This is a genomic window from Frateuria sp. (genome assembly GCF_035943815.1).
Classification (GTDB): Bacteria; Pseudomonadota; Gammaproteobacteria; order Xanthomonadales; family Rhodanobacteraceae; genus Frateuria_A.
Genome location: NZ_DASZBU010000015.1, coordinates 339,024 through 450,162 on the forward strand (window position 1 = coordinate 339,024; position 111,139 = coordinate 450,162).

At 66.6% G+C, this 111,139-nt stretch carries 108 protein-coding genes (2 of these 108 only partly in view); 49 read left to right on the top strand and 59 right to left on the bottom strand.

Annotation, left to right across the window (positions count from 1 at the left end; genetic code table 11):
- From VGU65_RS12100 to VGU65_RS12120, 5 genes are all read left to right on the top strand, one after another.
- Nucleotides 1–480, top strand: the 3' portion of a protein-coding gene (locus tag VGU65_RS12100; RefSeq protein ID WP_327476041.1) for a TetR/AcrR family transcriptional regulator. Its footprint begins 99 nt before the window's first position; 480 of the gene's 579 nt are visible here — the last part of the coding sequence; its start codon lies off the left edge, out of view; the stop codon is at nt 478–480.
- 128 nt (nt 481–608) lie between these two features.
- Nucleotides 609–2,384, top strand: a complete 1,776-nt coding sequence (locus tag VGU65_RS12105) for a phosphoenolpyruvate carboxykinase (GTP) (RefSeq protein WP_327476042.1) — start codon at nt 609–611, stop codon at nt 2,382–2,384.
- A gap of 263 nt (nt 2,385–2,647) precedes the next feature.
- Nucleotides 2,648–3,202 (top strand): RNA polymerase sigma factor, encoded by a 555-nt coding sequence (locus VGU65_RS12110; RefSeq protein ID WP_327476043.1) that lies wholly within the window; start codon nt 2,648–2,650, stop codon nt 3,200–3,202.
- A complete protein-coding gene (locus VGU65_RS12115) occupies nt 3,199–3,621 on the top strand; it encodes a hypothetical protein (RefSeq protein WP_327476045.1) in 423 nt (140 codons plus the stop codon). Before VGU65_RS12110 ends, VGU65_RS12115 begins: the two co-directional genes overlap by 4 nt.
- A 19-nt stretch (nt 3,622–3,640) precedes the next feature.
- On the top strand, nt 3,641–4,549 hold the full coding sequence (locus VGU65_RS12120; RefSeq protein ID WP_327476047.1) for a DUF4097 family beta strand repeat-containing protein: 909 nt from the start codon (nt 3,641–3,643) through the stop codon (nt 4,547–4,549).
- A gap of 71 nt (nt 4,550–4,620) precedes the next feature.
- On the opposite strand, the gene VGU65_RS12125 is transcribed toward VGU65_RS12120, so the two are convergent.
- A complete protein-coding gene (locus VGU65_RS12125) occupies nt 4,621–5,520 on the bottom strand; it encodes a hypothetical protein (RefSeq protein WP_327476049.1) in 900 nt (299 codons plus the stop codon).
- A 255-nt stretch (nt 5,521–5,775) separates the two neighbouring features.
- Here VGU65_RS12125 and VGU65_RS12130 point away from each other — a divergent pair, with 255 nt between their 5' ends.
- Nucleotides 5,776–8,667 carry a bifunctional diguanylate cyclase/phosphodiesterase gene (locus VGU65_RS12130; protein ID WP_327476051.1) on the top strand — a complete coding sequence of 964 codons (2,892 nt, stop codon included), beginning with the start codon at nt 5,776–5,778 and terminating at the stop codon, nt 8,665–8,667.
- Between the two features lie 28 nt (nt 8,668–8,695).
- Here VGU65_RS12130 and hslO read toward each other — a convergent pair whose 3' ends face one another.
- On the bottom strand, nt 8,696–9,595 hold the full coding sequence (hslO, locus tag VGU65_RS12135) for an Hsp33 family molecular chaperone HslO (RefSeq protein ID WP_327476052.1): 900 nt from the start codon (nt 9,593–9,595) through the stop codon (nt 8,696–8,698).
- 119 nt (nt 9,596–9,714) lie between these two features.
- Between hslO and mtgA the strand changes: the two genes are divergently transcribed.
- The 3 genes from mtgA (at nt 9,715) to VGU65_RS12150 (ending at nt 11,909) form a co-directional block, all read left to right on the top strand.
- Entirely contained in the window at nt 9,715–10,455 is a 741-nt protein-coding gene (gene mtgA / locus VGU65_RS12140; RefSeq protein WP_327476054.1) for a monofunctional biosynthetic peptidoglycan transglycosylase, read from the top strand.
- Nucleotides 10,456–10,457: 2 nt separating this feature from the next.
- A complete protein-coding gene (locus VGU65_RS12145) occupies nt 10,458–11,411 on the top strand; it encodes a glycosyltransferase family 2 protein (protein WP_327476056.1) in 954 nt (317 codons plus the stop codon).
- Between the two features lie 69 nt (nt 11,412–11,480).
- Nucleotides 11,481–11,909, top strand: a complete 429-nt coding sequence (locus VGU65_RS12150) for a CBS domain-containing protein (RefSeq protein ID WP_327476058.1) — start codon at nt 11,481–11,483, stop codon at nt 11,907–11,909.
- A 58-nt stretch (nt 11,910–11,967) separates the two neighbouring features.
- On the opposite strand, the gene VGU65_RS12155 is transcribed toward VGU65_RS12150, so the two are convergent.
- A complete protein-coding gene (locus tag VGU65_RS12155) occupies nt 11,968–13,236 on the bottom strand; it encodes an NTP/NDP exchange transporter (RefSeq protein ID WP_327476060.1) in 1,269 nt (422 codons plus the stop codon).
- Between the two features lie 202 nt (nt 13,237–13,438).
- On the opposite strand from VGU65_RS12155, the gene VGU65_RS12160 reads away from it, so the two are divergent.
- Complete coding sequence (locus VGU65_RS12160; protein WP_327476062.1) at nt 13,439–14,725, top strand: serine hydrolase domain-containing protein; 1,287 nt, start codon at nt 13,439–13,441, stop codon at nt 14,723–14,725.
- 68 nt (nt 14,726–14,793) lie between these two features.
- On the opposite strand, the gene VGU65_RS12165 is transcribed toward VGU65_RS12160, so the two are convergent.
- From VGU65_RS12165 to VGU65_RS12190, 6 genes are all read right to left on the bottom strand, one after another.
- Nucleotides 14,794–15,801, bottom strand: a complete 1,008-nt coding sequence (locus VGU65_RS12165; protein WP_327476064.1) for an energy transducer TonB — start codon at nt 15,799–15,801, stop codon at nt 14,794–14,796.
- Nucleotides 15,802–16,069: 268 nt separating this feature from the next.
- On the bottom strand, nt 16,070–16,606 hold the full coding sequence (gene metJ / locus VGU65_RS15600; protein ID WP_327478162.1) for a met regulon transcriptional regulator MetJ: 537 nt from the start codon (nt 16,604–16,606) through the stop codon (nt 16,070–16,072).
- Between the two features lie 489 nt (nt 16,607–17,095).
- Nucleotides 17,096–17,491 (bottom strand): glycine cleavage system protein GcvH, encoded by a 396-nt coding sequence (gcvH, locus tag VGU65_RS12175; RefSeq protein ID WP_327476066.1) that lies wholly within the window; start codon nt 17,489–17,491, stop codon nt 17,096–17,098.
- Nucleotides 17,492–17,576: 85 nt separating this feature from the next.
- The gene (gene gcvT, locus VGU65_RS12180; protein WP_327476068.1) at nt 17,577–18,677 is read right to left on the bottom strand and encodes a glycine cleavage system aminomethyltransferase GcvT; all 1,101 of its coding nucleotides are present in this window, start codon (nt 18,675–18,677) and stop codon (nt 17,577–17,579) included.
- Nucleotides 18,678–18,779: 102 nt separating this feature from the next.
- The gene (locus VGU65_RS12185; RefSeq protein WP_327476070.1) at nt 18,780–19,409 is read right to left on the bottom strand and encodes an alpha-ketoglutarate-dependent dioxygenase AlkB family protein; all 630 of its coding nucleotides are present in this window, start codon (nt 19,407–19,409) and stop codon (nt 18,780–18,782) included.
- A 20-nt stretch (nt 19,410–19,429) separates the two neighbouring features.
- Nucleotides 19,430–20,824 carry an amidase gene (locus tag VGU65_RS12190; protein ID WP_327476072.1) on the bottom strand — a complete coding sequence of 465 codons (1,395 nt, stop codon included), beginning with the start codon at nt 20,822–20,824 and terminating at the stop codon, nt 19,430–19,432.
- 149 nt (nt 20,825–20,973) lie between these two features.
- On the opposite strand from VGU65_RS12190, the gene VGU65_RS12195 reads away from it, so the two are divergent.
- The 5 genes from VGU65_RS12195 (at nt 20,974) to VGU65_RS12215 (ending at nt 27,472) form a co-directional block, all read left to right on the top strand.
- Nucleotides 20,974–22,575 carry an electron transfer flavoprotein-ubiquinone oxidoreductase gene (locus tag VGU65_RS12195; RefSeq protein ID WP_327476073.1) on the top strand — a complete coding sequence of 534 codons (1,602 nt, stop codon included), beginning with the start codon at nt 20,974–20,976 and terminating at the stop codon, nt 22,573–22,575.
- 72 nt (nt 22,576–22,647) lie between these two features.
- Nucleotides 22,648–24,678 (top strand): glycosyltransferase, encoded by a 2,031-nt coding sequence (locus tag VGU65_RS12200; protein ID WP_327476074.1) that lies wholly within the window; start codon nt 22,648–22,650, stop codon nt 24,676–24,678.
- A 209-nt stretch (nt 24,679–24,887) separates the two neighbouring features.
- Nucleotides 24,888–25,634: an electron transfer flavoprotein subunit beta/FixA family protein gene (locus VGU65_RS12205; RefSeq protein ID WP_327476076.1), complete on the top strand. Its 747-nt coding sequence runs from the start codon at nt 24,888–24,890 to the stop codon at nt 25,632–25,634.
- Between the two features lie 27 nt (nt 25,635–25,661).
- Nucleotides 25,662–26,603: an electron transfer flavoprotein subunit alpha/FixB family protein gene (locus tag VGU65_RS12210; protein WP_327476078.1), complete on the top strand. Its 942-nt coding sequence runs from the start codon at nt 25,662–25,664 to the stop codon at nt 26,601–26,603.
- Between the two features lie 113 nt (nt 26,604–26,716).
- Nucleotides 26,717–27,472 (top strand): sulfotransferase family protein, encoded by a 756-nt coding sequence (locus VGU65_RS12215; RefSeq protein ID WP_327476080.1) that lies wholly within the window; start codon nt 26,717–26,719, stop codon nt 27,470–27,472.
- Here the strand turns inward: VGU65_RS12215 and VGU65_RS12220 are convergent.
- A complete protein-coding gene (locus VGU65_RS12220; RefSeq protein WP_327476082.1) occupies nt 27,408–28,793 on the bottom strand; it encodes a sulfotransferase family protein in 1,386 nt (461 codons plus the stop codon). The two genes, VGU65_RS12215 and VGU65_RS12220, sit on opposite strands and share 65 nt — an antisense overlap.
- A gap of 319 nt (nt 28,794–29,112) precedes the next feature.
- Here VGU65_RS12220 and VGU65_RS12225 point away from each other — a divergent pair, with 319 nt between their 5' ends.
- The 5 genes from VGU65_RS12225 to VGU65_RS12245 all read left to right on the top strand — a co-directional run bounded on the left by VGU65_RS12225 (nt 29,113) and on the right by VGU65_RS12245 (nt 32,801).
- Nucleotides 29,113–29,526 carry a hypothetical protein gene (locus tag VGU65_RS12225; RefSeq protein WP_327476084.1) on the top strand — a complete coding sequence of 138 codons (414 nt, stop codon included), beginning with the start codon at nt 29,113–29,115 and terminating at the stop codon, nt 29,524–29,526.
- A 333-nt stretch (nt 29,527–29,859) separates the two neighbouring features.
- Nucleotides 29,860–30,612, top strand: coding sequence for an NAD-dependent epimerase/dehydratase family protein (locus VGU65_RS12230; protein WP_327476086.1), 753 nt, complete (start codon nt 29,860–29,862; stop codon nt 30,610–30,612).
- Complete coding sequence (locus VGU65_RS12235) at nt 30,609–31,625, top strand: glycosyltransferase family 2 protein (protein ID WP_327476088.1); 1,017 nt, start codon at nt 30,609–30,611, stop codon at nt 31,623–31,625. Before VGU65_RS12230 ends, VGU65_RS12235 begins: the two co-directional genes overlap by 4 nt.
- 16 nt (nt 31,626–31,641) lie before the next feature.
- Nucleotides 31,642–32,052 (top strand): GtrA family protein, encoded by a 411-nt coding sequence (locus VGU65_RS12240; RefSeq protein ID WP_327476090.1) that lies wholly within the window; start codon nt 31,642–31,644, stop codon nt 32,050–32,052.
- Between the two features lie 29 nt (nt 32,053–32,081).
- Nucleotides 32,082–32,801, top strand: coding sequence for a class I SAM-dependent methyltransferase (locus VGU65_RS12245; RefSeq protein WP_327476091.1), 720 nt, complete (start codon nt 32,082–32,084; stop codon nt 32,799–32,801).
- Between the two features lie 325 nt (nt 32,802–33,126).
- Here the strand turns inward: VGU65_RS12245 and VGU65_RS12250 are convergent, their stop codons facing one another.
- The 10 genes from VGU65_RS12250 to VGU65_RS12295 form a co-directional block, all read right to left on the bottom strand.
- Nucleotides 33,127–34,623 carry a hypothetical protein gene (locus VGU65_RS12250; protein WP_327476093.1) on the bottom strand — a complete coding sequence of 499 codons (1,497 nt, stop codon included), beginning with the start codon at nt 34,621–34,623 and terminating at the stop codon, nt 33,127–33,129.
- Nucleotides 34,624–34,731: 108 nt separating this feature from the next.
- Nucleotides 34,732–35,685: a methyltransferase domain-containing protein gene (locus VGU65_RS12255; RefSeq protein ID WP_327476095.1), complete on the bottom strand. Its 954-nt coding sequence runs from the start codon at nt 35,683–35,685 to the stop codon at nt 34,732–34,734.
- 77 nt (nt 35,686–35,762) lie between these two features.
- Complete coding sequence (locus VGU65_RS12260; protein WP_327476096.1) at nt 35,763–36,356, bottom strand: D-glycero-alpha-D-manno-heptose-1,7-bisphosphate 7-phosphatase; 594 nt, start codon at nt 36,354–36,356, stop codon at nt 35,763–35,765.
- Nucleotides 36,356–37,054, bottom strand: a complete 699-nt coding sequence (locus VGU65_RS12265) for a nucleotidyltransferase family protein (RefSeq protein WP_327476097.1) — start codon at nt 37,052–37,054, stop codon at nt 36,356–36,358. Before VGU65_RS12265 ends, VGU65_RS12260 begins: the two co-directional genes overlap by 1 nt.
- Nucleotides 37,044–37,640, bottom strand: coding sequence for a D-sedoheptulose-7-phosphate isomerase (locus tag VGU65_RS12270; RefSeq protein WP_327476099.1), 597 nt, complete (start codon nt 37,638–37,640; stop codon nt 37,044–37,046). The genes VGU65_RS12265 and VGU65_RS12270 overlap by 11 nt, the downstream gene beginning before the upstream one ends.
- On the bottom strand, nt 37,625–38,560 hold the full coding sequence (locus VGU65_RS12275) for a GHMP family kinase ATP-binding protein (protein ID WP_327476101.1): 936 nt from the start codon (nt 38,558–38,560) through the stop codon (nt 37,625–37,627). The genes VGU65_RS12270 and VGU65_RS12275 overlap by 16 nt, the downstream gene beginning before the upstream one ends.
- 89 nt (nt 38,561–38,649) lie before the next feature.
- Nucleotides 38,650–42,018 carry a methyltransferase domain-containing protein gene (locus VGU65_RS12280; protein WP_327476103.1) on the bottom strand — a complete coding sequence of 1,123 codons (3,369 nt, stop codon included), beginning with the start codon at nt 42,016–42,018 and terminating at the stop codon, nt 38,650–38,652.
- A gap of 3 nt (nt 42,019–42,021) precedes the next feature.
- Nucleotides 42,022–43,425 carry an ABC transporter ATP-binding protein gene (locus VGU65_RS12285; RefSeq protein WP_327476105.1) on the bottom strand — a complete coding sequence of 468 codons (1,404 nt, stop codon included), beginning with the start codon at nt 43,423–43,425 and terminating at the stop codon, nt 42,022–42,024.
- A complete protein-coding gene (locus VGU65_RS12290; RefSeq protein ID WP_327476107.1) occupies nt 43,415–44,239 on the bottom strand; it encodes an ABC transporter permease in 825 nt (274 codons plus the stop codon). The genes VGU65_RS12285 and VGU65_RS12290 overlap by 11 nt, the downstream gene beginning before the upstream one ends.
- A 94-nt stretch (nt 44,240–44,333) precedes the next feature.
- A complete protein-coding gene (locus VGU65_RS12295; RefSeq protein WP_327476109.1) occupies nt 44,334–45,497 on the bottom strand; it encodes a trans-sulfuration enzyme family protein in 1,164 nt (387 codons plus the stop codon).
- A gap of 170 nt (nt 45,498–45,667) precedes the next feature.
- On the opposite strand from VGU65_RS12295, the gene rfbB reads away from it, so the two are divergent.
- The 4 genes from rfbB to rfbD are packed head-to-tail and all read left to right on the top strand — an operon-like array spanning nt 45,668 to nt 49,083.
- Complete coding sequence (rfbB, locus tag VGU65_RS12300; RefSeq protein ID WP_327476111.1) at nt 45,668–46,717, top strand: dTDP-glucose 4,6-dehydratase; 1,050 nt, start codon at nt 45,668–45,670, stop codon at nt 46,715–46,717.
- A 10-nt stretch (nt 46,718–46,727) separates the two neighbouring features.
- A complete protein-coding gene (gene rfbA, locus VGU65_RS12305; RefSeq protein WP_327476113.1) occupies nt 46,728–47,615 on the top strand; it encodes a glucose-1-phosphate thymidylyltransferase RfbA in 888 nt (295 codons plus the stop codon).
- The gene (rfbC, locus tag VGU65_RS12310) at nt 47,612–48,169 is read left to right on the top strand and encodes a dTDP-4-dehydrorhamnose 3,5-epimerase (RefSeq protein ID WP_327476115.1); all 558 of its coding nucleotides are present in this window, start codon (nt 47,612–47,614) and stop codon (nt 48,167–48,169) included. Before rfbA ends, rfbC begins: the two co-directional genes overlap by 4 nt.
- Nucleotides 48,166–49,083, top strand: a complete 918-nt coding sequence (gene rfbD, locus VGU65_RS12315) for a dTDP-4-dehydrorhamnose reductase (RefSeq protein WP_327476117.1) — start codon at nt 48,166–48,168, stop codon at nt 49,081–49,083. The genes rfbC and rfbD overlap by 4 nt, the downstream gene beginning before the upstream one ends.
- A 258-nt stretch (nt 49,084–49,341) precedes the next feature.
- Here the strand turns inward: rfbD and VGU65_RS12320 are convergent, their stop codons facing one another.
- From VGU65_RS12320 to VGU65_RS12350, 7 genes are all read right to left on the bottom strand, one after another.
- Nucleotides 49,342–49,743 carry a type II toxin-antitoxin system MqsA family antitoxin gene (locus VGU65_RS12320; protein WP_327476119.1) on the bottom strand — a complete coding sequence of 134 codons (402 nt, stop codon included), beginning with the start codon at nt 49,741–49,743 and terminating at the stop codon, nt 49,342–49,344.
- A 2-nt stretch (nt 49,744–49,745) separates the two neighbouring features.
- The gene (locus VGU65_RS12325; protein WP_327476121.1) at nt 49,746–50,042 is read right to left on the bottom strand and encodes a type II toxin-antitoxin system MqsR family toxin; all 297 of its coding nucleotides are present in this window, start codon (nt 50,040–50,042) and stop codon (nt 49,746–49,748) included.
- Nucleotides 50,043–50,362: 320 nt separating this feature from the next.
- Nucleotides 50,363–52,192, bottom strand: coding sequence for a glutamine--fructose-6-phosphate transaminase (isomerizing) (gene glmS / locus VGU65_RS12330; RefSeq protein ID WP_327476123.1), 1,830 nt, complete (start codon nt 52,190–52,192; stop codon nt 50,363–50,365).
- Nucleotides 52,193–52,272: 80 nt separating this feature from the next.
- Complete coding sequence (locus VGU65_RS12335; protein WP_327476125.1) at nt 52,273–53,643, bottom strand: pyridoxal-phosphate dependent enzyme; 1,371 nt, start codon at nt 53,641–53,643, stop codon at nt 52,273–52,275.
- A gap of 141 nt (nt 53,644–53,784) precedes the next feature.
- A complete protein-coding gene (locus VGU65_RS12340) occupies nt 53,785–54,012 on the bottom strand; it encodes an HP1242/YdcH family protein (RefSeq protein ID WP_327476127.1) in 228 nt (75 codons plus the stop codon).
- 301 nt (nt 54,013–54,313) lie between these two features.
- Nucleotides 54,314–54,970, bottom strand: coding sequence for a hypothetical protein (locus VGU65_RS12345; protein WP_327476129.1), 657 nt, complete (start codon nt 54,968–54,970; stop codon nt 54,314–54,316).
- Nucleotides 54,967–55,542, bottom strand: coding sequence for a DUF4398 domain-containing protein (locus tag VGU65_RS12350; protein WP_327476131.1), 576 nt, complete (start codon nt 55,540–55,542; stop codon nt 54,967–54,969). The genes VGU65_RS12345 and VGU65_RS12350 overlap by 4 nt, the downstream gene beginning before the upstream one ends.
- A gap of 96 nt (nt 55,543–55,638) precedes the next feature.
- On the opposite strand from VGU65_RS12350, the gene VGU65_RS12355 reads away from it, so the two are divergent.
- Entirely contained in the window at nt 55,639–56,754 is a 1,116-nt protein-coding gene (locus tag VGU65_RS12355) for a PilT/PilU family type 4a pilus ATPase (RefSeq protein ID WP_327476133.1), read from the top strand.
- A 196-nt stretch (nt 56,755–56,950) separates the two neighbouring features.
- Here VGU65_RS12355 and maiA read toward each other — a convergent pair whose 3' ends face one another.
- The gene (maiA, locus tag VGU65_RS12360; protein WP_327476135.1) at nt 56,951–57,610 is read right to left on the bottom strand and encodes a maleylacetoacetate isomerase; all 660 of its coding nucleotides are present in this window, start codon (nt 57,608–57,610) and stop codon (nt 56,951–56,953) included.
- Between the two features lie 227 nt (nt 57,611–57,837).
- Here maiA and VGU65_RS12365 point away from each other — a divergent pair, with 227 nt between their 5' ends.
- Nucleotides 57,838–59,016, top strand: coding sequence for a phosphoglycerate kinase (locus VGU65_RS12365; protein WP_327476136.1), 1,179 nt, complete (start codon nt 57,838–57,840; stop codon nt 59,014–59,016).
- Entirely contained in the window at nt 59,016–59,654 is a 639-nt protein-coding gene (locus VGU65_RS12370) for an HAD hydrolase-like protein (protein WP_327476137.1), read from the top strand. Before VGU65_RS12365 ends, VGU65_RS12370 begins: the two co-directional genes overlap by 1 nt.
- Nucleotides 59,655–59,818: 164 nt before the next feature.
- Here VGU65_RS12370 and tkt read toward each other — a convergent pair whose 3' ends face one another.
- Nucleotides 59,819–61,828, bottom strand: coding sequence for a transketolase (gene tkt, locus VGU65_RS12375; RefSeq protein WP_327476138.1), 2,010 nt, complete (start codon nt 61,826–61,828; stop codon nt 59,819–59,821).
- Between the two features lie 241 nt (nt 61,829–62,069).
- On the opposite strand from tkt, the gene VGU65_RS12380 reads away from it, so the two are divergent.
- The gene (locus tag VGU65_RS12380; RefSeq protein WP_327476139.1) at nt 62,070–62,870 is read left to right on the top strand and encodes an outer membrane protein; all 801 of its coding nucleotides are present in this window, start codon (nt 62,070–62,072) and stop codon (nt 62,868–62,870) included.
- A 198-nt stretch (nt 62,871–63,068) separates the two neighbouring features.
- On the top strand, nt 63,069–63,662 hold the full coding sequence (locus VGU65_RS12385) for a porin family protein (protein WP_327476140.1): 594 nt from the start codon (nt 63,069–63,071) through the stop codon (nt 63,660–63,662).
- Between the two features lie 489 nt (nt 63,663–64,151).
- Here the strand turns inward: VGU65_RS12385 and VGU65_RS12390 are convergent, their stop codons facing one another.
- From VGU65_RS12390 to VGU65_RS12410, 5 genes are all read right to left on the bottom strand, one after another.
- Nucleotides 64,152–65,156, bottom strand: coding sequence for a class I fructose-bisphosphate aldolase (locus VGU65_RS12390; RefSeq protein ID WP_327476142.1), 1,005 nt, complete (start codon nt 65,154–65,156; stop codon nt 64,152–64,154).
- Between the two features lie 126 nt (nt 65,157–65,282).
- Nucleotides 65,283–65,714: an energy transducer TonB gene (locus VGU65_RS12395; RefSeq protein WP_327476144.1), complete on the bottom strand. Its 432-nt coding sequence runs from the start codon at nt 65,712–65,714 to the stop codon at nt 65,283–65,285.
- 119 nt (nt 65,715–65,833) lie between these two features.
- Nucleotides 65,834–67,306, bottom strand: a complete 1,473-nt coding sequence (gene pyk, locus VGU65_RS12400; protein ID WP_327476145.1) for a pyruvate kinase — start codon at nt 67,304–67,306, stop codon at nt 65,834–65,836.
- An 85-nt stretch (nt 67,307–67,391) separates the two neighbouring features.
- Nucleotides 67,392–68,189 carry a S1/P1 nuclease gene (locus VGU65_RS12405; RefSeq protein ID WP_414655822.1) on the bottom strand — a complete coding sequence of 266 codons (798 nt, stop codon included), beginning with the start codon at nt 68,187–68,189 and terminating at the stop codon, nt 67,392–67,394.
- 49 nt (nt 68,190–68,238) lie between these two features.
- Entirely contained in the window at nt 68,239–69,099 is an 861-nt protein-coding gene (locus tag VGU65_RS12410; RefSeq protein ID WP_327476148.1) for an MBL fold metallo-hydrolase, read from the bottom strand.
- A gap of 186 nt (nt 69,100–69,285) precedes the next feature.
- On the opposite strand from VGU65_RS12410, the gene gap reads away from it, so the two are divergent.
- The 3 genes from gap (at nt 69,286) to VGU65_RS12425 (ending at nt 73,272) form a co-directional block, all read left to right on the top strand.
- On the top strand, nt 69,286–70,287 hold the full coding sequence (gene gap, locus VGU65_RS12415; RefSeq protein ID WP_327476150.1) for a type I glyceraldehyde-3-phosphate dehydrogenase: 1,002 nt from the start codon (nt 69,286–69,288) through the stop codon (nt 70,285–70,287).
- Nucleotides 70,288–70,578: 291 nt separating this feature from the next.
- Nucleotides 70,579–72,438: an FTR1 family protein gene (locus VGU65_RS12420; protein ID WP_327476152.1), complete on the top strand. Its 1,860-nt coding sequence runs from the start codon at nt 70,579–70,581 to the stop codon at nt 72,436–72,438.
- A gap of 429 nt (nt 72,439–72,867) precedes the next feature.
- On the top strand, nt 72,868–73,272 hold the full coding sequence (locus tag VGU65_RS12425) for a group III truncated hemoglobin (protein ID WP_327476154.1): 405 nt from the start codon (nt 72,868–72,870) through the stop codon (nt 73,270–73,272).
- 67 nt (nt 73,273–73,339) lie between these two features.
- On the opposite strand, the gene tpx is transcribed toward VGU65_RS12425, so the two are convergent.
- Together tpx and VGU65_RS12435 are read right to left on the bottom strand one after the other, a co-directional pair.
- Nucleotides 73,340–73,840 carry a thiol peroxidase gene (gene tpx / locus VGU65_RS12430; protein WP_327476156.1) on the bottom strand — a complete coding sequence of 167 codons (501 nt, stop codon included), beginning with the start codon at nt 73,838–73,840 and terminating at the stop codon, nt 73,340–73,342.
- Between the two features lie 25 nt (nt 73,841–73,865).
- Nucleotides 73,866–74,144, bottom strand: a complete 279-nt coding sequence (locus VGU65_RS12435) for a hypothetical protein (RefSeq protein ID WP_327476158.1) — start codon at nt 74,142–74,144, stop codon at nt 73,866–73,868.
- A 454-nt stretch (nt 74,145–74,598) separates the two neighbouring features.
- On the opposite strand from VGU65_RS12435, the gene VGU65_RS12440 reads away from it, so the two are divergent.
- Nucleotides 74,599–75,609 carry an NHL repeat-containing protein gene (locus VGU65_RS12440; protein ID WP_327476160.1) on the top strand — a complete coding sequence of 337 codons (1,011 nt, stop codon included), beginning with the start codon at nt 74,599–74,601 and terminating at the stop codon, nt 75,607–75,609.
- Between the two features lie 314 nt (nt 75,610–75,923).
- On the opposite strand, the gene VGU65_RS12445 is transcribed toward VGU65_RS12440, so the two are convergent.
- From VGU65_RS12445 to hppD, 6 genes are all read right to left on the bottom strand, one after another.
- Nucleotides 75,924–76,241, bottom strand: a complete 318-nt coding sequence (locus VGU65_RS12445) for a hypothetical protein (protein WP_327476162.1) — start codon at nt 76,239–76,241, stop codon at nt 75,924–75,926.
- Nucleotides 76,238–77,224 carry a fumarylacetoacetate hydrolase family protein gene (locus VGU65_RS12450; protein WP_327476164.1) on the bottom strand — a complete coding sequence of 329 codons (987 nt, stop codon included), beginning with the start codon at nt 77,222–77,224 and terminating at the stop codon, nt 76,238–76,240. Before VGU65_RS12450 ends, VGU65_RS12445 begins: the two co-directional genes overlap by 4 nt.
- A 23-nt stretch (nt 77,225–77,247) precedes the next feature.
- Nucleotides 77,248–78,552: a homogentisate 1,2-dioxygenase gene (hmgA, locus tag VGU65_RS12455; RefSeq protein ID WP_327476166.1), complete on the bottom strand. Its 1,305-nt coding sequence runs from the start codon at nt 78,550–78,552 to the stop codon at nt 77,248–77,250.
- Nucleotides 78,549–78,758, bottom strand: coding sequence for a hypothetical protein (locus VGU65_RS12460; protein WP_327476167.1), 210 nt, complete (start codon nt 78,756–78,758; stop codon nt 78,549–78,551). Before VGU65_RS12460 ends, hmgA begins: the two co-directional genes overlap by 4 nt.
- A 47-nt stretch (nt 78,759–78,805) precedes the next feature.
- Nucleotides 78,806–78,937, bottom strand: a complete 132-nt coding sequence (locus VGU65_RS12465) for a GIY-YIG nuclease family protein (protein WP_327476169.1) — start codon at nt 78,935–78,937, stop codon at nt 78,806–78,808.
- 108 nt (nt 78,938–79,045) lie between these two features.
- Nucleotides 79,046–80,116 carry a 4-hydroxyphenylpyruvate dioxygenase gene (hppD, locus tag VGU65_RS12470; RefSeq protein WP_414655823.1) on the bottom strand — a complete coding sequence of 357 codons (1,071 nt, stop codon included), beginning with the start codon at nt 80,114–80,116 and terminating at the stop codon, nt 79,046–79,048.
- 207 nt (nt 80,117–80,323) lie between these two features.
- Here hppD and VGU65_RS12475 point away from each other — a divergent pair, with 207 nt between their 5' ends.
- On the top strand, nt 80,324–80,794 hold the full coding sequence (locus VGU65_RS12475; RefSeq protein WP_327476173.1) for a MarR family winged helix-turn-helix transcriptional regulator: 471 nt from the start codon (nt 80,324–80,326) through the stop codon (nt 80,792–80,794).
- Between the two features lie 39 nt (nt 80,795–80,833).
- On the opposite strand, the gene VGU65_RS12480 is transcribed toward VGU65_RS12475, so the two are convergent.
- Both VGU65_RS12480 and VGU65_RS12485 read right to left on the bottom strand, forming a co-directional pair.
- Complete coding sequence (locus VGU65_RS12480) at nt 80,834–82,339, bottom strand: peptide MFS transporter (protein WP_327476175.1); 1,506 nt, start codon at nt 82,337–82,339, stop codon at nt 80,834–80,836.
- Between the two features lie 99 nt (nt 82,340–82,438).
- Entirely contained in the window at nt 82,439–83,281 is an 843-nt protein-coding gene (locus tag VGU65_RS12485; protein ID WP_327476177.1) for a tryptophan 2,3-dioxygenase, read from the bottom strand.
- 280 nt (nt 83,282–83,561) lie between these two features.
- On the opposite strand from VGU65_RS12485, the gene pdhA reads away from it, so the two are divergent.
- From pdhA to VGU65_RS12505, 4 genes are all read left to right on the top strand, one after another.
- On the top strand, nt 83,562–84,662 hold the full coding sequence (pdhA, locus tag VGU65_RS12490) for a pyruvate dehydrogenase (acetyl-transferring) E1 component subunit alpha (RefSeq protein ID WP_327476178.1): 1,101 nt from the start codon (nt 83,562–83,564) through the stop codon (nt 84,660–84,662).
- A gap of 3 nt (nt 84,663–84,665) precedes the next feature.
- Complete coding sequence (locus tag VGU65_RS12495) at nt 84,666–85,646, top strand: alpha-ketoacid dehydrogenase subunit beta (protein ID WP_327476180.1); 981 nt, start codon at nt 84,666–84,668, stop codon at nt 85,644–85,646.
- Between the two features lie 69 nt (nt 85,647–85,715).
- On the top strand, nt 85,716–87,104 hold the full coding sequence (locus VGU65_RS12500) for a dihydrolipoamide acetyltransferase family protein (RefSeq protein ID WP_327476182.1): 1,389 nt from the start codon (nt 85,716–85,718) through the stop codon (nt 87,102–87,104).
- Between the two features lie 189 nt (nt 87,105–87,293).
- Nucleotides 87,294–87,677, top strand: coding sequence for a VOC family protein (locus VGU65_RS12505; RefSeq protein WP_327476184.1), 384 nt, complete (start codon nt 87,294–87,296; stop codon nt 87,675–87,677).
- Nucleotides 87,678–87,755: 78 nt separating this feature from the next.
- Here the strand turns inward: VGU65_RS12505 and VGU65_RS12510 are convergent, their stop codons facing one another.
- From VGU65_RS12510 to asnB, 10 genes are all read right to left on the bottom strand, one after another.
- Complete coding sequence (locus tag VGU65_RS12510) at nt 87,756–88,397, bottom strand: DUF6348 family protein (protein WP_327476186.1); 642 nt, start codon at nt 88,395–88,397, stop codon at nt 87,756–87,758.
- Nucleotides 88,398–88,405: 8 nt separating this feature from the next.
- Nucleotides 88,406–88,729: a hypothetical protein gene (locus VGU65_RS12515; protein WP_327476188.1), complete on the bottom strand. Its 324-nt coding sequence runs from the start codon at nt 88,727–88,729 to the stop codon at nt 88,406–88,408.
- Between the two features lie 12 nt (nt 88,730–88,741).
- Complete coding sequence (locus tag VGU65_RS12520; RefSeq protein WP_327476190.1) at nt 88,742–90,100, bottom strand: tryptophan--tRNA ligase; 1,359 nt, start codon at nt 90,098–90,100, stop codon at nt 88,742–88,744.
- A 106-nt stretch (nt 90,101–90,206) separates the two neighbouring features.
- Entirely contained in the window at nt 90,207–91,124 is a 918-nt protein-coding gene (gene rocF, locus VGU65_RS12525; RefSeq protein ID WP_327476192.1) for an arginase, read from the bottom strand.
- Between the two features lie 240 nt (nt 91,125–91,364).
- A complete protein-coding gene (locus VGU65_RS12530; protein WP_327476194.1) occupies nt 91,365–92,408 on the bottom strand; it encodes a GNAT family N-acetyltransferase in 1,044 nt (347 codons plus the stop codon).
- Nucleotides 92,405–93,391: an NAD(+) synthase gene (gene nadE / locus VGU65_RS12535; protein ID WP_327476196.1), complete on the bottom strand. Its 987-nt coding sequence runs from the start codon at nt 93,389–93,391 to the stop codon at nt 92,405–92,407. The genes VGU65_RS12530 and nadE overlap by 4 nt, the downstream gene beginning before the upstream one ends.
- Nucleotides 93,392–93,405: 14 nt before the next feature.
- Nucleotides 93,406–94,293: a N5-glutamine methyltransferase family protein gene (locus tag VGU65_RS12540; protein ID WP_327476197.1), complete on the bottom strand. Its 888-nt coding sequence runs from the start codon at nt 94,291–94,293 to the stop codon at nt 93,406–93,408.
- Between the two features lie 9 nt (nt 94,294–94,302).
- Complete coding sequence (locus VGU65_RS12545) at nt 94,303–95,868, bottom strand: class I adenylate-forming enzyme family protein (RefSeq protein ID WP_327476199.1); 1,566 nt, start codon at nt 95,866–95,868, stop codon at nt 94,303–94,305.
- Nucleotides 95,865–96,134 carry an acyl carrier protein gene (locus VGU65_RS12550; protein WP_327476201.1) on the bottom strand — a complete coding sequence of 90 codons (270 nt, stop codon included), beginning with the start codon at nt 96,132–96,134 and terminating at the stop codon, nt 95,865–95,867. The genes VGU65_RS12545 and VGU65_RS12550 overlap by 4 nt, the downstream gene beginning before the upstream one ends.
- A 20-nt stretch (nt 96,135–96,154) precedes the next feature.
- Nucleotides 96,155–98,092 carry an asparagine synthase (glutamine-hydrolyzing) gene (gene asnB, locus VGU65_RS12555; RefSeq protein ID WP_327476203.1) on the bottom strand — a complete coding sequence of 646 codons (1,938 nt, stop codon included), beginning with the start codon at nt 98,090–98,092 and terminating at the stop codon, nt 96,155–96,157.
- Between the two features lie 430 nt (nt 98,093–98,522).
- On the opposite strand from asnB, the gene VGU65_RS12560 reads away from it, so the two are divergent.
- The 5 genes from VGU65_RS12560 to VGU65_RS12575 all read left to right on the top strand — a co-directional run bounded on the left by VGU65_RS12560 (nt 98,523) and on the right by VGU65_RS12575 (nt 104,046).
- Nucleotides 98,523–99,635, top strand: coding sequence for a polysaccharide deacetylase family protein (locus tag VGU65_RS12560; protein WP_327476205.1), 1,113 nt, complete (start codon nt 98,523–98,525; stop codon nt 99,633–99,635).
- A gap of 222 nt (nt 99,636–99,857) precedes the next feature.
- Nucleotides 99,858–101,297 (top strand): site-specific integrase, encoded by a 1,440-nt coding sequence (locus VGU65_RS12565; RefSeq protein WP_327476207.1) that lies wholly within the window; start codon nt 99,858–99,860, stop codon nt 101,295–101,297.
- Between the two features lie 369 nt (nt 101,298–101,666).
- Nucleotides 101,667–101,909 carry a helix-turn-helix transcriptional regulator gene (locus VGU65_RS15670; RefSeq protein ID WP_414655818.1) on the top strand — a complete coding sequence of 81 codons (243 nt, stop codon included), beginning with the start codon at nt 101,667–101,669 and terminating at the stop codon, nt 101,907–101,909.
- Entirely contained in the window at nt 101,909–102,472 is a 564-nt protein-coding gene (locus tag VGU65_RS12570) for a hypothetical protein (RefSeq protein WP_327476209.1), read from the top strand. The genes VGU65_RS15670 and VGU65_RS12570 overlap by 1 nt, the downstream gene beginning before the upstream one ends.
- Complete coding sequence (locus VGU65_RS12575) at nt 102,469–104,046, top strand: AAA family ATPase (RefSeq protein ID WP_327476211.1); 1,578 nt, start codon at nt 102,469–102,471, stop codon at nt 104,044–104,046. The genes VGU65_RS12570 and VGU65_RS12575 overlap by 4 nt, the downstream gene beginning before the upstream one ends.
- A gap of 244 nt (nt 104,047–104,290) precedes the next feature.
- Here VGU65_RS12575 and VGU65_RS12580 read toward each other — a convergent pair whose 3' ends face one another.
- Together VGU65_RS12580 and VGU65_RS12585 are read right to left on the bottom strand one after the other, a co-directional pair.
- Entirely contained in the window at nt 104,291–104,479 is a 189-nt protein-coding gene (locus tag VGU65_RS12580) for a helix-turn-helix domain-containing protein (protein WP_327476213.1), read from the bottom strand.
- Between the two features lies 1 nt (nt 104,480).
- Nucleotides 104,481–104,666 carry a hypothetical protein gene (locus VGU65_RS12585; RefSeq protein WP_327476215.1) on the bottom strand — a complete coding sequence of 62 codons (186 nt, stop codon included), beginning with the start codon at nt 104,664–104,666 and terminating at the stop codon, nt 104,481–104,483.
- A gap of 360 nt (nt 104,667–105,026) precedes the next feature.
- Between VGU65_RS12585 and VGU65_RS12590 the strand changes: the two genes are divergently transcribed.
- The 5 genes from VGU65_RS12590 to VGU65_RS12610 all read left to right on the top strand — a co-directional run bounded on the left by VGU65_RS12590 (nt 105,027) and on the right by VGU65_RS12610 (nt 109,926).
- On the top strand, nt 105,027–105,641 hold the full coding sequence (locus tag VGU65_RS12590; RefSeq protein ID WP_327476217.1) for a hypothetical protein: 615 nt from the start codon (nt 105,027–105,029) through the stop codon (nt 105,639–105,641).
- On the top strand, nt 105,638–106,243 hold the full coding sequence (locus VGU65_RS12595) for a hypothetical protein (protein ID WP_327476218.1): 606 nt from the start codon (nt 105,638–105,640) through the stop codon (nt 106,241–106,243). Before VGU65_RS12590 ends, VGU65_RS12595 begins: the two co-directional genes overlap by 4 nt.
- Nucleotides 106,240–106,767 carry a terminase small subunit gene (locus tag VGU65_RS12600; RefSeq protein WP_327476220.1) on the top strand — a complete coding sequence of 176 codons (528 nt, stop codon included), beginning with the start codon at nt 106,240–106,242 and terminating at the stop codon, nt 106,765–106,767. Before VGU65_RS12595 ends, VGU65_RS12600 begins: the two co-directional genes overlap by 4 nt.
- A gap of 274 nt (nt 106,768–107,041) precedes the next feature.
- Nucleotides 107,042–109,690, top strand: a complete 2,649-nt coding sequence (locus tag VGU65_RS12605; RefSeq protein ID WP_327476222.1) for a hypothetical protein — start codon at nt 107,042–107,044, stop codon at nt 109,688–109,690.
- Nucleotides 109,687–109,926 carry a hypothetical protein gene (locus VGU65_RS12610; protein ID WP_327476224.1) on the top strand — a complete coding sequence of 80 codons (240 nt, stop codon included), beginning with the start codon at nt 109,687–109,689 and terminating at the stop codon, nt 109,924–109,926. Before VGU65_RS12605 ends, VGU65_RS12610 begins: the two co-directional genes overlap by 4 nt.
- Before the next feature lie 6 nt (nt 109,927–109,932).
- Here VGU65_RS12610 and VGU65_RS12615 read toward each other — a convergent pair whose 3' ends face one another.
- A complete protein-coding gene (locus VGU65_RS12615) occupies nt 109,933–110,205 on the bottom strand; it encodes a hypothetical protein (protein WP_327476226.1) in 273 nt (90 codons plus the stop codon).
- A gap of 152 nt (nt 110,206–110,357) precedes the next feature.
- Between VGU65_RS12615 and VGU65_RS12620 the strand changes: the two genes are divergently transcribed.
- A complete protein-coding gene (locus VGU65_RS12620) occupies nt 110,358–110,687 on the top strand; it encodes a hypothetical protein (protein WP_327476228.1) in 330 nt (109 codons plus the stop codon).
- A gap of 13 nt (nt 110,688–110,700) precedes the next feature.
- On the opposite strand, the gene VGU65_RS12625 is transcribed toward VGU65_RS12620, so the two are convergent.
- Both VGU65_RS12625 and VGU65_RS12630 read right to left on the bottom strand, forming a co-directional pair.
- The gene (locus VGU65_RS12625) at nt 110,701–110,943 is read right to left on the bottom strand and encodes a hypothetical protein (RefSeq protein WP_327476229.1); all 243 of its coding nucleotides are present in this window, start codon (nt 110,941–110,943) and stop codon (nt 110,701–110,703) included.
- 191 nt (nt 110,944–111,134) lie between these two features.
- Nucleotides 111,135–111,139, bottom strand: the final stretch of a protein-coding gene (locus tag VGU65_RS12630; protein WP_327476231.1) for a Rap1a family protein. 439 nt of this gene lie beyond the right edge of the window; 5 of the gene's 444 nt are visible here — the last part of the coding sequence; its start codon lies off the right edge, out of view; it ends in the stop codon at nt 111,135–111,137.

A 111,139-nucleotide genomic window follows, 5' to 3' on the forward strand; every position in this document is an offset into this window, starting at 1 on the left:
GCGGTAGAGGCGCTGGCTCGCCGGCTCGGCGTGACCAAGGGCAGCTTCTACTGGCATTTCCGCACCCGCGAGGCGCTATTGCAGGCGGCGCTGGAACGCTGGGAGCACTACGGCGAGCGCGAAGTGATCGCGCAGATCGAGGCCATCGCCGACCCGCGCGAGCGCCTGCCGGAACTGTTCCGCCGCGTCGCGCACGAGCTGCAGCCGCACCGCGTCTACGCCGCCCTGCTCAAGGCACTGGACCACCCGCTGGTGGTGCCGGTGATGGCGCGCGTATCGCAGCGGCGCACCGAGTTTCTCGCCACCGCCTTCCGCGAGGCAGGCCTGCCGCCCGCGCAGGCGCTCAACCGCGCCCGGCTCACCTACGCCGCCTACGTCGGCTTCCTGCAGCTCAACTTCACGCTGGGCCTGCCACGCATCAGCCACGAGGACTTCGACGCCTACGTGGAACACATGATCGCGACATTGATTCCTGCCTGATAACCCTTTCGGAGAGGGCGGGTTGCGCACGCCTGCGCGCGTCTTTTGCTGCACCGAACCTTGCAATACCAGTGCACGCAAACTAGCGTTCCGGAACCCTTTTTTCCTAAGACCTTGAAGAGGACATCATGGCCAGCAAGCTGGAAGCGCTCGAGCGCTGGGTGAACGAGGTGGCGGCGCGCACGCGACCGGCGAGGATCCACTGGTGCGACGGCTCGCAGACCGAATACCAGCAACTGGTCCAGGAGATGCTGGCCGACGGCACCCTGATCGAGCTCAACCAGCAGACCCACCCGGGCTGCTACCTGCACCGCTCCAACCCGTCCGACGTGGCGCGCGTGGAGCACCTGACCTTCGTCTGCCACAGGAACCGGGACGACGCCGGCCCGAACAACCACTGGATGGATCCGGCCGAGGCGCACGCCAAAATCGACGCGCTGTTCGACGGCTGCATGGAAGGCCGCACCATGTACGTCATCCCGTACTGCATGGGCCCGATCGACTCGCCGCTTTCGCGCTGCGGGGTGGAGGTCACCGACAGCCCCTATGTGGTCGCCAACATGCGCATCATGACGCGCATGGGAAAGGCGGCGCAGGAGCGCATCGAGCGGGAAGGGGCGTTCGTGAAGGGCTTGCATTCGACCGGCGAGCTCGACCCCGAACGCCGCTTCATCATGCACTTCCCGGAGGAGCGCACGATCAAGTCCTACGGCTCCGGCTACGGCGGCAACGCGCTGCTCGGCAAGAAGTGCCATGCCCTGCGCATCGCCTCCAACCAAGCCCGGGACGAAGGCTGGCTGGCCGAGCACATGCTGATCGTCGGCCTGGAGAACCCCAATGGCGAAACGCACTACATCGCCGCCGCCTTCCCCTCGGCCTGCGGCAAGACCAACCTGGCGATGCTGATTCCGCCGGAGGGCTATCGCAAGGACGGCTGGAAGGTCTGGACCGTTGGCGACGACATCTGCTGGATGCGCCCGGGCGCGGACGGCCGCCTGTATGCGATCAATCCGGAGGCAGGCTTCTTCGGCGTCGCGCCGGGGACCAGCACCGCGACCAACTCCAATGCGCTGAAGTCGATATCGCGCGACACCATCTTCACCAACGTCGCAGTCACCGCCGACAACCAGCCCTGGTGGGAAGGCCTGCCCGGCACGCCTGTCACCGACTGGCAGGGTCGTCCGTACGACCCGGCCAACGGCCCGGCGGCGCACCCGAACTCGCGCTTCACCGTGAGCGCCAGGCAGTGCCCGACCTGGTCGGAAAAGGCCGAGGACGCACAGGGCGTACCGATCAGCGCGATCGTCTTCGGCGGCCGCCGTCCCTCGCTGCTGCCGCTGGTGATGGAAGCGCGCGACTGGGCGCACGGCGTGCTGATGGGCGCTGCAATGGGTTCGGAAACCACCGCCGCCGCCACCGGCGCGGTCGGCGTGCTGCGCCGCGACTCGATGGCGATGAAGCCGTTCTGCGGCTATCACTACGGCGACTACTTCGCGCACTGGCTGTCGTTCGACCAGCCGGGCATGAAGTTGCCGAAGATCTTCCACGTCAACTGGTTCCGCAAGGGCAAGGACGGCAAGTTCCTGTGGCCCGGCTTCGGCGAGAACCTGCGCGTGCTGGAGTGGATGATCGACCGCGTCCAGGAAAAGGCGCGCGGCGTCGAAACGCCGATCGGCATCGTGCCGGCCGAGGGCGAGCTCAAGCTCGAGGGCGTGAACCTGTCGCGGGAGGCCGCCGCCGAGTTGCTGGACATCGACACGGCCGGCTGGCAGGCCGAGCTCGGCGCCATCGGCGAATACCTGGACAGCTTCGGTCCTCGCCTGCCGGTGCGTCTGCGCCAGGAGCAGCAGCGCGTGGCCAGCGGCCTGTCTGCCGATACCGCGCCCCGCGCCGCCACCGCCTGAGTCGGAGCGCTCAAGCCCCTCTCTCCCGAGAGAGGGGCCGGGTATCGCCGCTGCGCCCCGCCGCCGGCGGGCAAGCCAACACCAACCTCACTTTTCCCCCTCGAGGGGAGGAAGGGGACTTCGCGTAGGGATGGGCAAGGCCCCTGGCGACCGTCGATCGTCCCTTCTCCGGGCGAGAGGCGGGGCCGCGGTTAAACGCTGGGCCAACTTCACGCATCCAAGCTGGCAAGATGGACACCGCCTGCCTCGCCACCGGAAGCCCGATGCCGCCACCGCCCGTAGCGTGGTCCGCCGACGCCGATGATGCGCGCGCTGCGGCCCAGGGTGACCGTCAGGCATTCCAGCGGCTCTACCGACAGCATGTCGACCGCATCTACGGCGCGGTGTACCGGCTGGCCGGATACGACCACGCGCGTGCCGAGGACCTTACCCAGGACGCCTTCGTGCGCGCCTGGCAGAAGCTCGCCGAGTTTCGCCACGAGAGCGCCTTCGGCACCTGGCTGTATCGGCTGGCGGTGAACGTGGCGCTGATGGACATCCGCTCGCGCAGTGCCCAGCCGGTCGGCTTCGTCGGCGAGGACGATCTGCCCGATCCCGGCGAGGTGCCCTTCTGCGCCGCCGAACGCGAGGAGCTCGAGCGCGCCATCGCCAAGTTGCCGCCCCGCGCGCGGGCGGTGCTCGTGCTGCACGACGTGGAAGGCTGGCGCCACGAGGAAATCGCCAGCGAACTGGACATGGCCGTCGGTACCTCGAAGGCACAGCTGCATCGCGCACGCGCGCTGCTGCGCCGGATGCTCGGACCCGGAGAACGCTCATGAACGAATTCGAATGGCGTCGCCAGTTGCGCGAACTGCGTGCGCCCGTCACGCCTTCGGCGGATCTGTGGACGCGTATCGACGCCGCGCTGGAGCCGGCCCAGCCCGCGGCCCGATCCAGCGCGCGCCCGGGCTGGCTGCTTGCCGCCAGTTTCGCCGGCCTGAGTCTGCTCGCAGTAGGACTCTCCCTGCGCCAGGACAGGTTGCCCGCTCCTTCGCAAAACTCCATTGCGGCCACGCAGGCGCCATGGAAACCGGGCGATCCGCGCCTCGCCGGTGCGGCCGTCGTGCTCGATGCGGCCAATCTGGAACTGAAGCAGGCGATCGAGCAGGCCCCCCATTCACCGGCGCTGCAGCGGCTCTTGTCGCGCACCCGGCAACAGCAATCGCGGCTGCGCCAGCTCGACCAGCAGGCAGGCTGAGACACATCCAGGAGTCATCATGAAAACCGCGCGCTATCTTCCCCTGCTGCTCGCCCTTTGCATCGGCCAGGCGCTTGCCGACACGCCCATCAACCTGCGCCACGCCGCCTCGCCGGATGCGCGCGTCAGCGTAAGCAACGTCAAGGGCCAGGTCACCATCGTCGCCTGGGATCGCAATGAAGTCCAAGTCGGCGGCACGCTCGGCAATGGCGCGGCGCCGCTGGTCATCGAGGGCGACAACGGCGACCTGGAAATCAAGGTCAAGCCGCAGGGCGGTTCGCACGGTTGGTTCAACTGGAACGGCGACAACGCGATGGGCCCAACCAGCCTCGAGCTCCACGTACCCAAAGGCGCCAGGCTGGACGTCAACGTGGTCAGCGCGCCCCTGGGCATCGACGGCATGGATGGCGGCGAGATCTCGGTCAACTCGGTCAGCGGCCGGGTGCGTGTCGATGCCCGCACGCCGATGCTCACCGTCGACACCGTGAGCGGCACGGTGCAGCAGTCCGGCCACGCCGAACGCGCTCACCTGCAGACGGTCAGCGGCGACATCCTCGCGCCTGCGCTGGGCGGCAACGCCGACCTGCAAACCGTTTCGGGAAGGATCCAGGCTTCCGGCGGGCCCTGGCAGAAGTTCAACCTGAGCACCGTGTCCGGCGACGTGCAGGTCAGTGGCGCCGTTGCCGACCGCGGCAGCCTCGACATCGACAGCATGAGCGGCGACGTGCAGATCCAGGTGCCTTCGAACCTGTCGGCAGCGATCCAGGCCAGCAGCTTCAGCGGAGACTTGCGAAGTGATTTCGGCAAGGTCAGCAAGCACGAACATGGCCCCGGCAGCGAACTCAACGCAGAGATCGCCGGCGCCCGCGGCCGAATCCACGTGGAGACCTTCAGCGGGGACCTGCGCATCCGCCGAAAGGCCGATTGACCGCACCGAATCGGCATCAACAAAAAAAGGCCGTCGCTTGCGACGGCCTTTTTCTTGGAACGAGCAGAGTCCTACAGATCCTGGTGGTACTGCACGTACGGCGTGCGCGACTGGTCGGGCTCCGGACCCGACGGTGTCGGCACCGAGGAGCCGGATGACCAAAGGTTCTGCGCGCCGATGCTCAACTCGCCCTGCCAGGGCAGGCGCAGGGTGACGCCCAGATCGATGCTGCTCCAGCGCTTGTCGCCATAGAAGCCACCGGGCAAGGCCGGTTGCATGGTGCGGCCGATCAGGGTGCCGCTCAGCGGGCCATGGTCGACGCCGAAGCTCAGCGCCTTCTGGTCGAGGGTGTTGATGCCCAGCACGTTGCCGGGCAGCAGGCGGATGCGGCCCACGCTGGCGCCCAGGTCGATGCCGCTCTGTCCGCCCACGGCCACGCGCCCGCGAGCGTTGAGCTGGGCGCTGCTGTCGAAATCCGGCAAGCCGTTGACGCCAGGCGTGGCGCCCGGCAATACGCGCGGCAGGCGCTGGTCGGGCGTCGAGTCCGCGCCCACGCTCAGGCCCACGCTATAGCGGCCGAGGTTGTAGGTGGCGCCGATCTCGCTGCCGATCACCCGCGGGCCGCGCGAGACCCAGTTGTGCTCGCTCACGCCGGCGTGGATCTGCAGGTTCGGATCCAGGCCGTACTGCAAGGTGCTGGACATCACGCTGCCAGCGTCAACCGCCTGGAAGGCAAGCGGCGCATCGCCCTGCTGACCCGGCACGGACGGCTGTGCGTCGGCCTTCAACATCAGCATGCGACCGTCATGGCCGCGCCACAGCGGCACCACCACGCCCTGGCCGAAGTCGGCCATCTGGTCAGGCGTCTGGCGCAGCAGCTGCTGTGCCAGCGCGTGCGTGTCGCCGTCCAGCGACTGCCCTGCCGCGGCGAGCGGCACGAGCAAGGTCAGCAGTGGCAGCAGGCGGCGCATGATCGTGAGTCTGGTCTTTCGGTGACTGGGGGAATTCGATGGAGGAGAGTATAGCCCGCTTTACGTTTACCTAACACCCCACGGCCCCCTGGCGGTCGCCGAAATGGTGAACCCAGCCACATATCCCCGGGTATGGACCGTGGCGTGAAACTGGGGTTCCGTCCAAATGAAAATCAAGGCAAACCCGGCTCCGCCAGGACCGCGTCGCAGGATATAGTCGCGCTACGGCCCGCCACGGAAACCGAGAACCGCAAAATGAGCCCGGTGCCACCCTCCCGCGAGCCCCTGCCGTTCCCGGCCGACCGGGAAGCGCTGCACCGGGCCGTGGAACGGCTGTTCGGCGCACCGGACGCTGCCGGCGTGGCCGCCGTGTGCGAAACCCTGCTCTCGGACTGGCATGTCCGTGCCCGCCTGGGCTGGCGACTGCTGGGCGGGGACGAAGCGCCGACGTCCAGCGGACGGATAGAGCTGGCCGAGGATCCGCAAGGCCTGCGCGTGCTGGTGTTGGAGCCGGAAGTGCCGCTGGCGCAGCCGCTGCGAGAGCGGCTGTCCTGGTTCGGCCGCCTGGCCACCACCCGGCTGCGGCAGCAGGCCGAGACGGCCCGCCTGTACGAGGCGATCTCCCGCCTGGCGCTTGCCGAGCGCCTGCAGCGCGCGCTGTTCGCGATCGCCGAGCAGGCGGGCACCGAGCGCAACATGACCCATATGATGCGTTCGCTGCACGCCATCGTCGGCAGCCTGATGTACGCCGAAAACTTCTACGTCGTGCTGTACGACGAAGCCACCGACAGCGTGCGCTTCCCCTACTACGCCGACGCCGCCGACCGCGATCCGCCCTCGCCCGAGCGCAGCGCTCCGCTGGCCGAGCTGGAACACAGCCTGACCTGGAACCTGCTCAAGGGCGGCCGCGCCATGATGGGCTCGATCGAGGAGCTCAACCGCACCGTCGGCAACCGGCTCGTGCGGATCGGCCCGGATTGCGAGCACTGGCTCGGCGTGCCATTGCTGCGCGAAGGCAAGGTGGTCGGCGGCATCGTGATCCAGAGCTACCGCGCCGACACCCAGTACACGCCGCAGGACCGCGAACTGCTCAGCTACGTCGCCCAGCACGTGCAGACCGCGCTGGAAAAGCGCCAGGCCCAGGCCGAGCTCGAACGCCGTGTCGCCGACCGCACCGCCGCCCTGCGCGAGGCCAACCGCGTGTTGCGCCAGCAGGTGCTGCAACGCCAGCGTGGCGAGCGGCTGCAGGCGGCGCTGTTCCGCATCGCCGAACTGGCCAGCACCTCGGAAGGACTGGACACCTTCTATGCAGCGGTGCACCGGGTCATCGGCGGCCTGATCTACGCGCGCAACTTCTACATCGCATTGCTGGACGAAGAGAGCGGCCAGCTGACCTTCCCCTACTCGATCGACGAGGTCGACAACGTGCCAGCCCCGCGCCTGCATGGCCGCGGCGCGACCGAGTACGTGCTGCGCCACGGCAAGCCGCTGCTGGCCGATTCGGGCGAGCTGGAGCGGCTGACCGCGCTGGGGGAGATCGAGCGCCAGGGCGCCCATTCGCTGTGCTGGCTGGGCGTGCCGCTGGTCTGGGGCGAGAAGGTGATGGGCGCGCTGGCGGTCCAGAGCTACACCCCCGAGCACACCTACAACGAACGCGACCAGGAGCTGCTCACCTTCGTCAGCTACCACATCGCCAACGCGCTGCAACGCAAGCACACCACCGAATCGCTCAAGCAGGCCTACGCCGGCCTGGAGCGGCGCGTCACCGAGCGCACCCGCGCGCTGGCGTTGGCCAACCGCGACCTGCGCGAGCAGATCGCCGAGCGTGAGCGCGTGGAGCGCCGCCTCAAATACGAAACCCTGCACGATTCGCTGACCGGCCTGCCCAACCGCACCCTGCTGCTGCAGCGCATGGAGCAGGCGCTGGAACGCTATCGATCCGAGCCCGAGGCCGGGTTTGCGGTGCTTTTCATCGATTTGGATCGCTTCAAGGTCATCAACGACTCCGTCGGCCATCTGGTCGGCGACGATCTGCTGTTCCAGGTAGGCGGACGCATCCGCGCCTGCCTGAAGACCCGTGATGTGGTTGCCCGGCTGGGTGGCGACGAATTCGCCGTGTTGCTCGAGGGCATCAGCGACCCGGCCACTGCGGTGGTCGTCGCCGAGCGCGTCATCAGCGAGCTGCAGACCCCTTTCCGGCTCGGCGCCAAGGAGATCTTCACCTCGGCCTCCATCGGCGTGGCCCTGCCCGGCCCGCATTACCAGAAGCCGGAAGAACTGCTGCGCGATGCCGACGCCGCGATGTACCGCGCCAAGGACGAAGGCCGCCATCGCGCCGCGGTGTTCGACGACCGCCTGCGCCGCGAGGCGCTGTCCCTGCTGGAGCTCGAAAGCGACCTGCGCCGTGGCCTGGCGCGCAACGAGTTCGTGCCTTTCTACCAGCCCATCGTCGCGCTGGAGGATGGCCGCGTGGTCGGCTACGAGGCGTTGCTGCGCTGGCACCATCCCGACCGTGGCTTGCTCGCCCCGGGCGAGTTCCTGGTGATCGCCGAGGAGGCCGGCTGCGCCGAAAGCATCGACTGGCAGATCTTCGAGCAGGTCTGCGTGCAGGCGCCCCGCCTGCTGGGCAAGGATGGCTTCGTCAGCATCAACGTCTCCGGCCGCCACTTCCGGGTGCCTGACCTGGACGCCCGCCTGCTCGCCCTGCTGGCCGAGCACGGCCTGCCGCCGCGGCAAGTGCGCATCGAGGTGACCGAGCGCGCGCTGCTGGACAACCCCGCGCAGGTCAAGCGCATCCTGGAAAACATGCGCAGCCGCGGCGTACGGGTCGCGCTGGACGACTTCGGCACCGGCTACTCCTCGCTGAGCTACCTGCACCAGTATCCGTTCGAGACGCTCAAGATCGACCGCTCGTTCATCACCGAGTTGCCGCGCGAGGGCGAAAGCCAGGGCCTGGCCGTGGTGCGGGCGATCCAGGTGCTGGCCGATTCGCTGAACATGCTGGTGATCGCCGAAGGCATCGAGGACGAGTACCAGCGCCAGGCCCTGATGCGCGTCGGCTGCCGCTTTGGCCAGGGCTTCCTGTTCGCCCGCCCGCAGCCGATCGGCATATGGCTCCCGGCCGATCCGACGCCGGCCGTGGCCTAGTCGCCGGCTCGTTCGCCGGCGATGCGCGCTACTGCGCCGTGGTCGAGGTATCGGCGCTGATCCCGCCGCTCAACAGGTGTTCGGCATCGATGCGGTCGAAGGTGTAGCGCTGCGCGCAGAACTCGCAGATCACCTCTATCTCGCCATCACGGGCCGCCAGGGCGGCTTCCACTTCCTCGCGACCGATCGAGCGCAGCATGGACTCGACGCGCTCGCGTGAGCAGCTGCAGCCGAACACGAGTGGACGCGGCTCGAACAACCGCACGGTTTCCTCGTGGTAGAGCCGGTACAGCAGTTGCTCGGGCGCGGTGCCGAGCATCTCTTCGCGACCGAGCGTGCCGGTCAGGTGCAGCACGCGGCCCCAGGCGTCCTCGTCCTCCACCACGCCGTGGCCGCCTTCGCCGGGCAGCTTCTGCAGCATCAGGCCGACCGCGTGTTCGCCGTCGGTGGCCAGCAGCAGCCGTGCCGGCAACTGCTCGGAGAGGCGGAAGTAGTTTTCAAGCGCACCGGCAAGTTCCGGCTGGCTCAGTTCCACCAGCCCCTGGTAGCGCTGGCCGCGTTCGGCGTGGCCGATGGTGATCGCCATCACCGCGCCGGGCAGCGCCGAGAGATCCAGTGGCTCCGGCAGCGGGTCGCTCCAGCGCGCCAGGCCGCGCAGGCGGCCCTGGTCGCTGCATTCGGTGAACAGCAGGCGCAGTGCGCCGCTGCTCTTGAGTTCGATCGACAGCGCACCCTCCAACTTGATGTTGCCGGTGAGCAGCGCGCTGGCCGCCAGGCTCTGGCCGAGCAGGTCGCGCAACGGCGGCGGATAGTCGGCACGGGCAGCCACCTCGCGCCAGGCAGCGCCCAGCCGCACCAGCACGCCGCGCACACCGGCGCGTTCCAGCACGAAGCGATGCAGCACGTCCTCGACAAGCACGGTTTCCACGAAGCCCTTACCTCTGCGCAGGGAAACCACCCAGATGGGGGCGCGGCGGCCAGGGACAATGGCCGCAGGCGCCCCGCTTATACTCACGAAGCCACCGCCACCCGAGGCCGCTCCCGACGATGCCCGCACCGCGCACCGCCCTCCGCCGCCTGCTGCGCATCGCCGCGATCGTACTGGTCTCCTGGTTGGCCCTGTCATGGCTGATGGTGCTGGTTCTGCGCTTCGTTCCGCCGTGGACCTCGGCCGTGATGATGGAGCGGCGGCTGGGTGCGCTGGTGCACCGCGAGCGGGACTTCCACCTGCGCCAGCACTGGGTGCCGTGGTCACAGGTGTCGCCCTACGTGCCGCTGGCGATGGTCGCCGGCGAGGACCAGAAATTTCCGTTCCACCACGGTTTCGACCTCGACTCGATCCAGAATGCGTTGGACGAGGCAGATGAAGGCCGCCGCCTGCGCGGCGCCAGCACGATCAGCCAGCAGACGGCCAAGAACCTGTTCCTGTGGAACGGCCGCAGCTTCGTGCGCAAGGGGCTGGAAACGTACTTCACCGTGCTGCTCGAGCTGACCTGGCCCAAGCGGCGCATCCTGGAGGTCTACATGAACATCGCCGAATTGGGCGATGGCATCTACGGCGTGGGCGCGGCCAGCGAAGCGTACTTCCACCTGCCGCCCGCGCGGCTGGGCCCCGCCCAGGCCGCGCGCCTGGCCGCGGTGCTGCCGAGCCCGCGCCGCCTGCATGCCGACCAGCCCAGCGCCTACGTGCAGCGCCGCACCCAGTGGATCGAGCGGCAGATGCAGCAGCTCGGCGGCCCCGGCTACCTCGACGCCACCCATCCCCCGCGCCCGCGGCGAGGACACTGACCATGAGCGAACTCACCATCGTCGTCCCCGCGTTCAACGAAGCGGCCGTTCTCGATGTCTTCCACGAGCGCCTGGCCCGCGTGCTCGACGCACTACCCTTGGACAGCGCCGTACTCTACGTCGACGACGGCAGCACCGACGGCACCTGGGCGCTGATTGAACGATTGCTCGCCAGTGACGGCCGCGCGCGGGCCCTGAAGCTGTCGCGCAACTTCGGCAAGGAGGCCGCGCTCACCGCCGGGCTCGACCACGTGACCGAAGGCGCAGCGGTGGCGATCGACGCCGACCTGCAGGACCCGCCGGAATTGATTCCCGAACTGGTGGCGCAATGGCGCGCCGGCTTCGACGTGGTCTACGCCACCCGCAGCGCACGCGCCGGCGAGACCCGGCTCAAGCGTCTCACCGCGGCCGGCTTCTATCGCGCGATGGAACGCTTCTCCGACACTCCGCTGCCGCGCGATACCGGCGACTTCCGCCTGCTCTCCCGCCGTGCGCTCGACGCACTGGCGCGCCTGCGCGAGCGCCAGCGCTTCATGAAGGGCCTGTTCGCCTGGATCGGCTACCGCCAGACTGCCGTGCGCTACCAGCGCGAGCCGCGCCAGGCGGGCCGCAGCAAGTGGAATTACTGGCGGCTGACCCAGCTTGCGATCGAGGGAATCACTTCCTTTTCCACGGCACCGTTGCGGCTGGCTACCTGGGTCGGGCTGGGCTCATCGATGCTGGCCTTCGTGTACGGCGTGTGGGTGCTGGCCAAGGCGCTGATCTGGGGCGACCCGGTACGCGGTTATCCGACCCTTATGCTGGTGATCCTGTTCCTCGGCGGGGTGCAGTTGCTGGCGCTGGGCGTGATCGGCGAATACCTGGGCCGCAGCTATGCCGAGAGCAAGCAGCGCCCGCTGTATTTCGTGGAAGAGGAGCGGCTGGCCAGCTGCATGGATCGGCCACCGGCCCCTTGACACCACGCCGACGCCGCGGCGCTAGACTCGTCCCACGCGGCCGGCCGCGGCCGGGTGAGGAGCCAAGGCATGCGTCAGGTAAGGCATCTGCTCGAGGGCAAAGGCAGCGACGTCTACGCGATCGCACCGGACGCACCGGTACTGGAGGCGATCCGGCAGATGGCCGAACGCCGCGTCGGCGCCCTGGTGGTGATGGAGGGCGACCGGCTGGCCGGGATCGTGTCCGAGCGCGACTACGCGCGCAAGGTCATCCTGCAGGGCCGCTCTTCGGCACAGACCGCAGTGTCCGACATCATGAGCGCCGCCCCGCTCACCGTCTCGCCGGAAACCGATGTGTTCGATTGCATGCGCCTGTGCACCGACCGCCGCGTGCGGCATCTGCCCGTCATCGAGCACCAGCGGGTCGTCGGGGTGATCTCGATCGGCGACCTGGTCAAGGCCGTGATCGACGTGCAGGCCGAGCAGATCGAGCAACTGCAGCGCTACATCACCAGCTGAGCGCTACATCACCCTGGGAGTGACGCATTGCCTTTCCCTGTTCGGGAAGGTGCAGCCGCTAATCCTTCGCCAGGTCCGGCGCGCGCCCGGCCAGCCGCGCCACCCACGCCGACGCCGTCGCCACGCCCACGCCGATCAGCCCCAGTCCGCCCACGCCCACACCGGCCCAGGCCAGCAGGCTCACGCCGCTGGTGACCAGCACGTCACCAAAGCGCCACACCGCCGTCTCGACGAAGTTCTTGCCCTTGTAGCGCGTCTCGCGCGGCACTCGGGTGTACAGCGTATCGACCGCCGGCTTGGTCATGCCGTAGGCGAAACCGCGCGTGGCCACGAGCACCAGCGCGAGCATCGGCACGAGAGCGCCCAGGATGCGCAAGTCGCCGGTGCCGAAAACGGCCACCAGCATGAGCAGGCCCACATTGACCAGCGCCGGCAGCACCAGCCCCCAGCCGGCGCCGAAGCGGACCAGCACCCAGCGGGTGAGGCTCAGCTGGAGCACGACGCCGAGCAGGTTGGTGACCAGGTCCAGGTCGTTGTAGAAAGCGGTGCGGGCGACACGATCGACGAAATGCGCCTTGGCGTAGTCGGCCATCAAGGCGTACGCCAGCGTGCCGATGCCATCGCCCAACAGCATCAGCACGGCCATGTAGCGCAGGAACGGCCGCGACCACAGCTCGCGCACGCCGGCCCAGAGCGATCCCCCGATCGGCTGCGCGGCGTGCCCCTCGCCGGCCTGCTCGTCGCGCGCGGACAGGCTCAGCAGCAGCAACAGCGCCAGCGCCAGCGTCGCTGCCGATACCGCCAGCAGCGGCGCCACGCCGAGCGCGTACACCAGGTACCGGGTCAGCAGCGGACCGAATAGCGCGCCACCCATGCCGCCCAGCGCGATCAGCGGGAACACCCTGCGCGCCTGGCGGCTCTCGAAGATGTCCGCCATGAAGCTCCAGAACAGCGACACCACGAACAGGTTGAACACGCTGACCCACACGTAGAACACCACGCCGAGGATGCGCGCGCCGATCCGATCCTGCGCGACGAAGGCCGGCACGAAGGCCAGCAGGCAGGCGATGAAGAAGCTGTAGCTCCAGGCCAGCAGGCGGCGACGGGAAAAACGCGCCACCAGCCAGCCGAACACCGGCGTCAGCAGCATCATCACGGCGAAGGTCACCGCATAGAACAGCGGCAGCGACTGCGAACCGACCGCGCCACCCAATTGGTCGCGCACCGGCCGGATCATGTAATAGCCAGCCATCACGAAGAAGAAGGCCAGCGTGGCGAGGGTCAACCCGGTGCGTTCGTCGGCGCGGGCGTTGTGGCGCAGGCTCACGGGGAGTCCAGCCTCGAGTGGGGCGCAAAGCCTAGCATGGGCACGGCCACCGGCCGCACCCTCGCAGCCGGCGTGCGAGCCTTGGGCCGTCGACGGCCATCGCGTTGTGGACCCGGCTCCACTGCACCACAATCGAGCGCATCGTGCCGTCCCGGCCGAGCCCTCCTTCCATCAGCACGGCATTGCGCCGGATCTTCCAGGCATGCAGCTTCGTACGCTTCCCCTGCTGATCGCCGGCCTGCTCGGCGCAGCAACCACCCCCGCATCGGCGCGCGTCCCGGCGGCCACTCCGGCTCCCGCCGACACGGCCACGCAGACCCTGCCGCCGGAACGAGTCAAAGCCACGCTCGAGTCCTACCGCCAGTGGCTCAACGCACTCGATCGGCGCGATGCTGTCGCCGGGCTGGCTACCGCGATCGTGGTCAACGACAAGGTGGTGTTCGAAGGCACCATCGGCTATGCCGACGCGGCGGACAAGGAGCCGGTGAAGCCCGATACCGTGTTCCGCCTCGCCTCGCTGTCCAAGGCCTTTGCCACCGGGCTCACCGCCGTGCTGGTGCAGGACGGCAAGCTGGCCTGGGATACGCGGCTGGTCAACGTGCTGCCGTTCTTCAAGCTCAAGAACGTGCCCGACACCCAGCAGGCCACCGTCGCCGACATCCTCGGCCAGCGCCTGGGCCTGCCGCGCAACACCTACGACAACATGCTCGAGGACGACGTCCCGTACGAGGAGCTGGTGCGCAAGCTCGACGAGGTCGACATGACCTGCGGCGTAGGCAAGTGCTACGGCTACCAGAACGTCGCCTTCAGCCTGATTGGCGACGTGGTCTACGCGATGACCGGCACCTTCTTCTACAAGCTGGTCGACCAGCGCATCTTCCTGCCGCTGGGCATGGCCACCGCCAGCTACGGCCGGGCCGGACTCGAATCGAGCAAGAGCTGGGCGCGCCCGCATCGGCGCACGCGGCGCGGCTGGGTGCCGTTCGAACCGAAGGAAAACTACTACCGCGTCGCGCCGGCCGCGGGCGTCAACGCCAGCCTGCGCGACATGGAGCAATGGTTGATCGCGCAGATGGGCGGCCGCCCGGACGTGCTCTCGCCGGCGGCGCTGAGCGTGCTGCACACGCCCGGCGTCCCTACCCCGGTGGAGCTGCACTCCTCGCCCTGGCGCAGTGGCCGGCTCAGCGCCGCGCACTACGCGCTGGGCTGGCGGGTATTCACCTACGGCGGCGAGACGCTGATCTATCACGCCGGCGCGGTGGAGGGTTACCGCACGATGATCGGCTTCTTCCCCAAGTACCACGCCGGCGTGGTGACGCTGTGGAACGCGGGCGTGCCCACGCCCTCGGGGCTGATGCCGATGGTGTTCGACAGCCTGCTAGGCCTGCCCGCGGTCGACTGGGCGGGCGTCGAGAAGGACCCGCCGGCCGCCAGTGCGCCGGCCGAGCCGAGCAGAAATCGCGCGCCCCGGCATCGACGGCATCGTTGAGCCATCCGGCGGGCATGAAAAAGGCGGCGCCGGAAAGCGCCGCCTTTTCTTCGTCATCGTCGATCGCGTTACTGGTTGAGCTTGAACACGATGCGCTGCTGGCGGTTGGCTTCCACCGGCACGCCGTTGCGCGTGGCCGGCTTGAACTTCCAGCGCTCCACCGCGTCCACCGCCTCGCGGTCGAACAAGTGGCGCGGCTGCGCATCCAGCACCTTGACGCCGTTGACGTTGCCGTCGGTGTCGATGTTGTAGCTGACGACCACCCAGCCTTCCAGGTTGGCGCGGCGCGCCTGGGTCGGGTAGCGCGGCTGCACCGTGCGGATCAGCACCGGCTCGGTGGCGGCCGCGGCCTCGGAGGCAGGCTTGGCCTCGGCGGCGGCGACCTGTTGCTGGGCGGCCGGCGCCTGCGCGGTGGGCTTCTGCGGTTCGGCCTGCTGCGCGACCTTCTGCTCCGACGCGAGCTTCTCGGCCGCCGCCTTGTCCGCCGCGGCCTTTTCGGCAGCGAGCTGCTGCTGCCGCTGCTGGTCGAGCGCCTGCTGCTGTTCCTTGTCCAGCAGCTTGCGCTGGGCATCGAGCTTGGACCGCAGGATGGTCACCGTGTAGTTGGCCGGGTCGGCCTTGGCCAGCAGGTCGATCTGACGCTGCGCCTCGTTGACATCGCGTCCGTTGATCGCCTGCTCGGCGCCGCTGGCGGCGAAGGGGAACGTCTCGCGCAGCGCATCGGTCGCCACTGGATTGCCCGGCTGCTTCTCCAGCGCCTTGAGGTAGAACTCGAACGCGTTGTTGCCGGCCGGGGCGAGCACGCGATGGTCGTTCATCGCCTTGCGCGCTTCGGCCAGCAGCTGGTTCACGTCCATCGCCTCGACGTTGGCCGGCGGAGGCACGGAAATCTTGTCGGTGGAAACCGGCGTGGACGGGTGGCCGCCGGCGTCCTGCATCATCAGCTCCTGGTGCGGCTGGATGATCAGGAACCAGCTGGCGACCGCCAACAGGACGATGATGGCGACAACGGCCAGCAAGGTGGGCCGGACGGCCCCGCGCGCATGCGCGCGCATAGAACTGGAACGGGTATCCATGGGACGTTCACCGATTGGCATGAGATACCCGCGCTTTTTTCCCCCTGTAGGAGCGGCCGTCCCCCTGGACGTGCGCGGCGCGAGTACGCACAACTTACCCCCAATGCGGCTTTGCGGCAAATCGGGAACCGCGGTGAATCCGGCCTTTTGGCCTCCCAAAAACGAAGCGTCCCAGCCGGGGCCGGGACGAATCGCTCTTCGAAGTACCCTCCCTGCGCTGGGCACCGCAGGGAGAGAAAGTCGATACCGCTCGTTGGTTTTCTAGTGCTTACTTCTTGGTGACCTTGGCGGCCGTGGTGGCCTTGACCACCTTGGCCGGTGCAGCCTTCTTCGGGGCCGCCTTCTTGGCGGCAACCTTCTTCACAGCAACCTTCTTGACGGCAGCCTTCTTGGCGGCGGCCGGCTTCTTGGCGGCAGCCTTCTTCGGGGCGGCCTTCTTGGCGACGGCCTTCTTGGCGGCCGGCTTCTTGGCAACCGGCTTCTTCGCGGCGGCCTTCTTCACAGCGGTCTTCTTGGCGGGCGCCTTCTTGGCGGCCGGTTTCTTTGCAGCGGTTTTCTTGGCAGTGGCCATGGTTCGTCTCAGCTCCTCATCAGTTGGCAGTGGTTGCCCAGTAAAAGCGTGCAGGAACGCCTCCACCAGCAGGTCGCTGTTGGTGGCGTGCCGAAGATTGTTGACCTGACGGCGAGTGCGCTCGTCAGAAAGCAGACGCAGGACATGCAACGGAATCGACACGGTGATCTTGCGCACCGCGCCTGCCTTTTCGCCGTGACCGACATAAGGCGTGATGAATTTCGATGCAGCCATATGTACCTGTTCCCCTCAATCTAGGCGAAAGCTATTCCCGAAGATTTCAACTGTCAATTGATTTCGACCGGAAAATGCATCCGGTCCAAACCCCTCCGACGACCCCGCAAAGCGCCGCGCGGCAACGCATGACGGATTAATCAAGCATTTTTATTTGGACGTATGGATGTCCATTCAAAAATACTTCCCGCCAGGCCTGACGCACCTCAAACCTTTGCCACACAAGGCTTTGCGGCGGATTGCATATTTCATCCGCAAGAGATCCGCGCACACCATGATCGTGCACGCGCGGCATCGAAAAGCAGTGCGCGGGACCCCGCGCCCGAATGAACGGTAGTCGACCAGGGAGGCATCGGGCGGCAACCACCGATCGCCTCCCGACCCACGACCTCACCCTTCCGGGCGGTCGTCCAAGACGGGAGGCACGGGCCGCACCGACCCCTGGGATCGGCTCGTGCGCCACCGATGGCGACGCACGATGCCGGACCGTCAGTGGTCCTCGTTCTCGATCTGTTCGGCGTAGGCGTCGGCGTCGAGCAGGTCGTCCAGCTCGGCCTTGTCGCTGATGCGCACGGCGAAGATCCAGCCGTCGCCGAAGGCATCCTCGTTGATGGTCTCGGGCTTGTCGTTGAGCAGCTCGTTGACCTCGACGATCTCGCCGGAGACCGGCGAATAGATGTCCGAAGCGGCCTTCACCGATTCGACCACCGCCACGCCGGTGCCGGCCTGCACGCTCGCGCCGATCTCGGGCAGCTCGACGTAGACCAGATCGCCGAGCTGGCCCTGCGCGTGGTCGGAGATGCCCACGCGCACCACGCCGTTGTCTTCGATGCGGGCCCATTCGTGGGACTTGAGGAACTTCAGATCGCCGGGAATCTCGCTCATGGTCGGGTCCAGTCGTTCGTTCGAGGGAAGAGAGCGGCGATTCTAGCCGCTACGATGAATGCTCAGTAGAAAGAGGTGCAGGCCGTCAGATGCCTTCGCAGGGTTTGCCGTCGCGCACGAACGGGTACTTCACCACGCGCACCGGCACCTCGCGGCCGCGGATGTCCACGCGCACCTGGCCCGGATCGCCGGCAGGGATGCGGGCGAACGCCACCGCCTTGTCCAGCGTGGGGGCGAAGCTGCCCGAGAGGATCTCGCCTTCGCCATTGGCGGTGAGCACCTTCTGGCCGTGACGAAGCACGCCCTTCTCGTCCAGCACCAGGCCGACCATCACGCGCGGCACGCCGGCGGCCTTCTGCGCCTCCAGCGCCTTGCGGCCGATGAAGTCGCGGCCCTCGTCCAGCGCGATGGTCCAGCCCAGGTTGGCCTCCCACGGCGAAACGCTCTCGTCCATGTCCTGGCCGTAGAGATTCATGCCGGCCTCCAGGCGCAGCGTGTCGCGCGCGCCCAGGCCAGCCGGCTTCACACCCGCGCCGGCAAGCGCCTGCCACAGGGCCACCGCGTGCTCGGCCGGCACGATGATCTCGAAGCCGTCCTCGCCCGTGTAGCCGGTGCGCGCGATGAACAGCCCCATGCCGTGAGGACCCTGCGCCGCGGCGGCGGCGAAGCGGCCGAGCTTCTCGATGCGCGGGCGATCGACTTCGTGCAGCAGGCCGATCACCTTGGCGCGCGCGCTGGGGCCCTGCACCGCGATCATGGCGAAGTCGGGACGCTCCTTCACCTCCACGCCGTAGGCCTGCGCCTGCTGCCCGATCCAGGCCAGGTCCTTGGCGCGCGTGGCGGCGTTGACCACCAGGCGGAAATGCGCCTCGTCGAAGAAGTAAACGATCAGGTCGTCGATCACTCCGCCCCGCTCGTTCAACATGCACGAGTACAGCGCCTTGCCCTGCGCCTTGAGCTTGTCGACGTTGTTGGCCAGCAGGTGGCGCAGGAATTCGCGCGTGCGCGGGCCGTGCAGGTCGACCACCGTCATGTGCGAGACGTCGAACATGCCGGCATCGCGGCGCACCGCGTGATGTTCCTCGATCTGCGAGCCGTAGTTGATCGGCATGTCCCAGCCGCCGAAATCGACCATGCGCGCGCCCGATGCGCGATGGGTGTCGTTGAGTACGGTCTTCTCGGTCATCGCACGGGCACCTTGGGGAAAGCCGCGATTATCGCCGGCACCCCGTTGCAAGCCAAGCCGCGCACCGCGCTGCGTCGACTTGCGGACGCGCCTCGACGGCAACTAGCCGATCCGTCGGAACGTGAGGTTGATGCGCGGCGCGGCGATCCGCAGCGCGCGCGGCAGCGCATGCTGGTACAGGCGCTGGGTGGCGCCGGCCATGCGCAGCAGGCTGCCGTGTGCCAGGCGCAGCTCCAGCGCGGCGCGTGCTGCCGCCTGCCCCCGTGCGGGCTTGCGGCGGAACACGAAGCGCCGCTCGGCGCCCAGGCTGAGCGAGGCGATGACTGGCTCCCGCCCAAGTTCCGGCTCGTCGTCGCTGTGCCAGCCCATCGCATCGCGGCCGTCGCGGTAGAGATTGGCCAGCACGCTGTTGAAGCTTGCGCCGCAGGCCTCATCGATGCGCGTGCGCAGCGCCGCCAGCGCCGCAGGCCAGGGTCGGGGTTCGAAGCGCGTGCGCGAATACACGTAGCTCGCGCCAGGGTCGCCGATCCAACAGCTGAGCCTGGGCGAACTGACGTCGCGGCCACGGATCCGGATCACGTGCGTCTCCCATGGGACTTGCACATACAGGCTCTCGAACAGCGCATCGGCCTCGGCCGGAGCCAGCCATGCCGGCCAGTACGCCAGTTCGGCGCCCGGCAGATCCAGCGGTTGCAGGCCGGCGGAAGCAGCGAACAGATCGCCGATCGACATCGCTTCCGCCCGGACCTGCGTCAGGCGATCGCCGGATAGGGCGGGTCCGCGTCCAGCGACGAGGCACAGACCGCCGCCAGTTCCAGCAGACGCAGATCCGAACCGCGCGCCCCGACGAACTGCAGGCCGATCGGTCGGCCGTCGCTAAGCACGCCCATCGGCATGCTCACCGCGGGACAGCCTGCAAGGCTGGCGAAGCTGGTCAGATCCGCCGCGGAATCGGGCGCCGGCCCGTCCAGCGCAAACGCACCCTGCGGCGTGGTCGGCAAGACCAATACGTCGATCTGCGCAAACAGCCGTCGCATCTTGAGCGTGGCGGCGTCCAGCACGCGGTCGGCCACGGCGTAGTCCGCGGCGCTCTTGCGCGCGGCGTACTCGAGCATCCCGCGCAACCGGGGCGAAACCGGATGCGTGGTGTCGGCCAGGTCGGCGGCGAAGGTGCCGAGCATCTCCGCTTCCATCAGCAGCAGGCCGGCGCGGCGCGAGCGGGCGAAATTCCAATCGGCGAAATCCACCGTGCGCCGTTCGCCCAGCTCACGCGGCAACCTGGCCAGCGCCGCCTCGAACACTTCGATCACCTCCGCGTCCACACCCACCGCCGCCAGGTCCGGCAACAGGCCCGCACGCAGGTTGCCGGGCTCCCAGTCCGGCGGGGAGAAGGCGACACGGCGACGGCGCGAGCGAGGGTCGTCGGCGTCGTAGCCGGCCAGCACCTGCAACAGCACGGTGAGGTCGTTGGCACTGCGCGCCAGCAAGCCGACCGCATCGAGCCGGCGTGCCGCCGGCAACTTGCCGCGTGTGGAGATCTCCCCGTGCGTGGGCTTGATCGCGTACACGCCGCAGTAGCTCGCCGGAATGCGGATCGAGCCGAGGCTGTCCGAGCCCACCGCGGCCGCCGCAAGCCCGGCGGCAACCGCCGCTGCCGCGCCGCCGGAGGAGCCTCCAGCGCTGTAGCCGTGCTTGTAAGGATTGTGCGTAGGCCCGTAGTGCGGGTTGTCGGTGGCGGCGCCCAGCGCGGCTTCGTCCATGTTGGTCTTGCCCACCAGCACCGCGCCGGAGGCGCGCAGGCGCGACACCACGTGGGCATCGTCCTGCACCGGCTTCTCGCGCCCGGGCAGGCCGGCGCGGGTGGGCCAGCCGGCCATGTCGAAATTGTCCTTCAATGCGATCGGGATGCCGTCCAGTCGCCCGAGCACGCCATCGCGGCGGCGATGGGTCGCGGTGCGCGCCTGTTCCTGCAGCAGGCCCGGCCGCAGATCGACGTAGGCATTGAGTTCGGGATTGATCCGCTCGATCGCACCCTGGTAAGCGTCCGCCAGCGCCTGGGGTTGCACGCGTCCGACCGCCAGCCAGTGCAGCAACTGGCACACGCTGGCGCGGCGCAGGTCAATGTCGGCGATCGCGGTCGAATTCATGCCTCGTCCTGTTGTATCGGATATCCCGATTATCGCCATGGCCAGCAAAGCGATTGCAAGCGCTCGCGAGTGAAGAGTCCGGTTTGCCGCCAGGCGCGCGAAACCGGACAATGCCGGTCTTACCTTGGTACGCAGGCACGGAGTCCGCCATGAGCGAACGCGAGACGATGGAATACGACGTGGTCGTGGTCGGCGCCGGCCCCGCCGGGCTGTCGTTCGCGATCCGCCTGAAGCAGCTTTCGCCCCAGACCACCGTCTGCGTGATCGAGAAGGCATCCACCGTCGGCGCGCAGATCCTTTCCGGCGCGGTGATCGAACCGGGTCCACTCGATGCCCTGCTGCCCGGCTGGCGCGACAACCCGCCGCCGGTCTGCGTGCCCGCCGGCGAGGACGAGTTCTGGCTGCTGACCAGGACCGGCGGCCGCAAGCTCCCGGTGCCGCCGGGCATGCGCAACCACGGCAACTTCATCGTCTCGCTCGGCGCCATGTGCGCCTGGCTGGCGCCGCAGGCCGAGGCGCTGGGCGTGGACGTGTTCCCCGGTTTCGCCGCTGCCGACAACATCTATGACGAGGACGGCTCGGTCGCTGGCGTGCGCATCGGCGACATGGGCGTGGCCAAGGACGGCACGCACAAGCCGGGCTACACCCAGGGCATCGACATCAAGGCCAAGGTCACCGTGCTCGCCGAGGGCGCGCGCGGCAGCCTGACCAAGCAGCTGATCAAGCGCTTCGACCTGGCGAAGGACTCCGACCCGCAGGGCTACTCGATCGGCATCAAGGAGCTGTGGCACGTGCCCGCCGGCCGCGTCACCCCCGGCAAGATCGTGCACAGCATCGGCTGGCCGGCCGACAACCATACTTACGGCGGCAGCTTCCTCTACCACCTGGATGGCGACCGCATCGCGCTGGGCTACGTCAGCGGCCTGGACTACCGCGACCCGGACTACAAGCCGTGGGAAGCCTTCCAGCAATGGAAGAACCATCCGCACGTCAAGCCGCTGCTCGAGGGCGGCAGCATCCTCTCGGCCGGCGCGCGCGCCATCGTCACCGGCGGCTGGCAATCGCTGCCGAAGGTGGAGATGCCCGGCGCCCTCCTGATCGGCGACACCGCGGGCCTCCTTAACGTGCCCAAGATCAAGGGCACCCACCAGGCGATCCGCAGCGGCATGCTCGCCGCCGAACACCTGGCCGCCAACCGCCTGAAGCCCGCCGGCTTCGATGCCGCACTGCGCGCCTCGCCGGCGATGGAGGAACTGAAGCAGGTGCGCAACATCAAGCCCGGCTTCAAGAAGGGCCTGTGGTTCGGCATGGCCAACGCCGCCTGGGAGACGCTCACCCGCGGCGCCTCGCCATGGACGCTGAAGAACAAGGCCGACTGGTGCTCGCTCGACAAGCTCGGCGAACACGAGGAACCCAGGCGCGACTACGTCACGCGGGAACTGCCCCCGCGCGACCGCCTGGCCGGCGTCTACTTCGCCGCCACCGAACACGACGAGGACCAGCCGATCCACCTGCACGTGGCCGACACCAATATCTGCATCGAGCGCTGCAGCGTCGAATACGGCAACCCCTGCACGCGCTTCTGCCCGGCCAGCGTCTACGAGATCGTCGAGGACGACGCGGGCAAGCGCCTGCAGATCAACGCCGCCAACTGCGTGCACTGCAAGACCTGCGACATCAAGGACCCCTACGAGATCATCACCTGGGTCACGCCCGAGGGCGGGTCGGGGCCGAATTACCAGAACCTCTGATCGGTCGAGGGCCATCCCCTGATCGGCAATCTGCAATGGCGCCTCAAACGCCTGGGCTACCAGCTGCAGCGCATGCGCGGCAGCATCGCGCTGCGCGGCTGGCGCGGGACGCTGGCGCGCGTGCGCCAGGAGTTGGAGACGCGCCCCGCCGTTGCCGAGGACCTGGCGCTGCTGCCGCTGGATGAACCCTTCGCGCCCTTCGCGCTGCCGCAGACAGCGGCGCCGCCGCGGGTTTCCATCGTCATCCCGATCCACGGCAAGCTCGCCTACACGCTGGCCTGTTTGCGCTCCCTGGCCCGGCACGGGGCGAAGGCGGCGTTCGAGGTCATCGTGGTCGACGACGCCTCGCCGGACGAGAGCGCCTCGGCCCTGGCGCAAGTGGAGGGCCTGCGCTTGCTGCGCAACCCGCACAACCTGGGCTTCGTCGACAGCTGCAATGCCGGCGCGGCCGCGGCCCAGGGCGAGTACCTGTTGTTCCTCAACAACGACACGCAGGTCACCGCCGGCTGGCTCGATGCGCTGCTGGACTGTTTCTCCGAACGTCCCGATTGCGGCATCGCCGGTGCGCGCCTGGTCTATCCGGACGGCCGCCTGCAGGAAGCCGGCGGGCTGGTGTTCGCCGACGGCAGCTGCTGGAACACCGGGCGCTTCGAGCCGCGCGACGCGCCGGCCTACCAGTACCGCCGCCGCACCGACTACGTGACCGGCGCCTGCCTGCTGATCCGCCGTGAGGTGTTCGACCGCGCCGGTGGCTTCGACACGCGCTATCGCCCGGCCTACTACGAGGACACCGACCTTGCCTTTGCGGTAAGGCAACTGGGCCTGGAGGTGTATTACGAGCCGGCCAGCACGGTGATCCACTGCGAGGGCATCACCGCGGGGACCGACATCGGTGCCGGCGTCAAACGCCACCAGGCGCAGAACCAGATCCGGTTCGCCCGCAAATGGGCCGACCGGCTGGCCCAGCAACCCCCACCGGGCACACCGCTGGAAAGAGCTGTCCGCTGGCGCGCGCGCGGCCGTGTGCTGGTGGTGGACGCCACCCTGCCCGATCCGGCGCGCGATTCGGGTTCCCTGCGCCTGTGCGGCATCCTGCGGTTGCTCGACCAGCAGGGGTGGAGCACGTGCTTCTTTCCCGACGACCGGCGCGTGGACGCCGACGCCGTTCGCAGGCTGGGCGCGCTCGGCTGCGAAGTGCTGGGGGGAGACGGCGTTCCCGACCTGCCGCGCTGGCTGCGCGACCATGGCGCCGGGCTGCATGCCGTGATCCTGTGCCGCCATACGGTGGCCGGCCAGTACGCCCCGCAGGTTCGCCGCCATGCGCCGCAGGCGCGGCTGGTGTTCGATACCGTGGACCTGCACTTCCTGCGCGAGCAGCGCGCGGCGGAGGTCGCCGACAACCCGGCGCTGGCACGGCAGGCGAGCGCATCGCGCCGCAGCGAGCTGGAGCTGATCGAGCGCAGCGACGCCACCCTGGTGGTCAGCCCGCACGAACAGAGCCTGCTCATGGCGATGTTGCCGCAGGCACGCGTGGAGCTGCTTTCCAACATCCACGAGGTGCATGGCTGCCGCCGTCCGCATGCCGCGCGCAAGGACCTTGTCTTCATCGGCGGCTTCGGCCATCCGCCCAATGCGGACGCGCTGCGCTGGATCCGGGCCGATCTGCTGCCGCGACTGCGCGAGGCGATGCCGGAGCTACGGCTGCACGTGCTTGGCGACCTGCCCGAGGCAGCCCGCCGGGAACTGGCCACGCCGGGCCTCGAACTGCACGGTCGGGTGCCCGATCTCGCGCCATGGCTGGATGGCTGCCTCGCGTCGCTGGCACCGCTGCGCTTCGGCGCAGGCGTCAAAGGCAAGATCAACATGGCCATGAGCCATGGCTTGCCCGTCATCGCCACCACCATCGCGGTGGAAGGCATGCAACTGGTCGACGGCATGGATGTGCTGGTGGCCGACGACGCGCCGGCCTTCGTCGCCGCGGTGCAGCGCCTGCGCATGGACGAACCCCTCTGGCAGCGCCTGTCCCGGCACGGGATGGAAAACGTCCGCCAGCACTTTTCCGCCGCGGCCGCCGCGGCCACGCTTGAACGCGTGCTGGGCTGAGCCTCGCCATATCGCCATCCGCGCTTGCGGATGTAGCCGGTGCTACCAAAGACCGACACCTTCATGCGGCCCGTCCATTACAAGCGTTAGCCATTCCAACTAATGGCGAATTGCCGTACGCCGACGCATGGGTGACGTGCTCGGGTTAGAATTTCGGCTTCCCGTCCCTTCCCCTGCCGCCTCCGCAGCGGCAAATTCAAGGAACCGCGATGAAGATTCTGGTCGGCTACAAGCGCGTCGTGGACTACAACGTCCGCATCCAGGTCAAGCCCGACGGCACCGGCGTAGTGACCGAGGGCGTCAAGCTCTCCGCCAACCCCTTCGACGACATCGCGCTGGAAGAAGCCCTGCGCCTGCGCGAGAAAGGCGTAGCCGAGGAAGTGGTGATCGTGGGCATCGGCCCGGCCGACCTCACCGCGCACCTGCGCAACGGCCTGGCCATGGGCGCCAACCGCGCCATCCACGTGACCACCACCGAGACTGTGCAGCCGCTCACCGCCGCGCGCGCGTTCCTCAAGCTGGTGGAAAAGGAGCAGCCGGGCCTGGTGATCCTCGGCAAGCAGGCGATCGACGACGACGCCAACCAGACTGGCCAGATGCTCGCCGCGCTGTGGGATCGCCCGCAGGCGACCTTCGCCAGCAAGGTCGAGATCGCCGACGGGAAGGCAACGGTGACCCGCGAGGTCGACGCCGGCCTGGAAACCATCGAGGCCGACCTGCCAGCCGTGATCACCACAGATCTTCGCCTCAACGAGCCGCGCTTCATAAAGCTGCCGGACATCATGAAGGCCAAGTCCAAGCCGATCGACGTGATCGAGTTCGGCTCGCTCGGCGTCGAAGGCGGCGACCACTTGAAGACCATCCACTACGCCGCGCCGCCCAAGCGCAGCAAGGGCGTGATGGTCAAGGACGCAGCCGAGCTGGTCGCCACCCTTAAGCAGAAGGGCCTGCTGTAAGCGGCCGCCGGGAACTGGAGAGAAGACATGAGCAAGATCCTCGTCATCGCCGAACACCTGGGCGGCAAGCTCAACCCTTCCACTGCGCGTGCGGTGAGCGCCGCCGCGGCCCTCAAACCCGAAGCCATCGACGTGCTGGTGCTGGCCGACACCTGCGACGCGATGGCCGCCGAGGCCGCAAAGATCGAAGGCGTGAGCCGCGTGCTCACCGCCAGCCGCGCCGAGAATGCCCACGCGCTGGCAGCCGTGCTGGCGCCACAGGTGGCCAAGGCTGCCGCCGGGTACAGCCACGTATTCGTTCCCTCCACGACCTTCGGCAAGGATCTCGCCCCGCGCGTGGCCGCTCTGCTAGGCGTGGCGCAGGTCAGCGACGTAATGTCCGTCGAGGGCAGCCACACCTTCAAGCGTCCGATCTACGCCGGCAACGCCATCGTCACCGTGGAAGCCGACCCCGCGCAGACCGTAGTCGCCACCATCCGCACGGCGTCCTGGCCGGCGGCCGCAAGCGGTGCAAACAGCGCCCCAGTCGAAACGCTGAACCTTGACGTCGCGCTCCCCTCCTACACCCGCTTCGTCGAATTGAAGCAGGGCAAGAGCGACCGCCCGGACCTGCAGAGCGCCAGCAAGGTCGTCTCGGGCGGCCGCGGCGTCGGCTCGAAGGAGAACTTCGAGATCATCTACAAGTTCGCCGACAAGATCGGCGCCGCCGTGGGCGCCTCACGCGCCGCGGTGGATGCCGGCTACGTACCCAACGAGATGCAGGTCGGGCAGACCGGCAAGATCATCGCGCCCGAGCTGTACATGGCGATCGGCATCTCCGGCGCCATCCAGCACCTCACCGGCATCAAGGATGCCGGCACCATCGTGGCGATCAACAAGGATGCCGAAGCGCCGATTTTCGAGGTGGCGGACATTGGGTTGGTGGGTGATCTGTTCAAACTGATCCCTGAGCTGGAGCAGGCACTTTGACCCCAGCCAACCGGGTGCACTGGCGTACGGTCTCGCCATGAACGAGGCGTTGCGTCGTCGATCCTGGCTGATGCGAACCCAAATTTGATCAGATTGCGCCCGACCCTTTTGCGATGAGCGACAACTACGTCCTGATCCACTACCACATCTTCAAGAATGCCGGCAGCAGCGTGGACGCAAGCTTGCGGCACTCCTTCGGAGGCCGCTGGGGAACGTTCGAAGGGCCGCATGCCCATGCCATCCAGTCAAGCGAGCAGTTGTCCGCGTTCATGGCGGCCAACAAGCATCTGGTTGCCATATCCAGCCACCTCGCACGCCCCCCGCTTCCGCATTCCCATTGCCTGCCCGTGGTGTTTCTGCGGCATCCCCTGCTGCGCGCCTGGTCCGTCTATCAATATACGCGTGCCAACAGTTCGCAGCCCTATTCCGCGGTGGCCCAGAACCTGACGTTCTCTGACTACATCCGGTGGGCGCTTAAGAAAGAGCCAGGCAGCATTGTCATTCGCGACTACCAAGTAGTGCATCTTTCGGATGCGTCATGGCGCGGAGGCGACATCCTCAAGACAGAGGCCACCCAAGCCGACTTGGAGCAGGCATGCCAGCTGCTGTCGTACTGGGGCGTAGTGGGCATCGTCGAGGAGTTCGACCGGTCGGTCACGGCGTTCCAAGCAAGGTACGGAGAATATTTGCCGGATCTCGAATTTCTTCCCAGGTGGGACAACGCCACCTCGCGTGAGGTCGTCCCTTTGGCCGAACGCGTGGACCAACTGAGGCAAATGCTGGGCGATTGCCTGCACGATGACTTCATGGAGGCCAATCGCCTCGATTCGCACCTGTACGCCCACGGGCGGTCGTTACTGCACGCGTGAGCTTGTCCATCGCCCGATGGAAAAGGCGTCGAAGCACGGCGCGGCGTGGTGTGGGCGCGCAGATGTAAGGGCCGGCAACCTCGCCGGTTTCCGGGCTGCGCAGCACCAGCTCAAGCCGACACGCCCGGCCGGTCAAACCGGGCGGCACCAGCGCCGTCACCCATTCGCCCCGACTGCTCACCGAGGTCTCCAGCGGCACTCCACCCAATTCGATCACGGTGTCCCACCAGGCGTTGCTGGTTTCGACCCACAGCGCGTTCATGCCATTCGATTGGACGTTGAACGGTCTGCCGGCGACGATGTCCCGCGGCCCCCAGCTCCGCACCTTCAAGGGCGCCTCCAGCAATTTCAACCGCACCTTGGTGCTGCGCAACTGGGAAAAGAGCTGATCGTTCACATCCGAACGCAGGCCGCGCTGGTACTCGCGCAACCGGCGTTTCAGCTCGCGGAATGCTGCAAGCCTGCCTGTCGACAGGTGCTGCCCCCGCAGGAGCCGGTTGTAGAGCTCGAAGGCTTCACGGACCCATCCGTCCGATGCGTCGATATTCGCCGCGATGCTGTCATCGCCGACATCAGCGCAGCGGGAGCTGTTGATCCTCTCCCGCAGCGGCAGCAGGCACTTGGGATGGAACTCCTCGCCCGCAAACTCGAGGCAGCGCCGCAGGGTTGCCTCCGGATCTGCGACGATATCCTCATAGCGGATTCGTAGGATACGGCCAGGGCCCAGCGCCTCTTCGGCAAGTGCGCACGACCGAACCATCCTGGACCAGATGCGATAAGCCTCCTCCTCCGGGTAATCACTGGCGCCCGCAGCCGAGAAATGCATCAGCGAGCTGGCGACCTGTCGCGGATTGCGCAGGATATGGATGAACTTCGCCTCGGGATACATGCGCCACAGGGACAACACGTAATGCGCGTTTTCAGGCGTGCCGTCGATCCAGCGCCGTTTTGGATCTGCCTCGGAAACCTTCAGCGCGATGTTTTCGGTGTGCTGATCGCGGAACTTGCCGGATCTGGCGTGACGCACGATGCGCGACCGAGACGACGCGATGAGATCATCGCACGCACGACCGAAGTGCACACGCAACTCACGCCGGGTGAGTTGCGCCATGCCGATGACGGACCGATGCCCTTGTCGCGCCCCCACCTCGTAGAGGTAATCCAGGTCGACGGCCAGCTTATAGACGAAGTGCGTCTCTTCAAGCGGAAAGATGTTCGGATGCTGCCCCAACGCCCAGGTCATGACGCTGGTGGCGGATCGGTACGAGCCAATGATGAAGATGGGGCAAGGTGTCTTGGTGCAGCGTGGCTCCGGCGGCATGGCGAACTCGTTTGGTCAATACGCGTCCGGCGTAAACGTCGATCGCCTGTCGTGGTGTACACGAGGCCGATCGCTTCAGTCGCTGATCGCTCCTACCCGGGCGCCGTGACAAATCCCATCTGCGTGTACCGCGCAAACCCATTGATGCAAAGGTCAAGTGAAGCTTGGGTTACGATGAAATTCGGGCGGCCAAACACGGTGCGGATCGTGACCAGATCAGTCCCAAAACCTCATGGCCTGACACGGTCATTTCAGGGAACACGCCGCCAAGCTGCTATATTCAACGGCTTCGAGCTGTCAAGAATTCAGGAGATTGTCCATGAAAATCAGTCGGATCGTTATGCTGACGGCGGCCGTGCTGGTCCTTGCGGCTTGCCAGCAAGAGTCTGCGCCGCCGGCATCGGCGCAAGCAGGCAGTGGGACTTCAACCCAGCAGACCGTTGTAGCCAAGTCGGACCCGTCAATTTCGGTTGATCCGGGAACCATGAAGAGCTGCGACAGTGTCGTTGCAACAGTGCATTGGGACGCCAGCAAAGCGGGGGCCAATACCAGCAGCACGGAGATATGGGTTGGACCGACCGATACGGACGCTAAGCTTTTCTCGGCTGGCGGCAAAGCCGGTGAAACCGAGACCGGCCCGTGGACGCAGCCTGGTACCCACTTCGTACTCAAGGACAAGCAGGACGGAAAAGTGCTTGGCGAAGCGGTCGTCGGCGGCCCCTCCTGCCGCTGATCTGCCAGAGACCGATACGAGCGCAATTCATGTTAGGCGAACGCTGACCTTCCGACCTGTACGGACCTGTGGCCAGGCAAGTTTTGCCGGCCTCATCAGAAGGTTAAGGCAACGATCTCTATAGCCCACCACTGCGGACTATCCGGTTGGCAGATTTCGGAACCGAGGATTTGCTGTGATGAATCCCATCACATGCCGCCACCAGCATCGCTAACCCTGGACTGGCCTGGCTAAAAGCCGACAGGCCATACCTGAGAAGCCACACGTTTTTTTATTTCACCCGGATTGATCCACCGTGACAAACATAGGCACCATCACACTGGCTTGGCATTCATGATCGTCGGCAACGGACTACTGGCGAAAGCCTTCGGGCCGCATTTCGGCGATGACGCCGAAATCATCATATTCGCCTCGGGTGTTTCCAACTCTCTCGAGACACGTCGTGGAGAGTTTGCGCGTGAAGAGGCATTGCTGCGCAAGCTGGTGGATGGCGATGTAAAGCGATTCGTCTACTTCAGCAGTTGCGGCACCACTGCACCTGTTTCGGAACATACCGACTACATGCGGCACAAGCGAGCGATGGAGTCGCTGGTGCTTGCCGCACCGCACGGCCTGGTGCTGCGTCTGCCGCAAGTGGTGGGCCATACGGGTAATTCGCATACCCTGACCAATTTCCTCAGGAACCATATCGTCTCCGGCGAGCATTTCACCGTCTGGGCACGCGCCGAGCGCAACCTCATCGACATCGACGACATCGTCAGGTTCGGTTCCTGGCTGGCTACGGAGCTGCCCCCAGAGGCAACTGCCGTTTCCATCTCTGCCATCCACTCACTGTCCATGCCCCGCATCGTCGAGATATTCGAACGCGTGCTGGGGCGCTCTGCCAACTGCTCGTACGTCGACAAAGGCACCCCTCTTAGCATCGACACCCGCATGGTCGAAAGCCTTGCTCCACAGCTTGGCATCGATCTCGGTGAGGGCTACATCGAGCGTGTGATCGCCAAGTACTACGCCGTCGACCGATCCAAAAACACCGATGATCCACCGCCCCCCAAGGCAAGCCGTGCATGGACGGACGCATCATGAACGACAACTCCACCAGCACAGTGATCACCGAATCGGCCCTGGACGTCTCCATCGTGGTACCCGTGTACGGTGGCAGTGCCGCCTTGCCCGAGCTGTGCCATCGCCTGGACGCAACGCTGCAGGCGGCCGGCCTCGATTACGAGGTGATCCTTGTCGACGATCGTGGCCAGACTGAAGCTTGGGGGGTGATCCGTGCGCTCGCCGCAAAACATGCGCGGGTGCGCGGCTTGCGCCTCGGTCGCAATTTCGGCCAGCATGCTGCCACCATCTGCGGCATCGCCCAGGCGCGCGGCGAGTGGATCGTTACGATGGACGACGATCTCGAACATCCGCCCGAGTCGATCCCTGCCCTGCTCGCGGCCGGTGACGATGATCATCCGCTGGTCTACGGCGTATTCCAGAAGCGCACCCATGCCGCCTACCGCAACCTGAGCTCGGAGCTGATGCGGCGCCTGCTCAAGCGCGCCTTCCCCGACCTCAACGAGGACTACTGCTCTTTCCGCGCCATCCACGCGCCGCTGGCCAAGCAACTCGACCGTTTCGGCCTCAATCGCCCCTACATCGACGGCATGCTGTCCTGGTTGACCTCGTCGACGCGCAGCGTCAAGGTGCCCCACGAACAACGGCAGCATGGCGAAAGCACCTACACCATGCGCAAGCTTATCTCGCATGCGGCCAACATCTTCGTCACCTTCTCGTACATGCCGTTGCGCATCGCCACATTCGGCGGCGCCGGGTTGGCGGTTCTCAGTTTTTTGTATCTGCTCTACGTGATCTACGGCAGGTTGAGCGGGAGCATCACCGACCCTGGCTATGCCTCGCTAATGTCCGTCATTCTGTTCGCTTGCGGCATTCAGCTGCTGATCCTCGGCGTGGTCGGCGAATACGTTGGCCGGCTGATGGGCGCGACGTTCCGGCGCCCGGTGTATATCATTGATTGCGAAACCCGGAGCCAGAAAACGACACCCCTTGGGTCCATCGTTTCCGATACTCCATCCAAAATCATCCGCTGAAGTGCACTACCGCTCCATGAAAACGATCTTGGCCCATCTCCGACGCCCTTTCCTGCACCGCGCCTGGTTTGGTGAAGTTCTGCGCTTCCTGATCGGGGGAGTGCTGAATGTGATCGTTGGTTATGGTGGCTATCTAATTCTGCTGCACCTGTTTCGCTACGAGGTGGCATACGCTTTCGCATATTTACTGGGCATCGTCGTGTCGTATGTATTCAGCACGCTCTACGTGTTCCGGCAGCCCATGCGCTGGCGCTCTGCATTGCGCTATCCACTGGTGTACCTCCTGCAGTTCCTGCTCGGCCTGATCTTGCTCAAGATCTTGGTCGAACTAGTCCACATGCCGCAGCGATTCGCCCCGCTCGCCGTCGCCGTACTCACCATACCGGCGACATTCCTGGCATCGCGCACCATCGTTCGCACGAATTGAGCACTATTTCAGAGTCCGACGAGATAGCCATGAACAAGTCAGTGAAACCTGAGTTTGATCAGTACGCCGAGAATTACACGGATCTCCATCGGGCTAGCATTCGGACCAGCGGCGAGGATCCCGCGTTTTTCGCGGCTTACAAGGCTGGATACATGGCCTCATGGCTCGGGGACAACGCTCGCGTCAAGCCGGTTTCGATACTTGATTTTGGCTGTGGTGTCGGCAATGCGATTGCTCACTTGCGCAAAGCGTTCCCTGCCGCGTCGCTGCACGGCGCTGATCTGTCGGGCGAGAGCATTAGGCTTGCCGGCCAATCCCATGCTTGCGAGGCGACGTTCCGCACCATCGAAAATGCCCGCCTCCCCCATGACGACGCGAGCTTTGACATCGTCATGGCGGCTTGTGTCTTTCACCACATACCGCCGGTCGAACGTGCCCACTGGATGAGTGAAATCAGGCGAGTGTTGAAGCCCGGTGGCCACGTTTTCATCTTCGAGCACAACATGCTCAATCCGCTGACTCTGAAAACCGTACGGGACTGCCCTTTCGATGAAGACGCGATCCTGCTACCGCGCTCTGAACTGCTCGGTCTAACCCGGCGCGCAGAGTTTGACGGCGTCCGCTGCCGCTACATCGTATTCTTTCCGCATCTGCTCAGCTTCTTGCGCCCGCTCGAGCCGGCCATGGGCTGGATACCCCTTGGCGCGCAATATGTTGTTCACGGCATTGCCAGTCAGGCTCGTGTCTGACAAATGCCGCACAACCGCGGGCGTTGCGTGTCACGGAGGCTTACTTGTCTGCAGCGTGCAGTGAATAACGGTCGGCTAGCATCTCGCCTCAATGACGATAGTGTATAGGGGATGCCCAGCAGCCCTGTCAGTATGTAGCTTTCCGATTTCTAGAAGACCAGGCAACCAGGGTTTTCCCTTCTGGTACGGTGCAAACATTTTTTTCCGCCATCCTGCTTGAGTACCCAGCGAGCGAGCGGTGCTTGGCTGATAAGGAAGCAAGCCTCCAGACAAACCAGCCTGCCGCTGAGCACCAATGAGGCTTGTGCAAGCACGGGCTTTACATTTAATCAGGTTTCGCCGGACCGACGACTTGCCCGTTGGCAGCTGATGTCAAAGGCGCAGCAGGAACCGGCAACAACCGTGGCAAATAGACATGCCGCTGTTGCACCTTCGATGAAAATACGTTGAGTCGGTTTTGACTCAGCAGCCGAGTGAGTTCTCGACGTTTCCCCATGGACCAATTGCACACCGGCAACTCGGGCACGCAGGCGGCGGCATGCGCGGGATCTTTGGCGAGATCGTCGATCTGATGAGCCATCTGGACGTAATAGGCCCATAGGTAGGGCCGCATATGCCACGCATAAATCGACGTAGGGATCTGTGCCACGAGCAACACCAGACATCCGACCGCAGGCGTCCATGTACCAATGGCATGCCACCCCGTGGAGGATTGAGGCGTTGCGCCAAGCGAGCCAGCCCACATGAGCAACAACGCGATCAGGTGGCCTCCATAGAGCAAGACGTAGCGTGGTTGATTCAGATAGTCATTACCGGAAACTGGCACACGCCCTAGGATAATGCCGGCCACCCAACCGTATGAAAGCAACATCAGGCACACGGCGACGAAGGCTGGGCGATTGTATCTGCCACGAAATGCCATCCGCCAGAACCACAGATGTGCCAGAAGTAACACCAATCCCATGGCTATTTGCATAGCCAGCCAGGTCTCGGCGTGAAAGGACTCGAGCGGGCTCCGATAGAACACCGGCAATGTTAGCGGCAACACCGCCCACATCCACCACCCTTTGTCCCAAAAGCGCTCGAGCAGTAATCCCAGATGAGAGGACAATGGAACTGGAGGTGTGCCGCCGACGATCGGCGCATAGGCATAGCCGATTCTGACCAGCACCGTGCATACGATCATTACGACCAATAACTTCCAGGTCGATCGGCGTCGCTGTTCAGGATCTCGAAGCCACATTAGCAATAAGGCCGCTACTGCAGCGATGATGGCAATCAGAGCACTGTCATCACTACTGATGTCCAACACCAGTGTAACCAACGCCAGTGCAACATAACGCTGTTTTTGATGGGCATGCCACACCACCACCACGAACAGCAGGATGATCAGGCTGGTAACGTTTTCGAGCGCAACCAACGGCCATGTCCACGTGCCCGCGTCCGCATTCAGTGAAAGCAGCACCGCACAAATGGCGGCCCAAGCAAGACAGCGGTAGGCATCGCCGCGATCGTTGCATCGCTCCACCACAATGATTCGATAGAAAACAAGCCCGCAGGCGGCGGCAGCGAGAACACCAACCACAGCCCCGACAGCGAAATCTAAATCGAAATAACGCCATTCGAAGAGGAGTAGCATTTTGAACAACGGCTGTGCGTGATCCGCACCCGCGCGCTTCACGAAAAAGTCGCCGACCCCTAGGCTCCCATTGATCGCCTTCCGCAAGAATACGTCAAGAAAATACCACGCATCATCGCGAATGACAGGCGAAGATGCTCGCAGCACGAAATAGATAGCGTTGAGCAAGAGCAGGGCAGCCACGAGCCATGCAAACGCACGTGCGATGGCAGGCACAAACTGCTTAGAATTCAAGCCACGCCTGGAATGATTTGTTAAGACCACGTACGCTCCTTAAAATGCCAACGAAGGCTATCGGCGCAGGAACTTAAGGAGTTTCCTTTCGGCCGTGCTCAAGGCAAACATTCTTTTCAATTCACGATCCAAACCCAGCGCCCAGTGGGTTCTGGCCAGGTATTCCTCCTGGTAATAGGAGGAGCGCGCAGCCTCAAACGCCGCCTGAAACATCAACCCCGACTCCTCCAAAAACGCCTTGTTTTCCCCCAGTGGCTGATAGATTCGATGCGCGAAATCCGACACATCAGCAACTGGCTTGAATTCCGCGATGAATGCGTAGCTTTTGCCGGGAATCGCGTTGACCACAAATCCATGAGGCTCAAAAATCTTTGCGATTCCGGGTAGCGAATATGAAACGATGTGGCCTCGATGCAGCGGATCGAGATACCCACGATCCTCTTTCAACACGTAATCTGGCATGCCAGTATTGAACAGCCAGAGGGAGCCGGCCGCGCTCACTCCAGCCAAACTCTTGGCTAAGCTACTCAGCATTTTCGGCGTAAGGTGCTCAATCACTTCGATACATACGCCCGCATCGAACGTCATGTCGAGTTCGGCCACTTCGCCGACTCGATAGTTGGGATGTGTGGAATGCTCTTGCGGGGGGAACAGCTCGATTCCGTAAAATGACCCCGAACGTCCGGGAAATTGTTCACTCAATCTGTCCAGCAAATACCCCGGACCAGTACCGACGTCCAAAAAAAGCTTTACCGGCCGCCTTGCATAAAGAATGGCCTCACCTGCGCGAACCAGCGCGGCGCCGTTAGCGCGCTCACGAGCAGCTCGCAGTTCTTCCTGCCAATACGCTGCATCGTATATCCGGGTGCTCTTGCCGGCATCAATGTCATTGATGACGTCGCTAGCGATGTGCAGCGCACCGCAAGCACCACATTGCATGTAGTCATAGCCATCGATCGTTTCATAGAACGACGACGTTCCGGAATCGCACACCGGGCAGTCTGTTTTCATGCGGTCACCTTCAGGTTGCGATATCCCGTGGTCGGCCACTATCGAATAGCATCACTCCGCTGCGCCAGCTTACCCCGTTACCCTGCCCTCCCCCGCACCTTCATGTAGTTGACCACGTCGACAAACGGCTCCGGCTTGCCTGGGTCAACCAGGAAACCCCTCGGCACGCCTGCCTTCGTGGCGGCAAGCAGGTCACTCTCCTTGTCGCCCACCATCACCGATTCTCCGGCCGCGAGGTAAAAACGCGCGATAGCCGCCAGGAACAGGCCGGGGGCCGGCTTACGGCAGTTGCACTCGCAGCGCAGATCATCCGATCCGGCCATTGGGTGGTGCGGGCAATGGAACGTGGCGAGGATAGCCACGCCGCGCTCGGCAAACTCACGGTGCATCCATCGGGTGTAGTCGAGAAACTCCGCCTCGCTGTAGTAACCGCGGGCGATACCCGCCTGGTTGGTGACCACGACCAGGGCATAACCGGCGTCGCGCGCCGTCGCGCAGAGCTCGAAGATGCCCGGCACCCAATCGGTTTGCGCTGCCGTGTGCACGTAGCCGTGGTTGACGTTGATAACGCCGTCGCGATCCAGGAACAGCGCTTTGCGCGGCGCAGGCACGGCCGCCAGCAGCTCGTCCGCACGGGGATCCAGATACGGCTGGGCGATTTCGCCCGCCATTACGCGCTACCGAACAGGCTTTGCGCGCGCTGGTAGTCTTCCGGCACGCCGATGTCGATGAATCCGCTGGAGGCTTCGAAGCCGCAAACGCGCCCGGCCATCGTCAGCGGTGCGAGCACGCGCGTTTCGAAGGAGAACGCCGGCTCCGCTGGCAAGGCCCGGATGGCGGCGGCCGTCAGGTAGTAGCTGCCGGCATTGATGTAGCCGGGGCCGCTCTCGCCCTTCTCCCGGAAACCGGAGATGCGTGCCCCTTCGCGGATCACGGCGCCGTAGCGCGCCACGTCCGCCACCTGGGCAAGTGCCATGCCTAGGTCGGCGCCGGCATGCACGGTGGCCTGCTCCAGCGCGCGCAGGTCGTAACGCAGGAAGGTGTCGCCATTGAGCACATGCGCCGAATCTCCCTGCAGCATGCCGCAGGCCTGGCGCACGGCGCCGCCGGTGCCCAGCGGATGGGACTCGATGGAATAGTCCATCCGCATGCCGCACCATTCCCGCCCGATGCAATCGACCACGCGCTCCGCCAGGTAGCCGGCGGCCAGCACCACATGGCGCACCCCGTTCCCGGCCAGGTTATCGAGCAGCCACGCCAGAAACGGCCGTCCGGCGACCGGAGCCAGCGGCTTGGGGACATCGCTTACGACCGCCCGCAGACGGGTTCCCAGCCCCCCGACGAGGACGATGGCTTCCTCAGTCGCCACGCGGGAACATCTCGGCCTCGATCAGCGCGCACAGCAGGTGGCCCAACGCTTCGTGGCCTTCCTGGATGCGCGGCGTCTCGCCGGACGGCACGCGGAAGCAAAGGTCGCACAGTTCGACCATCTGTCCGCCGCCCTGACCAGTGAAACCTATGACCACCATGCGCTTCGCGCGTGCGGCCTCGATGGCGCGAACTATGTTGCGCGAATTGCCCGAGGTGGAAATGGCGACCAGCACGTCGCCTTCTTGCCCCAGCGCCTCGACTTGGCGGGCGAAGACGTAGTCGTAGCCGTAATCGTTGCCGATGGCGGTGAGGATGCTGGTGTCGGTGGTCAGGGCAATGGCCGGCAGGCCGGGGCGATCGTAATAGAACCGGCTGACGAGTTCCCCCGCCCAGTGCTGGGCATCGGCGGCGCTGCCACCGTTACCTGCGAAGAGCAGCTTATGGCCACTACGCAGTGCGGCCACCGATTGGCCGACGGCTTTGGCCATCAACTCGTGCAGCTGCGCATCCCGTGACATTTCGGTCAGCAGCTTGATCGATTTGTCGAACTCGGCCTCGAACATGGCCTTTACATGATTCGCCATGAAGTGGCTCCTTGTTGCGTGAAATGGAAATCCAGCAGCCGCCCACCGTGTGCGGCGAGCGCGCGGGTCAAGCCGATGCGCTTTTCCGGCTTGCACATGAAGATCATGAAGCCGCCGCCGCCTGCGCCGGAAACCTTGGCCGCATGGGCACCGTTGGCGAAGGCCAGCTGCTCCACCTCCTCAATCAGCGGATTGGAGATAGAGCTGGCCATGTTCTTCTTCGCCACCCAGCCTGCCTGCAGTGTGCGGGCCAGGCGATCGAGGTCGCCGCGCAGCACGCACTCCTTCATCTCCACCGCTTCCTGCTTGAGGCTGTGCATGGCGTCGATGGAGGACTGCTTGCCCTCCGTGACGTTCTTCGCCTGCTGGTCGATGATGTCCGCCGAAGCGCGCGACACGCCGGTGAAATAGAGGACGATGGAAGCCTCCAGTTCGGACCACACCCAGTCCTTCACACGCAAGGGGTTCACGATGACCCGGTTGCCCGCGTAGAACTCCATGAAATTGAAGCCGCCGAACGTTGCGGCGTACTGATCCTGCTTGCCGCCGGCCAGCTTGAGATCGCTGCGTTCTATCTCATAGGCGAGGTTGGCGACTTCGTACTCGCCCAGGGGCAGCGAGTAGTACTCCACGAACGCCTGTACCAGGGCCACTACCATCGTCGAGGACGAGCCCAAGCCAGATCCCGGCGGGGCATCCGAGAAGGTCTGCACCTTCAGCGGGCGCGCCTGGCCTGAAAGGAAGTCACGGCAAACGCGCGCGTGCACTCCTTTCAGCAATTGCAGCGCCCCACCCTGGGTCGGTATGACGTCACAATCGTGAACCTCGGAGACCCCGACATCCAGCGCTGCGAACTCGCACTGCCCGGATTCGGAGGGAGAGAGCATGGCGTACGCGTATTTGTCGATGGTGGCATTCATGACATGACCACCATAGACGTCACAGTATGGCGACACGTCCGTGCCGCCCCCCGCCAGCCCCAAGCGTAGCGGCGCGCGCGCACGAACGATCATCGAACAACCCCAAAACCGAAGATTTCCGCCAGAGCGGTACGCATGGATTGCCGGGAGAAGCGCAGCTCGGCATAGCGGCTGGACGCAACAGACAGCCTACGCCATGCACTGTCATCCACCAGCAGCTCTTGAATCGCGTTGGCAATGCTCTGGGCGTCATCCGCCACACGGGCCACTTGCTCAAGACCATCCAATCCCTGTGCGCCAATGCCGGTGGTCACGAGAGGGAGCCCCTGCTGCAGCGCTTCCACCACCTTGGACTTGATGCCCGCGCCGAAGCGCAGCGGAACCACAGCCACCCTGCAACGGCGATAGAAGTCCTGCAACACGGCATCTTCCACATAACCGGTCACGACCACGTGCTCCGAAGCCAGCGCCAGCACCTTGTGGTTAGGGTTGGATCCAACCAGATAAAGTCGGGTGGCGGGATCCGCTTCGATCAACCGCGGGAGGATTTCCTCTACCAGCCAGATGGCCGCGTCGACATTCGGGGGATGTCCAAACCCAGCTACGAACAGGATTCCGGAACGCTCCTTCGGGTCGTCGTATCCGTGAGTTCCGAAACGGTCAAAACAATATGCCTGCACTTGGCGACAGGCGGTGGCGGGCGCCAAATGGGCAACCTCCGCGACTTCGTCGCTCGTCGGGTACAGAACAAGATCGGACTTGTTCCACAAGTCACGTTCCATCTTCTCGAACTCATCTGCCTTGGCCAAGTGGGCATCGTCCCCACTTAGCTCATGCTGCTTGCGCAAACGAGCAAAATGCATGTCGTGCCCGTAGTACACCACTCGGGCCCGAGGGACGTATTTCTTAATTGCATCGATGAAATGTACCGAAACATGCGGGCGGCTAAGCAGCACATGATCGATTTGACTGCCGAATTCCTGCAGATAACGCTCGAACCCATTCAACCAGGCCGAACCGTATATCACCTCGACACCCATCGCCTGCAGCGGTGGCGTATAGACCGGGTCGAGCCAGAGGTTTTCCGGCCAGAACTTGACGGAGTTACCGAGGTCGCACAACCCCTGCAGGAACTGCATCATGGTCCGCGAACCTGCGTCGCGATCCGGCTGCGGCACGTAGTGGTCCACGACCAGCACGACAGGTTTCCCGCGGCTACGCTCGCGGGCACGAAATACGTTCTGCGCGTTCGGATACTGCCCAGCCAGATCCCCTTGCCAACGCTGCAAGAATTTCTTTTGGTTCTCGAGCTGGTAAGCCTTTATGCCACTGTTTTCGTCAGTGCCGTGCGAGATGCCCTCGTAGTGGACTACTTTCGAAAAAGGGGTGTAGTACACCTTCTTGCCCGCAGCACGCACCTTGAAGGCCAGATCTGAATCTTCGCAATAGGCAGGGGCGAAAATCTCGTCGAAGGCGCCGACTTCTTCGAACAACGCTTTGCGTATTAGCAGGGAGGCACCGGAGCAATAATCGGCCTCATGCACATAGTTGAATTGCGGATCCTCGGGATCGGCCAGCCGGCCGAAATTCCAGCCGCTCGCATCGGCCCAGATGATGCCGCCCGCTTCCTGCAGTCGACCATCGGGATAAACCAGCTTGGACCCCACCATGCCGCAGTCATCGAAACGTTCGAACACGTCGAGCATTGCATCCAGCCAGCCAGCGGTCACTTCGGTATCGTTGTTCAGGAAGTAAAGAAACTCCCCCTTGGCACTGCTTGCCGCGCGGTTGCAGGAACGTATGAAACCGAGATTTTCCGGGTTTACTTCGTAACGCAGCCCCGGGACTTCAGCAAGCGCATGAATATCCGTGTCGCCCGAGCAGTCCTCGGCCACGATCACTTCGATTCCCACCGGGGGCATGTGAACCATGATCGAGCGCAGGCAGGCGGCGGTGTAATCCAGGCGGCCATACGTAGGGATGATGATGGAAACAAGGGGCTGGGCCGTTTCCGGAAAGGCGAGGCCCTGAACCATTTCGGCTGCTTGCGCCGAAGTCACCGGGAAGTGCAGGACGGGAGCTGCAGGCGATCGTTCGCCCTTGCGCATCAGCCAGGCCTTTACCGGCTTCTTCAAGGGCTGCAGCACGCTTACCCCATTCAGATTGGAACGGCGCAGCGAGTGTGCAACGGAAACCCAATCGCCGCGTAGCAACCGGCCAATGAAGCGCAACGGCCGGGTGATTTTCCAGGATATGGAATGGGTCAGCGTTTCATGCTGGCTGCGAAGCCGCTCGATTTCCCGTTCGATATCCGTGGCCCGCCTTTCCATTTCCACCTTTTCCAGTTCCATCCCTGCTAGCTGGCGGATCTTAGCTTCAGTCCGAATGTTGGCCAACTCAAGTTGCTGGTGGGCTTCGCTCAACTCGACACCCAAACTGCTGGCCAAGACCTCCGCCTGCTGGCGTGCCCCCCTCGCTTGGTCGACTTGTTGCCGCGCTTCGCCGAGCTCGGCATCAAGGCCCTTCGCCCAGGTAACCGCCTCGGCGTGCTCACCCTGAAGCTCACCGACGCGTTGACGGGCAACCAACAACTCCTTGTCGAGCCCCTGGGCCCAAGCCACCGTGCTGGCGTGCAGCTCGACCAAGGCACCATGCTCAGTCCGTAGCGCGGACAGCTCTCGATCGAGACCAACTGCCCACTTCGCCACCTCGCGATGATGGGTGTAAAGATCCTCTGCCTCGGAAAACAGCACGGAAGGCCGCAGTTTTTCCAAGGCCACCTCAGGCAATCCGGCAACGGCAATGTAATAGACCGGGTCAGCCAGTGATGCAGTCCGCTCTACGACGTCCGAGCCGGTATCCGTGAGGGCTGCGTAATCCCGGCTGTTTGCGTCACCTTGCATGTCGAATATGGATGACCCGACGGCAAGTCTTTGCCCGAAGTACCGTATGGAATCGAACTGCTCTCGCAGCACGGCGTCGAACTCGGCAAAATCAAGTTCCTTGACATGAAACTCGTTGTGGTGCCCGGCGAGTTCGGTATATACGACACGATTGGGGGACGATATGACCAGAAACCCGTCCTTGCGCAGAACACGCCTGATCTCCCGGAGCATCTCGCTGTGGCGATCGTGATGTTCGATGGTCTCGAAGGAAACAACCACGTCGACGCTGTCATCCGGCAACGGTATCTCTGCAGCGTTACCCACCTTGAATCCAAGGTTTGAGTACTTGCCGTATTGGGTAGCGGCGTGTTGAACGGCATCTTCCGAGATGTCCACACCCAGCACCGAGCGCCCAAAGCGCGCGAGTATCGCGCTGCCATAGCCTTCACCACACGCGATATCGAGTACGTCCTTGCCGGCGACAAGCGCGGTGCACCATGCATAGCGGTGCAGATGCTCGTGACGAATCTCCCCCAGCTCCGTCGGCACATAGCGCTCACCAGTGAACTTCATCGGTTACGCCCCCACCTGTTCGATCTCGATCCGGTGCATGGGAATCCCCACCAGCCCGTGACGCATGGTGCTCTCGTGTGCCTTGAAGCTGATCGCATCATGGATCCAGTGCTGCTGCGTGTGGCTTTCCTGTGTACCGGTGGCGAGCGCGACGTCGACTGAATAGTCGCCGCTGGGCAACACCGGCATCCGGAAACGGAAGTGCGCACGCAGACGAGTGCCTGGCTGCGCCTGAACCGGCCGCTCGTGGTAACTGACGTAGGTGTTGTCGCCGAAAATTCGCTGCCCCAAGCGATCCTTTACGTAGAATCCGAAAATAGGTGCGTCGATGGGTTGCAGCACGTCCACGTCGATCGAGAGGTCCGCCACCTCGCCGCCGGCGACCAGCCGGTGCGCCTTGCCATCACCGCCCAGCAATTGCAATTGCACGTTGACGATGCGCGCCGCACCGGCGCCGAACTCGGAATCGATCTGTTCCAGGTCGAAATCGAAGACTTCGATCAAGTTCCGCGTTGCCTCGCCGTTGAGCACCGCCTTGCGCGGGTCCACGACGTCAGCGGGCATGCCGTGGTCTTCTCCGGTAGCAGGCAGGTCGGAGTTGGCGGTTGTACGTACAGTTACCGACTCACCCAGCGAAGCACGATCAGCGGCGTGTTGCGCAGCCAGATAACGCTCGACCACATCGCGCGCCGAACCATCCATCACCTGTTCCCCGCCATCCAGCCAGATGGCTCTGCTGCATAGGTTGGTGACCGCGCCCGTGTCGTGACTCACGAACAGCAGCGTGCCGCGTTTTTGGAAGTCCCGCAGGTAGCGCATGCACTTCTGGGTAAATCGCACGTCGCCGACACTGAGCGCCTCGTCGATCACCAGCGTGTCGGCATCGACGTGTGCAGCGACGGCGAAAGCCAGGCGCACGTACATGCCGCTGGAGTAGGTTTTCACCGGCTGGTCGATGAAATCGCCGATATCGGCGAAGTCCACGATCGACTGGAATCGGCTGCGCAGCACGCTCTCGGAGATGCCATAGAGCAAGCCGCTCAGGTAGACGTTTTCCCTGCCTGTGAATTCGGGGTTGAAACCCGCACCAAGCTCCAGCAGAGCAGCGATGCGCCCACGCACGGCCACCGAGCCTTCGGTGGGGTGCAGGGTCCCGCACACCATCTGCAGCAGCGTCGACTTGCCTGAGCCGTTGCGGCCAATGATGCCTACCGTTTCGCCGCGACGCACATTGAACGACACGTTGCGCAGCGCCCAGAATTCCTTGAAATAATCGCGATGCGGCCGGCCGAGCGCCCAACCGACGCGCGGCATGAGCATCTGTTTGAGTCGATCGGCAGGCTGCGCGTAGATCTCGTAGCGCTTGCCAAGCCCCTCGACGCGGATATTCATATCGTCAGAGGACATCGGCGAACCCCTTTCGGCTTCGCTCGAACCAGGCAAAGGCCAGCCATGCAAAAAGCATGGACACCAGCGTGTAGAGGCCAAGTATTTCCCAAGCGGGCTGCCTACCCCAGACCAGTACGTCCTGTGATGCTTCGACGATAGCCGTGAGCGGATTCAGGTACATCCAGTTGCGGAACGCGACCGGGATGGTTTCCTTCGGATACATTATCGGCGCCAGGAACATCAGCGCTGTGGTGATGATGCCGATTGCCTGCTTGAGGTCGCGCAGGAACACGCCCAGCGACGCCAGCAGCCAGACGACGCCAGCCACGAATGGCAGGAAGCAGGCGATGACCGCCGGGAACAGCACGGCCGTCCAGGGAACCGCTCCATTCGCCAGCCATTCGATGATAAGCAGCACCAGCGTCGAGACCAGCAGATGGAACAGCGCCGATCCGATGACGCTCCACGAGAGCGTTTCCAGCGGAAACACCACCTTCTTGACGAAGTTCGTGTTCTCCACGATCAGGGTTGGGGCGCGATTGGCGCATTCGGTGAACATCGAATTGATGTTTAAGCCTGCGAACAGGATGACGGCAAACTCGAATTGGCCGCCGGTCTGCCCTCTCCAGCGCGATTTGAAGATGACGCCGAAGACGAACGTGTAGATCATCAGCATCAGCAGCGGATTGAAAAACGACCACAGCAACCCGACGAACGAGCCGCGGTAGCGGCCAACGACATCGCGCCGCGCCATCTGCACCACCAACGCAAGATGGCGGGACAGCGCGCGGTATGGGGAAAGCGGATCAGCGAGCTTGTAAGCTGAAATCATGGAGTTCCAAGCGTTCTGCTAACGTCTATTGATAGCCAATGGCTTACGTGAGCGTTTAAGCAACGAAGGAGCCGAATGGCCGATGGATGCGGGATCAAGCCAGCGCAGCAGCAAGTTCCACACGCAGGTCTTTGATGTCCTCCACGCCCACGGACAACCGCACCAAGGCATCGCTGATACCAAGCCGCTTGCGGTTGGCCGGCGGTACCGAGGCGTGGGTCATGATGGCCGGGTGCTCAATCAGGCTCTCGACGCCGCCCAGCGACTCGGCCAGCGCGAACAGCTCGCAGCGTTCCAGCATGCGACGCGCCTTCTTTAGCCCACCTTTCACCTCGATGCTGATGATGCCGCCGAAACCCTGCATCTGGCGCTTGGCCAACGCATGCTGCGTGTGGCTTTTCAGGCCCGGGTAGATCACCCGCTCGACGGCCGGGTGCTTGTCCAACCAGCCGGCCAGTTCAAGCGCGCTGGCGCAATGCTGGCGCATGCGCAGGTGCAGGGTTTTCAGACCGCGCATCGCGAGGAACGCATCGAATGGGCCGGCCACCGCGCCCACCGAGTTCTGCAGGAACGCCATCGACTCGGCCAATTCTTGGCTGCCGGCAATCACGATGCCGCCCACCATATCGGAATGGCCATTGAGGTATTTCGTGGCGGAGTGCAGCACCAGATCCGCGCCGAATTCCAGCGGCCGCTGCACCATCGGCGAGCAGAAGGTGTTGTCCACCACCAGAATCAGGCCGTGCTTTTTCGCGAAAGCGGAAACCTTGGCCAGATCCACCAGCTTGAGCATGGGATTGGTCGGCGTCTCGGCCCAGATCATCCGGGTGTTGGGCTTGAGAGCAGCTTTCAATGCGGCGCCGTCGTTCAGGTCGACGAAACTGAAATCCAGCCCGGCCGAGCGGCGTCGGACGCGCTCGAACAAGCGGTAACTGCCGCCGTAAAGGTCGTCCATTGCGATCACGTGGCTGCCCGAGTCGAGCAGGTCCAGCACGGTCGCCGCCGCGGCCAGGCCCGAAGCGAAGGCAAAACCGGCCACACCCCCCTCAAGGTCGGCCACGCAACGCTCGTAGGCCATGCGCGTGGGATTCTGCGTGCGCGAATACTCGTAGCCCTTGTGCTTGCCAGGGCTCTCTTGCACGTACGTAGAGGTGGCGTAGATCGGCGTCATGATCGCGCCGGTGCTCGGGTCCGGATGCTGGCCGGCATGGATGGCACGGGTACCGAGCCCCAGGGGCGCGTCGGCTTTCTTGGTCATGACTGATCCTTCGCTTGGCGCCGTCGGACGCGGCGCGGGTGTGGGGGCGACATCTTAACTGCGAACCGCCGGATTGCCTTAATTTCCACCAAGCGGATGAGGTGCATCGTGCTCGGAAAACCCTTGGATTCAGTGCACAATATGTGTTTTGGACTGGGACTTTCTGGGCTATGGAAACCTTGCTCGTCACCGGCGGCGCCGGCTTCATCGGCGCCAATTTCGTGCTGCAGGCGGTCGCCGATGGCCTGCGCGTGGTCAACCTGGACAAGCTGACCTACGCCGGCAACCTCGACACCCTGGCCTCGCTCGAAGGCAACGAGCGGCATGTGTTCGTGCAGGGCGACATCGGTGATCGGGGGCTGGTGGCCCGGCTTCTGACCGAACACCGGCCGCGGGCCATCGTGAACTTCGCGGCCGAGTCGCACGTGGACCGCTCGATCGATGGCCCGGCCGCGTTCGTGGAAACCAACGTGGTAGGCACGCTCGGCCTGCTCGAATGCGCCCGCGATTACTGGCGCGGCCTGGAAGGCGCGGCGCGCGAAGCCTTCCGCTTCCTGCACGTGTCCACCGACGAGGTCTACGGCTCGCTGGGCGCCGAGGGCAAGTTCACCGAGACCACGCCGTACGCGCCCAACTCGCCCTATTCGGCGTCGAAGGCCGCCTCCGATCATCTGGTGCGGGCCTTCCACCATACCTACGGCCTGCCCACGCTCACCACCAACTGCTCCAACAACTACGGCCCCTATCAGTTCCCCGAGAAGCTGATCCCGCTCACCATCCAGAAGGCGCTCGCCGGCGAGTCGCTGCCGGTCTACGGGGACGGCAGGAACATCCGCGACTGGCTCTACGTGGGCGATCACTGCAGCGCCATCCGTCGCGTGTTGGAAGCCGGCCGCGTGGGCGAGACCTACAACGTGGGCGGCAATGCCGAACGCGAGAACATCACGGTGGTCAAGACCATCTGCGCGCTGCTCGATGCCCGCCGCCCCCTTGCCGACGGGCGAGCGCGCGAGTCCCTGATCACCTTCGTCAAGGATCGCCCCGGCCACGACCGCCGCTATGCGATCGATTCGAGCAAGCTGCAGGATGAGCTCGGCTGGGCTCCCACGCAGACCTTCGAGAGCGGCATCGCGCAGACCGTCGACTGGTACCTCGCGCACCAGCTCTGGGTGCAGCGCGTGCTGGACGGCAGCTACCGCATGGAACGGCTGGGATCGTGAGGAAACACGCATGAGCGCACGCAAGGGCATCATCCTCGCCGGCGGGTCCGGCACGCGGCTGTACCCGATCACCCAGGGCATCAGCAAGCAGCTGCTGCCGGTGTACGACAAGCCGATGATCTACTACCCGCTGGCGATCCTGATGCTCGCCGGCATCCGCGAGGTGCTGGTCATCAACACGCCGCACGAGCAGGCCCTTTTCCAGCGCCTGCTGGGCGACGGCTCGCAGTGGGGCATGGACATCCAGTACGCCGTGCAGCCCTCGCCCGACGGCCTGGCGCAGGCGTTCCTGATCGGCCGCGAGTTCCTCGGCGGCGCGCCCAGTTGCCTAGTGCTGGGCGACAACATCTTCTATGGCGTGGGGCTGACCGAGCGCTTGCAGCGCGCGGCCGCACGCGAGCAGGGGGCCACCGTGTTCGGCTACTGGGTGCGTGATCCGCAGCGATACGGCGTGGCCGAGTTCGACGCTGAGGGTCGCGTGGTCGGCCTGGAAGAGAAGCCTGCGCAGCCGAAGTCGCACTACGCCGTCACGGGCCTGTATTTCTACGATGAGCACGTGTGTGACCATGCCGCCTCGCTCAAGCCTTCCCCGCGCGGCGAGCTGGAGATCACCGACCTCAACCGCTGCTATCTGGACCAGGGCAACCTGCACCTGGAACAGCTCGGTCGCGGCTATGCCTGGCTCGACACCGGCACGCACGAGTCGCTGATGGAGGCCGGCAACTTCATCCAGACCATCGAGCACCGCCAGGGCCTGAAGGTGTGCTGCCCGGAGGAGATCGCCTACCTCCGCGGGTGGATCGACGAGGCGCAGTTGCTGCGGCTCGCCGAGCCTCTGGCCAAGACCGGCTATGGCGCCTACCTCAAGAACCTGATCGGGCAGGGAGCCGTGCGATGAAGGTGATCGAGACGTCGCTGCCGGGCGCCCTGGTCATCGAGCCCCAGGTGTTCGGCGACGCCCGCGGCTTCTTCTACGAGAGCTACAACGAGGCGAAGTACCGCGAAGCGGGCATCGACCGGCGTTTCGTGCAGTCGAACGTCTCGCGCTCGGCCAAGGGCGTGCTGCGCGGCCTTCACTACCAGTGGCCCAACCCGCAGGGGAAGCTGGTCAGCGTGCTGGAGGGCGAGGTCTACGACGTCGCCGTGGACATCCGCCGCGGCTCGCCCACCTTCGGGCGCTGGGTTGGCGTCATGCTCACCGCCGACAACCATCGCCATTTCTGGATTCCCGAAGGCTTCGCCCACGGCTTCTGCGTGGTTTCCGAGTTCGCCACCTTCAGCTACCAATGCACGGCGCTGTACGACCGCGAGGGCGACGCCGGCATACGCTGGAACGATGCCGACATCGGCATCGATTGGCCGGTCAGCGCACCGCTGCTGTCGGAAAAGGACACGCGCGCACCGTTCCTCAAGGACGTGCCGGCCGACCGGCTGCCGGCGTTCACCCTATGAAGATCCTGCTGCTGGGCGCCAATGGCCAGCTCGGCCGCAGTTTCATGGAGGACGGCGGCCTGGCCGCGCGCGGCGAGCTGGTACCCGCCTCGCGCGATGGCGTGCTCTGGAACGGCGAGCGCGGCGAGATCGGCGATCTCTCCGCAAGCCTGACGCCACTGCTCGCTCGCGTGCGCCCCGACGTGATCGTCAATACAGCCGCCTACACCGCGGTCGACCGCGCCGAGCAGGAAGAAGCGCTGGCCACGCGCATCAACGGCGAGGCGGTCGGTGAACTTGGCGCCTGGGCCGCCGCGCACGGCGCGCTGGTGCTGCACTACTCCACCGACTACGTCTTCGACGGCATGGCGACCACGCCCTACCCCGTCGACGCCCCGACCGGCCCACTCGGTGCCTACGGCCGCAGCAAGCTCGCTGGCGAGCAGGCATTGCGCGCCAGCGGTGCGGATTACCTGATCCTGCGCACCGCCTGGGTGTATGCGCCGCATGGCCACAACTTTCTGCGCACCATGCTGCGCCTGGGCGCCGAGCGCGAGGAGCTGCGCGTGGTGGCCGACCAACAGGGCGCGCCCACGTCCACGGCGCTGATCGTGCGGGCCAGCCTCGCGGCGCTCGACCGCTGCTTCAGCGAACCCGCAGCCCGCACACGACTTCTCGGCACGCATCATTTGGTGGCCAGTGGGCATACGAGCTGGCATGGCTTCGCCTGCGCGATCTTCGAGGAAGCCCATGCGCGTGGACTGCTCGCACGTGCCCCGCGCGTCTTGCCCATCGCCACCGCCGATTACCCCACGCCCGCGCGCCGGCCGGCCTGGTCGGTGCTCGACAACGCGGACTTTCAGCGAAAGGTCGGCATGGCGCTGCCCGATTGGCGGGCAGGCCTCAGCGACGTGATGGACCGCATTGCCGGTTGAGCCAGGCTCAAAGCTTGCTGGCAGGTGCGTAGTTTCGCGTAACGATGTGCCAACCTGGGGCTGCTTTGGCAGCCGCAGGTCAGACTGATGCGGTCGGTCGCCTTTCCTTTGCAACAGCTGGGTCGACCGATTAGAAGTACCAACACGCATCGAGCGAGGAAGCGCTGGTGTAGATGCGCGACACTCTGTCGGATCTTATGGCGCTGTAACCCGAAAGCCTGGTTACGTGGATGAAAGTGACGACTGATTTGATACCGGTTAGGCGACCCTGACTTCACTCAACAGGTCAGGATGACGATCAAGCACCCTCAGCAACTTCACCAGCGCCAGGGGCGGCTTGGTCTTACCGGTTTCATATCGCGAGAACGCATTGACGCCGCCGCCGAAAATTTCGGCAGCTTCGCGCTGGTCGAGTGCCAGCTTCTTTCGGACACTGGCGATGAAGCTGGGATCAACGATTGAGGCATTCACCTGCCTATTGAAATCCAGCATCACCGCACTGGTACGTGCCGACTCGGCAACATCAAGGATCATTTCCCCACAGCTCGGACAGAAGTCGCCGGTGACGCCAGGAATGAAGGTCGATTCGCCCTTATAGGTATAGGGCATGTCGCGGGTGTCTCGCACCAGTTCAGCGCTTGCACACGATGGACATTTCATGGTCAAAGCTCCTTGAAGGACACGATGAGTACGTCATCAATGACCGTCAGCTTGAGGTAGACCTCGCCAGCGGACGCGCTGGGCCGGTACACGTCTTGCCACACCCGATGATCCGCTTGGGTAGTCATGCTCTTGTAGAAATCCTTCGGGGTCAGGGACGAAACCACGCCGACGATGCCCGCAAAGTCGAAGCCCATGGCAGCGCCATCCGCCAAAGCCGAGAACGTAGAACGCACCTTGCCGTCGGCAAGCAAGGTCTTCACGACGGCCAGCTTGCAATGAGGGGTGCTTTTCTCCATGTGCCAAGACTAACCTAATAGGTTTATTTTGGCAAGTAGGTTAATGGTGCTGGCGCGCGTCGTTACATGCGCAGGCTCATCAGCAGGCTACGTGCTCGGCACCAGCACAATGTTCGGCCGCTACCGGAATAGATGACCAGTTGGGTTGGAACCCGCAGCCAATAGAGCTTCCAACTCGGCTCCCGCCGCCGATGATCCAGGCTAAACATTGGCGTGCGCATCGAGCTGCCGGGCCGCCGTGGGAATCTCTTTTATGCCGCCTGCCTCGCCGGCGCTCCTGTTGGAACCTCGCACCGACAGCGGCACGCCCAAACCCGGGTCTACTCCACCGTCACCGACTTGGCCAGGTTCCTCGGCTGGTCGACGTCGGTGCCGCGCAGCACGGCGACGTGGTAGGCGAGTAGCTGCAAGGGCACGGTGAACACCGCTGGGGCGATCAGCGAGCCGCCGCCATCCACGCGCAGCGTGGCGCCGTTGGCGTTGTGCTCGTCCACCTCGGCCTGGCCGTCGGCGAAGACGATCAGGCGGCCGCCGCGAGCGCGCACTTCCTGCAGGTTGGACTTGAGCTTGTCCAGCAGCGGGCCGTTGGGGGCCACGGCGACCACCGGCATCTCCTCGTCCACCAGCGCCAGCGGGCCGTGCTTGAGTTCGCCGGCGGGATAAGCCTCGGCGTGGATGTAGGAGATTTCCTTGAGCTTGAGCGAGCCTTCCAGCGCCACCGGATACTGCGCGCCGCGGCCGAGGAACAATGCGTGGTTCAGCGGTACGAACATCGCCGCCAGCTCGGCGATCTGCGACTCCAGCTTGAGCGCCTCCTCGATCGCGCGGGGCAGGTGCGCGAGCTGCGCGCACAGTTCGGCGTAGCGCGCCGCATCCAGCCCACGCTGCTCGGCGAGCTTCAGGCACAGCAGCGCGAGCGCCGCCAGCTGCGTGGTGAAGGCCTTGGTGGAGGCCACGCCGATCTCGGGGCCGGCGCGGGTCATGAGCTTGAGGTCCGCCTCGCGCACCACGGACGATTCGGGCACGTTGCAGATCGCCAGCGTGCCCAGGTAGCCGCGGCGGCGCGACTCGCGCATGGCCGCGAGCGTGTCGGCGGTTTCGCCGGATTGCGAAATGGCCACGAACAGCGTGCCTTCCGGCACGACCGTGTCGCGATAGCGGTACTCGCTGGCCACTTCTACGCTGACCGGCAGCCGCGCGTACTCCTCGATCCAGTACTTGGCGACCAGGCCGGCGTGGTAGCTGGTGCCGCAGGCGATGATGTGCAGGCCCTTGACCTTGTCCAGCAGCTCGTCGCCGCCGACGCCGAAGATGTTGGGCAGCACGCCGTGCGGGCCAATGCGTGCCTCCAGCGTGTCGCTGATTGCGCGCGGCTGCTCGTGGATCTCCTTCTGCATGTAGTGGCGGTATTCGCCGCGCTCGACCGCGTCGGTGGACAGCTCGCTCTGGTGCACCGCGCGTTCCACCGGCGCGCCGTCCAGGCCGTAGACCTGCACGCTGTCGCGGGTGATCTCGACCACGTCGCCTTCGTCCAGGTAGACCATGCGATTGGTCACCTGGATCAGTGCCTGCGCGTCCGACCCCAGGAAGTTCTCGCCGATGCCCAGGCCGACCAGCAGCGGCGCGCCGCGCCGCGCGCCGACCACGTGGCCGGGCTCGTCGTGACTGATCACCGCGATGGCATAGGCGCCTTCGAGCGCACGCACGGTGGCCAGCACCGCGTCGCGCAGGCTCATGCCCCCGGCGATGCGCTCCTCGATCAGCGCGGCCATCACCTCGGTGTCGGTCTCGGAGGTGAACACGTGGCCGCGCGACTGCAGCTCGGCGCGGAGCGTCGCGTAGTTCTCGATGATGCCGTTGTGCACCAGCGCCACGCGGCCGACGATGTGCGGGTGCGCGTTGGCCTCGTTTGGCACGCCGTGGGTAGCCCAGCGCGTATGCGCGATGCCGGTGCAGCCGGGCAGCGGGTCGGCCAGGTAAAGGGCTTCCATCTCGCGCACCTTGCCCTTGGCGCGCACGCGCCGGATGGCGTGCTCGTCGAGCACGGCCAGGCCGGCGGAGTCGTAGCCGCGGTACTCCAGCGCCTTGAGGCCGGCGATCAGCAGAGGGGCAACGTCACGCTGGGCGGTGGCGGCAACGATTCCACACATGGGCACGGTTCCTTAAGGGGGTTCTGCGCAAGGCTGGCGATTGTTCCCGGGGCTTGTTTCAACGGGCTTTCGCGCGGGCTTTAGTGCACCTTGCGGCGCAGGTAGTTCAACAGGTCGATGCGGGTGATCAACCCCAAGAACTGGTCGCCGTCGACCACGATGGCCACGTGGCCGCGCTCGAACACCGGCAGCAAGGCCTCGATCGGGGAATGCACGTCGAGCTTGGTGAGCGAGGTGATCATGGCGGTGGAAACCGGGTCGCGGAAGCGCACTTCGTTGGCGTGCACGTGCATCAGCACGTCCGACTCGTCGAGGATGCCGACCAGCTGGTTGCCGTCCATCACCGGCAATTGCGAGACGTCGTACAGCTTCATGCGCGTGTAGGCGGTCATCAGCAGCTCGTTCGGGCCGACCACCACGGTGTCGCGCTGGGCGAACGGACGCAGCAGCAGATCGCGCAGGTCGCCGTGCTGCTGGCGCTCGATGAATCCGTTGTCGAGCATCCAGTAGTCGTTGTACATCTTGGACAGGTACTTGTTGCCGGTGTCGCAGACCAGCGTGACCACCCGCTTCGGGGTCGTCTGTTCGCGGCAGTATTTCAGCGCCGCGGCCAGCAGCGTGCCGGTGGAGGAACCACCCAGGATGCCCTCCTTGGCCAGCAGCTCGCGCGCGGTGAGGAAGCTTTCCTTGTCGGCGATCGCGTAGGCCTTCTTCACCCGCGAGAAGTCGCTGATGGTCGGCAGGAAATCCTCGCCGATGCCTTCGACCATCCAGCTGGCGGACTTGTCCGACAGGATGCCCTCGTTGATGTACTGCGCCAGGATCGAACCGACCGGATCGGCCAGCACGATCTCGGTGTCCGGCGAGTGCTTGGCGAAGTACTGCGACAGGCCGGTCATGGTGCCCGACGAACCGCAGCCGACCACCACGGCGTCGACGCGCCCGTCCATCTGCTCGAGGATTTCCGGCCCGGTGGTGGCGATGTGAGCCGCCGGGTTGTCCGGGTTGCCGAACTGGTTGATGAAGTAGGCGCCGGGCGTCTCGCGGGCGATCCGCTCGGCCATGTCCTGGTAGTACTCCGGGTGCCCCTTGGCAACGTCCGAGCGGGTCAGCACCACCTCGGCGCCCATCGCCTTGAGGTTGAAGATCTTCTCGCGACTCATCTTGTCCGGCACCACCAGGATCAGGCGGTAGCCCTTGGCCTGCGCCACCAGTGCGAGCCCCAGGCCGGTGTTGCCGGCGGTGCCCTCGACCAGCGTCGCGCCGGGCTTGATCCTGCCTGCGCGCTCGGCCCCCTCGATCATCGACAGTCCGATGCGGTCCTTGATCGAGCCGCCGGGGTTGGCGCTCTCGAGCTTGAGAAACAGCTCGCAAACGCCCGTATCGAGCCGCTGGGCCTTGACCATCGGGGTGCGCCCGATCAGCTCCAGCACGCTTTGGTGAACCGTCATGGCGACTCCGTCGTTGGCCTGCTGGCGAAGCGCCGGATGATAACCGAGCTGCCGTGCACGACGGCATTCACGCCGCCCAGACGCACGCGGCCCCGGCGCTTCCAGAGGAAAGGGCCGGGGCCGCGGTCGGAAATCAGGCGGTCAATGCATCTGGGGAACGCGCGCATCCCACATGCGCTGCAGTCGTTCCTTGGCGTGGAGCTTTTCCTTCTTCATGCCGCACAAGGTGACGTCGTCGATGGGGAGCACGCCGATCTCGGCGTCGTGGACCTTGCTCTTGAGTTCGCGGTGGTGCTGGTAGAGCCGGCGGAACTCCGCGTCGGCCTTCATGAATGCTTCGACATCGTCACGCTGCTGGTTTTCGAACATGATCCGACCTCCTCACGAGATGAGCGGGCGCGTGATCGGCGCACCCGCGGACGGATGAAGCGCGCGCACCCGCGCCCCGTGCGCATCAGCGAAACAGGGATGGACAGTGCGAGGGGGATTGGGCGCATATTTCAGGTCAGTAGGCCCCGGAACGGTGTGTCCCAAGGCCACTCGACCCTACTCCCGCGCCCTGGGGCACGCAAGCCGCCGCGGCAGACGATGCCGCGGCAGGTTTCTTACGGTCTCGTCCGCTTGCCGCGCGGCCGCCTGGGAGGCGGCCGCGGCCCGTTGCGGCGGGTGCTCAGTCGCCGCTGGCGGGCTTCTTGGTGGACTTTTTCTTGGCCGGGGCCGCGGGCGCGGCGCCGGTATCGCCCTGCATCTGCGACCGCATGGCGCGAGCGGCCTGGGCGGCCAGCTCGGCCTCGCGGCGGGCGGCCCTGGCGACACGGCTCTGCGCGGCAGCGAGCTTCTTGGCCCGCTCGGCTTCGGCGCGGGCCTGTTCGGCGGCCTGCGAGGCCTCCATGCCCTGCTGCTGCAGGCGGGCGGCCTCTTCCTGGGCCATCTGGTACTGCATGCGCTGGCGTTCCAGTTCCATGCGGGCGGCTTCGGCCTCGCGGCGGCTCATCTCCAGCAGGATCTGGTCATGCTCGCGGTCGAGCTGGGACAGCTTGCCCTGGGCGTCCTGCAGCTGCGCGGCGGCCTTGGCCAGGTCGACCCGGCGCTCGGCCAGGTACAGCGCGTGCGGCCGGTCGCTGCGGCCGGACTGCTCCAGCCGCGCGATGGCGGCGCGCGCCAGCGCCTGTTCGGCCTGCGCGTACGTGCCCAGGGTGGGATCGTTGGCGAGCTGGTCGAGGCTGGAGCTCAACCGGCTCACGTCCATGTCGTCCTGGCCGGCCGCCAGGGCCGGTCCGGCCAGCGCCAGCAAGGCGATCATCGCGGTGGTGGCAAGGCGCTTCATTGCTGGCCTCCCTGGTCCTGGTTCTGGGCGCTCTGGGATGGCGCGGGCTGGAAGCCGCCGTCTTGCGGCAGCGGCGCGGACAGCACCGAGGCCGATGGGGCCGGCATGTCTTCCAGCGTGGACGGCGCGCTGCTGCCGGCAGCCGGCGCCGGGGCGGAAGCCGGCCGTGCCGGCGCCTGTTCCATCTGCTGGCGCAGGCGGGTGTTCTCGTCGACCTTGGCTTGCACCTGCGCCCGCGCGCTGCCGAGCTGGGCGCGGGTCCGGGCCAGTTCGGCGTCCGCGCGGGCCTCTTCGGCCAGGTTGGCGGCATCGGCGTACTTGCGCGCGGCCATCGAGGCCTGCGCCTGCTGGAACTTGGCCTGGGCAAAGCCCAGGTCGACCGGATCGTAGTCGGCCGCACCGGCGTCGCGGGCGGACTGCAGCAGGGCCTGGGCCTGGTTCATGGAGGCATCCGGCGGCGGCACGCTGGCACAGCCGGCCAGCGCCAGCAGCGCAGCCGCCAGGATCAAGCCACCTGCCGCCCGGCCGATACCCTTGATGCGCCCGGGCGGCCGGGAAAAGATGTGCACCATCACTCATTCCTCGCGCAGTGTCGCCGCGTATTGTGGGCGGGCATAATCACTGTTTGCAACGCGCCAGAGAAAGCGCGATCAACCCAGAGGTCCTTCGTGGATATCGGTTACTTCCTCAAGCTGATGGTAGACAAGGGCGCGTCGGACATGTTCCTGACCACCGGCGCCCCGGTGAACATCAAGGTCGAGGGCAAGCTCTACCCGCTCGGCAACACCGGCCTGCCCAGCGGCATGGTCAAGAAGATCGCCTACTCGCTGATGGACGAGGGCCAGGTGCCGCAATTCGAGCGCGACCTGGAGCTCAACATGGCGCTGGCGGTGAAGGAAGCCGGGCGATTCCGCATCAACGTGTTCAAGCAGCGCGGCGAAGTGGGCATGGTGATCCGCGCGATCAAGAGCGAGATCCCCTCGGTCGAGCAACTGCAGCTGCCGCCGATCTTCCGCGACCTGATCATGGAGCAGCGCGGCCTGATCCTGGTCGTCGGCGCCACCGGTTCGGGCAAGTCGACCACGCTCGCGGCGATGCTCGACCATCGCAATTCGAACTCGCCGGGCCATATCCTCACCATCGAGGATCCGATCGAATACCTGCACCGGCACAAGAAGTCGATCATCAACCAGCGCGAGGTCGGGCTGGACACGCACAGCTATCACGAGGCGCTGAAGAACGCGATGCGCGAGGCGCCGGACGTGATCATGATCGGCGAGATCCGCGACACCGACACCATGGAGGCGGCGATCGCCTTCTCCGAAACCGGCCACCTGTGCCTGGCCACGCTGCATTCGAACAACGCCGACCAGACGCTGGAGCGCATCCTCAACTTCTTCCCCGAGTCGGCGCACAAGAACGTGCTGATGAACCTGGCGCTCAACCTGCGCGCGGTGATCAGCCAGCGCCTGGTGATCGGCAAGGACGGCCGCCGCATCCCGGCGGTGGAAGTGCTGCTCAACACCCCGCTGATCCGCGACATGATCCGCCGCGGCCAGATCCACGAGGTCAAGGAAGCGATGGACCGCAGCCTGCAGGAGGGCATGCAGACCTTCGACCAGTCGCTGTACAAGCTCTACAAGAGCGGCCGCATCGAGCTGGAGGAAGCGCTGGCCAAGGCCGACTCGCGCGACGGCCTGGCGCTGAAGATCCGCCTGTCCGAAGGCGGCGGGGCGGAGAACGCCGAGCTGGTGGGCAACGATCCATACGGCCTGGGTTTCTGAGCCTGGGTTTCTGAGCCTGGTTTCTGAGCCCCGTTTTATGAGTCTGGGCTTCTGAGCCCCGTTTTATGAGTCTGGGCTTCTGAGCCGGGTCAATCGGGACCGAAGAAAGGGCGCAGCAATGCGCCCTTTCCTTTGGGCTCGTTCTCCTCTTTGCGGAGAAGGAGCAGATCGCTTAGCGGCGCGCGGCGACTATGCCTCAGGGCGCGTCCGGCTGCGCCTCGGGCATGGCCTGGCGGAACGCCTCCAGTTCGTTGCATGCGGCGTGGATGCGCGCGATGGTCGGCCAACGCTCCAGCGGCAGCTTCCAGCGCAAGGCGTTGTAGGCCTGTGGCACCAGGCAGGCATCGGCCAGTCCGGGCGTGTCGCCGTGGCAGTAGCGGCCGGTGGCCGAGCTGCCGGCGAGCATCGCCTCCAGCGCGTCGAAGCCGGTCTCGATCCAGTGGCGCGACCAGTCGAGCTTCTTCGCCTCGTCGGCGCCCAGGTTCGCCTCCAGGTACTGCAGCACGCGCAGGTTGCCGAGCGGATGGATGTCGCAGGCCACGGCCAACGCCAGCGCGCGCACCCGCGCCCGGCTGCGCGCGTCGGCGGGCAGCAGCGGCGGTTCCGGGTGCATCTCTTCCAGGTACTCCATGATCGCCATGGACTGGGTCAGCACCCGCTCGCCATCGGTGAGGCAGGGAATGAGCTGCTGCGGGTTGAGCGCGCGGTAGTCGGCGCCGTGCTGTTCGCCGCCATCGCGCAGCAGGTGCACCGGCCGCGTGTCGTAGGGCAGTTCCTTGAGGTTGAGCGCGATGCGCACGCGATAGACGGCGCTGGAGCGCCAGTAGCCGTACAACGCCAGCCGTTCCGCTGTCATGTGGATTCTCCCGCCGGATGAAGCCGGCAGCATAAACCGGGCAGGCACCGCCCTGCGCGCACCCGGTGCCCTGCCCGGCGGGGTGGCGGGACAGCGGCCTGCAAAGCCGTGTACGCCGGTTGCGGCGTTGCATCATGGAAACCCACGCCGGACAATACGAGGTTCGCGCCCGGACAGGGCGCGTCCGATGACCATCGATCCCGTTTGTCTGCCCGAGGAGTGGCGCCGTGTCCATCACCCGCATGAGCGATCTGGAGCTGCGCGGCAAGCGCGTGCTGATCCGCGAAGACCTGAACGTGCCGATCGAGGGTGGCCGCATCACCTCGACCCAGCGCCTGGATGCGGCGCTGCCGACCATCAAGGCCGCCCGCGATGCCGGCGCGAAGGTGATGGTCCTTTCGCACCTGGGCCGCCCGAAGGAAGGCCAGTTCGATGCCGAATCCTCGCTCGCGCCGGTGGCGAAGTGGCTGGGTGACAAGCTCGGCACGCCGGTGCGCCTGGTGGCCGACTACCTCGACGGCGTGGACGTCGCCGAAGGCGAGGTGGTGGTGCTGGAGAACTGCCGCATGAACGTCGGCGAGGGCAAGGACGAGGAGGCGCTGTCGAGGAAGTACGCCGCACTGTGCGACGTGTTCGTCATGGACGCCTTCGGCACCGCGCATCGTGCGCAGGCCTCGACCCACGGGGTGATCCGCTTCGCCCCGCAGGTGGCCGCCGGCCCGCTGCTGTCGGCCGAGCTCGATGCGCTGGGCAAGGCGCTGGAGCGGCCGGCGCACCCGTTGCTGGCGATCGTGGCCGGCTCCAAGGTGTCGACCAAGCTCACCCTGCTCGACAACCTGATCGGCAAGGTGGACCAGCTGATCGTCGGCGGCGGCATCGCCAACACCTTCATCGCGGCGGCCGGCTACGGCGTGGGCAACTCGCTGTACGAACCGGACCTGATCGACGCGGCGAAGAAGGTCATCGCCGATGCCAAGCGCCGCGGCGCCGAAGTGCCGCTGCCCGTCGACGTGGTGGTGGCGCCGGAGTTCTCGGCCAACGCGCCGGCCACGGTCAAGCCGGTCGATGCGGTCAAGGACGGCGAGATGATCCTGGACATCGGCCCGGAGACCGCGCGCCGTTACGCCGAACTCATCGCCCAGGCCGGCACCGTGGTGTGGAACGGGCCGGTCGGCGTGTTCGAGTTCGACGCCTTCGGCAAGGGCACCGAAACGCTGGCGCACGCGATCGCCGATTCGAAGGCGTTCTCGATCGCCGGCGGCGGCGATACGCTGGCGGCGGTCGACAAGTACGGCATCGCCGACAAGGTCTCCTACATCTCCACCGGCGGCGGCGCGTTCCTGGAATTCCTCGAAGGCAAGGAGCTGCCGGCAGTGGCCGCGCTCAAGGCACGCGCGAACCGCTGATGCTCTGCCTGTTCGACCTCGATGGAACGCTGATCGATTCGGAGCACGGGATTACCGCGTGCGTGAAGCACGCGCTGGAACGCCTGCGCGTGGCCATTCCCGCGCCGGAAGAGCTGCGCCGCTGGATCGGTCCGCCCCTGCGGCACAGCTTCGCGCCGCTGCTCGGTCATGACGCGGCGCAGGTCGAGGCGGCGGTCGAGCACTACCATGAGCGCTTCGACACGCACGGCTGGCGCGAGCACAGCGTCTACCCGGGCATCGAGCCGCTGATCAGGCGCCTGCTCGACGCCGGGCATCAGCTGGCGATCGTCACCGGCAAGCCGCATCGGCATGCGGAGCCGATCCTGGCGCAGCTGCCGTTCGGCCGCGCGTTCCTGCGGCTGTACGGCCCCGACCCCTCCAGCGCGCGCAGCGAAAAGGCGGACATGGTCGCCGCGGCGATGGCCGATTTCGGCGCCGCCGCGGACCAGACCGTGATGATTGGCGACCGCCATTTCGACATCGAAGGCGCGGTAGCCAACCGCGTGCGCGGCATCGGCGTGCTGTGGGGATTCGGCAGCCGCATGGAACTGGAACAGGCCGGCGCGGCGGCGATTGCGGCCACGCCGGAGGAACTGGGCGTGCTGCTCGGCGCCTGACGCGCTCCATCCTGGAAGCTTTCGGGGAAAGCCGAGGCCCATCGTGCCGCGAACTACCCCTCTCCCCTGCGGGGAGAGGGCCTGGGGTAAGGGGCCAGACTTGCGGCAAGCGCCCATCCACCTATCGGCACCTTCCCCCGCCAAGCGGGGGAAGGTTGCGTCGATCAGCCGATCACGCGCTTGGCCGCATCCACCACGTTCGTGACGGTGAAGCCGAAGTGCTCGAACAGCTGCGGCGCGGGTGCCGAGGCGCCGAAGCCGGTCATGCCGACCACCTCGCCATCCAGGCCCACGTACTTGAGCCAGTAGTCGGCGGTGGCCGCCTCCACCGCCACGCGCGCGCGGCACCAGGACGGCAGGATGCCCTCGCGGTATTCCAGCGGCTGCTCGTCGAACACTTCGGTGCACGGCATCGAGACCACGCGCACCGGCACGCCCTGCTGGGCCAGCGTGCGCGATGCCTCCATCGCCAGCTCCACCTCCGAGCCGGTGGCAATGATGATCGCCTTGAACTTGGTGTCGGCCGGGTCGGACAGCACGTAGGCGCCGCGCGCGATGTCGGCCACCTGCTGCTCGTTGCGCTGCTGGTGCTTGAGGTTCTGGCGCGAGAACACCAGGCAGGCCGGGTTGCCCTTGCGCTCGATGGCCGCCTTCCACGCCACCGCCGATTCCACCGCGTCGCACGGGCGCCATACCTGGTTGTTCGGGATGTAGCGCAGGCTCGCCAGGTGCTCGACCGGCTGGTGGGTCGGGCCGTCCTCGCCCAGGCCGATCGAGTCGTGCGTGTAGACGTGGATGGCGTGCGCCGGGATCAGCGCGCTCATGCGCACGGCGTTGCGGGCGTAGTCGGAGAACACCAGGAAGGTGGCGTCATAGGGAATGAAGCCGCCGTGCAGCGCCAGGCCGTTGGCGATCGCGGTCATGCCGAACTCGCGCACGCCGTAGTAGACGTAGTTGCCCTGGCCGTCGCTGCTGTTGCCGTTGCCGGCGTCCTTGCTGCCCTTCCACTTGGTGAGGTTGGAGCCGGCCAGGTCCGCCGAGCCGCCGATCAACTCCGGCAGCAGCGGGCCGAAGGCGTCCAGCGCCATTTGCGAGGCCTTGCGCGAGGCCACTTCCGGGCCTTCGGACTGCATCTTGGCGATGTACGCCTGCGCCTTGTCGGCCCAGTCGGCCGGCAAGTCACCGGCCAGGCGGCGCTTGAACTCGGCGGCCAGTTCCGGATGGGCCTTGGCGTAGGCATCCAGCACGGCGTTCCACTCCTGCTCGCGCTTGGCGCCGGCGGCCTTGGCGTCCCAGCCGGCATAGATCTCGGCCGGGATCTCGAAGGGCGGATACTTCCAGCCCAGCTGCTCGCGCGCCGCGGCGACCTCGTCCTTGCCCAGCGGCGCACCATGGCTCTCTTCCTTGCCCTGCTTGTGCGGGGCACCGAAGCCGATGACCGTCCTGGCGCAGATCAGCGTGGGCTTGTCGTCCTGCGCGGTGGCCTGCGAGATCGCACGCCTGACCGCCTCGGCATCGTGGCCGTCGACGTCGCGGATCACGTTCCAGCCGTAGGCCTCGAAGCGCTTGGCGGTGTCGTCGGTGAACCAGCCCTGCACCTCGCCGTCGATGGAGATGCCGTTGTCGTCGTAGATCGCCACCAGCTTGCTTAAGGCCCAGGTGCCGGCCAGGGAGCTGGCCTCGTGCGAGATGCCTTCCATCAGGCAACCGTCACCCAGGAACACATAGGTATGGTGGTCGACGATGGTGTGGCCCGGGCGGTTGAAGTGCGCCGCCAGCACCTTCTCGGCGAGCGCGAATCCGACCGCGTTGGCCAGGCCCTGCCCCAGCGGGCCGGTGGTGGTTTCCACACCGGGCGTATGGCCGTATTCGGGATGGCCCGCCGTCTTCGAATGCAGCTGCCGGAAGCGCTTGAGTTCGGCCATCGGCAGGTCGTAGCCGGACAGGTGCAACAGCGCGTACTGCAGCATCGAGCCGTGGCCGTTGGAAAGCACGAAGCGGTCGCGGTTGAACCACTTTGGGTTGGCCGGGTTGTGCTGCAGGAAATCGTTCCACAGCACCTCGGCGATGTCGGCCATGCCCATCGGCATGCCCGGATGGCCGGATTTGGCCGCCTCGACGGCGTCCATGGCGAGTGCGCGCACGGCGTTGGCGAGTTCGCGGCGGGTGGTCATCAGTGAAGTCTCCGGACAAGCGGCAAAGCGCCAATTGTCGCCGATCGGGCGGTTACTGTCGCGTCATTGCCGGGCTTCCCCGAAAGGAAGCCGATTAATTCAGCCTTAATCGTCCCGGCGCGGATATCGCGGAACTTCAGGCGGGCTTGGGTTCAATGCCTGGCGCGCATGCCCCGTGCGCCCTGTCCGGCCCGCTCCCCACGCGCCGGATGGCCTGGCCTCAAAATCAGGAGTTAACTCCATGAAAAACACGCTGTACGTACTTGCCTTGGGTTCGGCCGGTCTGCTGGCCGCGCCGGTCTTCGCGCAGGACACCACGCCTCCGGCCGATCAGGCAGCCAGCCAGCCGCAGGCCACTGCGCCCGCACAGAACCCGACGCCCGACGAAGCATCCGGTGGCGGCGGCAACTACCAGTCCGGCCAGCCGGTAGGCAGCGGCAACTGGTTCATCGACGCCAATGTCGGTCGCACCGATGGCAACAGCAGCGGCGGCTTCGGCAGCAACGCCAGTTCCTTCAACTTCTTCAACGGCCATCGCGGCCGCCGCACCGGCTACGGCCTGGCGGGCGGCTACCGCTGGAAGGTCGGCCATGACCTGGGACTCGGCGTCGAAGCAGGCTATGCCGACCTTGGCAACTTCCGCATACGCAACGTGTTCAATTCGAGCCCCGTCAACCAGCGGGATACGGTCAACGCGCTGCGCGGCTGGATGCTCGGCGTCAACGGCCGCATCAACCTGACGCCGCAGTGGTACGTAGGCGCGCATGGCGGTTGGTTCCGGGCCAACGACAACAACCAGCGCTACTACGACACGATCAACCAGCAACTGGGCTTTTCCAGCGGCAAGCACGCCGGTCGCGGCAGCTGGTACGGCGGTATCGGCACCGGCTGGGACATCAACGAGCATTTCGGCGTCGGCTTGCAGTACGACTACTTCCACGCCAACGCAGGCCATTACACCAATCCGGCCACGGGCGAGCGGATAGCCGGCATCAAGCGCTCCACCGGCATCGTTTCGCTGACGGGCGAATACCGCTTCTGATGTGCTCATCCGACGGATGGACGTCTAGACGTCCATCCGTCGAATCGGCTTCTACCTTAACGGCAAATTACCCGCGGCTTCATGGAGATTGAATCTTTCGGCCACCGGCCCCATCCAAGGAACACGCGTCGCCCTCCCCATTCCGGGCGCGCGCAGGCGACTCCCCGCGATCGCTACAACAACAGGAGAATCTCCCCCATGAAAAAGACGCTGCTTGCCCTTGCCTTCGCTTCCGCCAGCCTGCTGGCCGTCCCCGCCGCATTCGCGCAGAGCGCACCGACCCATACGGACGGCTGGTTCGTCAACGGCAACGTCGGCCGCACTTCGATCGACAAGGGTCCCTACAACAACCACGACACCGGCTATGCGATCGGCGGCGGTTATCGCTGGTCGTTCGATCCGTTCGTGGCGATTGGCGTGGAAGCGGGCTACAACGACCTGGGCAACATCCACGTCAAGAACCTCTTCAACAGCAACGACGTGGTCGATCGCGGCCGCTCGCAGCTGCACGGCTGGACCGCCGGCGTGAACGGTCACTTCAACGTCGGGCAGAACTGGTACGTGAGCGCGCGCACGGGCCTGTACAGCTGGAAGGGCCACGGCCTCTCCAACGACGTCAACCCGGTGCGCAAGAGCCTGGACGACACCAGCTGGTACGCCGGCGCCGGCGTGGGCTACGACTTCAGCAACAACGTCAGCGTGGGTCTGAACTACGACCATTACGACGCGTCCAAGAGCAACGTCAACCTCGACACCAACATGGTGTCGGTCAGCGCCGAATACCGGTTCTGATGCCGCTGGCGCAAGGACGCGCCGTCATGGAGAAGAAGGGCACCCATCGGGTGCCCTTCTTTTTGGCTCCCTTTCCCCCCGGGAAGCAAGTGCGCCGCAAGCACACGGACCCGCGCGATCTCCTGCCTCAGCTCCCGAGCGCCCCCGGTATAGCGGCTGCGGCTCCTCTATGAGCATGCGACTCACCAAGCCAGGCGCAATGGCACCTAGCTCTTATCCCTCCCTGTGCTTAGCCAGGCCGTTTCTTTACTTTTCTTTGGGCCAGCAAAGAAAAGTGACCCGAGCGCCGACAGGCGATCGGAAGCCCGCCGCAGGCGAGCCCAGTTGCCGGAAGACCTCGCAAAGAGCGGCAGATCAAGCAAGGCCTCTGCAGGAATCCCCGCGAGCCCCGGCCCCTCACCCCCTCCCCGGAAGGGAGAGGGCGCAAAAGAAAAGGGCGCCTTTCGGCGCCCTTTTCTACATCCTCGTTGGAACTGGCCTTGCCGGAACTCAGCCGTTCCACTGGCCCAGCGCAGCCAGGCCGTTCTCGCGGGCGCGCGCGGCGACGGTCTTCTGTGCCTCGGCATAGTTGCCCTTCATGTCCTTGGACCACAGCTTGAGCGCCGCCTGCTGCATGGCACGGCCATAGGAGAAGGACAGCGGCCAGGGATGCGGCCCGATGCGGTTCATGGCGTTCAGGTGCGCGGTCGACTGCTCGTCGGTCTGGCCGCCGGAAAGGAACACGATGCCCGGCAGCGAGGCCGGCACGGTGCTCTTGAGCACGCGCACGGTGGCCTCGGCCACCTCCTCGGCCTCGGCCTGCTCGTCGCAGTCCTTGCCGGGGATGACCATGCTGACCTTGAGGATCGTGCCCTCCAGCATGACGTTCTGCTCGTACAGCGCATTGAACAGGCTGCGCAGCACGGCCTCATGCACCTCGTAGCTGACCTCGATCGCGTGGTCGCCGTCCATGATCACTTCCGGCTCGACCATCGGCACCAGGCCGGCTTCCTGGCACAGAGCGGCATAGCGGGCCAGCGCGTGTACGTTCGCCTCGATGGCGGTGGAGCTGGGGTTGTCGTCGGAGATGTTGATCACCGCGCGCCACTTGGCGAACTGCGCGCCCAGCTTGACGTACTCGGCCAGACGCTCGCGCAGGCCATCCAGGCCTTCGGTGACCACGTCGCCCGGAAAGCCGGCCAGCGGCACCGGACCCTTGTCGACCTTGATGCCCGGGATGATGCCGTTCTTCTTCATCACCTCGGTGAAGGGCACGCCGTCGCGGGTCTTCTGGCGGATCGTCTCGTCGTACAGGATCGCGCCGGAGATGTGCTCGGAAAGGCCCGGCGCGGTGAGCAGCAGCTCCCGGTAGGCGCGGCGGTTCTCTTCGTTGTTCTCGATGCCGACGGCCTCGAAGCGCTTCTTGATCGTGTTGGTCGATTCGTCGATCGCGATGATGCCCTTGCCGGGCGCGACCATCGCCTGGGCGATGCTTTCAAGGTCTTCGATGCTCATGAACGACTCCGTGCAGGACGAGGCGGGGACACCGCAATGGATTTCCTGCCGCCTTCGGCGGCCGGTCAAAGAACCGCCGATTATAGCCGCAAGCGTCAAGGCCGTCGTGACGGCCGCGCCGGAGCCTCAGTGGGCGTAGCCGGACAGCCGGCAAGGCGCCATCACCTTCTGCTGGCCGGCCGGATCGGAGGGCGCGTTGAAGGGCACGGTGTAGTAGGTGGCGACCGGGTCGTGGTTCTTGTTGGACAAGGAGGGGCCGTAGCGGAAGTTGGACACCGCGCTCATCGCGATCTGGCCGAAGTCGCCCTGGGGCACCACCTTCTCGACCTTCAGGTCGCGCGGCACGCCGTCCGAACCGATCATGTAGCTGACCGAAGCGCAGCCGGGCCGGTTGACGCCGCGCGCGCTGTTGGGCACGTCGATGTCGACCTGGTGGTTGATCAGGATCCAGTGCTCGTACAGGTGCTGCGGATCGACCTTGTTCAGCGATTGCGCCATGGCCGGAAAGCCGGCGGCAAGCAACGCCGCAAGGGCGAGACGGCGGACGGTGATGTTCATGGCGGCCTCCTGGGCATGGGGGTCGCAGTGTAGCGCCGTGGCAGTGAGCCGGCCGGGACCGGCTCCTTCTCCCGCGGCTCTGCTCGAAGATGGGGAAGAGGTGAACGCTAGAGCCGTGCTTAGAGGTCCCGCAGGCTCTCCACGATGCCCTCGGCGCCCACCAGCAGCAGCTTGAGCGTGTTGGTGCCGCCGCCGGCGCCGACGCGGTCACCCTGGGTCAGCACCACACGGTCGCCTTCGGCCAGCTTGCCCAGCGCGAACAGCTGGCGCACGGCTTCGCGCGCGTTGGCGGCCGAGCTCTGGCTCACCTGGTCGAATGCCACCGGTTGCACGTCGCGCAGCAGCAGCATGCGCCGGCGCGCATCGGCGGCTGGCGAGAGCGCGTAGATCGGCACCGCGCTGCGGTAGCGGGAGAGCCATTGCGCGGTGGCACCCGATTCGGTCAGCGCGATCAGCGCGCGCACGCCGAGCTGGCCGGCCAGCACCATCGCGGCCAGAGCGATCGCCTGGTCGGCGCGGTCCAGCCGGTGCCCGGCGGAGGCCAGGTCTTCCTTCGGTTCGAACTGGCGCTCGGCACCCAGGCAGATGCGGCGCATGGCCGCCACCGCCACATCGGGATGCGCGCCGGCGGCGGTCTCCTGCGAAAGCATCACAGCGTCGGTGCCGTCGATCACCGCGTTGGCGACGTCGAGCACCTCGGCGCGGGTGGGAATCGGCGCGGTCACCATCGACTGCAGCATCTGCGTGGCGGTGATCACCGCGCGGTTGCGCGCCACCGCCTCGCGGATGATCTTCTTCTGCAGGCCGGGCAGTTCGGCGTCGCCGATTTCCACGCCCAAGTCGCCGCGCGCCACCATCACCGCGTCGGAGGCGTCGATGATCTCGCTCAGCACGGGGATCGCGTCGGCGCGCTCGATCTTGGCCACCAGCGCGCCGTGGCCGTCGGCCTCGCGCAGCAGGCGGCGCGCGGTTTCCATGTCCGCGGCCGAGCGCACGAACGAGACGGCAAGGAAATCGGCGCCGATCTCGGCGGCCAGCTTGATGTCGGCGCGATCCTTGTCCGACAGCGCCGCCACCGACAGGCCGCCGCCCTGGCGGTTGAGTCCCTTGCGATCGGAAAGGCGGCCGCCGATCAGCACCTCGCAGCGCACCTGCGCGCCGTCGACCTCGACCACGCGCAGCGCGACCAGGCCATCATCCAGCAGCAGTACGTCGCCGGCGACCACGTCCTGCGGCAGCTGGTGGTAGCTCACGCCGACGCGGGTGCGGTCGCCGGGCGGAGCATCGGGCGAACAGTCGAGCACGAACGGGTCGCCCGGCTGCAACTCGATGGGTCCGTTGGCGAACTTCTCGATGCGGATCTTCGGGCCCTGCAGGTCGGCCAGGATGCCGACCTCGCGCCCGACTGCCGCGGCGGCGTCGCGCACCGCCGTGGCGCGGGCGCGATGGTCCTGCGGCTGGCCATGGGAGAGGTTCAGGCGGACCACGTCGACGCCCTCGGCGATGATCCGCTCGAGCATGCCCGGCGAGTCGGTCGCGGGGCCTAGGGTGGCGACGATCTTGGTGCGGCGCAGGTGGTTTTCGGGGTTCATGCCGGCAGGCTAGCAGATGCCGGCGGCGCCGCGGCCACGCTGCAATCGTATGCACCGCGGCCTGCGACGGCCGTCGCGGACGGGCTCAGCCGAGCGTGCGGTTGAGCAGCTCGGCCAGGCGCCGGCCGGCCTCGCGCAGGCGCCGTTCGGCCCGCGGGAGCTGGGCCTGCACGTAGGACGCGCCGATCGTATGGCCGTCCGGATAGATGTCGCGGGTGAGCCGGCAGGATTCCTCGGCCCAGGCCGCGTATGGCGCGGCCGAGGCCGGCGGCAGCGCGGCGGGGCCGCGGGCGTCCAGCTGCTGCGCGTAGTCCTGCCATGCCAGGTCGCGGCTGCGCAGCATGCCCGAATCCCACACCCGGTGCAGGTTGCTGCCCTTGCCATCGAACTGCACCTGGTCGGTGTTGCCGCCCTTGTCGTCGCGGTAGCCGGCATGCAACGGCTGGTGCACGTCGCCGAGGAAATGCACGACGAACTTCAGCGCCTCGCGGCGCGCCTCGTCGCTCTGGTGGCGGTCGCCGAGCACGGCGACGTAGTGGTCCAGCGCGCCGACCACGCAGCGGCCGTCCGGGCAGTCTCGCGGCGGCTCGTAATGGCACTGGCGATCGCGGAAGTTGATGTAGTGCAGGCCGCGCGTGGCCTTCCATAGCGGCTGCTGCGCGGGATCGTCCTGGATGTCGTCGGCCCAGGTGGCGACGTCGGCCAGGCGACGCGTGTGTTCGGGCGCGAGCAGCCGCTCAACCTGTGCCTCGGCGGCGGGGCTCAGGTGGCGTTGCGCCAGCTCGGCCACGATGCGGTGGCCATCGGGACCCCACGCACGGGCATCGGGAACCAGCAGGAAGCAGGCGAGCAGGAAGACGGCGTGGCGGCGCAGGGTGGCCATCGGCAGCAACAGGTTGGAAAAAACGGGCGGTGAGTTTGCCACGCGCCGGTCAATCCGTCCGCAGCGGCAGCTTGAGGTAGCGCTGGCCGTTGGCCTCCGCCGGCGGCAGGCGCCCGCCGCGGATGTTCACCTGCAGCGCAGGCCACAGCAGCCGGGGCTGCGCCAGGCCGGCGTCGCGCTGGCGCCGCATGGCGACGAACGCATCCTCATCAACGCCCTCGCGGATGTGACGGTTGTGGGCGCGCTGCTCGGCGACGGGAACCTCCGCGCGCGGCGCCTCGCCTTCGGGCGGATAGTCGTGGGCCAGGAACATGCGGACGGCGGGCAGGCCATAGATGCGCCAGACCGAACGGAACAGCGCATGCGCATCGCCGCCGGGGAAGTCGCACCGCGCCGTGCCGGCGGCGGGCGAGAACAGCGTATCCCCGACGAACACGGCGTCGCCGATCAGGTAGCTCACGCTGTCCGGCGTGTGGCCGGGCGTGGCGATGACGCGAATGGCGAGGCTTCCCAGCGCCAGCTCGTCGCCGTCGTGCAGCAGGCGGTCGAACGCGCGGCCGTCGAGGCCCGGCTCGGCCGCATCCAGGCCCAGCCGCTGGCGAAAGGTTGCCTGCACCTGCTCGATGCCGGCGCCGATCGCCGTGCCCGCGCCGGTGCGCTCCTTCAGCCAGTGCGCGGCAGACAGGTGGTCGGCGTGCGCGTGGGTCTCCAGGATCCAGCGCACGCTCGTGCCCGCGCGTTCGGCCGCCGCCAGCACCGCGGCCGCGCCGGCATGGCCCACCGTGCCGCTGGCCGGATCGAAGTCGAGCACCGGGTCGATGATCGCCGCTTCGGCGCTGGCCGGGTCGCGCACCAGGTAGGTCCAGGTCGAGGTGGCCGCATCGAAGAACGGCGTGATGTGCGCTTGCATGGCATCGGCTCCGGATGGCGGCCCGGATGATGCTCGCATGCGCAGGCGCAAGAGCGATGGCGCGATACGTGCCTGGGCAGCTTTCGCGGTGCCGCGAGGCGGACGCGGCTTCAGGCTAAAATGGGCGTTCTCTGGCGACCCGGCGGGCCGCCAGCCGCCTTCACCGAACCAGAGGAAGCAACGCCCATGGCCATCAAGGTCGGCATCAACGGCTTCGGCCGCATCGGCCGCAACGTGCTGCGCGCCGCCGTGCAGAACTTCGCCCAGGACATCGAGATCGTCGCGATCAACGATCTGCTGGAGCCGGACTACCTGGCCTACATGCTGCGCTACGACTCGGTGCACGGCCGCTTCAAGGGCGAGGTCGCCATCGAAGGCGGACATCTGGTCGTCAACGGCAAGCGCATCCGTCTGAGCCAGGAGCGCGACCCGGCCAACCTGAAGTGGGACGAGGTGGGCGCCGACGTGGTCATCGAGTCCACCGGCCTGTTCCTGACCAAGGAAACCTGCCAGAAGCACCTGGACGCGGGCGCGAAGAAAGTGATCCAGTCGGCCCCGTCGAAGGACGACACGCCCATGTTCGTCTACGGCGTGAACCACCAGAAATACGCCGGCGAGGCGATCATCTCGAACGCCTCGTGCACCACCAACTGCCTGGCGCCGCTGGCCAAGGTGCTCAACGACAAGTGGGGCATCAAGCGCGGCCTGATGACCACCGTGCACGCCGCCACCGCCACCCAGAAGACCGTCGACGGCCCGTCCAACAAGGACTGGCGAGGTGGCCGCGGCATCCTGGAGAACATCATCCCCTCCTCCACCGGCGCGGCGAAGGCCGTGGGCGTGGTCATCCCCGAGCTCAACAAGAAGCTCACCGGCATGTCCTTCCGCGTGCCGACCTCGGACGTGTCCGTGGTCGATCTCACCGTCGAACTCGAGAAGCCGGCGACCTACGCCGAGATCTGCGCCGAGATGAAGGCGCAGTCCGAGGGCGCCCTGAAGGGCATCCTGGGCTACACCGAGGACAAGGTGGTCGCCACCGATTTCCGTGGCGACGCTCGCACCTCGATCTTCGACGCCGAGGCCGGCATCGCGCTCGATCCCACCTTCGTCAAGTTGGTCAGCTGGTACGACAACGAGTGGGGCTACTCCAACAAGTGCCTGGAGATGGTGCGGGTGGTGGCGAAGTAGGCATCAAGCCGGCTTCTCCACGAAAGCCGTTGCATGCAGCAAGGCCGGGACCCGCGAGGGACCCGGCCTTTTCTGTCGGTTGGGAGGCGCCCGGATGGCCGCCGAACACACGCTTGGGTGGCCGGCGCTGCGGCATCCCGACACGCCCGCCGCCTACACGCGGTTACGGCCTATACTGTGGCAATGATAGGCATTCTCAACAAATGGACAGCCCGGACGCTGGCTGCCCTCCTGCTGGCGGCCGGTTGTCCTGCCTTCGCCCAGGACCCGCCCGCTTCTCCCGCTACGGCCATGACGGCCAACGGCCCGGCGCCGGCCACGGTCAGCCAGACCTGGCAGATGCTCGACTACCTGGCCACCGACTACGCCGGCGCGGTGCGCGACGGCCAGGTGCTGAGCGCCTCGGAGTTCGCCGAGATGCGCGAGTTCGCCGGCACGGTGCGCCAGCGCATCGCGCAACTACCGCCCGGTACGGCCACGCCGGCACTGCAGGCGCAGGCCACGCGCCTGGCGCAGGCGATCGATGCCAAGGCGTCCACCGGCGAGGTCGCCAGCCAGGCCCACGCGCTGGCCGATGCCCTGCTGGCCGCCTATCCGGTGCCGACCGCCCCGGCGCAGGTGCCCGACCTGGCCCACGGCGCCACGCTGTACCGGCAGAACTGTGCCGCCTGCCACGGCGCGGGCGGCCATGGCGACGGACCGGCCGGACGCGCGCTCGACCCGCCGCCGATCGACTTCACCGACCGCACGCGCGCCGACCAGCGCAGCGCGCTGTCGCTGTTCGAAGCCATCAGCCAGGGCGTCAAGGGCACGGCGATGGCCGGCTATGCCAACCGCCTGCCGGTCGAGGAGCGCTGGTCGCTGGCCTACTACGTCGGCACGCTGGCATACGCCGCCGAGGCGCGCGACGGTGCACAGGCCTGGCAGCACAGCGCCACGGCGCGGGCGCGACTGGACAACCTGGACGAGCTTTCGCGCGCACGCGTGGCGCAGCTGGCGCCCGTGCTGGGCGAACGCCAGGCCCGCTCGATACTGGGCTACCTGCGCGCCCATCCGGATGCGATGCCCAGGTCCGCCTCCGGCCTAGTGCTGGCGCGCGAACGGCTGGCCGCGAGCCTGGCCGCGCACCAGCACGGCGACGCCGCCGAAGCGCAGAGGCTCGCGCTGTCGGCCTACCTGGACGGCGTCGAGCCGGTCGAACCGCAGCTGGACGCGCGCGATGCCGCGCTCCGCGCGCAGCTGGAAACCGCCATGGGCGCCTACCGCAGCGCGGTCGCCGGCAGGGAGACCGAAGCCGAGGTGCTGGCCCGGCAGCATGCGGCCGACGCCCTGTTGCAACGCGCCCAGGCCACCCTGGCGGGCGGCGCGGCCGATGCCGCGTCGACCTTCCTGGGCGCCTGGACCATCCTCGTACGCGAAGGATTGGAGGCGCTGCTGGTGGTGGTCGCGCTGCTGGCCTTCCTGCGCAAGGCCGAACGCCCGGCCATGCTGCGTTACGTGCATCTGGGCTGGAGCCTCGCCCTGCTCGCCGGCCTCGCCACCTGGGCGGTGGCCAGCTACGCGGTGGCGATCAGCGGCGCCGGGCGCGAACTCACCGAAGGCCTGTCCTCGCTGTTCGCCGCCGCCGTGCTGATGTGCGTGGGCCTGTGGATGCATCGCAAGAGCGTGGGCGGCCGCTGGCAGAGCTACCTGAAGGCGAAGATGGCCGCGACGCTGGACCGCTCGGCCTGGTTCCTGTTCGGCCTCGCCTTCATCTCGGTCTACCGCGAAGTGTTCGAGACCATCCTGTTCTACGTGGCGATGTGGAACGAAGGCCCGCGCGCCTGGCTGCTGGCCGGCATCGGCGTGGGCGCGGTCACGCTCGCCGCGATCGCCTGGGTGCTGCTGCGCACCAGCCGGCGGCTGCCGCTGGGCAAGTTCTTCTCGGCGAGTTCCGCGCTGATCGCGCTGCTCGCCTTCGTGCTCACCGGCAAGGGCATTGCCGCCCTGCAGGAGGCCGGCTGGATCGGCGTGCATGCCGCGCCCTTGCCGCGCATCGAGCTGCTGGGGATCTATCCGACCTGGCAGTCGGTGAGCGCACAGCTGGCGGTGGCGCTGGTGCTGGCGGTGGGTTACGCGCTGAACCTGCGGCGGACGGCAGGGCCGAGTTAGCCGCGCTTTGCTTCCTCTTCCCCGGCACCGCCAGGGAGTAGGCCTCGGGCCGGTGATGGGCTTCCCGCGAGCCTCGACCCTTCACCCCAGCCCTCTCCCCCATCCTTGATAGGAGCAGGGGGAGAGAGGGAGCAGGTGTGCGCACACACTACCCACCCGGCAACCTTACTCAGCTCCCCGCCTCTGCTCCCGAGCGCCCACGCACAGGAAGCAGTCGATGCACTCGTCAGAGTTGACGACCAGGAAGTTGTGCCCTTCGTGGAAGGCGGTGTTCTTCGGCACGCCTGCGCGCCGGAGCATCCGCCACATCTACGTGGCCATGGGCACTACGTCACCTGGCCATGCCGTCTTGATGAAAGGCACGCTGACCCTCAAGTAAGCTGTGTCGCCGGCGCCCTCGCGGCGCCGGTGATCCCATCGAACGATCCCATGTCAGATACCACGCTCACTGAAGAGGCGATCGCCCGCCTGGTCGACCGCTTCTACGACAAGGTCACCGCCGATCCCGTGCTCGGCCCGGTGTTCAACCCGGTGGTGCACGACTGGCCCGAACACAAGCGCCTGCTCACCTCGTTCTGGTGCTCGGTGGTGCTGCGTGCGGCCAGCTACCGCGGCAACCCGATGGCCGTGCATCGCCAGTTGCCCATTCGCGCCGAGCATTTCGACCATTGGCTCGCGCTGTGGAGCGCCACCTGCAGGCAGGAGCTGGACGAAGCCGGCGCGGCGCAGATGATCGACTACGCCCAGCGCATCGGCCGCAGTCTGAAATACGGCATCGGCCTGAACCCCGATGCTCGCGGCATCGGCGTGCCGCTCGTCTCCGTCAGCCGCTGAGGCTGCGCGCTTTTCGGCTCCCTCCCCGGCTACGCCGGGAGAGAGGGAGCACGAGCGCATCCTTGCTTCAGCCCAGCGCCTTGATCGCCGCGTCGTAATCGGGTTCGTGGGTCAGTTCGTCGACCAGCTGCGCATGCAGCACGCGGTTGTCCTCGCCCAGCACCACCACCGCCCGCGCGGCCAGCCCGGCCAACGGCCCGGTCGCCAGCGCCACGCCGTAGTCGGCGAGGAACTCGCGCCCGCGCATGGTCGAGAGCGTCACCACCCGCTCCAGGCCCTCGGCACCGCAGAAGCGCGCCTGCGCGAACGGCAGGTCCGCCGAGATGCACAGCACCACGGTGTTGGAGAGGCCGGCCGCCACTTCGTTGAAGCGCCGCACCGAAGTGGCGCACACGCCGGTATCGATGCTGGGAAAGATGTTGAGCACCTTGCGCTGTCCGGCATAGCTGGAAAGCGCCACGTCGGTCAGGCTCTTGCCGACCAAAGTGAAGGCCGGCGCCTGCGCGCCCTTGGCCGGAAACGTTCCCGTGACCTCGACCGGCTCACCCTTGAACTTCACTTGCGACATGGCGGTTCTCCTCGTCTGGATAGACCTACAAGTAGAACATGGTCTTGGCCAGGAACACGATGCCCATCATCAACACCAGCACGGCGCGGAGAGTGCGGCGGAAGCGGCACACGCTCATGCGCCCGCACAGGCCGGCCCAGGCTGCGTTGACGAATACGCCCAGCACGGTAAAGGCCAGGGTCACCTTGATCGGCAGGAACCAGCCGAAACGCGTGCCACGCAGGCGATCCCGCCGCAGCGGATGTCGAGCGGCATGCTCCGCTGGCAAAAGCGGCAGCACCACGAACGGCATGAAGCGGCGCACGGCCGGCCCGGGTGACGCTGCGTACGCGCATGACCATCGCCACCGGCATCGAGCCAAAGTAGCCGATGGTGAGCACGCGCAACGGCGCCAGGCCAAGCACCGGGCGATGCCTGGCCAGCAGACACAGGCTCTGCACCGTGTACAGCGCATGACGCCGAGGGCAGTTGCGTGCGCCCAGCGGGTTCCACCGTAGCCCGGCGGTCGCGGCAGCAGGCTTAAGGCATTTTAGATAGCCGCTTCACCGGTACCCAAAGATGCCGGTCGCACACTCGCCGGCATTCCGCTTCGCGTCCAGTCCAGGGGGAACCCGCGTGGAAGGAGGTGTCGTATGCGCGGTCTAGTCATCAACCGTCCCGGGCGTAGCCCCGCAAGACATGCGCTCGGACCAGCTATCGCATTGGCCATCGCTGCCGTATGGTCGCCGGCGATGCCGGCACAGGTACAGCACCATGGAATGATGGGGCGCGGCGACGTGTTGATCGCCGATCAGTTCAACAATCGCGTGATCGAGGTCGATCCGCACACCCACTACATCGTGTGGCAATTCGGCACCGGCTCGGACAAGCCCGGACCGCACAGCGTGGTGGGCACCAACGACGCCGAGCGCTTCGGCCGCTATACGCTGATTTCCGGGACCGGCATCCCGCCCAGCAGCCCGCCGTTGCCCGGATGCTCCGACCCCATCAACGGCTGTCCCGACAACCGCGTGTTCGTGGTCGACCATGAAGGCCACATCGTCTGGCAGTACGGCAAGGCCGGCGTGACCGGGGCCGGTTTCAACCGCCTGAACACGCCGGTGCAGGCGGCGGTGCTCGATGGATTCCGGGATGAGCCGGGCTTCCACGTGATCATCACCGATCAGGGTAACCAGCGCGTCATCGTGGTCGACCGCTTCCACCACGTCGTGTGGCAGTACGGCACCACCGGCGTGGCCGGAAGCGGGGCCAACCAGCTCAGCAATCCCAACAGCGCCGAACTGCTGGAAAATGGCCACGTGCTGATCGCCGACGAATCCAACAACCGGGTGATCGAGGTGACGCTGCACGGCCACATCGTGGCCCAGTTCACCGCCGGCGGCACGGTCAACGGCGCCGCCTTCGCCAGCCGGTTGCGTAACGGCGACACGTTGATCACCGACTCCAACAACAACCGCATCGTCGAGGTGAACGCCCACGACGTCGTGGTCCGCCAATACTTCACCAACAAGCAGGCAGGCAGTAACCCCAACCCACTGCCGACGCGTGCGGTACGCCTGCGCGATGGCGACACGCTGATCAGCGATCAGTTCAACGATAGGGTGTTCGCGGTCTCGCCGCACGGGAAGATCGTCTTCACCCAGGGCAAGCTCAACGTGCCGGGGGACGGCTTCAATCGGTTGAACGGGCCATACGATGCGAAGGTCATCGGCGATTTCACCGGCCTGACGCCGCCGTGGGCGGACGACGACGATGACGATGACCGGTAGCGTGCCGGACGCTGCGGCCGCGGGGAGAGCCGCCGGCAAGCCGCAATGATGTGATCAGCAGAAGGGCGACGCCGCCATGGAAACATGGCGGCGTCTTCCTGCGGGCCCTGTCCTCATGCGTGCAACGGTATCTTCCCTGGCGATCGTAACCGGCTGGCTGGCGCTGCTGGCCGCCGCACCGCGCGGCAAGAGTGTGGCTCATGGGCCAGTGTGCCGGTGACTCCGGAGTGGACCTCGACCGAGGTCAGGACACGACCGAGCTGGGTGGACAGAAGGTCGCGGGGCTTCGCGCAAGGCCTTGCCCGCCGGAAAGCTCAACCCCGAACCGCACCCTCCAGATAGATCCGCGCCGTCGTCAGGTCCTGCGCATCGAGCGCATCGGCGGACGACACCACGTTCCCCCCGCCATGGCACGAGGCGCACAGGTTGTGCGGCAGGGCCGCTGCCGCGCGGTCGGCCGCGTGGCCGAGGGCGTGGTCCGGAGCGGCATGGATCGCCAGGCCCAGCAAGGGCGCGGCGGCGCCGGCGACGAGAACGGACAAGGGGTGCGGCATCGGCAGGCTCCTACGATGGACGATGCCCGGCAGGCCGGGACCACCCAGGCGCCTGTGCGCCTGGGTGGCGTCGATCATGCCGACAGCGGCGTGACGATTTGTTCGATGGCGCCGAAGATCGAGGCGCCGTCGGCGTCGGTGACCTCGATCCGCAGCGAATCGCCGAACTTGAGGAACGGCGTGCTCGGCTTGCCGTCGCGCAGGGTTTCCACGGTGCGCTGCTCGGCCAGGCAGGAGGCGCCCTTGCCGGTGTCCTGGTTGGCGATGGTGCCCGAGCCGACGATCGTGCCGGCGGTGAGCGGGCGCGTCCTGGCCACGTGCGCCACCAGCTGCGCGAAGCTGAACTGCATGTCCACGCCGCACTCGGCCTCGCCGAACCACCGGCCGTTCAGCCAGGTGCGCATGGGCAGGTGCAGCTTGTCGCCCTTCCAGCAATCGCCCAGCTCGTCCGGCGTGACCAGCACCGGCGAGAGCGCCGAACGCGGCTTGGACTGCAGGAAGCCGAAGCCCTTGGCCAGCTCGTTGGGAATCAGGCCGCGCAGCGACACGTCGTTGACCAGGCCGACAAGCTGGATGTGCCCGGAGGCCTGCTCGGGCGTGGCCGCCATCGGCACGTCGTCGGTGACCACGATCACCTCGGCCTCCAGGTCGATGCCGAAATCCTCGCTGGGCACCACCACCGGATCGCGCGGCCCGAGGAAGCCCGCGCTGGTGGCCTGGTACATCAGCGGGTCGGTGTAGAAGCTCGCCGGCACCTCGGCGCCGCGCGCGCGGCGCACGCGCTCCACGTGCGGCAGGTAGGCCGAGCCGTCGACGAATTCGTAGGCGCGCGGCAGCGGCGCGGCCAGCGCCGACACGTCCAGCTCGAAGGCCCCCGCGGCCCGGCCGCCATTGAGCTCGTCGGACAACGCATTGAGCCGCGGCGCGGCGTTGGACCAGTCATCCAGCGCGGCCTGCAGCGTGGGCGCGATGGCGCCGGCCTTGACCGCGCGCGAGAGGTCGCGGCTGACCACGATCAGCGTGCCGTCGCGGCCGCCTTCCTTGAGACTTGCGAGCTTCATCGGGTTCTCCTGCGCAAAAGAGTTCAGGCCTGCGGCGGTGCGAAGTGCCGCGCGATGCCCTGCCAGCACTGGTAGTAGTTTTTCTGCAGCTGCGGCGACTCCAGCGCCTGGCGCGTGGGCCGGATCACCTTGCGCGTCTCGAACATGAAGGCCATGGTGCCGCCGATCACGTCGGGCTTGGAAAGATCCGCGCTCGACGCTTTCTCGAAGGTGGCCGCATCCGGGCCGTGGCCGCTCATGCAGTTGTGCAGGGAGGCGCCGCCTGGCACGAAGCCTTCGGCCTTGGCGTCGTACACGCCGGTGATCAGGCCCATGAACTCGCTGGCCACGTTGCGGTGGAACCAGGGCGGGCGGAAGGTGTGCTGCGCCACCAGCCAGCGCGGCGGGAAGATCGCCAGGTCGACGTTGGCCGTTCCCGGCGTGTCGCTGGGCGAGGTGAGCACGGTGAAGATCGACGGATCGGGATGGTCGTAGCTGATCGAGCCGATCGTGTTGAAGCGGCGCAGGTCGTATTTGTACGGCGCGTAGTTGCCGTGCCAGCCGACCACATCCAGCGGCGAATGGCCGATCTTCGCCTGCCACAGCGTGCCCTGGAACTTGGCGACCAGGCGGAAATCGCCCTCCACGTCCTCATAGGCCGCGCAGGGTGTGAGGAAGTCGCGCGCGTTGGCCAGGCAGTTCGAGCCGATGGGGCCGAGTTCGGGCAGGCGCAGCAACGCGCCGAAGTTCTCGCAGACGTAGCCGCGCGCCTCGCCCCCACGGCCATCGATCTGCGGAAGCTCCACGCGGAAGCGCACGCCGCGCGGGATCACCGCGATCTCCTGCGGCTCCAGCTCGATCACCCCGAGCTCCGTGGCGATGCGCAGGCGGCCCTGCTGCGGCACGATCAACAGCTCGCCGTCGGCGTCGTAGAAGAAGCGGCCCTGCATCGAACGGTTGGCCGCGTAGAGATGGATGCCGATGCCTGCCTGTTCGGCTGGGCCGCCGTTGCCGGCGATGGTTACCAGGCCGTCCACGAAGTCGGTGGGCTGCGCGGGGCTCGGCAGCGGGTCCCAGCGCAGCTGGTTGGGCGTGGCCAGCGCCTCGTCGAAACGGTTGTGGAAGCCTTCGTGCGCGAGCGGCTCGAACGGCGCGTGCACTGCTGCCGGGCGGATCCGGTAGAGCCAGCTGCGGCGGTTCTGGTGCCGCGGCGCGGTGAAGGCGGTGCCGGAGAACTGCTCGGCGTAGAGACCATGGGCCACGCGCTGGGGCGAGTTCTGGCCTTCGGGCAAGGTGCCGGGAACCGCCTCGGTGGCGAATTCGTTGGCGAAGCCGGATTGGTAGTTCATGCGTCTCTTTCCTGGTGGGTCTGACGCGTGATGGCCCCCTCACCGTTCGCGCTGAGCGTAGCTCGCGCAGCGAGCGGAGTCGAAGCGCCCTCCCGCACACGCTGGTGCTTGTGCTTGCCTTTGGCCAGAGCGCCGATGGCGCTCCAGTCGCCGGCCATGTAGGCCAACTTCTTTGCATGGCTCCAACCCTTGAGCTTGCGCTCCATGGTCAGGGCCTCGTATCGCGTTTCGAAAGCTTCCGTGTGGACCAGCTTCACCGGTCGACGGGTAGCCGTGTAGGCGCAGCCCCCTGGTCATGCTGATCCATGCGTCGGTCCAGATCGTCGGTGTGGCCGATGTACAGGCTGCCGTCGGCGCACTGGAGAATGTAGAGGGTGAAATCCATTTCCGGCTCCCTGATGGACTGCCCTTCGACTTCGGCCCGCTGGGGCCTACGCTCAGGGCGAACGGATAATTCCAACCGTTCACCCCGAGCGTAGCTGCGCAGCGGGCGCTAAAGCACGCCGCGCTTCATCTGATCCCGTTCGATGCTCTCGAACAGCGCCTGGAAGTTGCCCTCGCCGAAGCCCTCGTTGCCCTTGCGCTGGATGATCTCGAAGAAGATCGGCCCGATGTTGTTCTGGGTGAAGATCTGCAACAGCTTGCGCTGCTTGGTTTCCGGGTCGGCGTCGATCAGGATCTTGTTCTTGCGCAGGCGTGCCACGTCCTCGCCGTGGTTGGGGATCCGAAGGTCGATCACGTCGAAGTAGGTGTCGGGCGTGTCGAGGAACTCCACGCCCTGCGCGCGCATCGCCTCGACCGTGGCGTAGATGTCGTCGGTGAAGCAGGCGATGTGCTGGATGCCCTCACCGTGGTAGGCGTCGAGGTACTCGTTGATCTGGCTCTTGGGGTCGGACGACTCGTTGAGCGGAATGCGCACGATGCCGTCCGGCGCGGTCATCGCCTTGGACACCAGGCCGGTCTTGGCACCCTTGATGTCGAAGTAGCGGATCTCGCGGAAGTTGAACAGCCGCTCGTAATAGTCCGACCACTTCTGCATGTTGCCGAAGTAGAGGTTGTGCGTGAGATGGTCGATGAAGGTCAGGCCGAAACCCTTGGGGTTGGGACCGGCGCCTTCGACCGGCGCATAGTCGGCGTCGTAGACGCTGCCGGCGTTGCCGTAGCGGTCGATCAGGTACAGCATGCAGTCGCCGATGCCCTTGACCACCGGCGCGTTCACCGCCTTGCTGGAAGCCTTGTGCTCGACCGCCTCGCCGCCGTTGGCCAGCACCTTGCGGCAGACCTCGTCCGCGGGCGTCTTGAAGCGGATGGCGAAGCCGCAGGCGCAGGGGCCGTGCTTGGCGGCGAAGTCGGCGGCGAAGGAATCGGGATCCTCGTTGACCAGGAAGTTCACGCCATTCTGGCGGTACACGGTGATCGGCCGGCTCTTGTGCCTGAGCACCGCCGTGAAGCCCATCCTGCGGAACAGCGTGTGCAATTCCTGCGCGCGCCCGGCCGGCGCGGCGAACTCGACGAACTCGAAGCCGTCGATGCCCATCGGGTTCTCGAACGTGGTGACCTGCATGCCGAGGTTCGGTTGGGCGTTCATGGCGCTCTCCTGGAATGGCGGAAGACGTAAGCTGGCAGCGCGGCCCTGTCCGCAGCATGCGCGGCGGCCACGAAGAATTCGGCTAGAACGCCGTTATAGTTACATATGAAACCATTTGCAAGGAACCGCGCCGCCGTGCCCGCCAAGCGCCAACCTGCCCGTCCATCGGCCGAACATGTCCCTTTGAAGCACGCCCCGTCGAAGCAAGCCTCGCCGGAGCACGCGCCGCTGGAACTGGAGCATTTCCTGCCCTACCAGTTGTCGATCGTGTCCAACACGGTGAGCCAGGCGATCGCCGACGACTACCAGCGACGCTTCGACCTGGGCGTGACCGAGTGGCGGGTGATGGCCGTGCTGGCGCGCTTCGACGGCCTGTCCGCGCGCCAGGTGGCCGAGCGCACGGCGATGGACAAGGTGGCGGTGAGCCGTGCGCTGGCGCGGCTGGTCGAAGCGGGCCGGGTAAGCCGCGGCACCCACGACGGCGACAAGCGCCGCTCGGTGCTCAGCCTCAGCGAGGCCGGCTGGGCGATCCACGACCAGGTGGCGCCGATGGCGCGCCAGCGCGAGCGCGAGCTGCTGGCGAAGCTGGACGGCGAGGAGCAGGCCTGGCTCGAGCGCATCCTCGACAAGCTGATGCCGCCGGACAGCCCGTGAGCCCTCCCCGCTTGCACGGGGAAGGCCCGGTAGCAGGATCTACTTCACCCCGTGCATCAGCTTGTTGATCAGCGGCGAGATCAGCAGCAACAGCACGCCGGAACCGGCCAGTACCCAGAAGCAGAAACCGAAGCCCGACAGCGCCGAGGCGACCGTCATGCCGTGCTCGCCGCTGATGCGGCTGGCGACGATGCCGGAGAAATCGCCGCCCCCTGCCAGCGAAAGGAACCAGCCGCCCATCGCCAGGCCGACGAAACGCGGCGGCGCGAGCTTGGTCACCATCGACAGGCCGATCGGCGAAAGGCATAGCTCGCCCAGCGTCTGCATCACGTAGCACAGCACCAGCGGCCAGAACGGAATCAGCCCGGTGGGCCCGAGCAGTTCCTTGAGCGCGTACACCAGCACGATGAAGCCCAGCCCGTTGAAGATCAGCCCGAAGCTGAACTTGCGCGGGATCGACGGCTCCGCCTTGCGGCGCGCGAGCACAGCCCAGACCAGCGTCAGCAACGGCGCGAGCACGAGGATCGACAACGGCGTCACCGACTGGAACCAGCCGACCGGGAACACCCAGCCGCCGAACATCTGGCGGTCGACCCAATTCTCGGCCAGGAAGTTGAGCGAGGTGCCAAACTGGAAGTAGAAGGTCCAGAACACCACGCTGAAGACGAACACGATCAGCATGGCGATCACGCGATGCAGCTGCACCCGGTCATGGCGCATCGCCTCGACGATCAGCGCCGCCGCCACGCCGACGAACAAGACGCCGAGCAGCCACTGCAGGCCATCGGCGCCGACGTAGGCCAGCAGGGCGTAGATCACCGGCACCGCGATGCCCGCGCCGATCAGCACCCACAGCACGCGCAGGCGGTTCTCCATGCCCGGCAGCGGGCGCCCCACGCCCTTCAGGCCGCGGCGGCCGAACCAGAACCACAGGAAGCTCAGCAGCATGCCCACGCCGGCGGCGCCGAACACGATGCGGTAGTTCTGCTGCATCGGCGTGTCGGTGAAATAGGCCGCCATCCAGCCGGTCAGCAGCGGCGCCACGAAGGCGCCGGCATTGATGCCCATGTAGAACAGGGTGAAGCCGCGGTCGCGGCGCGGATCGTCGCGGCCGTAGAGCTGGCCCACCATGGTGGAGATGTTCGGCTTGAACAGACCGTCGCCGGCGATCACCAGCGCCAGACCGAGCATCATCAGCGGCTTGCTCGGCAGCAACAGGGTGAACAGGCCTGCGGCCATGACCGCGGCGCCCAGCAGGATCGAGCGCTGGTAGCCGATCACCCGGTCAGCCACGTAGCCGCCGAAGATCGAGGCCGCATAGATCAGCGCGGTATAGGCACCGTAGATGCCGGCGGCCCAGCCCTGCCCCGACGGATCGCCGTGGAAGAACTGCGCCACGATGTAGAGCACCAGCGCCCAGCTCACGCTGTAGTAGGCGAAGCGCTCCCAGAACTCGGTCATGAACAGCATCCACAGCGGACGCGGGTGGCCGAGCAGTTGCGGGTAGTCGGGCGCGGCCGGTGCGGCGTCGGCGGTCTGGCTCATGGGTTCCCCTTGGATATGAGGGCGCGCTGGCCGCGCGCCATCGCAGACGTGTAACCGGCCCGAGGGCGCCGCGTCAAATGGCGGCCCATCCGAGCGCCGTCAAGTACCCAGCACCGTGCGCACGTCCAGCAGCTCGGGGAAGAACTCCAGCTCCAGCGCCTTCTTCAGGAACGACACGCCGGAGGAGCCGCCGGTACCGCGGCGGTGCCCGATGATCCGCTCCACCGTCTTCATGTGGCGGAAGCGCCAAAGCTGGAAGCTTTCCTCCACGTCCACCAGCTGCTCGCACAGGTGGTACTCCGGCCAGAAGCTGCCGCGCTCCTCGTAGATGCGCTTGAGAACGGGCAGCAGCCCGGCGTGGCGCCGGTAGGGCTGCGTCCAGTCGCGCTCGACCAGCTCGCCCGGCACGGCGTGGCCGTGGCGGGCGAGGTAGCGCAGAAACTCGTCGTAGAGGCTGGGCGACCCGAGCACCTCACGCAATTGCGCCTGCGCGGCCGGGTCGTGTGCGAACACCTTGAGCATGTCCGCGTGTTTGTTGCCCAGCATGAACTCGATCATGCGGTATTGCAGCGACTGGAAGCCGGACGAAGGCCCGAGCATGTCGCGGAATTCCAGGTACTCGGCGGGCGTGAGCGTCTCCAGCACCGCCCACTGCTCGAACAGCTGGCGTTGCACCTGCTTCACGCGTGCCAGCACCTTCAGGCAGGCGTCGACATCGTCCGCCTGCAGATGCGCGATCGCCGCCCTGAGCTCATGGATCACCAGTTTCATCCACAGTTCCGACACGTGGTGCTGCACGATGAACAGCATCTCGTCGTGATGGCCGGAAAGCGGCCGCTGTGCCGACAGCAGGGTGCCCAGCTGCAGATAGCCGCCGTAGGTCATCTTGCCGTCGAGGTCCGTCTCGATGCCGGTTTCGAGGTCGCGCTGGTTCTCGGCCATGGATGCGTCCGTTCGTTTCGATCGAAGCGGATATGGTAGCGGGCGCGTTTCGCAGCGGCCCCTGATCCAGGACAGGGACGGCGCGTCACACCCATGTCAAAGGCAGGCCGCATCGTTTCCACACGCCGGCGCATGTTGCACCGTACCTTGCACCGCAACATCCCCGCCTGCTATCAAACGCGGTCTTTCCGGGACGAAAAGCGCGCGCCGGGCCCCACTGGATGGGCCGCCGCCTCCCCACGCAAGCATCACCCCACCCCACTTTCCATGGGAGCGAGTCGTGTCCATCGCCGCCAAGTTTGAAATCGAGTACCTGCAATACCTCGACGCCGAGGGCAAGCAGGTGCGCGACGACCTGCCTGCGTTCGCGCAGGATCTGAACCAGATGGTCGAGCTCTACAAGCTGATGCTCTCCACCCGCGTGTTCGACGCCAAGTCGATCGCGCTGCAGCGCACCGGCAAGCTCGGCACCTATGCCTCGTGCCTTGGCCACGAGGCCGCGCACGTGGGCATCGGCAGCGCCATGAAGCCCGAAGACGTGCTGGCGCCGAGCTACCGCGAGTACGGCGCGCAGCTCTACCGCGGCGTGCAGCCGCGCGAGGTCTACATGTACTGGGGCGGCGACGAGCGCGGCAACGACTACCAGAACGAGCCGGCGCGCCACGACTTCGCCTGGTCGGTGCCGATCGCCACGCAGTGCCTGCACGCGGCCGGTTCCGCGCTCGCCTTCAAGATCCGCGGCGAGAAGCGCGTGGCGGTGTGCACCATCGGCGACGGTGGTTCGTCCAAGGGCGACTTCTACGGCGCCATCAACATCGCCGGCGCGCAGAACCTGCCCATGGTCGCGGTGATCGTGAACAACCAGTGGGCCATCTCGGTACCGCGCAAGATCCAGTCCGGCGCGCCCACGCTCGCGCAGAAGGGCATCGCCGCGGGCCTGTACTGCATCCAGGTCGACGGCAACGACATCATCGCCGTGCGCAAGGCTATGGAAGACGCGCTCGAACGCGCCCGCAACGGCCAGGGCGGCAGCGTCATCGAGGCGGTCACCTACCGGCTGGGCGACCACACCACGGCCGACGATGCGCGCCGTTACCGCGGCGAGCAGGAGGTCAAGGACGCCTGGGCCAAGGATCCGGTCAAGCGCCTGAAGAACTGGCTGGTGGCCAAGGGTGCCTGGGACGACAAGAAGGAAGAAGCCTGGAAGGCCGAGTGCGACGACTGGATGGACAACGAGGTCAACGCCTACCTCGAAACCAAGACCCAGCCGGTCACCGCGATGTTCGACTACACCTTCGCCGAGATCCCCGCCGACCTGGAAAAACAGCGCGACCTCGCGCTCTCGCTCGAGAACACGCCCAATAACAGCAGGGCCCACTAAGCCATGGCACAGATCACCCTTATCGAAGCAGTCACCCAGGCGCTGGCCTACGAAATGGCGCGCGACCCGTCCGTGGTCGTGCTGGGCGAGGACGTGGGCGTCAACGGCGGCGTGTTCCGCGCCACCCAGGGCCTGCAGGAGAAGTTCGGCGAGCTGCGCGTGCTCGACACGCCGCTGGACGAGACCACCATCGCCGGTGTCACCGTGGGCCTGGCGGCGCAAGGCATGAAGCCGGTCGCCGAGGCGCAGTTCGAGGGCTTCATCTACCCGATGATGGAGCAGATCGCCTGCCACGCCGCGCGCCTGCGCAACCGCACGCGCGGACGCATCACGGTGCCGGCCGTGTGGCGCGCCCCGTGGGGCGGCGGCATCCGTGCGCCGGAGCATCACTCCGAGGCCAACGAGCACCTGTTCACCAACATCCCGGGCCTGCGCGTGGTGCTGCCCTCCTCGCCCGCGCGCGCCTACGGCCTGCTGCTGGCGGCGATCCGCGATCCGGATCCGGTGATGTTCTTCGAACCCAAGCGCATCTACCGCCAGTACAAGGAAGAGGTGCCGGACGATGGCGAGGCGCTGCCGCTGGACGTGTGCTTCGTGCTGCGCGACGGCACCGACGTGACCCTGGTGACCTGGGGCGCACAGGTGAAGGAGACGCTGGAAGCGGCCGACGTGCTAGCCGCCGAGGGCATCAGCGCCGAGGTCATCGACGTCGCCACGCTGACGCCGCTGGATTTCGACACGATTGCCGAGTCGGTCGCCAAGACCGGCCGTTGCGTGATCGTGCACGAAGCGCCCAAGACCGCCGGCTTCGGTGCCGAGATCGCCGCGCGCCTTGCCGAGGAGTGCATGTTCGACCTGCTCGCGCCGGTCGAGCGCGTGACCGGTTACGACACGCACATCCCGCTGTTCCGCCTGGAAATGAAATACCTGCCCAGCACCGAGCGCGTGGTCGAGGCGGCCAAGCGGACGCTGGCCGCCAGCTGAGCCCTCGAGCCCGCTTCCGCATCACGGAAGCGGGCTGACGAACATCTCAATCCTTTCGGAATTGCGAACATGGCTGACATCAAGACGTTCCACCTCCCCGACCTCGGCGAAGGCCTGCCCGACGCGACCATCGTCGAATGGCACGTGAAGGTCGGCGACACGATCAAGCTCGACGCGCCGCTGGCCTCGATGGAAACGGCCAAGGCGGTGGTCGAGGTGCCCTCGCCCTACACCGGCAAGGTGACCAAGCTCTACGGCGCCGCCGGCGACGTGATCGAGACCGGCGCGGCGCTGGCCGACTTCGAGCCGGACCCGAACGCCAAGCAGCGCGCCGAGGCCGAGTCCACCGGCCACCACCACGGGCCGAAGAAGAGCGTCGGCAGTCCGGCGCCGGACGACGGCAACAAGGTCGTCGCCTCCGACGAGGGCGGTGAAGTCGAAACCGGCGGCAAGGACCGCGAGGACGAAGGCACCGTGGTCGGCGCCATGGTCAGCGGCAACGCCGTGCACGTCGAACAGGCCGCCAGCATCGGCGGCGTCAAGGCGGTGCCCGCGGTGCGCGCGCTGGCCAAGAAGCTCAAGGTGGACATCGCCAAGGTGCGCCCGACCGGCGCCGAGGGCGTGGTCACCATGAAGGACGTCAAGGACGCCGCCGCCAACGGCAGCGCCCCGCTCGGCGGCGCGCCGGCGCGCGCGGTGCCGGCCTCGGCCGGCCGCCACCTGGCGCCGCAGCTGCCGGAGCCCGGTCCGGCGCCGCAGCGCGGCCCGGTCTCGCTGGCCGGCAAGCCGGTGCGCACCGCCCCACCGTCGCAGGCCGCCACCGGCCAGCCGGAGCAGCTTAAGGGCGTGCGCCGCAACATGGCCCGCGTGATGGCCGAGGCCCACGCCCAGGTCGTGCCGACCACCTTGGTCGACGATGCCGACCTGCACGCCTGGCTGGGCAAGCAGGACATCACCGCGCGCCTGATCCGCGCCATCGTCGCCGCCTGCAAGGCAGTGCCGGCGCTCAACGCATGGTTCGACGGCAAGAACCTCACCCGCACCATGCACCGCCACGTGGACATCGGCATCGCGGTGGACACCGACGACGGCCTGTTCGTGCCGGCCCTGCGCAATGCGGACGTGCTCGATGGCGCCGGCATCCGCGCCGGCATCCAGCGCCTGCGCGCGCAGGTCGAGGACCGCTCGATCCCGCCGTCGGAGCTTTCCGGCTACACCATCAGCCTGTCGAACTTCGGAATGTTCGCCGGCCGCTATGCCACCCCGGTGGTGGTGCCCCCGTGCGTGGCCATCGTCGGCGCCGGCAAGTTGAGCCACGACGTCGTGGCCGTGATGGGCGGCATCGAGGTGCACCGGCGCATGCCGATCAGCCTCACCTTCGATCACCGCGCCGCCACCGGCGGCGAGGCGGCGCGCTTCCTCAAGGCGCTGCTGGACGACCTGGCGCTGCCGCAATAGGCGGGAACGGGGAACGGCAAGGCTAGCCGCAACCGCTCCCTCTCCCCCGGCCCAGCCGGGGGAGAGGGCTGGAGAGAGGGGAGGCCTTTCGCTCTCCAGACTCACGAAAAAACGGAGCGCCCCGGCGCTCCGTTTTCTTTTCACGATCCCGCGCGCACGCTTGGGACTCCCGCCGACAGGAGGCACCCGATGCACCACAGCCGCCTGAGCACCATCGTGCTCGACTGCCAGCTCGACGATCTGGAACCGGCGATCCGCTTCTGGAGCGCCGCGCTGGGCAAGCCGGTCGAGGATGCCGACCAGGACGGCGACGGCCGCTACGCCGCACTCGCCACTGCGGACGACGAACCGATCGTCCTACTGCAGAAGGTCGACCACGAAAGCCGCGTGCACCTGGACATCGAAACCGACGACCTCGATGCCGAAGTCGCCCGCCTGCAGGCGCTCGGCGCCCGCGCGATCGCCTTCGTCAAGGAACGCTGGTGGGTGATGCAGGCGCCCACCGGCCACCGTTTCTGCGTGGTGCGCAAGCAGCGTGACCGCTTCGGGCCGCACGTGAACCGGTGGGACTGACGCAGAGGTGGGACCGACGCAGGCGCCGTCGCCTGGCCCGGGGAGGCTACGTCGATTCGCGGGCCCGCCGTGAACCGATCAGTAGTCGCGCAGGTCCAGCACCAGCAGGCTGCGCACGCTGTAGTCCTGCGTGCCCGCCGGCCAGGGAAGCGCGGCCAGCGCGCGGTCGCCGGCCGACCAGGGTTCGTTGTCCAGCAGCGCCTCGACCGCCAGCGGGCCATCGGCCCCGCGACGCAGGAACAGCCGCACCCAGTGCATGCACGGCGCCAGCGACTCGAGCTTCAGCGCCTCGGCGATGGCGCCGCGGACATCCGGCAGGCCGGTGGCGTCCGCGCCCTCCGCCTGCAGGCGGCCGATGAAGGCATCCCAGCTGCGCAGGCCCAGTTCCCATTGCGCCAAGTCGAGCTTGCGGTCGTCGGTGACGTACCAGCAGGCGGCCAGCAGCACGGCCAAGTCGCCGGCAGCGAAGCGCTCGAGCGCGTCGCAGCAGCCGGCCTGGCCGGGACCGTTGCCGGCGTAGCTCAGTTCGATCTGGCGCTCCTCGTCCAGCACCAGGTCGATGTCCAGCCGGCCGGGCTGTCCCGCAGATCCGTCCTGCCAGTGCGCGCGCACCGCGGGAAAGTCGCCGTCGGTCAGCAGCCAGTCTTCGTCCGGCTCCAGTTCCACGTCGTGGCGCTCGAACAACCGCAGCAACAGCTTCTGTGTATCGACATGGGGCATGGCGGGGTTCACCGGCGGCGCCACAGCAGATGGCGCAGGAACATCGCACCGCCCAGCACGGCGACGCAGGCGCCGTAGCCGAGCAGCGCAGGCAGCACCTGCTGCCAGATCGCGCCACTGGCGCGGCCAAAGGTATCCACCTGCGGCGGCGGTGCCGATTCGAAACCGTAGGCGGCGCACATCGCGGCGGCGATGGCCGCCAGCAGCAAGGCGACCCAGTCGAACAACCGACGCGCGGCGGTGCGCGGCAGGCTCTTGGGGTAGGCGAAATAGGCCCAGCCCAGGATCAGCAACCAGGGCGCGAGCAGCAGCAGTGCCAGATAACGGAGCATCGGGACGGTCCCTCAAGCCGCGCCGGCAAGCTGGTCGAGCGCTATGCGCAGGCGCTCCAGCGCCTGGTCGCGCGCCTTTCCGTCGGCGTACTCGGGCGTGCTGCCCACCGGCTCGCCGTCGAGCTCCAGCAGCAGCGCGGTCGGCGTGAGCTGCACCACGGCAGCCGCGGCGCCGAGCTGCTTGAGGCGCTTCTGCGCGGCTCCGGCGGCCTTGGGGTCGTCGAACGCGCGCGAAAGCAGCAATTCCTCGCCATCGCCGGCGAACAGGCGGAAGCGGAAGCGACCCTGCTCGTCGCGAAAGCTGGCCAGCCGCGGCGCCTTCTCAGCACGCGGCCTGGCCGCGCCCATCGCACCCGCGGGCGCATGACTGCCGAGGCCGACCGCCTCGCGCAGCATCGCCAGCTTCGGCGTGGCGATCGCGCGCGCCTTGCGGGCGCCTTCGTGCAGGATCTCCTCGATGTGCGCAGGCTGGGCGATCAGCGCCTCGTAGCGCTCGCGCATGGGCGCGATCTGCCCTTCCAAGAGCTCGAACAGCGCCTGCTTGGCCTCGCCCCAGGCCAGGCCCGTCTGCAACGCCTGGCGGAACGCCATGGTCTGCGCCTCGCCGGCGAAGGCGCGGTAGAGCGTGAACAGCGAGGCATCGTCCGGATCCTTCGGCTCGCCCGGCGCTCGCGAGTCGGTCACGATGCGCATCACCGCCTCACGCAGGGCCTTCTTGCCGCCACCGAAGAGCGGGATCGTGTTGTCGTAGCTCTTGGACATCTTGCGGCCGTCCAGGCCCGGCAGCGTGGCCACCTGCTCCTCGATCTGCACCTCCGGCAGCACGAAGAAGTCCTGTCCATAGATATGGTTGAAGCGCTGCGCGATGTCGCGCGCCATCTCCAGGTGCTGGATCTGGTCGCGGCCGACCGGCACCTTGTTGGCATCGAAGGCGAGGATGTCGGCGGCCATCAGAACGGGGTACATGTACAGGCCCGCGGTGACGCCGGCGTCCGAGTCCTCGCCGGTTTCCACGTTCTTGTCCACCGCCGCCTTGTAGGCATGCGCGCGGTTGAGCAGACCCTTGGCGGTAACGCAGGTGAGCAGCCAGCAGAGCTCGGGGATCTCGGGGACGTCGGATTGGCGGTAGAACGTCACCCGCTGCGGATCCAGCCCGCAGGCCAGCCAGCTCGCCGCGATCTCCAGCCGCGAGCGGGCGATGCGCGCGGGGTCGTCCGCCTTGATCAGCGCGTGGTAGTCGGCCATGAAGAAGAACGCATCCACGTCCTGGCGCCGGCTGGCGGCGATCGCAGGGCGGATGGCACCGGCGTAGTTGCCCAGGTGGGGCGTGCCGGTGGTGGTGATGCCAGTGAGAACGCGGATTCGGGTCATGGCGAGGGATGATGGCAAGGGCAACGCGCGGCAGGAACCGCCAGCCCGCCATGATAGGCGTTGCGGACGCGCCGCGGTGGATTGCGCTGTTGCGCCGCAGCCGGTGTCAGCGGATCAGCGTGGACTTGCCGAACAGCGACTCGACCAGGTCCACCGCCAGCTTGGCGGTCTGGTTGCGCTTGTCGTAGGCGGGGTTGAGCTCGACGATGTCCAGCGAACCCAGGCGGCCGGTGTCGGCGATCATCTCCATGCACAACTGCGCCTCGCGGTAGGTCGGGCCGCCGCGCACGGTGGTGCCCACGCCCGGTGCGATCGACGGATCAAGAAAATCGACGTCGAAGCTCACGTGCAGGTGGGTGTTTTCGTCGACGCCGGCGAGTGCTTCTTCCATCGCGCGCTTCATGCCGATCTCGTCGATGTGGCGCATGTCGACGATCTCCATGCCGGCCTCGCGTACCAGCTTTTTCTCGCCCTCGTCCACCGAGCGGATGCCGATCTGGCGGAACACCTGCGGCGTGGTCGCCGGCGTGTGGCTGCCCATGCCGGTCAGCTGGGCCGGGCCGTTGCCGCACAGGCAGGCTACCGGCATGCCGTGGATGTTGCCCGACGGCGTGGCCTGGGCGGTATTGAAGTCGGCATGGGCGTCCAGCCAGAGCACACGCAGCTGTTTCCCGGTGTCGCGGCAATGGTCGGCCACGGCGGAGATCGAGCCGATCGCCAGGGAGTGGTCGCCGCCGAGCAGCACGGGGATGCGCCCGGCCTGCAGTTCCTGGCGCACGGCCGTGTGCACGGCCATGTTCCAAGTCGCCACCTCGTCCAGATGACGGTAGCCCTCTTCCGGCGGCAGCCACGGATTGAGCGGCCCCTGCAGGTTGCCGCGGTCCATCACCTGCAGGCCGCGCGCGACCAGCCTCTCGGCCAGCCGCGCCACGCGCAGCGCTTCGGGACCCATCGAGGCGCCGCGGTGCCCTGCGCCGATGTCGGTGGGTGCGCCGATCAAGCTCACGGTCTGGGTCGCGCTCATGCCTGCCTCGTCCGTCCGTTGGCGCCTGCGCGCCGGGGTGATGCGGCAGCAAGCTCCGAACCGGCACGCGCGCGGTTCATGCTGCCGCCTGAAAACTGCCTGCCGCCGGGTCGCGCCGGCGGGCGACGCTTGCCGGAACCCGTCCGGTCGGGAGCCGGCTGCTGGCGGCCTGCTAGTGTGCCAGAGAGCGGCCAGCCAGTGCTGGCGCTGCGGTCACTGCAGGCGCACTCGCCGCATGACCTACTCGTCTTCGTCGGCGGAGGTCAGGTGCCAACCCTGCGCGAGCTCGGCCGGGGACGGGCCGCCCTCGCCCAGCCACTTGCCGACCACTGGCTGGCTGTCGCGCGGCACGAAGCCGGCGCGTCGCCATCCGGCCAGTCGTTCGTCGGCGATGGCATGTTCCAGCGAGATGGAGGTGTAGCCCTCGCGGCGGGCCGCATGCACCAGAGCCAGCACCAACGCACCGTCGATGCCGGCCGCGCCGGTCTCGCTCCAGTAGTCGGCTACGCGCAACACCGCGCCGACGGACTGACAGGCGAACCAGGCCCGCAACGGGCCACCCGGATGATCGCCGACGAGCAGGTAGCGGGTGCTTGCCAGCGGCGACTCGTCGAAGCGCCAGCGCGCCATGGTCGCATCGCGCACGCCGACCAGGCCCGCCCCATGCGTACTGGCCCGCCACAACGCATCCATGCGCGGGTCGGCGCGCGCCGACCACTCGGCCCCCGTACGCCGGCGGGCCCGCGGCCGTTCCCACAGCGCCACGCCTGCATCGAGCAGGCGGCCAAGCGGCCTGGCCAGCCAGCGCGGCAGGTGGCGCTCCAGGTAGGGGCCGTGGCGCAGCACCTTCGAATGGCGGACCAGTGCGCCGAGCACGGCGTAGCCCAGGCGCCTGACCACCGGCAGCGACTTGCGGTTGGGGAAGCCATAGAGCAGTTCGTAACGCTCTCCGGCCGCTTGCACCAGCGCTTCCTGCAGCATCAGCGCCGGCCCCAGGGTGCGATGTTGCGCGGCCACGGCCATATCGGCCAGCAAGCCGGCGCGGATCTCGCGGCCTTGCCACAGCATGCGCCGCGGGGCGGCCGTGCAGCAGCCGATCGCGACGCCGTGGTGACGCAGCAGCTGCGTCGCCGGCTCGCCGAACGGGCAACGCCGGTAAAACCAATCGAACTTGCCCGCGTGCCGGGCCGGGTCGCCCAGGCTGCCGTGCCAGATTCCCAGCACGGCTTCGCGGTCGCGCGGCAGATCGGCGGCCTCCACCCGGTAGCCCGCATCTGCCGTCATGCCGGCGCTCCGGCGGGCACGTCCTGCAGCAGCAGCGGTGGCAGGTGGAGGTAGCGCGTGCTGCGGCGCTTGTTGCGGATATCGGCATACACCGCCTCGGCGGCGGCCTCGGAGATGTCCAGCGCATGGCCGAGTTCGGCGGCTGTGCGGCCGTGTTCCAGGGCCCACAGCGCCCGGTCCATCTGCGCCCAGGGCAGCGCGAAGTAGAACTCGTCCTGGCCCTGGGCGAGGCTGTACGTATCGGTGGTGGGCGCGGCCTGGGCGACGCATGCGGGCAGCCCGAGATGCCGCGCCATGCCATAGACCTGGGTCTTGTACAGGTGCGCGATCGGTTTGACATCGGCCGAGCCGTCGCCGTTCTTCACGAAGAATCCCTGGTCGTACTCCAGCCGGTTGGGTGTGCCCACCACGGCGTAGTTGAGGCGGTCGGCGTGGTAGTACTCCAGCGTCTTGCGCACGCGCTGCTTGAAGCTGGTGGCCGCCACGATCTGCAAGTAATCGGCCAGTCCCAGCGCACGCTCGTGGGTAACGCCGTGGGGCGAACGGGCGACCAGGTTGAAGTGGTTGATGCCGCCTTCGCGCCCGCCGGCGATGACGATCTTCATGCGCCAGTCGTCGGCGTAGTCCGGCAGCACGCGGCGTACGGCTTCGTCGCGCGCGGCGTAGCAGCCGATGGCGGCCAGCGTGGGCGCGATGTCCACGGTTTCTACGCGCACACCCAGATGTCCGGCCAGGATGCGCGCGTGGCGCGCGCTTTCGTCGGCCGAGTCGCGCTCGGGAAGGATCAGCGCGAACACGCGCTGCGCGCCCAGCGCGCGCACCGCCAGCGCGGCGCACACCGAGCTGTCCACGCCCCCTGATATGGCCACGACCAGGCCGCGCTTGTGCAGCTCGCGCGCCGTGGCCTGGCGCAGCCGCTCGGCGATGCGCTCGGCCTCGGCGGCGTAGTCGAGCGCGAATACGTCCGCAGTCAGTCCATCCATGCCCGGTTCCCCCTTCAGGCGCGGCGGGCGAGGAGCGCCCGCACCTCGCCGTGGTCGTCAATCAGTGTGCGCACTTCGTCGTAATGCGGGTCGCGGCCGAGGCGGCGGGCCATCGCCGGGCCCTGCCCGAGGCCGGCCTCGAACGCCAGCCAGCCGCCCGCGCGCAGCAGGCGCGGCGATTCCTCGAGCAGGCGCAGCAGGATGCTGACGCCCAGCGGGCCGCCGTCGAACGCCAGTCGCGGCTCGTGCGCGGAGATTTCCGGCGCCATCTGCTCCACCTTCGCGCTGAGGATGTAGGGCGGCGCGCAGGCGATCAGATCGACCGTGCCGTCGAAGCGCGCGCCGAACGGCGCCAGCAGGTCGCCGCAGCGAAACTCCACGCGTGGCAGGCCCAGGTGCTCGCGGTTGCGCTCGGCCAGGGCCAGCGCCTCGGCGCTGATGTCTGCGCCGAGCACCTCGGCGGCGGGCACGTGATGGGCAATGGCGAAGGCCAGGTTGCCCGAGCCGGTGCAGACGTCGACCACGCGCGGCGGGTGGTGCTCCGTGGCCGTCCGAAGCAGTTCGACACAGGCGCGCGCCAGCAGCTCGGTTTCCTCCCGCGGGATCAGTGCAGCGGAGCCGGCGAGCAGTTCCAGCCCCAGAAAATGGCCGCGGCCAGTGAGGTAGGCAAGCGGCTCGCCAGCAAGGCGGCGATCGACCAGCCGGGCGAGCGATTGGCGGGCACTGTCGTCGAGCAGCGGCGGCAGTGGATCCCGCGCAGCCGCCACCACCGAGCATGGCTCGCCCGCCGCGGCGAACCACAGCGCGCGCAACGCGCTGTCGGGTGTTTCCCGGGGCTTGTCCGGCAGCGTCTGCAGCGAGGCGCTGAGGCGGGCGTGCAGCATGTCGTAGAGATCGTCCATGGCGAACCTTCAGGCAGGAGGCTGTTCGAGCAATGCCTTGCGGCTGACCTTGCCGGTGGCGGTGCGCGGCAGGTCCATGCAGAGCAGGATCTGCTGCGGCACCATGAAGCTCTCGAGGCGGCGCATGCAGTACGCGCGGATCTGGCCGACGCCCAGCGACACGCCCGACTCCAGCACGACGTAGGCGCGGATCGCCTCGCCCAGCAGCTCGTCGGGCACCCCCACCACCGCCGCTTCGCGGACACCTTCGACGGCGTGCAACACGTTCTCCACCTCGACCGGGCTGACCTTCTCGCCGCGCGTCTTGATGATGTCGTCGCTGCGGCCCACGAAGTAGAGGAAGCCCTCCTCATCCATGCGGAACCAGTCGTGCGTGCACAGCACGCGCTCGCCGGGAAGCGGGCCCTCCCTGAGCATCTGCGCCGAGAGATCGGGGCGGTTCCAGTAACCCAGCATGACGTGCGGGCCGCGCACGTGGAGGATGCCGGCCTCGCCCGGCGCCACCGGGCCGCCTGCGACCGAGCGCAGGAACACCTCGGTGCCGGGAATGGCCTTGCCGACCGAGCCCGGCTTGGCCTCCATCAGCTCGGGCTCCAGGTAGCAGACGCGCTTGCATTCGGTGAGCCCGTACATCTTGTAGAGCAGCGCGCTCGGGAAGATCTCGCGCAGCTTCAGCGCCTGCTCGTCGGGCAGCGCGGCCGCGGTGTTGGTCACCCGCGTCACGGAGGGAAAGCACAGTCGCTCGCGCCGGTGCGCCGAGAGCAGCATGGCGAAGACGGTGGGCACGCCGGGAAACACCGTGACCTCGAACGCGTGCATGCGGGCGAACACCTGCGCGGGGAAGGCGAACGATCGCTCCAGCACCAGCGTCGCACCCAGCTGCACGGCCATCAGCCACTGGTACAGGCCATAGTCGAAGGCCAGCGGCAGCGTGCACAGGATGCGCTCGCCCTCGCCCAGCCGCAGGTACTGGATCAGGCTTTGTGCCGCGAACAGCATGGACTGGTGAGTGTGCATCACCCCCTTGGGCATGCCGGTGCTGCCCGAGGTGTAGATCAGCGCGGCCAGGTCCAGCGCGATGGTGGCGGGCCGCTCGCACAACGGCGCGGCTGCCTCGATCACTGCATCGAACGCCTCGATCGCGCATCGGTCGGGCAAGCCGCCCGATGCGATGACGCGCAACGCGGGTCGCGTACCCAGCAACGGCACGAACTCATGCGCGAGGTGGCCGTCGCTGAGCAGCACGCGCGCGCCGGAATCGTCCAGGACGAAGCCGAGCTTGTCCGACTTGGTCAGCGGATTGACGACCAGAAAGACGCCGCCGGCCAGCAGCGTGGCGAAGACCGCCACCACACAGGGCCAGGTGTTGTCCATGTAGATCGCCACGCGATCGCCACGGCCCACGCCACGTTCGGCGAGCGCGCCGGCGAGCCGGCTGGCGGTATCAAGGAGCTGCGCGTAGCTGTAGGCCCGGCCTTCGACAACCACCGCCGTGTGCCGCGCGCGCGCCGGGTCGGCGCCGTGCTCGAGCAGCGCCTCGTGCAGCAGCCGGCGCGGGGTAGCGCTTGGCTTCACGCGCCGCCCTGCTGCTGGCGCTGGACGAAGGCGACGATGTTGTCCACCGAATCGAAATTCTGCGGCAACATCTGGCTGGCCTTGACCTGCAGGCCGAAGCTCTCCTCCAGGAACAGCACCACTTCGAGCACGCCGGTGGAATCGATCACGCCGCGATCGAGCAGCGAGACGTCGTCGGCGAGCTCGGACGGATCGCTGCTGAACATCAGGTTCTCGAGGATGTAATCGCGGACACGCGCCTTCACGTCCATGGTCTGGGTCGACATCGGAAGCTCCGTTTGCTGGGTCATGCGGCGGCGCGCCGCACGAAGAACTCGTCGACCAGCATGGTCGAGAGGATGCCGACGAAGGCCTGGTTGTCGGCAAAACCGATCGCCCGCCCGCGCCGGCATTTCTCGAACAGGCGGCCGACCGCCGCTGCATCGAAGTAGCCGGCGTCGTGCAGCCGCGCCGGGCTCATCAGGTCCGCCACGAAATCCAGCGGCTCGCCGTCGACGAAGAAACTGGACTGGTCGGGCGCCCGGTAGGGTTGCTTGGTGCGCTGCCGGATCGCGGGCGGCAAAAGTCCCTCGAGCGCGCGGCGCAGCAGGTATTTCTCGGTCAGGCCGCGGATCTTCCAGCGGTCCGGCAGCGCATTGGCGAACTCGACCACGCGATGGTCGAGGAACGGGAAACGCCCTTCCACGCCGTGTGCCATCGCCGGGCGGTCGCCCTGCGCGGGCAGCAGGTAGCCGGCCAGCAGGGTCTTGGCCTCCACGTACTGATCGCGCGCCAGCGGGCTCCAGCTTGCGATGGCCGGCGGCAGACGCCGCTCGTACCAGTCCAGCGGCTCGAAGCCGCCGAGCCCCGCGCGCAGCTCCGGCGCCAGGAAACGCAGCGCGCTCTGCGAGCTGGCCCAGCGCGGCACGTGCGCGAACACCGGCCGGGGCAGGTGCTCCATGCCGCGGCCGAAGAACGATTGCGCCAGCGCGGCATGCCGCACGGGCGAGTTTTCGAGATAGCCGTAAAGGCGGCCGAGCAAGGCCGGGCGCAACCGCGAGCCCGGCTGCCTGGCCCAGAAGCGGCGCACCTTGGCTTCCTTGAACAGGTCGTAGCCGGCGAACACCTCGTCGGCCCCCTCGCCGGTAAGCACCACCTTGCAGCCGTCCTCGCGCACGCGCCGGGCGAGCAGCATCAGCGGCACGCCTGCAGTGCGCAGGACCGGGGCCTCCACCTGGCGGATCAGGTGCGGAAAGGCCTCGCCGATGGCCCGGCTCGTGCAGCGCAGCGTGTCGTGCTCGCAGCCCAGGTGGCGCACCATGGCCTGCTGGTGCTCGCTCTCGTCGAACTCGGCGCTGTCGAAGGCGATCGAGTAACTGCGCAGGCGCGAGGCGCCCGCTTCGCGCATCAGCGCCACCACCGCGGAGGAATCCAGGCCGCCGCTCAGGTAGGCGCCCAGCGGCACGTCCGCCTGCAGGCGCAGGCGCACGGCATCGGTCAGCAGCTCGCGCAGCTCGCCGGCGGCCTGCTCCACCGAACACCAGCGCGGCGGTGCGCCCGGGGCGGGAAAGCTCCAATCCCAATAGCGGGTGAGCGCGCGCTGCCCATCGGCTCCGATGGCCAGCAGGTGTCCCGGCGGCAGGCTTTCGACGCCAACAAACACGCTGCCAGGATCGAGCGGCCCCCAGAAGGTGAAGGCCTGCGCCAGGCCGGCCGGGTCGAGCCGCGCCCGGGTAGGCAGCGCGGCGAGGATCGCCTTGATTTCCGAGGCAAACCACATCCGCCCGGCAGCGGAGGCGTGGAACAGCGGCCGCACCCCGAAGCGGTCGCGCGCCAGCAGCAAGCGCCCGCGCTCGCCGTCCCACAGCGCAAGGGCGAAGTCGCCGTTGAGGTGTTCGACGAAGCGATCGCCATGTTCCTCGTAGAGGTGGACGATGACTTCCGTATCCGACTGCGTGGCGAAGCGGTGGCCGCGGCGCACCAGCTCCGTGCGCAGCGCGCGGTAGTTGAAGATCTCGCCGTTCAGCACGGTCCATACGGTGCCGCGCTCGTTGGCGATCGGCTGCGCGCCGGTCGTCAGGTCGATCACCGCCAGCCGCGCATGCGCGAGGCCGACACCACCCTCGACATGGAAACCGAAGCCGTCCGGGCCACGGTGGTGCAGCGTGCCGATCATGCGTTCCAGCAGGGCCCGGGCCGCAGCAGGCGCTTCGGGGGTCCCGAGGAAGCCGGCCAGGCCGCACATGCGGCGCTCCTCAGCGCCGCCGGCCGGCGTGGCCGGCGGCGGGGCGCCCGGGCACGGAAACGGCCGGCCGCAGGTCGGTGGTCGGGTCGTCTATGACCGTGTCGCGAAACACCGCACTCTCCCCTGTGTGTCCCCTCGAGGCCGCCGTCACGCTCGGGCCTTGCGCGAACATAGCAGCGGACTGCACAGTTTGCGATGTGGATCACAATTTGATCCGCTACGCCTGGGCCAAACAGGCTTGCGGCGGACCACCGGGGATGGCAGTCGACCCGCGGCGATAAGGCACACGGATGCGCGGCCGAACGGACCAAGCGCGCCCACGACGTACTGCGGCAGTCTGGGGGGACAAGGAGATGGACGGTAGCGAGCGCTTTGTTTTCCATCGGGACTGCGACCGGCCCGCGGGTCCTCACGGCCGGAAGCCCAGGTCGTGAGGACCCCGACCGGATGGGACGAACCCGCGCGGGGCATGCGCGGCCGCCTGGGTGCGCTGTGCCACCGCGGCGGCCTGCTGCGGCTGTTCCAGCATGTCCGGGGCTGGATTCGCCAAGACCTGCGCGTACTGGCCTACCACCGCGTGCTGCCGATGGATGACCCGGACCGCTTCGACTTCGACCTGGATCTGGTGAGCGCCTCGGCTGAAGGCTTCCGCGGGCAGATGCAGCTGCTCCGGCAACGCTTCCGCCCAATGACCCTTTCGCAGGTGCTGGCCACACTGGAGGCGGGCGAGCGCCTGCCGGTGGACGCCGTGGCGGTGACCTTCGACGACGGCTACGACGACAACTTCCGGTTCGCCTTCCCGATCCTGCGGGAGCTGGACATCCCGGCCACGTTCTTCGTCTCCACAGGCCACATCGACAACGGCCAGCCCTACGCCTACGACTGGCTGGTGCACATGATCCTGCGCACGCAGGCCGACGAGCTGGCCATGCCCGAGCTGGGGCTGGCGTGCGCCCTGCCGAACGGCCGGCCGGCGCGCCGGCGCCTCGCACAGCACCTGCTCGACCGGCTCAAGTCGCTCGACGGAGCCGACCAGGCGGCCTTGATCACGCGCCTGGAAGCTGACTGGAACCTGCCGCGCGCAGCCGGGCATCCGGACTGCACCCCGATGAGCTGGACACAGCTGCGCCAGATGCATGCGGCCGGCTTCGAGATCGGCTCCCACGGCGTACACCACCGCATGCTGGCCAAGCTGCCGCAGGAGGAGCTGGAAGCTGAACTGCGCGAATCCAGGGCCGCCCTGGAGCGCGAGCTGGGCACGCCGGTATCGCTGGTTTCCTACCCGGTGGGCGGTGAGGGCGCCTTCGACGAGCGAGTGGTCCAAGCCACGCGCGCAGCCGGCTACCGCGCGGCCTGCAGCTACATCTGCGGCACCAACCCGTTGCCCGCTCCCGACCGCTACGCGCTGTACCGGCTCCCGGTCGAACGCCAGATGGACACCGGCTGGTTCGCCGCCATGCTGACCCTGCCCGAACTGGTCAGCTATCCCTCGACCCAGCGCGGGTCCGCATCGTCGGGGGCGCCCGCCGCCATGCCCGGATGAGCGTGGGATGAGAGGAGAGGTGGTGCCGGCAGCAGGAGTCGAACCCGCGACCTACTGATTACAAACGCGTTGATCAGGTGCGCCGGCGGTTTCTTGTGTTACCTGGTGTACTAGGTTCGAGCCTTGCTGTGTCAGGCTTTGCTGGCAATGCGTACATACATGAGGCAACATGGAAGCACCTGCCAAAACGCCCCCTTTTGTTGCCTAAGGTTGACTCGTGCCATGCCAAAGACGGCCAATCGTACCAGCCTCACCGACAAGTTTCTCGCATCGGTCAAACCGGGAGAGAAGCAAACAGACTACCCGGACGGCCACGTGCGCGGGCTGGCGCTGCGCGTATCCCCCGGCGGAGCAATGACGTGGGTGCTTATCAAGCGCCTACCCGGCGCCGGCGTGCGGCGCATCCGCTTGGGCCATTACTTGCGCCACTCCGATGGCGCGCTGTCCGGCGACTCGTCGCCCCGTGACAACTTCCCCGCCGGACACCGCGCCCTCACTCTGAAGCAGGCGCGCGAGGAAGCAACCCGAACGCTCGCGCTGATCAACGAGGGCCGCAACCCGGTCGAGGAACGGGAGCGCGCGAAGCACGTTCGCCAGGTGGACAGCGAGCGGGGCACGTTCGCGGATCTGCTGCGCGATTACATCGCCGCGCGCAAGGAGGGATCCGAGCGGCGCGCGCCGACGACCGAGAGGCAGGCGAAGGAATGGACGCGCATCGTTGACGGACTGGCGGAACGGGCCGGCGCCATTCTCTCCATGAAGGCGCGCGAGGTCGAGCCGGCGCACATCGTGGCGCTACTGCGCCCGATCTTTCATGAGGGCGTGGACCGGCCCGCCAGTGGCCGCGGCAGTGCCGGCCGGCGCAACACGTCTGGTGCGCAGGGCAGCGCCAGCAAAGTGCAGTCGTTTCTGCGGGCCGCGTTTGCTTATGGCGTGCAATCTGAAAACTCGGTGGCGCGCGCCGCGGCTCGAACCTATGCGCTCGTCCACAACCCCGTGGCCAACGTGCCCCGGGAGGCGAAGAGCACCCCCGGCACTCGCGCACTATCCCGCGCGGAGCTCCGGCAATTCTGGCTGACCATCGACAAGGCGCCACGCGTCGGACGGATCATGGCAGACCTACTGCGCTTCACCATCGCCAGTGGCGGTCAGCGCACGCACCAACTCGCACGGGAGCCCTGGAGCTCGTACGACGTTGAGGAGGGCACGGTGTCGCTGATCGACCGCAAGGGCCGCGGCGGGCAGCCGCGCGTGCACCTAGTGCCAATGACGCCGCGCATGGTGGAGATAATCGAGCGCGTGCGCCCACTGAGCGGCGGGCGTCCTTGGCCGTGGTCGACCAGCGAGCGCGAGCCGATTGACATAGCGTCACCGGCCAGTGCGGTGCGCTACTGGCTCAAGTCAGAGCACGCCGCGGTGGACGGCAAGAAGATCGCGCCATTCACACCCCGGGACCTGAGGCGCACGTGCACTCAATTAATGCAGGCCGCCGGCGTGCCGGATGAACTCGCCGACCGGCTGCAGAGCCATGGCATCGCCGGGGTAACCGGGACGCACTATCGCAACAACGCAGAACTCTACTTGCCCGAGAAGCGCCGCGCGATCGAACTATTCGACGCTGCGCTGGGGCGCGTGCTCGATTGCGACCTACCTGCGACCTAGGCGCTTTTTGCTCCGTTGAAAGTCACGCAGCAGCCTGCGTTGCGAGCGCCGTCTAATTGACTTTACGTCAATTAACCCTATGTTTTCATTGACATAGAGGAAGACGAATGTACACTGTGGGCCATAGGGGGCCGGCGCCGTACTGCCGCAGAGCGATCGCGCGCTCTTAAAAATGACATTGCCCGCAATGGGCCAAGGGCAGGCGGCCGCCTCCCTGTCAGTCCGAAGCAAAGCGCACACAAATTAGTGGCATGTCCGCGAAGGACATGGGGGCCTGTCGCCCTGTCAATCCGACTTAACAGACTGAAGCCAACGCCGCCGGACGACTGCGTCTAGCGGTGCCCATTGTTCTTCATCTGAGCGCTTCCAATGACTGAAACAAACAGCACCAGCACTGTCGTTCACGATCGCGTCGTGAGCTACCCCGAGCTGAAAACTGCGTGGGGTATTCGCTTCTCGCGAGTGCACCTTCGCCGCCTTTGGAAAAATGGCCAGTTTCCGCGGCCCATCTCTCTTGGCGGCTCCGGCCAAGGCGCCGTCGGCTGGCTCGCTAGCGAGCTTGCTGCCCATCTCGCCAGCTGCGCCGCCGCGCGCAACGGGGGTGCCGCGTGATGCCCGTCACCGGTGAAGACCTCGCTCAGCTCATCGCTTTGGTCAACGAAGCGATGAGCCAGCCAATCCCGGGCGTGTCTCTGCGTATGTTCTCGCCTTCCGATTTGGACGCGGACGCCGAGGACAGCGCGCCGCTGCCGCCGGGCGTTCGGCGCCTCTGCCTGGCGATCGATCAGCCGGACGGTTTGCACGGTATCGACCAGCCGGAAAGCGTCCGAATGGTATTCGCTCTGCACGTCGCAGGGCCTGGCCCAACGGTGCAGCTCGACGCCGAGGCATTGCTACGCTGGGCCTCCTGCGTGGAGTCCGCAGCGGGCGCCCCATTCGATGCCGCTTACGACCTGGCCGACCCCGCGACAGTCCGCGCTCTGGCCAAGGATCGAGCCGGCGCGCGCGAAGTGTCCGCGGCTCTGGCTGAAGCAAGCCGGCGCATCAACGCTGTTGCGGACGAAGTGCGGGCACGTATGGCCGACCCATCCACGTGGCTGCCTATTGGCCGGAACGATGCCGTGTGCGCAAGCATGAGCCTCCATCGCATGCCGGCGATGGAGGTTCGCGCATGACGATGACTCGTGATCCCGCGATGCTCGACAACACCTTGGCACTCGTCGGCCAGGGTTTCTACGCCGGCAACATGACAAACCTGCGGACGACGACCCAGGACCCGGACACCATCCGCCAGTGGTGGGAGGCCGGCGAATTGGCCGGCGTCTCGACCGCCCGTTTTCGCGATGGGGGGCACTTGGCCGTTGTTGTTGTGCGAATGGCTCCGGAGCTCATGGAAGATGGCTCCGTTTTAGAGTCCAGCGAGCACGAGTTTCGCGAGTTCAAAGCAGACGGATATTTTCCGCGAACGCTTGAGGTCGTAAACAAAACGCACCGGTACCTGATCTACCGATCCGACAAGATCGTTACCCAGGGGCGGCTCGGGGATGGCATTTGGGTGTGGGCGCGAGGACTCATCGCGCCAGAGTTCCTCGCCACCCCTGAGGAAATCGCCGAGGCGCCCGAGTGGATGCTCGAGAACGCCAGCGAGCCAAAGGCCGAACGGAAGATCGTTTACAAGCTGCAGAGCGTGGCGGACCTGATCGCGGCGCCGCCGCCGTCTTGGCTGATCCGCGACTTGTTGCCCGCGGAAGGCCTTTGCGTGCTTTTTGGCGAACCCGGGAGCGGCAAGAGCTTCCTTGTGCTGGACCTGCTGGCCACCATTGCCAGAGGCGAAGCATGGGCGGGCCAGCGCACCCGAAAAGGAGCGACCGTCTATGTCGGATTGGAAGCGCAGATAAACGCGCGCGTTGCCGCCTACCTGCGGCACAACCAGCTACAGCCGACTGACCTGGCCGACCTGCATGTGATCCAGCGCCAGGCCATGAGCCTCACGCAGCCTGCCAACGCCAAGCAGTTCATTGCGGATCTGCACACGCATGGCATCGAGCCGGCCGTGGTGGTGATCGATACGCTGGCGCGTGCGATGCCGGGCAAGGACGAGAACAGCGCCACCGACATGAGCGCGGCCATAGCGTGCGCCGGCATGATCTCCACTGCGTTCGATTGCCTCTGCATCCTGGTCCACCACAGCGGCAAGGACGCCAGCCGCGGCGCCCGCGGCCATTCGTCGTTGCTGGGAGCCGCTGACGCAGAACTCGCGGTGACTTACGACAAGGTGACGGGCGTGCGCGAGGTGCGCGCCACCAAGATGAAAGACGGAGCCGACGGTGTGGCCTGGCAGTTTCGGCTATTGCCCGTCGATCTGGGGCCGGGCGCCGATGACCCGGCCGAGCGCGTTAGCTCCTTGGTGGTCGACAACGTGGAGCGGGTCCAAGGCAACGGCGGCCGCGGACGAAAACCGGAGATGACGCCGGCCCGGCAAATGGTCTACCAGGCGTGCGTCCAAGCGCTACGCGACACCGGCCCGGGCTTTGATGCGCCGCAAGAGTGCAGCCGCGACGAGTGGGCGCGAGCGTATGACGAGCTGAACCCTTTGCGTCAGGACGTGGAGGGCGTAGAGCTGACCACCGCTCGCAAAACCCGCGCGCGTGCATTCGATCGCGGGGTGGAATGGCTGGTCACACAGCGACTGGTGCTCAAGGAGCCCGGGCGGCCATTCTACAAATTGCCCAGCCAGGCGCCGGCATGACCGCTGGCGACAAGTGGCATTTGTCGCCAATGCCGCCGAGCGGCGTGTCGCCAGGGGCGGCGGCGACAAGTTGGCGACAAGTGCCAAGCCGCAAGGAATGGCTTAGCCGTGCGGGTTTCGAGCGATTGGCGACACGGCGACAAACTGCGACAAATAGCTTTGTCGACCAGCCATGTTGGCGACAGCGACAGACACAACCCTATAGGGTGTGTCTGCTGTCGCCATGGTCGATTGAGCAAAGGGTTTAACCCTTGGTTTCTACCGTCTGTTGCCGCTCCCACAGTTCCAGCAGGTCGAGCGGGTACAGCACGCGGCGGCCGAACTTGCGGAACGGCGGGCCGACCCGCTTGTTGCGCCAGTTGGCCAGGGTCTTGGGCTCTAGCCGCAGACGCGCCGCGGCTTCGATCGGGGTGAGGTTCATCACTGCGCTCACGTCAGGACGCCGCCGAAAGCGGCGGACGCGCGGCCGCATTGACCGCATCGATGAGGGTTTGCAGCTGGACGACGTCGACCGGCGTGGGAGCCCGGGACATGACCTGCAATACCCGCTCGCAGGCGTCGATGTCTTCGGATTCAAAGCGTAGCTGGAAGCCAGCTTCCAGAGTCTTGGCGATATACATGGTGGTCCCCCTGTCCCGGCAGATGCCGTGGGTTGACTTTGGACCTACTGATAACGATTTGCAACCACTTGTTTTTATTGATGTTTTATCAACGCGCCGGCAATTAATCAACGCCACAGCCAGCTAAAACCCAACAGCCCACGCGCGTAGGCGCGAGGGCGCTCCCGTGCGTGATGCCTGCGAGCCTGGTGGCTCGCCAAACGCCTTGAGTTGCCAATTTACTCCCTGTAAGGCAGTAGGTTCTCGCACCGCATTCGGCTCATAGGCTGTTGTATTTGTTGGTATAATGGTCACGTCAGCGCAGACGAAATGCGCCAACAGGCAACAAGAGACAACATTTTTCCTTTAGGACGACGTCGCATGCTCAATTCGAAGCCCAGTCAACAGGACGTGGTCTCTCGGCTGCAAGCTCAGCTCGCTGCGGAAGAGTTCGACGTCGACACCGCCCGACGGCGTCACGATGAACTCGCGCTGGCCGCCGCAGACGGCACTGCGGACCCGCGGGAAGCCGACAAGGCGCACGGCGCCTTCGTGACCGCCACGCAACGCCACGACCGAACAGCTCGCACGCTGGAGGCCGCGCAAGCCCGTGCCGCCGAACAGGCGCGCGCCGCGGCGCGCGAGGCGCAGGACGCCGAGTTATCGCAGTGCGTCGCCCTGGCCGAAAAGCGCGCCAAGGCGGCCGATGCCACACAAGCCGGCATCAAGCACCTGGCCGAGTTGATCGACAAACAGCGACAGGCCGAAATCGCGTTCGACCGCGCGCTGCCGGCGAACTTCGGGACAGCAAAGCGCGATGGTCTCTATCTGGAAGCGGACGAGTTGCGCGCTTCTGTCCGCCACGAGTTCGACCGGCTGCAGATGTTCGGCGGCCCGCCTCCTTGGCACGAACACCGGCCTTACGCCGTCAAGTTCCACGAGTCGGTGGCCGTCATGCGCCGCCGGCGCGCGGCCCTGCTGGGGCTGCCGGAATGATGGAGCAAGCACAGAGCCCCGCCAGCGGCGGCGGCGCGCCGAGCACCGCCAACGTCATCACTCCGTCAGCAGCGCCAACACCTGCACCGACAAGCGCTGACGCCGTCATGGCGCAGGCCTTAGTGGCTGGCGGCCATTGGACCGAGGCCCAGGCGGCCGCAGCGCTGGCCGACGTCGGCGCCGAGCCCAACGAAGGCGACGCACCGGCCAGCGCCGAGCAACCAGCCGACGCCGCGGAACCGTTCAATCCATACGCGGCAGTCGCGGACATGAAGTCCACGCTGGCGGCAGTGGGCATCGAAGGCAAGGACGCGGGCGCCGCGGAATTCATCGTGAAGCGTGGGCTGGAGCGTGCGCCGACACCCGAGCAAAACGCCCAAGAAAGCCACGAGGTGCTGCAGGGGCTGCAGGGCCTGTACGGCCCGGAAAAGGCAGGCTGGATGGTGGAATGGGCGCGACGCGAGTTCCAGCACCTGGCCGCGGCAAACCCGAAACTGGTCGACTTGGCCGAGCGAAGCGGCGCGGGCAACAGCATTGCGCTGATCCAACAACTCGCGCACCGCGGGATCAATCGATACAACCGCGTACGGCTCGCCAAGTGAGTAACAGCCTGACGGCACGCCAGCGTCGATTCATCGCCGAATGGCAAACCCGCGCCGACGGCACGCAGGCGGCCATCGCTGCGGGCTACTCCCCGAGGTCGGCCAGGTACACCGCATACCACCTGTTGAACGAAAACCCGGCCGTAAAAGCCGAGATAGAGCGTGTGCAACACCAGTTGGCCGAAGCCGCGGAATACAACGGCGCCAAGTGCATGGCCGAGTGCGACGCGGCGATCCGCTTCGCGGAGAAGACGAACAACGCCAACGCGCTCGCTCGGCTGATCGAACTGAAGGCCAAGCTCACCGGCCTGCTGCGGGAGAAGCTGGACGTAAGCATCGATCACCGGATCGATATCTCCGATGCCCTGGCTGCAGCGCGTTCGCGCGCCACGTTGCGACCTATGCGCGACCTAGTCGAGGCAGTCGACGCCGAGTTCAAGGCGCTGCCTGGATTTGCCCCCGGCGGCGCAATTGATAACGAATCACCTCCGCCCTTTTTTGCTCCTTTGGATCTCAACCTGTGACATGCGCACCGAGCCGTTTCGCTTGTGGGTCCCATCTGCGAGGCGAAGGCCGGCCGCGGTGGGTGGCACCCCCGGAACTGGCGCGCGAGTTTCCCCCGGGGCCAGCACGAGGACGAACTTTCAAATTTTTTTATAGGAGCAGCCAGATGACGACCCTTTTTTGCGGCATCAACTTGGGCGTGGAGCGGGAAACCGCCCCTGTTTCAGCCACCACGGCCGCCTGTCTAGCCCACGAGGCCGCGGCCGCGTGCTTCCTGCGTTCGGGAGGTGCGGCATGAAGCCCGAATGCGCAGCCGCCGTAGCGCAGACCCTGGGCCGGGAGCCGACCAAGGGTGAACTCGATGCGATCGAGGGGCGCATCTACTCGTCCATGAAGGAGCTGCAGGCCAAGGACCCCACCCGCTGGAGCACGCTGTCGCGTGAGAGCCGCCTGGTGGAAGGGGCCAAGCTGGCCCGGGCCAAGGCCCTGGAGGACACCACCCGCGCCCACGCCGCGCAACTGCGCGACATGGAGATCAAGGCGCGCGAGATCGACAACCTGGGCCGCGTCGAGCCGGGCGTCGGCAAGGGCAAGGGGCAGTTGAACGCGCTCAACCAGCGCACGCTGTTCGACGCTCGCGGCGAAGGCCGCGGCACGTCCCTGGAAACCGACATTCAGGCTATACAGAACGAGTCGATGAGCCGCCTGGACAACTTCGGCGGCAAGGGCAAGTTCTGGGGCATGGTGCAGGACCCCACCGAGCAGCACAACCTGATCCGCGCGATCCGCGGCGAGGACACCGGCAACCCGGAGATCAACAAGACTGGCGCGCTGGTGCGGCAGGAGATGGAAACCCTGCACCAGAAGGCCAACGACGCCGGCATCCAGATTCACCACCTGGACGACTGGCACCACCCACAGCCGGTGGCGTGGGAGAAGGTGGCCGCGCGCCCGGGTGAGTTCGAGGCCGATGCGCTGAACCACATCGACCGCTCGAAGTACATCAACCGCGACGGCTCGCCGATGACCGAGGCGCAGATCCGCGAGTCGGTGGCGGCCAGTGCCGAAACCCTGAGCACCGATGGCGCCAACAAGCTGATGGACACCTCGCCCACGGGCCGGGGCCGTGTCGGCGCCAGTCACAACGCGCCGCGCCAGCTGCACTACAAGGACGCCGATTCGTACCGATTCATGATGGAGAAGTACGGCAAGGCCGACAACGTGTATTCGCTGCTGACCCAGCACATCCGCGGCATGGCGCGCGACATCGCCACCGCCGAACGCTTTGGCCGCGACGCCGACACGTTCTACCCGCAGCTGGTCAACCGCGCGTTCGTTGCCGACTCCGAGGCGATCGGCAAGCTGGCGCTGGATCCAAAGAAAAAGGAGGCGATGCTCAAGAAGCTGGAAGGGCAGAAGAACCAGACCCTGAACCTGTGGAAGGGGCTGCGCCACCCGGACGCGCCCGGCACGATGCCGATGTGGGCCAAGGTGTCGCAGACGATCCGCGGCGTGGCGCAGTCGACGCTGCTGGGCGGCGCGTTGTCGGCGACTCCGGATGCGGCGATGGCCACCGAGTACATGAAGCTGCGCGGCATCGCGCGGCGCAAGGTGCTGGGCAACATCATCGAGGGGGTCAAGCCCACCGAGGCGAACATCAAGATGATCAACCGCCTGGGCATCGTGAACAGCCACATCGACGCGTCGGCGCACCGCTTCGGCAGCGAGGAACTGGGCGGCCACACGGTGAAGTTCCTGAACCACGTCGTCCACGTCGCCGGCGGACTGCGCATGTTCGACCGCGGCATGACCCACGGCGTGTCCGCGAGCCTGATGGACATGCTGGGCGAGCACACACATAAGACCGAGTTCGGCGATCTGGACCCGTACACCGCCAAGCTGGCCGAACAGTACGGCATCAGCAAGGACCACTGGGACACCTGGAAGCTGGCCGAGCTGGAGCACGGCCCGGACAACAACCACACCATGCTGACGCCGGCGGGCATCTACGGTATCCCGGACGAGGCGCTGCGGCCAATGGCCGAGCGCAACGTGTCCGCGCGCGGCGACACGATGAACGACGCCAACCTGGGGCGCGAGATGCGCAACCTGCGCAGCAGCGCGGCCAAGCAGTTGCTGTCCACGGTGCTGTCCGAAACCAAGGTGGGCGCCCGTGGCGGCTCGGGCACGTCCCTGCGTGCACAGATGTCCTATGGCGGCATCATGGCGCCGAGCAAGCGCGGCACCCTGGGGCACGAGATGGCCTCGTGGCTGCTGTTGCTCAAGCAGACCCCCCTGGGCATCGCCAAGACACACATGTGGGACGTGCCCAACAGCCTGAGCGACTGGGGCGCGGCCACCGCCTACCGCGCCAAGTTCATGGCCGGCAGCGCGTTGCTGGGCGCGATCGGGCTGGAGATCAAGGCACTGATCCTGGGCGAAGACCCAGAGAACCTGATGAGCTGGAAGGGGCTCGGCAAGGTGGCGATGGCCAGTGGCGGCTTCGGCATGTACGGCGACTTCCTGTTCGGTGATCGCGGCGACCACAAGAACGGCACGCTGGCCAAGATCCTCGGGCCGGGCGCCACGATGATCGAGGACGGCATGAACCTGGTCAAGAACGCGCAGACGACCCTGGAAGGCAACGCCGGGATCGAGCCGGAAGCGGGCGAGGCCAAGCCGATCCCCGGCGACAAGCTGGCCGCGCAGGCGGTCAACTTCGCGCACAGTTACGCGATGCCGTTGACCCGCATCTGGTACGCCAAGGCCGCGTTCAACCATCTGGTCTACCAGCACGTCATGGACAACATGGTGCCGGGCTACAGCCAGCGGGTGGAACAGCGCATGGCGCAGCGGCATCAAGGCACCTGGTGGCATACCGGGGAGAACCTGCCGGCACGCGCGCCAGACTTCGGCAACGCCGTGGGCCATCCGTCCGAATGACCCTGTTCCACGATGAGGGGCTGGTGCGGCCTCTTGAACTGGACGGGTTCACCGCGCGTCGGATTGTGGCCGCGGTGGTGCTGCGGGCCTTTGATGACGTGCAATGCATGGAGAAGCGGCTCAGCGCCAACCCGCAGGCCAGGCCCAAGGTATCCGAGCTAGACGCGCGCTACTGGCTCGAAAGCGAGGCAACGGGGCCGTTTAGCTACTGGTGGTGCCGCGAGGTGCTCGCGTAGTGGCTGTCACACCCGAACTAGGTTGCTCCAAGCTGCGTTCGTGTACTCGCAAACCAAGACTGAGTTGGGCTTAGCTATCATGTCGGCGCAACCCTTCGCCAGATCCCTAACCTGTTCGTAGGTAAGCGTGGTTGAAAGGTTGTATTCGGCGCTTGGCAGCTTGTACCAGACGCCATCGTTGCCGAGTATTTTCCGGCTGAAGCCCACCGCCTCCATCTGGCGATGGAGGTTGTCGTAGTCTTGCCAGCTCGCACTGTTGTGCAGCTCGATGCGGGTCATAAACGTGGCCATAGTTCCCCCGGTTCTAGAGCGCGGTATCACGCCCTCGGAAAGGGTATGCCTGGCAACGCACGCAACTGCGTGGGTCAACGCCGCGTTGTGGCGTCAGGCATTTCCTACCCCTGAGACACGCCCCCTCTACCCTCCCCGACATGGCCCGACGAGTCCACCGCGCGAAGTCCTTTACTTTCGACCTGCTGGCCGGCTGGCGACCCTACGCGGTACCGCCTGCGGACAACAGCCCTTGGCTCTACTACGGTACCGGCACGCTGGACGGCGTGACTGGAGCGCTGGCTTGGCGACGGGGCTGGATCGGCCTCGCTGTGGGTGCTCAGCCCGTGCGCGAGCTCCGCATGTGGGAGCGGATCGATCTCGATGCGGCAGTGCGTGCGAAGGCCGTGCCGGGCTGGGAGGGCGTGCCTCAGTGGGAGGCCCCACCGCCGTCGCCGTCATGTTTCCAGAACGTGGGGCCCAGCGACTGACCGATGCTTCGCGTCAGGCCGCCGCGCTCTCGCCTCCGCGCCATACTGGCGGGGCGTACTGCGCAAGCGCGCAAACCTCGCCGGCCACTTCTAGCTGCACCGTGCACAGGACGCCGGTGCGGGCGTGGTGTTGGCGCGCCAACTTCCCGGCTTCCTTGATCGCGCGCTCGAGCGTCAGACCTTCGGTCACCGTGGCACTAAGGCAGACGCGCCACAGGCCCGCGCTGTCTTCCTTGATGGAGAACGCCACGCTCATTGCCGCACGCCTGAAGGGAAAGGTTGCCCCGGTCATCGGTCCGCGCCCAACATCCTCGTCGGCTGTCGCCTGACTCTTGTCGCCTTGGACCTGACTCGCAGGGCATGCCCAGATTGCCGCAGCGGCAGCGAGCGGCCAATCGGCGGTGTTCGCTGCGGCGTGTAGGGGTTTGCCTCTCAGCGCGCACACGGTTACC

What these genes read in the sequence shown, in the direction of transcription:
- VGU65_RS12105 (WP_327476042.1), top strand. Translation starts at nt 609, where the DNA reads ATGGCCAGCAAGCTGGAAGCGCTCGAGCGCTGGGTGAACGAGGTGGCG.
- VGU65_RS12110 (WP_327476043.1), top strand. Translation starts at nt 2,648, where the DNA reads ATGCCGCCACCGCCCGTAGCGTGGTCCGCCGACGCCGATGATGCGCGC.
- VGU65_RS12115 (WP_327476045.1), top strand. Translation starts at nt 3,199, where the DNA reads ATGAACGAATTCGAATGGCGTCGCCAGTTGCGCGAACTGCGTGCGCCC.
- VGU65_RS12120 (WP_327476047.1), top strand. Translation starts at nt 3,641, where the DNA reads ATGAAAACCGCGCGCTATCTTCCCCTGCTGCTCGCCCTTTGCATCGGC.
- VGU65_RS12125 (WP_327476049.1), bottom strand. Translation starts at nt 5,520, where the DNA reads ATGCGCCGCCTGCTGCCACTGCTGACCTTGCTCGTGCCGCTCGCCGCG.
- VGU65_RS12130 (WP_327476051.1), top strand. Translation starts at nt 5,776, where the DNA reads ATGAGCCCGGTGCCACCCTCCCGCGAGCCCCTGCCGTTCCCGGCCGAC.
- mtgA (WP_327476054.1), top strand. Translation starts at nt 9,715, where the DNA reads ATGCCCGCACCGCGCACCGCCCTCCGCCGCCTGCTGCGCATCGCCGCG.
- VGU65_RS12145 (WP_327476056.1), top strand. Translation starts at nt 10,458, where the DNA reads ATGAGCGAACTCACCATCGTCGTCCCCGCGTTCAACGAAGCGGCCGTT.
- VGU65_RS12150 (WP_327476058.1), top strand. Translation starts at nt 11,481, where the DNA reads ATGCGTCAGGTAAGGCATCTGCTCGAGGGCAAAGGCAGCGACGTCTAC.
- VGU65_RS12160 (WP_327476062.1), top strand. Translation starts at nt 13,439, where the DNA reads ATGCAGCTTCGTACGCTTCCCCTGCTGATCGCCGGCCTGCTCGGCGCA.
- VGU65_RS12165 (WP_327476064.1), bottom strand. Translation starts at nt 15,801, where the DNA reads ATGGATACCCGTTCCAGTTCTATGCGCGCGCATGCGCGCGGGGCCGTC.
- metJ (WP_327478162.1), bottom strand. Translation starts at nt 16,606, where the DNA reads ATGGCTGCATCGAAATTCATCACGCCTTATGTCGGTCACGGCGAAAAG.
- gcvH (WP_327476066.1), bottom strand. Translation starts at nt 17,491, where the DNA reads ATGAGCGAGATTCCCGGCGATCTGAAGTTCCTCAAGTCCCACGAATGG.
- gcvT (WP_327476068.1), bottom strand. Translation starts at nt 18,677, where the DNA reads ATGACCGAGAAGACCGTACTCAACGACACCCATCGCGCATCGGGCGCG.
- VGU65_RS12185 (WP_327476070.1), bottom strand. Translation starts at nt 19,409, where the DNA reads ATGTCGATCGGCGATCTGTTCGCTGCTTCCGCCGGCCTGCAACCGCTG.
- VGU65_RS12190 (WP_327476072.1), bottom strand. Translation starts at nt 20,824, where the DNA reads ATGAATTCGACCGCGATCGCCGACATTGACCTGCGCCGCGCCAGCGTG.
- VGU65_RS12195 (WP_327476073.1), top strand. Translation starts at nt 20,974, where the DNA reads ATGAGCGAACGCGAGACGATGGAATACGACGTGGTCGTGGTCGGCGCC.
- VGU65_RS12200 (WP_327476074.1), top strand. Translation starts at nt 22,648, where the DNA reads ATGCGCGGCAGCATCGCGCTGCGCGGCTGGCGCGGGACGCTGGCGCGC.
- VGU65_RS12205 (WP_327476076.1), top strand. Translation starts at nt 24,888, where the DNA reads ATGAAGATTCTGGTCGGCTACAAGCGCGTCGTGGACTACAACGTCCGC.
- VGU65_RS12210 (WP_327476078.1), top strand. Translation starts at nt 25,662, where the DNA reads ATGAGCAAGATCCTCGTCATCGCCGAACACCTGGGCGGCAAGCTCAAC.
- VGU65_RS12215 (WP_327476080.1), top strand. Translation starts at nt 26,717, where the DNA reads ATGAGCGACAACTACGTCCTGATCCACTACCACATCTTCAAGAATGCC.
- VGU65_RS12220 (WP_327476082.1), bottom strand. Translation starts at nt 28,793, where the DNA reads ATGCCGCCGGAGCCACGCTGCACCAAGACACCTTGCCCCATCTTCATC.
- VGU65_RS12225 (WP_327476084.1), top strand. Translation starts at nt 29,113, where the DNA reads ATGAAAATCAGTCGGATCGTTATGCTGACGGCGGCCGTGCTGGTCCTT.
- VGU65_RS12230 (WP_327476086.1), top strand. Translation starts at nt 29,860, where the DNA reads ATGATCGTCGGCAACGGACTACTGGCGAAAGCCTTCGGGCCGCATTTC.
- VGU65_RS12235 (WP_327476088.1), top strand. Translation starts at nt 30,609, where the DNA reads ATGAACGACAACTCCACCAGCACAGTGATCACCGAATCGGCCCTGGAC.
- VGU65_RS12240 (WP_327476090.1), top strand. Translation starts at nt 31,642, where the DNA reads ATGAAAACGATCTTGGCCCATCTCCGACGCCCTTTCCTGCACCGCGCC.
- VGU65_RS12245 (WP_327476091.1), top strand. Translation starts at nt 32,082, where the DNA reads ATGAACAAGTCAGTGAAACCTGAGTTTGATCAGTACGCCGAGAATTAC.
- VGU65_RS12255 (WP_327476095.1), bottom strand. Translation starts at nt 35,685, where the DNA reads ATGAAAACAGACTGCCCGGTGTGCGATTCCGGAACGTCGTCGTTCTAT.
- VGU65_RS12260 (WP_327476096.1), bottom strand. Translation starts at nt 36,356, where the DNA reads ATGGCGGGCGAAATCGCCCAGCCGTATCTGGATCCCCGTGCGGACGAG.
- VGU65_RS12270 (WP_327476099.1), bottom strand. Translation starts at nt 37,640, where the DNA reads ATGGCGAATCATGTAAAGGCCATGTTCGAGGCCGAGTTCGACAAATCG.
- VGU65_RS12275 (WP_327476101.1), bottom strand. Translation starts at nt 38,560, where the DNA reads ATGAATGCCACCATCGACAAATACGCGTACGCCATGCTCTCTCCCTCC.
- VGU65_RS12280 (WP_327476103.1), bottom strand. Translation starts at nt 42,018, where the DNA reads ATGAAGTTCACTGGTGAGCGCTATGTGCCGACGGAGCTGGGGGAGATT.
- VGU65_RS12285 (WP_327476105.1), bottom strand. Translation starts at nt 43,425, where the DNA reads ATGTCCTCTGACGATATGAATATCCGCGTCGAGGGGCTTGGCAAGCGC.
- VGU65_RS12290 (WP_327476107.1), bottom strand. Translation starts at nt 44,239, where the DNA reads ATGATTTCAGCTTACAAGCTCGCTGATCCGCTTTCCCCATACCGCGCG.
- VGU65_RS12295 (WP_327476109.1), bottom strand. Translation starts at nt 45,497, where the DNA reads ATGACCAAGAAAGCCGACGCGCCCCTGGGGCTCGGTACCCGTGCCATC.
- rfbB (WP_327476111.1), top strand. Translation starts at nt 45,668, where the DNA reads ATGGAAACCTTGCTCGTCACCGGCGGCGCCGGCTTCATCGGCGCCAAT.
- rfbA (WP_327476113.1), top strand. Translation starts at nt 46,728, where the DNA reads ATGAGCGCACGCAAGGGCATCATCCTCGCCGGCGGGTCCGGCACGCGG.
- rfbC (WP_327476115.1), top strand. Translation starts at nt 47,612, where the DNA reads ATGAAGGTGATCGAGACGTCGCTGCCGGGCGCCCTGGTCATCGAGCCC.
- rfbD (WP_327476117.1), top strand. Translation starts at nt 48,166, where the DNA reads ATGAAGATCCTGCTGCTGGGCGCCAATGGCCAGCTCGGCCGCAGTTTC.
- VGU65_RS12320 (WP_327476119.1), bottom strand. Translation starts at nt 49,743, where the DNA reads ATGAAATGTCCATCGTGTGCAAGCGCTGAACTGGTGCGAGACACCCGC.
- VGU65_RS12325 (WP_327476121.1), bottom strand. Translation starts at nt 50,042, where the DNA reads ATGGAGAAAAGCACCCCTCATTGCAAGCTGGCCGTCGTGAAGACCTTG.
- glmS (WP_327476123.1), bottom strand. Translation starts at nt 52,192, where the DNA reads ATGTGTGGAATCGTTGCCGCCACCGCCCAGCGTGACGTTGCCCCTCTG.
- VGU65_RS12335 (WP_327476125.1), bottom strand. Translation starts at nt 53,643, where the DNA reads ATGACGGTTCACCAAAGCGTGCTGGAGCTGATCGGGCGCACCCCGATG.
- VGU65_RS12340 (WP_327476127.1), bottom strand. Translation starts at nt 54,012, where the DNA reads ATGTTCGAAAACCAGCAGCGTGACGATGTCGAAGCATTCATGAAGGCC.
- VGU65_RS12345 (WP_327476129.1), bottom strand. Translation starts at nt 54,970, where the DNA reads ATGAAGCGCCTTGCCACCACCGCGATGATCGCCTTGCTGGCGCTGGCC.
- VGU65_RS12350 (WP_327476131.1), bottom strand. Translation starts at nt 55,542, where the DNA reads ATGGTGCACATCTTTTCCCGGCCGCCCGGGCGCATCAAGGGTATCGGC.
- maiA (WP_327476135.1), bottom strand. Translation starts at nt 57,610, where the DNA reads ATGACAGCGGAACGGCTGGCGTTGTACGGCTACTGGCGCTCCAGCGCC.
- VGU65_RS12370 (WP_327476137.1), top strand. Translation starts at nt 59,016, where the DNA reads ATGCTCTGCCTGTTCGACCTCGATGGAACGCTGATCGATTCGGAGCAC.
- tkt (WP_327476138.1), bottom strand. Translation starts at nt 61,828, where the DNA reads ATGACCACCCGCCGCGAACTCGCCAACGCCGTGCGCGCACTCGCCATG.
- VGU65_RS12380 (WP_327476139.1), top strand. Translation starts at nt 62,070, where the DNA reads ATGAAAAACACGCTGTACGTACTTGCCTTGGGTTCGGCCGGTCTGCTG.
- VGU65_RS12385 (WP_327476140.1), top strand. Translation starts at nt 63,069, where the DNA reads ATGAAAAAGACGCTGCTTGCCCTTGCCTTCGCTTCCGCCAGCCTGCTG.
- VGU65_RS12390 (WP_327476142.1), bottom strand. Translation starts at nt 65,156, where the DNA reads ATGAGCATCGAAGACCTTGAAAGCATCGCCCAGGCGATGGTCGCGCCC.
- VGU65_RS12395 (WP_327476144.1), bottom strand. Translation starts at nt 65,714, where the DNA reads ATGAACATCACCGTCCGCCGTCTCGCCCTTGCGGCGTTGCTTGCCGCC.
- pyk (WP_327476145.1), bottom strand. Translation starts at nt 67,306, where the DNA reads ATGAACCCCGAAAACCACCTGCGCCGCACCAAGATCGTCGCCACCCTA.
- VGU65_RS12405 (WP_414655822.1), bottom strand. Translation starts at nt 68,189, where the DNA reads ATGGCCACCCTGCGCCGCCACGCCGTCTTCCTGCTCGCCTGCTTCCTG.
- VGU65_RS12410 (WP_327476148.1), bottom strand. Translation starts at nt 69,099, where the DNA reads ATGCAAGCGCACATCACGCCGTTCTTCGATGCGGCCACCTCGACCTGG.
- gap (WP_327476150.1), top strand. Translation starts at nt 69,286, where the DNA reads ATGGCCATCAAGGTCGGCATCAACGGCTTCGGCCGCATCGGCCGCAAC.
- VGU65_RS12420 (WP_327476152.1), top strand. Translation starts at nt 70,579, where the DNA reads ATGACGGCCAACGGCCCGGCGCCGGCCACGGTCAGCCAGACCTGGCAG.
- VGU65_RS12425 (WP_327476154.1), top strand. Translation starts at nt 72,868, where the DNA reads ATGTCAGATACCACGCTCACTGAAGAGGCGATCGCCCGCCTGGTCGAC.
- tpx (WP_327476156.1), bottom strand. Translation starts at nt 73,840, where the DNA reads ATGTCGCAAGTGAAGTTCAAGGGTGAGCCGGTCGAGGTCACGGGAACG.
- VGU65_RS12440 (WP_327476160.1), top strand. Translation starts at nt 74,599, where the DNA reads ATGATGGGGCGCGGCGACGTGTTGATCGCCGATCAGTTCAACAATCGC.
- VGU65_RS12445 (WP_327476162.1), bottom strand. Translation starts at nt 76,241, where the DNA reads ATGATCGACGCCACCCAGGCGCACAGGCGCCTGGGTGGTCCCGGCCTG.
- VGU65_RS12450 (WP_327476164.1), bottom strand. Translation starts at nt 77,224, where the DNA reads ATGAAGCTCGCAAGTCTCAAGGAAGGCGGCCGCGACGGCACGCTGATC.
- hmgA (WP_327476166.1), bottom strand. Translation starts at nt 78,552, where the DNA reads ATGAACTACCAATCCGGCTTCGCCAACGAATTCGCCACCGAGGCGGTT.
- VGU65_RS12460 (WP_327476167.1), bottom strand. Translation starts at nt 78,758, where the DNA reads ATGGAGCGCAAGCTCAAGGGTTGGAGCCATGCAAAGAAGTTGGCCTAC.
- VGU65_RS12465 (WP_327476169.1), bottom strand. Translation starts at nt 78,937, where the DNA reads ATGGATTTCACCCTCTACATTCTCCAGTGCGCCGACGGCAGCCTGTAC.
- hppD (WP_414655823.1), bottom strand. Translation starts at nt 80,116, where the DNA reads ATGCAGGTCACCACGTTCGAGAACCCGATGGGCATCGACGGCTTCGAG.
- VGU65_RS12480 (WP_327476175.1), bottom strand. Translation starts at nt 82,339, where the DNA reads ATGAGCCAGACCGCCGACGCCGCACCGGCCGCGCCCGACTACCCGCAA.
- VGU65_RS12485 (WP_327476177.1), bottom strand. Translation starts at nt 83,281, where the DNA reads ATGGCCGAGAACCAGCGCGACCTCGAAACCGGCATCGAGACGGACCTC.
- VGU65_RS12495 (WP_327476180.1), top strand. Translation starts at nt 84,666, where the DNA reads ATGGCACAGATCACCCTTATCGAAGCAGTCACCCAGGCGCTGGCCTAC.
- VGU65_RS12500 (WP_327476182.1), top strand. Translation starts at nt 85,716, where the DNA reads ATGGCTGACATCAAGACGTTCCACCTCCCCGACCTCGGCGAAGGCCTG.
- VGU65_RS12505 (WP_327476184.1), top strand. Translation starts at nt 87,294, where the DNA reads ATGCACCACAGCCGCCTGAGCACCATCGTGCTCGACTGCCAGCTCGAC.
- VGU65_RS12510 (WP_327476186.1), bottom strand. Translation starts at nt 88,397, where the DNA reads ATGCCCCATGTCGATACACAGAAGCTGTTGCTGCGGTTGTTCGAGCGC.
- VGU65_RS12515 (WP_327476188.1), bottom strand. Translation starts at nt 88,729, where the DNA reads ATGCTCCGTTATCTGGCACTGCTGCTGCTCGCGCCCTGGTTGCTGATC.
- VGU65_RS12520 (WP_327476190.1), bottom strand. Translation starts at nt 90,100, where the DNA reads ATGACCCGAATCCGCGTTCTCACTGGCATCACCACCACCGGCACGCCC.
- rocF (WP_327476192.1), bottom strand. Translation starts at nt 91,124, where the DNA reads ATGAGCGCGACCCAGACCGTGAGCTTGATCGGCGCACCCACCGACATC.
- VGU65_RS12530 (WP_327476194.1), bottom strand. Translation starts at nt 92,408, where the DNA reads ATGACGGCAGATGCGGGCTACCGGGTGGAGGCCGCCGATCTGCCGCGC.
- nadE (WP_327476196.1), bottom strand. Translation starts at nt 93,391, where the DNA reads ATGGATGGACTGACTGCGGACGTATTCGCGCTCGACTACGCCGCCGAG.
- VGU65_RS12540 (WP_327476197.1), bottom strand. Translation starts at nt 94,293, where the DNA reads ATGGACGATCTCTACGACATGCTGCACGCCCGCCTCAGCGCCTCGCTG.
- VGU65_RS12550 (WP_327476201.1), bottom strand. Translation starts at nt 96,134, where the DNA reads ATGTCGACCCAGACCATGGACGTGAAGGCGCGTGTCCGCGATTACATC.
- asnB (WP_327476203.1), bottom strand. Translation starts at nt 98,092, where the DNA reads ATGTGCGGCCTGGCCGGCTTCCTCGGGACCCCCGAAGCGCCTGCTGCG.
- VGU65_RS12565 (WP_327476207.1), top strand. Translation starts at nt 99,858, where the DNA reads ATGCCAAAGACGGCCAATCGTACCAGCCTCACCGACAAGTTTCTCGCA.
- VGU65_RS15670 (WP_414655818.1), top strand. Translation starts at nt 101,667, where the DNA reads ATGACTGAAACAAACAGCACCAGCACTGTCGTTCACGATCGCGTCGTG.
- VGU65_RS12570 (WP_327476209.1), top strand. Translation starts at nt 101,909, where the DNA reads ATGCCCGTCACCGGTGAAGACCTCGCTCAGCTCATCGCTTTGGTCAAC.
- VGU65_RS12575 (WP_327476211.1), top strand. Translation starts at nt 102,469, where the DNA reads ATGACGATGACTCGTGATCCCGCGATGCTCGACAACACCTTGGCACTC.
- VGU65_RS12585 (WP_327476215.1), bottom strand. Translation starts at nt 104,666, where the DNA reads ATGTATATCGCCAAGACTCTGGAAGCTGGCTTCCAGCTACGCTTTGAA.
- VGU65_RS12590 (WP_327476217.1), top strand. Translation starts at nt 105,027, where the DNA reads ATGCTCAATTCGAAGCCCAGTCAACAGGACGTGGTCTCTCGGCTGCAA.
- VGU65_RS12595 (WP_327476218.1), top strand. Translation starts at nt 105,638, where the DNA reads ATGATGGAGCAAGCACAGAGCCCCGCCAGCGGCGGCGGCGCGCCGAGC.
- VGU65_RS12605 (WP_327476222.1), top strand. Translation starts at nt 107,042, where the DNA reads ATGAAGCCCGAATGCGCAGCCGCCGTAGCGCAGACCCTGGGCCGGGAG.
- VGU65_RS12610 (WP_327476224.1), top strand. Translation starts at nt 109,687, where the DNA reads ATGACCCTGTTCCACGATGAGGGGCTGGTGCGGCCTCTTGAACTGGAC.
- VGU65_RS12615 (WP_327476226.1), bottom strand. Translation starts at nt 110,205, where the DNA reads ATGACCCGCATCGAGCTGCACAACAGTGCGAGCTGGCAAGACTACGAC.
- VGU65_RS12620 (WP_327476228.1), top strand. Translation starts at nt 110,358, where the DNA reads ATGGCCCGACGAGTCCACCGCGCGAAGTCCTTTACTTTCGACCTGCTG.
- VGU65_RS12625 (WP_327476229.1), bottom strand. Translation starts at nt 110,943, where the DNA reads ATGAGCGTGGCGTTCTCCATCAAGGAAGACAGCGCGGGCCTGTGGCGC.